We start from the raw sequence: 115,343 nt of genomic DNA, 5'->3' as shown, positions 1-115,343 counted from the left end.
ACTGAGTTCATCATGGATGTATAAGGCGATAAGCAGGCTCCCTGCCATACCAATGGCCAGACCGAAGATGTTCAAAAAGGTGAAAAATGGTTGCCGGGTAAATCCCCTGAGGGCAATTTTGAGGTAGTTTCTATAGATATGTATGCCTGCAAATGAAGTCCTTCTTTTCACATGCATGAATTCCTGGTCAGCAACTCCCTCAATCTCTCCAAATTCATCTACAGCGAAATTAAATGCCTCCTGTTCGCTATATCCTTCTGCCAACAGGTCATCGATATGATCACGAAGGTGCACCTCCATTTCGCGTACCGATCCGTCATCAAAAGCTTTGTGCTTTCTGAAAGTTTTGAGCCATTGATTTATGGCCTTTTCTAAATCAAATTTCATAATCACTGCTGTTTAGGTTGTTTTTAAACTCCACACCTGGTCAAGTACGGCATTGACCTGTTGCCATTGCTTCTGCTCCACGAGCAGCTCTTCCTTACCTTTAGCAGTAATCTCATAGTACTTCCGGGGCCTGGTGGAATCGTCCTCCATTACCCAGTTCGATTGAATAAAGCCCTCTTTTTCCAGCCGATGCAGTACCGGATAAAGCATACCATCGGAATACTTCATTTTACCTCCAGACATTTCTTTGATCTTTTTGATGATCAGGTAACCGTAGCTACTCCCCTGTTTGAGTATGCCCAAAATGATGGGTTTCGTAGAGGCCGCCGTTAAATTTTTGGAAATCATATGTTGTTATACTTTGGTTTTTGAAATACTAATTTAAATTATATACATAGAATACCAAAGTATATAGAGAATAAAATTATAGTTGTCTTCTGAATCATGACTACTGTTGCCCAAACGTGCCGGTGTTTATGACGCCTTGGTTAATGGTAGAGCGTTACCAAACTTTTGAAAGTTTAGTAAAGATGTGATTTAGCCATGTAAGCCGACCTCACTCAATTCACCGTTTACGATAACTTGCAAAAACTCCGGTCTCCGGTCTTCCACCTTAAGTTCACCAGATACTGTTTCCCGTTTACGCAGCCACCGATCACTGAACGCCAAACCCTACTCCCTCACAACCACTGCCCCCTCTCTGGCTACCGCTACGGAAAAATACAGGATACTTACTCCTGAAAGCAAAAGGACAGCAATAGTCGTCCAGTTTTGGTAACTGGAGACACCGGAATCATGCAAGACGTAGATCAGGCTAATGGCGGTGGCCAGTATTCGGATTACTTCCAGTGGTTTGGCCCATGTTTTTGATTCGAGGATAGCTCCCCAACTGACGATCATCATAAAGATACTTGCTGAGAGTATTACGCGATGCCAGTATTCGAAGGGCAACTGCAGGTTAATGGTGAGATATAATACTACCAACCCCAGTCCAATCTGTGCTATCAGGTATTCTTTAGACTTTTGCATTGGAGCGCTTACGTATTTAACCTGCTCGGAGCGGCTGTAGCCAATGCGGCCTCCTTTAAAGTAAGGTTCAAGGTCTCTCGGTCGCCAGCCAATGGGCATGAACCAGATCCTGATTTTGTCCCAGAAATATTTGGTGGCTTTGGCATCTCTCCAGAGCTGGCTCCAAAACTGGAAATTGATATGTATAGGATCCCAGGTCCTGGGCGGGTGGGTTACACCATAGCAGACTTCTTCTACTTCTTCTTCGTATGACCCGAATATTTTATCCCAGATGATCAGGAATTCGGAGAAGTTTTTATCAATATACTGGGGATTGACACCATGATGAACCCGATGGTGTGACGGCGTGACAAAATACTTCTCCCACCAGCCCATTTTATTAATTACGGCTGTGTGGTGCCAGTATGCCAGCAGCAAGTGTACCGCTGCCATGGAGTATACAGCCTCCGGACTAAAGCCTATCACAACCAGTATCCAGTCAAAGAAGAGGAATTGGAACAGTCGCTGTGTGAAGCTTGCTCTGATGCCTACCGACAGGTTCATCTCTTCCGAAGAATGATGGGGCATGTGAGCGGCCCAGAAAACATTCATAGTATGGCCTAACCGATGGAACCAGTAAAAAACAAAGTCTTGAAGTAAGAGCAGCAATATGAGCGTATACCAGGTGGCAGGTATCCGTAAGGGTGTGAGCTCATAAAGCCAGCCATAGAACTTGTACACAAAAAAAGCTACGGCCAGGTTTACACATTGGTTACCGATGCCCGTGCCGAGATTGGTAACGGTATCCTGAAATGGATATTTTCCATTCTTCACCCGGGCGCAATAAATGATTTCAGCTACAAGTAGTATCACCACAATGGGCGTAATAAAGGCATAGACATTCATAAAATAACAGCGATTTGGTTTTCTGATAAATTTATAACACCGCCTATGGTATAGTCAATGCCAAAACTGCCTTTGTGGCGAATTAAACTGGTTTTGTGGTGAATTACCCTAATTCAGCAGGGCTTTGATGCCGGCATAGTAGGTTTTGGACAGGGGAATTTCCTCTTCCAGCTTATCCAGTTTGAGAAATGCCTTCTTTTGATTGCCTTCCACAGCCACAAGGTATAACGGATTGATGAGGTAACTTCTGTGACACTTGAGCAAGTCTGGCAGCTGTTCTTCCACCTGTGAAAGGGTACTTCTGAGCAATGTTTCTTTGAGAACCTCACTTTCTGTAATATATTTTATGATCACATAGTTATCCGATGATCTTGCGTACAGGATTTTTCGCCAGTCCATTTCCAGCACATCGGACTTTACATTTCCCTTAATCACAACCTGATATTGTTCGGAAAGTTCGTAAAGGCTGCCGTAGTAATGTCTCAGCCAGCCTATAACGGGCAAAAACAGAATAGCAAACGGCAGTGTTACCCTGCCTGTAAAAGAGAATAAGCTGCTCCAGTAGTAAGTCTGCTCCTTAATTACCACCAGGTCGTACCAGTAGACCCCAAGGGCTGACAATAGAAAAAATAAAATGTACATCAGAGATTCATCACGCAGCGTCCAGCGTTTCAAGAAGTAAAATATAAGTGACTCTGAGACTAATACTATTGAGTACGCCAGCAAAACACAAAGACAATAGCCTAGTATTAGCATTTTGGGGCTTTCACCGGTCTTAAATGGTTCAAGGAATAACAGTACGAATGATATACCCATAAAAAACAGAAGGCTGATCCATAGCTTGGTTTTCCATGGCTTTACATATCGATACGATTTTCTTAGTGTGTAAATGTTTCTTGCCCGACCCAATGTTAGTGCCATATTAGCTTACTGCCAGAAAAATGAAGTGTTAAGATAAAAAATCTTTATCAAACATCACTTCAGGAGCCACATCGCAATGAGTTGATGGTATTCATGAGCCGTTCTTCGCTACAATAGTGCCCTACATCGCATAGCTGTATACACATGCAATTCCAATTCAAACACTATCGTATATATTGCAAAACCCCATATTAGATTAAACTACACTTAACATGGAAAGAAAGGAATTTTTGAAAACATTGAGTCTGGGAAGCATGGCTTTGCCTTTATTGATTCGTTGTAATGGTGACGATGATGGAGTTACTCCTACCTCAACCACTGATGACGTAACCAGCGAAGATACCGCCGCTGATTGTATTGAAACCGCCTCTGAAACGGCAGGCCCATTCCCATCCAAAGATCCGGCATCACTGCAAAGACTCGACATTCGTGGGGACAGAACCGGCATATTGATGGATATTGAGATCACCGTACTTGACCAAAGCAATAGCTGCATACCGTTGGAGGGTGCAATTGTGGACATATGGCATTGTGACAAAGATGGTTATTATTCGGAATATGGAGGTACAGGTATGCAATCTGCGGATTTCACCAGTCAGCATTTTCTAAGAGGACGCCAGATAGCTGACGCCAATGGCAAGGTTGCTTTCACCTCCATCTTTCCAGGGTGGTATACCGGCAGGTCTACCCATATTCATGTTCATGTTTATGATGCAGACGGCAATTCATTGCTGGTAACCCAAATTGCCTTTCCCGAAGGAAGCAGCAGCGCTGTCAACCAGGTAAATGCGGCATCAGATGCCGGCTACACCAAAGGCATGAGTGGTTATACCACTAATTCCACTGACAATGTTTTTTCAGATGGTGTTTCTACCGAGCTAGCTAATATTTCGGGAGACGTTTCTTCAGGATTTTACCTGACACATTCTATTGTTGTTTAATCAATGATCATTACCGGCAAATGCAGGGGGCATTGCTATATGGAGTCAATTTCGTTTCATGTAAGCAATGCTTTCACTATTTTCGGATATGCGTAACAGAAGTTTTATTATCTGGCATATTCTGGGAGTAGCCTGTTTTCTGGCTTTACCAATTATACTTTCTCCACATCCTCCGGAGGAGAAAAACTTTCTCTACTCTATGCCTACCTTACGGGATTTCATTTCAAATTTGCTGATGATTGCATTCTTCTATGCCAATTATTACTATTTTATCCCCAAACTGTTTCTTTCAAAGCGATATACTATCTATGGTATACTTATCTTTGCTGCCTTCGGGATGATCATACTGCTGCCTTCATTTTTGACAGGTGTTGTGCCCTGGCATGTAGGGGATGCTCGGATTATGCCTACTCCGGACATGCCTGTCAGACCGGAAAATGTGAATTTCATAACGGTGGTCAATCACAATATCCTTTTGTTTGTATCTGTTATTCTTTTTTCCATTTTGCTGAAGGTGCGCGAACGATTGTTTAAAGTAGAGGCTATCAAAAATGAGATGGAGATCAATACGCTAAAAAGTCAGATTAACCCACATTTCTTATTTAATACTTTAAATAGCATATATGCTCTAGCTTTACGCGATCATTCGCCTGATGCTGCTAATGGAATTTTTAAGCTATCAGGGCTTATGCGCTATGTGGTAACGGAAGCAGATGAGGATTTTGTGCCTCTCAAAAAGGAATTGAATTATATAGATGACTTTATTGAGTTACAAAAGATGAGACTGGGACCACAAGTGGAGTTAAATTATAAAGTTGAGGGCGACACGGATGGTAAGTATATTGCACCACTCCTGCTTATCCCATATATAGAAAATGCTTTTAAGCATGGTGTGAACCCGGATGTAGATTCTCGCATTGATATTCACATTAAGATTACCGATGAAATGCTGTCTTTGGTAGCAGAGAACAGCAAGGTGGCTGTAACACTTGAGGCCCATGAAAAAAGCGGGTATGGCATGGATATCGCAAAATCAAGGCTACGCCTTTTGTATCCTTCATTACATCAACTAAATTTAAAAGACTCTGATAAGACTTACCGGGTCGAGCTAACTTTAAATATAGATAATGATAAAAGCCATCGCCATAGATGATGAACCACTGCCATTGCAGGTTGTCGATGGTTTTTGCGCTAAATGTAGCTTTGTTAATCTGCAAAATACCTTTACCAGCACCTTAGAGGCTAAGCGATTTCTGGCTGAACATGATATCGACCTGATATTTCTTGATATTCAGATGCCGGCTATTACCGGGATTGACTTTTTCAAAGGTCTTGATCAGCAATTAATGGTAATATTTACGACTGCATACAGTCAATACGCAGTTGAAGGCTTTAATTTAAATGCCATTGATTATCTACTTAAGCCATACGATTTTACACGTTTTATGCAAGCTGTTAATAAGGCCCGGGAGTATATGACATTCAGGCAGCAGGGAAAAGACAAAGAACAGTCAGAAATTTTTATTCGGGCTGACTACAGTGTCGTGAAGATTCAGCTCAACGATATTCTTTTCGTTGAAGGTCTGGCTGATTATATACGAATTCACCTGGATAACTCCAGGCCTGTAGTGACCCGAATGCCTATGAAAACCATTTTAAACGAACTTGGAGATGGTTTTTTAAGGGTACATCGCTCCTACATTGTACCCTTGGGTAAAATTGAAAAAGTCAGAAATAAAACGATCTTTATTAAGGACAAGGAAATTCCGATCGGGAAAACATATAAGGCCGTATTTGACCTCCGGTTTGATTCAAAGTGATTATTTCACACCATTTAATTGCGATCTGTAAAGTTCCAGTTTAGGGTCATTGTTCTTTTCAGCTGCTTTTACAGCTTGCTTATAGTTTATTCTGGCCTGTTTCATGTTACCCTTGTGCTGGTAAGCCGTGGCCAGTCCACTATACATCAGAGCCATATATTCATCATCCGGATAGAGGTTAATCCCCTGGGTGAAATAATGAATAGAATTGTCGAAGTCCTTATGCTTAAGGTAGAATTGTCCGAACCTGTTTTGCCAGTAAGCTGAGGCATATCTTCTTGTGGAAAGCACCTCTGAGAACTCGGTCATAAACAGCTGGAATGCCTTAAAATTATCACGACGCCATGCCAGCCAGATCAGGCTGTTTTTGGTATTGCTATCTACATCTGTTGATAATCCGAATTGATCACCCCGCCGTATGAAATAATTCCTGATCTCCGGGATGCCACCGAAGGCATTGAATTCATCGATACTGCTAAAAGCCAGGGAGGCGAAATTGCGATAGTAGAATTTCAGGCCTTCGTAAATAGAGACATAAGCTAAAGATTCATGTATTTCGCTGTCAAACAAACGGTATTCCCACACCAAATCGGGCAAATTGCTTTGTGTAAGTACCGCAACCGACTGGTTTGAGGCATCGATATTGTAAATATCTTTGATAGTATTGGCTATATAAAGATGCTTTTTACTCCCTTGTGTCTGCCTGGCCATAGCGTCGGTCATTTCCGGGGTAATGTATGTACCGTTGGTCGCAATAGCTCCTTTGAACACACTACCGTCATCGAATAGCAGGCTGGTGACCAGGGCTGCACTGCTTTCCCATCCAAATAGCAGCCGTTCAGCAGAAGTACGATATTTTGCATCAACAAATGAAACCACCTCATTTCTGATGAAGTGTCGGAACTCATCCCAATGATAGCTATATATGCTATCCCTTTCGGGCCTGGGCATGTTTATACCCACTATAATCATTTCAGGAAGCAACAGTTCACCCCTTAGTGTCTTTTGAATAGCAACACCGTTATAGAAATACCACTGCCCATCCATGATATAGAGTGTTGGGTAATGCTTGTCCTTGTGCACATCATAACCGGAAGGAAGGTAGATAAGAACATCCCTATCTGCACTTAGTATGTCGGAAGTTATGGTATGCGCTTCTATGTTGGGTAATGCATGCTGGGAGTGCGCGCTGACAGCCATTAGAGCAAGAATAATTGTGAGTAAGGCTTTATTCATGGTATCCGGTTTTTTTCCTCAATATATTCTTTCGGCGAGGAAACTGAATATCTATGGCATTGTTTAACAAATAGTTAACAAAACCTCAAATTAAACTAACTGGATTCTGTTATACACAGGACTTTGAAGTTAGGAGCAAAAGCACTAATTTCTAGGGTTAAAAAAAGGTGTAGCTTTTGATCAGTAAAGTTCTCAATATCGGTGTTCGCAGAAACCAGAATTTCAGGGAGAGGAGGATTGTCCAGGTAATTAATGCTATTACTTTGATTATTGGCCCTACCCTGATGATTTTGAGTATTGTCAACTTTGCCATTGGGGAAACGCTCAATGCCTATATTCTCCTTACTTTTAGCCTCATTTACTTCTCCAATATTTATTGGAATGAGTCAGGGAGGTATATCATTTCTAAAGTTATCCTGGCCTATCTTATCACACTCAACCCTTTTTTACACCTGCTCATCAACGGCTATACACCTTCAGGGCAATACCTTAGTTATATGATTGTTACGATCATATTGGTAACGGTCACCACATTTTTGTTTAGTGGTAAGACTGATAGAAAGATATACTTCGTAACCCTGTTTTATTATTTTTTCTGGGTTTGTTTCATAGATAAAATCATTTATGCGCTTTCTGACCCCAAGCCTCAGATAGACTTTTTAATAGAAAACTACTATTTCTACAAAGCTCCCACCATTGCCGGCCTTTTGATAGTCACTTTAATCATCAATATATTCATCGGCATCATTAACCGTTATGAAGAGGTGCTGTCTGACAAGAATCGGGAACTTGAAAAACGGGTGAGGGAACGTACCAAAAAGCTGTCAGAAACTTACGATCGAATCGTTAACCTTGGCTTTATCACATCACATGAGATCAGAGGCCCACTGGCCAGTATATTGGGCATCACCAGGCTCTTCATCCACAATAAAAATGTACATGGCCTTGAAGAGGAGATCAATAAACTACATGAGAAGTCAGAAGAAATGGACCGGGTGATCAACCGCATGACACGCGAGCTGGAAGATTCTCCGGACTCCAGGGAATTATATTAAATCCTCCCTTGAGGACGGTTTTTCTCCAATGTGAGCTTGGTAAAGCTGAAGTTTAATTTTGTTCGTTGCCATTCCAGGCCAATTCGCCCCTTGATCAGAAAAATGTAAAGACAAAGAAGCCCGCAATGGAGAGGAGATTCCCGATTTTTAATTTTGAGGTGTCCCGATATTTCCTTCGGGACACCACTCTTTACATTTCACAGCTCCATGATATTGTCAAACAGATTTTCATCACTTCGGGTACCGTAGGGATCTATGCCAACGTGTGTGGGGGCTTCGTCAACAATAATGCTACAATGAACCCTGTCTTTATCTATGGTATGCGGCTTCAGATACAGTATGGAGTGCTCCTCACCTACTTCCTTTGGGTGCTTTGTAAAAACTCCAATCATTATTGGCTCATTGATGCTAATAAGCTTGCTTTCACCATTTTCCATCGTATTATACCGACGCGCAATAACCTCCATGTCCACCCTGTATTTGCCGTTTTTCAGGGCGGTAACTGAGGCCTCTTCCACAGACAGGTTGTAAGTAATTACTCGCTTAAACCAGTCATCTATCAGAGTATGGTATTGCTTTGGAGTAGCACTGTGCAATGCATCTATAAGCTCCGGCGATGCTACCAGCAGTTCATCATGGCTGCGATATTTGTCGGTTAGTGTACGTAGCACCTGGTTAACCTTATCTTCACCTATCAAATCTCTTATGGCCATCATAACCGTAAAGTGCTTGCCATAGGCCAGGTAATGCTCACCATCCTCCAGGTAAATGGGAGGTTCGGGCTCAGAGGCAAAAGCATGTCCGTTGAAATAGGTATGATTTGCCGTTTCGGCGATCTGCCAGACTGCCCCTTTGCCGTACATTTTTTCCATTACCACAGCCTCAGTATATTTAGCAAAGCCTTCCACAAATATAGATCCGCCCTGTACTATTCGGGGTGTGAGTATCATACCCCACCACTGGTGTGCTACCTCGTGAATGGTCCGCTTACTTACGAGGTCAAACCCGCTGGTGTCACGGATATCAACCAGGTAAAGCCTGTCTTCTACCATACTGATAGTGCCAGGTTGCGCCATCCCACCAAAAGAACGGCTTCCCGGCACCTCAGCAATACGGATATGATGAAAGGGATAGCTGCCAAAATTCTCCGTACAATATTTCAGGGTCCGGATAGTACTTTCTTCCACTTTATCAAGGTTATACTCATGTCCGCGATGGTAATACTGCTCTATTGAGATGTGCTTATAGTTTGTTTTTCGTACCTCATAATCTGCAGAGAAATAGGCGATATATGGCAGTATGTTAAAAGGAGCTTTATAATGGAAATAGTTTCTGCCCCCCTTCTCCCACTGCCTGAGCAGGTTCCCCACGGAAACTACTGTTTGATCAGTGTCAGTAGAAACTATGGTTTCGAACGATGTTTTACTGATCTTGATGTCATCTTTGAGCAAATGGCTCTCAATATTTTTCTCATGCTCTCTTTCCGGCAGACCACGCTTTTTCCTTTCGTATTCATTGCTGATCTCCATACTGCTGCTATAGCCCAGCATGGGTTCGTAGTCTCTAAAAGTGATGTATGTGCCATTACTGACAATGGCATGATCTACCTCATAAGCGGACGACATTCTGGCGAGTTCAAAAGTCATGGTCACCTTTTCGCCCGGCCCGATGGCAGGATCAAATTCAAAAAGATAAGCCCCGTACGCAGTATCGCGAAGTGCCAGCCTGCCATTCCCAATAGCTATGGACGACAGCGCTATTCTTTCATGAACGAACACTTTCTCCAGAGGCTGATCATTGTTGTTTACCAATGTGTGACGACCATGAATGGTATACCGGTTCTCTTTTGGGTAAAGGTCAACTTCGGTATAAATGTCGGCATGGGTTAACCGGTCAAGGCTGTCGTATTGCTTGTATTGTTTTTCATATTGCTCCTTCAAGTCCATATACCCGGTTGAGCTGACATACTCGTTTTTAATATGAGTGTTGTAGTAAATCACCGATGCAGATGAGATAAAGGCCATAACCAGTGTGGCAAGTACAATGCGCTGACTGGCGGTCCACCCCTGAGATAACCGGCTGAGCCTGAACTTCATATTTACTACTACCCCACGTTGCATTAAGTGGAAGGCCAATAAAACCAATATCGCTCCCAATGACCACCAGTAAATGCTATAATGGTGAAATGCCGTGGTTTGTATGGAGAAACCATTCATTTCCGTATATCCTGGGGCTGGATTGATGCCAAGCCTGAGCATTGGATGTTCAATACCAATATGATGAGAAAATGTTCCCAGCATAAGAATCAGCAAACCGGAAAGGCCCATACCTACATATTTATTGGGTATCACACTTTGTATAAATAGTGCAAACAAACAGTAAAAAAGTAAGCCAGAGCCCTGGTAGTAAAACATAGCAAGGTACAGGTCCCACTCAACGTGATAGTAGCCGGAGTACCACTGAAACAGTACAGATATCAGTATACCGGATATTATCAAAATACATGGTAACATAAGTACAGTTACCAGGTTTGATAGAAAAAATATAGTATTGGATACCGGCGTAGCATCAATTATGCCGGCTAATTTAAAATCCCTGTTTCTCCAGACGATCTCTCCGCAATAAAATACAATGAGTATCAGCGAGAGCAGTTGCAGTGGCTGAGCCAGTAACCCGATCAGCTTATTGGTAAAAGGGTATATGCTATCATGGTAATCTCCACCTCCTGCAACTCTGAAATAAATCTCAGAAAAAGCTATTATGCCCCATATAATCATAACTCCAATGAAAGGCAGACTCTTGAAAACAGCTTGCAGATGGCTGCCTGTCAGGTGCATAAATGAGCCCCATTGGGCTGAAATATCGCTGCTTACTTTTACGGGTTTGTAAGGTTTTGCTGTTACACTTTCCATTTTGGGCTGCTGTCTGCGCTGTACTTTGGCGTTAGGCTTGCGAAATGAAAATTTGTGGTAAGCCGTCACCAGGCATATTGAGGCCAGAGCAACCCATATCAGCCGGTTCCAGAGCAGAAAACCTGTAAATGAAAGCACCTGATTATTCTTTTGATGTGCAGTCCAGTATTGGGTTTGTTCAAAGAAAGGTGCCAGTCCAAAAGGGTCTGCCAGGGATGCAGCCATGAGTCCTTCCGGGCTTGCGGGTACCGATGAGGCTATAAGTGGTGAATTCAAGGTTATAGAGCTGATCATATACAACATATATATGAAAACTCCGCTAACATAGGTAGCAATGCTGTTTTTGGTAAGCAGAGCAACACAGTAAACCAGCGCAACACAAATGAAAATATTAGGCGCGGCAAATATTAACCAGGTCTGCAGGTAGTTTAAAACATTGAATGTGGCTACCCTTGAAGTGTCCAGCGACGGAGAAAAAGTGCCTGCTATATGACCGATCAGAAAGGCGGTGAAGGTAAGTAAGCTAAATACATATACACCTGTAAGTCGGCTCACAAAGTATTGCCATTTGGATATAGGCGTGCTGTATAAAATACCTTCCATAGTATGTTTGCTGTCCCGGATCACCCCGCTGATAGCAAAAAACATGGCTATAAATACACTGCCAAGCGTCATAAGGCCGGTGTAAAAATGAAGCTGATAACCCGAGTTAAAGTTGACATTGGCCGGAGCATGCCCCATGCTGCCTATAAGCAGGCCGTAAGCCAAAAATACGAGAGATAGCAGGAACAAGGCACGCTGCCTGCGTTGGTACAAGACCTCGAATCTTAACAAATCTATTATCATATCTTATTGATTTACAGTTTTTTTGTGATCAAAAGCTGAAGCAAAATATACATCTTCCAGGCCAGGGGTGGCAGGTTCAAAGACAGCTTCCGGCACAGAAGATGACCTTACCCTTACCTGCGTCTTGCCCGACACCAGTTTGGTGGATATTACATTGAATCGCTTTTTGAAGCCTTCCAGCTGATCCTTAGCCACTATGCTGGTCCAGACCTGCCCATGAAGCTCCGCCACCAGGGCGGCGGGTTTCCCGGCTTTAATGATGCGTCCATTGTCCAGTATGGCCATTTCGGAGCATAAGCCGTGTACATCTTCCACGATATGGGTGGATAGGATGACGATTACGCTCTCCCCTATTTCACTCAGCAGGTTAAGGAAGCGGTTCCGCTCTTCCGGATCAAGACCGGCTGTGGGTTCATCTACAATGATTATTTTCGGATTTCCCAAAAGTGCCTGAGCAATACCAAACCGCTGCCGCATGCCGCCGGAAAAGGTGTGTACATGCTTCTTGCGGTGTGTATACAGGTTGGTTTGATGCAGGAGGCTCTCCACCTGGGTTTTGCGCTCCTTCTTATGAGAAATACCCTTGAGTACCGCTATATGGTCTAAAAGTTTTTCTGCCGAAACCTTGGGGTAAACGCCGAACTCCTGAGGTAAGTAACCCAGGTGCTTCCTTATCTCCTGAGGGTGCTGCAGTATGTCATGTCCGTTAAAGCTGACAGTGCCGTTATCTTGTTGTTGTAGTGTGGCTATTGTCCGCATTAAAGATGATTTTCCCGCTCCATTGGCGCCGAGCAAACCAAACATACCGTTGGTAATGGTAAGCGTGACGCCGTCCAGCGCCTTAACACCATTGGCATATGTCTTGGTCAGGTTATTGATTTTCAGAATATTCATAGCAATACATTTGGTGATTTATCAGTTTTGATCAAATGTATATGTCTGAAGTAATGGCAGCTAAAAAGAGTGATTAACCCATAGCTTTCAGCTACAGACAGACCTGTTTCGGGAATCAATACCGGTTGGTCTTAAGAATCACTCCATTCGTGTCAATAATCACCATGTTCGTCAAGAAAATTAGGTAGTTACTTCATACATACTAATTTTGAAGCATGATTGAATGGCTTAAGAAGTATAAGGGCTTTTTTATAGGGTTGATAGTTACCTGCATACTTATTCAGATACTTGCCTCGGTGGGCTTTATCCTCATTGATAAAAGTGAGGTGGCCGTAAATACACTGCTGTTTGTATTCTGGTGGGTCGTCATCTCCCTGCCTTTCCATTTTATGGGTTATCTGAAACAGAGGCGAAAAACAGTTTACCGTGTGCTTGGGCTTATTTCAATCCTGATTGTGGCTATCTGGCTTGATTCGTACCTGAATATTCCGGACAATCCCATCACCATATTTCTGATCATTACTTTCTGGATGGGACTGCTCTATATGCTTACCCCATCGTTTTTTCTCAAGTACCGGCTGTATATTCTGGCTTTATATATCCTTTTATTTAGCTATTGGTCGTATGTAAGGCTGTTTTCCGAAAGTTTTGAACATTATATTGAGTTTGAAAAGGGCTTTGCCTTTACCCTGATGATACTGCCCATACCCCTGTTTCTTTTGCTTTGGGGCTATGAGCAATGGAAATGGTTGAAATCTCTCAAAGCAGATAAAACTGCCGCTGAGCTGGCTTTGCTAAAAACACAGATCAATCCACATTTCTTTTTTAATACCCTCAACAATCTCTATTCATTAACTGTAAAACATTCGGATGATGCCCCCAAAGTAATATTGAAGCTGTCAGACATGATGCGGTACACTATCTATGAGGGTAAAAAGAGCCTTGTATCGGTTAAAGAAGAGATTGAATATCTGAATAACTACATCGATCTGCATAAAATCCGCTATCACAAAAGGGTCGATATCAGCTTCTCTCACGAAGTGGATGACCATGACCAGGTAGCTCCGTTGCTCTTTATCATTCTGCTGGAGAATGCTTTTAAGCATGGGGTAGAGTCACTATCAGACGGTGCGTATATTGACATGCACCTCACCGGAAATGGCAAAAACATATGCTTCAGTATTAAAAACAACTTTGACCCGGCTCAAAAAAGTGCGCCTGCAGGTATCGGTTTAGATAATTTAAAGCGTAGATTAGACCTGATATATCCTGAAAGGCATCAACTGGCTATTACGGATGAGGGAGGTATATTTACTGCCAACTTAAGTATTAACACCCAATAATGATCACTTACATCATTGTAGATGACGAGCCGCTGGCGCATGAGCTTATAGAGGAGTTTTGCAGTATGCTGCCACACCTGAAACTAAAAAAACATTGCTACAATGCCATGGAGGCCATGCAGTACCTTAACGGTGCCACCGTAGACATTATGTTTCTGGACCTTAACATGCCTAAACTCAAAGGCTTTGACTTCCTGAGAACTCTCACCAACCCGCCTCAGGTTATAGTTACCACTGCTTACAAGGAGTTTGCTTTGGAGGGGTATGAGCTCAATGTAGCAGATTATTTGTTAAAGCCATTCAGCTTCGACCGGCTCGTACAGGCAGTTAACAAGGCCATTGTTACAAAACCAGCCATACCTTCCAGCCAGGAGCCTGCCCTGCCAGGTGCAGGATTCTTTGTAAAAGGTGATAAAAAATATCATCAGATTTTTACCCCTGACCTGCTGTATGTTGAAGCTTATGGCAATTACACCAAACTGCACCTGAAAGATGATATGATCATCAGCCATGAAAAAATCTCTCACTTTGAGTCTTTGCTTGCCGAAAACCAGTTTCTGCGTGTTCACAAATCATTCATTGTAGCGCTGGATAAAATACGCACTATAGAAGGCAACAGAATTAAAATCGGCCGGCATGAAGTGCCTATTGGCCAAACGTACAGAAGCGTTGTGAGCAAGATAATTGGGTATCGATGAAAAAGGTGAATTCCTCCTACAGCGATAATCCTGTAGGTATAAAATATTTGGGAATAGCCATCTGGATAAGATTGTCCTGTTAAAGGACAAAAGAAGCAGACCCTTGAAGTGAGGTCTTAAAGAGCATTGAAACCATTTCCCATTTGCCGATTACTGTTCACTGATTACTCATTAGCGGTTACTTACTCACAGAATACCGAAAACCCGAAACTTTGTCAATTACCAATTATTCCTTAGTTTTCGCTTACTTTTTTAAACATACAACATGAGCATCATAAGAATAATACTTGCCATCATACTTCCTCCATTAGGCGTATTTTTTACCGTTGGTATCCGCGGTGCATTTTGGTTAAATATCCTGCTGACTCTTCTGGGCTTTCTTCCGGGAATTATACATGCTATATGGGTTATTGCCAAGCATGATAAATAAGAGTTTTTAGTATCTGGTGAGGGGTTGTCGGGAATTGGTAAATTTGGAATAAGAATTTGTTCCAACTCTGAAACAATCATGACTAAATGCAAACATTAATTTTCCAGGCCCTTTTAAAGGTCTAAGGATCAGCTCATAACGTACAATAGTTGGAGCTTTAGATAATCACCATATCATTAATTGTCCATGAAAACATATTATTTTAGTTATTTATTTTTATTTTTAACATAATATATCATGTTTTAAAGAATAATATTGGACTATTAAATGGAACTAATCCCACTACAAGAAGAGCCTGATGAAATCGCATTACACATATTAGATAAGCTCAAAAAGAAATATGGTTCCAGACTACTGTTATTTGGGATAAAAGGTTCTTTTGCTGCTAACCAATTTACTCCATTTTCGGATCTCGATTTTGTGGTAGCCATAAAACACGGAGTTTCCAATTGGTTCGAATATCTGTATGGTACCACCTACATTGATTTACGTGTAATACCGATTGATACGTTAAGGAAGGAGATGGAGTACCTGAATATGCAATGGCCATTAAAAGCAGGCTCTATCCTTAATATGAAGGTATACTTTGATGCCGAAAATACCTATTCGGGTTTAATCAATATCTACAATAACCTGAAACGTGATCCGAAACAATTTGAAAATGCTGTTGAACTGAATACATTTATTGCACATTTCTCCAAAGCCTATAGGGCGTATCATTCTGATGACTTTATTCAACTGTCGTGGTCATCAATAGAGTTGACCAATCAGTTTGCACATACCATTGCCCTGCTCAACAAATCCTACTTTATCAGCAGATCACCTAATAACTTAATAAAACAGATTAAGGCATTTGACTTTCAGCCAGACGGATGGGAGGAGGCTATGATTTTAGCTTTTAGTAAGGATCCACACGATACTTTTAAGGGAGTTTGTAAAATGCGTGATATATTAAACGAACTTGATAGCAAGTATGAATTCAGAAATTTCAGGATACCAAGTATAGCCAGTATTGAGCTAAAATAAAATAGGTTTACGTCGTATTCACCATAGTTCCTTTATTCTATCATCCTGACTAACTGCCACTCAAGTTGTTTTAACTAATCCTTTCGTGGCAGGGTTCCAATGCCGTTATAATTTGATTGATCCAACTGTTTGAAGTTATGCCGGAAACCATATGCTTATTTTTAGCCATCCAGTCACTTTTTCCCTGCTCTGTGGCCAGTAGCGCATCCATTATTTTCCGAGCCAGTGATAGTGGGTTATCGTGCTTGAAAATATACGTAGAATCTGGTAGAATCTTTGATGTTCCAGCTGAGTCGCTTACAACAACAGCACCATTACCCTTATTGGCCAAAACATACTCCAATGGAGTTAACGGCATGGCATCGTTTGTTGAGGGTAGAATAAACAGGTCTGCAAATTTATACAAGACAACAAGTTCCTCTCTGCTTAACAACTTATGAGAAAGAAATACCTGGTCACTTCGTTCCAGTTCATCCAGATGCTTCTGTATCTTTGCTTCTTCCTGCTGATAAAACCTTGAGTTTTTTCTATGATGGGGAGCCAGGATCATCAGCTTAATATTGAGCATATGCTCCTTTTCTATTATACTCATAGCTTTAAGGAGCAGAGGTATTTTTTTTACAAAGTCTAGCCTGGCCACAGTGATTAAATAAGAGCAATCTGCGTCATGCTGAATTTTAAACTCCTTTAGAATAAGCTTTTTAAAATCTTCAATTGAAATATTGCGATTTTCCGAAAAGAAAGCACTGGGTCCCAAGGTTAGGGTTTCTACCGCAGGCAAGTTGTTATAACCAAAAATGGTTCCTGCGAAATCTACAAAGTTATTTTTATAATCCTCATGCAGAAACCAAAGCGTATCTACTTTTACCAGGCCCTTAACAATATCATTATATACCGGATGATCTTTAGGTGGATTAAGAAAAGGTAAAAACCAGAAAAAGTGAGATTTGTTACTGTTACGCATGTATTTGGGTACTTTATATAAATGATAATCACAAAGTATAACACCATTGTGGTTGTCAATTTTCTTTGCAACAGCCTTACTTACATCGTCAAATTCTTTTATTGCACTTGCTGCACTATATAACCCTTTGGATCCCAGTATATTGGGATAAAGATATTCCGATACAAAGCGATAATAATACCCAAAATAGGTGTCATTGTCTACAAACAATACATCCAGCTCACTGCAGTCAGAAATTACCTCATCTGACTCGTATTTATCGGGAGCTATACATACCCATTTCTTGGCAAGTTCTTTACATATTAGCCTATAAACATCCTGGGTTCCTCCCGCTGCAAAGTGCGATAGCCCATTGGATACAAAATCCGGTCCTCTGTTAGAGGCGAAAATATAGTTTTTTATACCCATAAAGAAAATTCGTTGGTCTGTAAAAAATTGGTTATTGAAGGTGTAAAAGCTTCCTGATATTGTGTTTTGTACATTTTGCATACCTTCAAATGCAGCTCTAGTGCCTTATCACTGAGGCCAATAGTTATCCGTACTTTATTCTTGGTGAAGTTTTTTGCATACTGATTGAAGTATAGTGTATCATTGCCTGCGTAGGGCAAATCTGAATAATAAATCTTCGTATGGTCGAGCTGGTGGCTTGCCTCTTGCAGTATTAGATGGTCAATATGACCACCGAAACCCGCCGGAATAAAAACCACCTGGTCCTCAGGAATTTTTGACAAATACTCAGCTATTAGGTCCTTAAGCAGTAAATCCGATTCATGTAAGTACCTCGGCCCACTGATAAATAAAGCATCGCGGTTATTATTTCTGATCAGGGCTTCATCAAAACCGGCATAGCTTAAAACAATATTACCCAATGTATGCAGTGCCAGTTCATCTTCCTTTCTTCTGAGTTCGGTCGAATATCTTATATCATGAGTGTTCTCGTAAACAAAATTGGAAGTCGAAAATACATTGATAAGCTCACAGGTGGCTGCTTCCGCTAATATTTTGGGCATAGCTCCTGCCAAAGAAAATGCTACATCATCATAATGCGGTGATAAAAATGTTAATCTTCTGTCTTTTATATATTCTTCTATCATCTTTAATGAACAACGTAGATCTTAATACGAGAAAAAGTGCTGCCAACGCGTTTTTTCAAATGCTCTTCTTAGCTCGTCATAATTTTCAATTAATTCAGGAAGTGGGGTTTTGTTTTGCTTTCTAAGATCTGAATCCAGCTTTTCCATGCTCACTTCCAGAAATTGTTGAACCTGCTCAAGGGTATTACTTTTATTCCTATAAAGTTGATCATAAGTAATGTCAAGAATAGGGTGATTTTTGAATAGGTCATTATAGAAAACTCTGTATTTTTCCATTCTATTGAAAAAGTAATTACATTCCTGTTGATCTAAAGAAAGGGTCAACCGGGGAGATGGTTTGTCATTTATTTTTGCCCACTTGTTTGTTTTCATGGCTAGCATTAACGAGGCATAGGTCTCAAGGCTATTATCCCTGGTGAGGTGAATAATTTTAATTGAATTATCCTTAGCCAAGTGGTTCCACACTTCCTTTTCGCCATTGTTGGCGTGCTGATAATGTATCTTGAACCCAACTATTTCCTTCCACTCAAGGTCATTGGTAAATACATACTTTGATAAGAATTTAACCGGATCCTGATCTCTTTCTTTTATAAGCTCTTGTTTGCTCATATCAGGCCTGGTTACGGGAGAAAGATCGCAGTCACTTTCATTAAAAACTTCTCCATGAGCTAAGATTTGACCATGTGATCTTAAATAGGTGGTCAGTAACGTTGATCCAGATCTTGGGTGTGCGAGCAGTATAAATTTATTGCTAGTCTTGCTGGTTTTCATATGTAAGCTGAGTTTTTTGATTTTCCTTAGAACGCAACCCATAGGGGCTACATTTCACCACCGGCAAACGCAGATACCTTGAAAATATGTAGGTAAATGCCAAGCCAGAATTTCTTATTTCTTGTATTTCAGTATTGGAAAACAGCAATGACTTTTTAAGCTGCCTGGTATGAAGCAGAAAGGCCTGGTTATTTTTTTTATCATTCTTATCTGCATATGGTATTTCAGCTATATAAAGCTTATCATCTCCCTGGGTTTTACTTTGCCACAGGTGATCAATAAAACCACTTTTAAGTTCACTGATATTATCAATAAATAAGATGTGCTGACTTCTCACCAAACTGGCCATGGCCTCTATACTACGATTGGCATCGCTGTCAAATGCGGTTATGACTTTAAGTTCAACACTGCTTTTGTGTTGTTCATAGAAGGCAAAAACAGCATCTGAAGCCTCCACATTGCTATTCCAAATGATATACTCACATTTACCATCTATTTGTTGGTGAATAATGATGCTCTCCAGTGCCGGTGTAAGCTCAGCCTTTGCGTGATGTGAAATGAAGATGACCACACTCAAGTCAAATGACTTAAAAACAATCTTATCCGTGCTTGTTTCATCCAGACTTTGGTAAATAGCAGAGTACTCAATGGCCTTGATCATGTCTTTTTCATACGTTTTATTCCTATTTCTTTGCAGCTCCAGATAATTCTGCCCCATTTGGAGATAAGGCAGGTCAGATAAAAACAAAAACATCTCATCGAGATAGCCATAAAATAAGGGGTATTGAAAGCCAAGTTTATCTTTAAACATTGACCAGTTGCTGACTATTACAGGATTACAGTTCTCAACACAGTCGTGGATTAAAGTTATGTTTCTGGGGTCGTCATGCCCATCCACAACCACAATACTGGACTGCAATAATTGCTTATACATAACCTCATCCAGTTTTTTGAGGCCAGCAACAGCATCATCTCCCTCCTGATCTGTTACTACAGTGCCATCATGGAGTATCGCAATAATTTCATTTCCATGGCTGCCAAGCCTAAGCCTGAACTGTTCCAGCTTTTCCATAGTGCCACCTGCATACAATATCTTTTTATGAACCGGGCTAAGTTTAAAGGGACTGTCCAAGGACTTATTGTAATGCAATGGAATTACTGCTATAGGGCTTTTTACACCGCAGGCTTTCAAAATCTTTTTCTGAGAAGCACAGAAAACAAACAATCCCCTGCAATATTTTTGGCTGCTATACCAAAAGTCGCTTCTTACAACTTCTTCAATGAGCGAATAGTTGCCATAGTATTTTGGCAGAGGAATAACCCCTACCCAAGTTTCTTCAATAACTTGCTTACCGGATACGTTATTTATCAATACCATGCGTGTATCAGCCTGAGTACTTCTGCCAATACTTACGGTATTGATAAGTGCTTTCCATTCAGGGATATCACTATCAATGTCTGTCTGATTAATATATAATTTATGAAGAAGATCCACGTATTTAATTTATTTAGTTGGTTATTGCCAGTGATGAAAAGTGAGGCCAATGATGGCGCATATGATAGATGTAAAATTTCAATCGCTGAATATTTACCTTATCATTATGAAACAGGGCTATATCCGGGCTATCCGCACACGGAGTAAAGCTTACATGCTCATCTGCTTTCACTTTCCATATTGGAATATCAAGTTTTTCATTAATAATAAAGGACAGCCAATAATCATCAATCAATATAAAATCGTATGACGGCCAGTCGAACTCATTGGCTCTTAAGAGTACTGATTTCGGAATAAGGCAGTTATCGGCATGAAAAAAATGAATTTGTCTGTCTTCTTTCGATTCATCATAAAACTTCATATTTATATGATCCTGCCACACCTTATGCGGGCTTTCTTCGTCAAGTTCATGAGGCAAAAACTCATGACCTCGGCAGCAGATAACTGCCTCAGGTCCATATAATTCGAATTTCTTCATGAAATGAGCAATATAGTCCGGCCCAGGCAGCACATCATCATCAATAATTAAGAGATGCTCACTTTGCATAATCGAGGCCACGGCTAAGCGGATAGCACAATAGTAGTTTTCAGTAGAGTGTACCACCTTAATATCCAGCTTATCTCTAAAGTCCTCAATGATACCGTCAAGCTCCTGTCTGTTTTCAATTTTGTTATTCCACAAAATGAGTTCATAGGCACCCTCAAATGTTTGGTTACTCAAACGTTCCAGAAGATGTTTGATATTATACACCCGATTATATGAACAGAGTACCAGACTAACGGCATAGTTGCTTTCTGCCCTTACCGAATTTGACGATGGTTGTGGCAGGGCTTTATAAACTTCACTCTCATGAAGCTGGCGTATGAAGAAATCTTCCGAAATGAGCGACCTTTTGGCTGATTTCTTTAAATACTCATGAGTTTCCTTCACCAACGCTTCATTAGCCAACATCCTATTGGCTTCTTCCAATGAATTATAGAAAAAGGGGTACTCCTCGCCCAGGTATTCTTCCACTCCAGGTAGCCGGTTAATCAATATTGGAGTAGCTCTAATCAGACATTCAATGACCAGGGTATTTGCAGGAGCATCGATTAGGTCTGCAAATACAATATTTTTGCTCAAAAGTTCATCGTACCTTTTATCAGATACCGGCGGATAAATAGTAATATTCCCATCGGAAACTCCAGACTTAGAAAACTCCTCATTGCCCAACGCAGTTTTTTCGAAGCCGGGTGCTGAAAGGTATTTAAATGATTCAAAGCGCCTCAGAAACTCTCCAATTAAAAGTACCTTCTTATGGTTAGAAGAACTGTAACCCTCATAGTCGAAGGCCACGCATTCGGCATCCACAGGATAGTACAGGTGGCTAATGGGTACGCCAAGGTTCCTTGATTCAAGGTACTCTTTGACGTAGTTTGATATTACAAAAAGCCCTTTGCAATACTCCAGGCTGATCTTCCAGGTTTCTGATTCAAGCATCCTTACCAAATCAGGAAATTCACGAATGTAGTGTCTGGGTACCTGGTGTACCACACCTACCCATGGCTCTAAAATTGGTGTTTCCGTAATCATAGCGTTCTCCACTGCACTGACAAACAACGTGCCTTTGCTACTATGAAAATTACGTTTGAGGATGTCAACAACGTGCTTCCAGCCACCCCTATGGTTTTCCCAGTAAAAGGGATGGTCCAGGTTTATCTTTTTCTCAATATTCACTTTATTATCATATTTTTAATTGAACCTGAGCAATTGTATCTGCTACTTTCATAATACTTTCACTGGAAAGACCAATATAAGAAGGTAGGTAAAGACCTTGCCTGGCTAGTTTAACCGATTTATGATATTTTGAAGGGTTAAAGGAAACATGCTTTAAAAAAGGCTGCTGGTGTACAGGTGCGAAAAAACTTCTGGTTTCTATACCAGCGTGTAATAATACTTCCTGTAGTTTATTCTTAGAGAGTCCGAATGTTTCCTCTATAAGAATACCATAAACCCAGTATACATTTTTTACATTTTGCGCACTTGGCGGCAAAGTAATACCCGGTACGTCTTTCAGGATACTTGAATACTCATTGGCAATGCTGATTTTATGGTTTATGGAAGCTTCCAGGTTATGAACCTGTGCGCAACCAATAGCCGCCTGAATATTAGTCAATCTAAAGTTATACCCTACTTTCTCATGCAGAAATCGATTTTCCTGATCAGGTCCAAATGACATATTCCTTTTGGACTTGGCCAGTTGATACAGGTGCTCATCATTGGTGGTGAGCATACCTCCTTCACCCGTCGTGATTATCTTGTTAGCATATAAACTATAACAGGTAACGTCTCCCCAACTACCCACCTGGATATCATTTTGCCGGGCACCGATAGCTTCTGCAGCATCTTCTATAATTTTTAATCCATGCTTTTTAGCTATGGCCGATATTTTATGCATATCCGATGGATGACCATAGTTATGTACCACCAAAATAGCTTTGGTCTTTTCGGTTATCGCTTGCTCAATAAGCTCAGGGTTAATATTCCATGTATCGTCTACGTCTACCGGCACTGGGATGCAGCCCATATACTCAAGAGCAAAAATGGGAGCTATCATAGAAAAATCAGGTACTATTACTTCATCGCCCCGTTTTAGACCGATAAGATCACAGGCCAGGTGTAATGCAGAGGTACCATTATTTAATGACACTGCATATTTAGCTTCAACGGCTTCTGCAAATTTTTGCTCAAATTCATCAATAAACTTTCCGTTTGAAGAAATCCATCCGGTGGTGATAGCCTCCGTTACATTGCTTAGTTCGTCTCCCCAAAAGTATGGCTTGGAAACTGGTATGTGATTCATAGATATGGAATTACACTATCTATAAATACGAGCTCCTTCTACAAAACTTTCCCAGCTCCATGTACAAGAGTTTGCTCTGAACCAGTCTACTGTTTTTCTCAGTCCATCTTCAATGTCCACGGTGGGTGACCAATTGGTATACTGTTTTAATTTGGTATTATCGCATCTGAACCTATCAATATCCAGTCTTCTTATTCTATCCTGATCAATGGTAAGCTTCAGACCGTCTACTTCCATAATCTCGGCAATTTTATACGCAAGCCACTCCACTGAGTAAGAAACATTGGAGCCAACATTCACCACCTCTCCATTAGGTATATCAGAAGCTAATACAGCTATTAAGGCTTTAGCGGTATCATGAACATATGTAAAATCTCGTTCAGCCTTAATATTTCCTAATTTCAGTGTATTTCCTTTATTTAATTGATAGATGATTTCAGGTACGATGTAAGGCTCCGTCTCGCGGGGGCCATAGCAATTGAAGATCCTTGCAGTAACAACCGGGGTTTGATGTTCTAAATGGAAAGTATAACAAAGTCTGTCTGCCGCTAATTTTGATACCGCATAAGTATTAACAGGGTCCAATGCCACGGACTCATCAATTAACGGTACATCAGTAATACCATACACCTCAGTGGAGGAAATGTATAATACACGCTTAATCTTACAAATGTCGGCAGCCTTTAGTATGTTAAGGCAAACACCAAGATTTATGTCAAAAAAGCGTCCGGGCATTTCATAGGCAGTTGGTACAAATGTGTCGCCTATGCAGTTTATGATGTAATCAACATTGCAGCTCAATAAGCATTCCATCAAGCTATGAGTATTTGAGGCATCTCCGTGAACAATCGTCAGATCTCCGTTTAGTTGGTTAACATTTGTAGGAACGCCGTGGAGATAATTGTCAAAACAAACGACTTTAACATTTAAATCCAATAGTTCTCGGACAATAGCAGACCCGACAAAGCCTGCTCCTCCTGCCACCATTACGGTGGAGCCATTTAAGTTAGTCATATAAGGTTGGTTATGGTTTTAGCAACTTTCTGTTGTGTTAATTTTAAATCTAAACTATTTTTTAATTAATATAAAATATAATTTTACAGCCAATATGAATCGAAGGTTCATTTTCCGAGGCAAATCATTGATTTACAAATACTTAATTTTATGTTATAATTTATAATAATAAGTAAAAAAAAATCTCATTAGATTAGTGAACTCATAACTAGGACTTTTACCTATATTTTCTGAATAATGCATGATTATTTACAAAGCGCAAAAGCTGTTCTCAGGTATTCTTTTCAATTTGCCAAAACGGAAAGCATAGCTTTCGTAGGTATACTCGCACTAACCGCAATAATGCCATATCTTAATTATTTCTTCCTGGGCAGCCTTATAAATAGCCTGGTGGTAGCAGTAAATGAGAGGACATTGTCAACAGAGTTTTTAATAACACTATTTACCTATGCACTAATAATAGCCGCTCCTCGGCTGGTAAGTGCGCTTAAGATTTATATTAATAAAATTTGGAATACCAAACTCAACCTGAAATATGAAATCCTTATACTCAAAAAGAGACTGGAACTGGATATAGAGAAGTATGAAGACTCCAAGTTTCAGGACCTTATGAACAGGGCTTTTAAGAATAGTTTCTGGCCCTTGCTAGAACTAAGCGAGGGACAATTTCAAATGATCAAGAACATTATTGGCTTTCTTCTAGGTTCCTTTCTGGCCATTAAGTATGGGGCTTTGATTTATTGCATTTTAATAATTACCTCTATCCCCAGCTTTATAACTGAATTTAAATACGGGAAGAGTGTATGGACGATCTGGGCGCGGGACACACCGAATCAGAGAAGAATGGTGAATTTAAAAAGATATTTTGAGTATAAGCCTAATATTATTGAAACAAAACTCCTTCAGTCCGGAGACTGGCTTTTGAAATGGATCCATTCTATACTAGAGCAATTCCGAGATCAGAATATTCGTCTGGAAAAAAGGAAATTGCTATTTATAATGCTTTCAGAACTGCTTTCCCTCTCGGGTTTTATTACTGCGGCCTATTTGTTCGTTAAAAGTGTTATTGAAAGCTCAGGACCAATTGGTAGTGTTATTTTTGTATTTGGTATTCTCACTACTGTTCGTTACTCAATATCCGAGATGCTGGTTAATCTTGCCAAGCAATATGAAAAGCATCTGGTAGTTGATGATATATTAAAAATTTTAAATACAAAGTCGCGCCATAGCCTTGCCAAAACTGATAACAAATTTGACCTAACCAGCCCTCCTACCATTGAATTCATCGATGTCAGTTTCCGGTATCCCTTCTCATCCGGGTGGAGCCTCCGCCATATAAATATGAAAATTAGCCCAGGGGAAAGCATAGCGTTGGTGGGTGACAATGGCTCGGGGAAAAGTACTTTTGTAAAGCTCATATGCCGGATTTATGACCCCACTGAAGGTCAAATACTTGTAAATGGAACAGACCTGAGACATATAAATATTGATGACTGGTGGAAATATCTTGGGGTAATGATGCAGGATTATGCCAACTACAACTTTAAGGTTAAGGACTCAATAGCCATTGGCCGTGTAGATACAGAGCAGAATATGGAGGCAATAATGAGTGCTGCTAACATTAGCAATGCAGCTCCTTTTATTGAACAATGGAAGCATCAATACCTGCATGACATAGGCGTAGAGTTTGATGGTGTGGAACCCTCCAAAGGGCAACGACAAAAGCTATCACTAGCCAAAATCATCTATAGAAATGGATTTCTGATGATATTGGATGAGCCATGCGCTTCAATTGATACAGTTTCAGAGATCAAAATATTTGATTCCCTGAAAGACCTAAAGCATGAGACATCTCTGATCCTTATTTCTCACAATCTTTCGGCCATCAATTGGTGCGACAATATTTATGTATTTTCCAATGGTCAGATCATTGAGCAGGGCACACACAGAGAGCTAATGATACTCAACAATGTATACGCCGAAATATTCAGTTTCCAGGCTATGAGATTTAATCAGGAAGTTTGAAGTGTATGAGCCATAAAGACGGGACTCTCCTATTTACGTTATCCCTGGACAGCTTATTACAAAATGACTGAAACCTGGCTAATATTCAGGTAAACCTTCTGTACACTAACCCAAACATACCTTGAGGAAAAAGCATCGTGGAGCACCTGGCCCCTATTCCCGTCAGAGGCGCTCTGAAAACTGCTTTCAGAGGACCGCTCTTGAATAAATATCATTCTGGGGTTAAAAATAAGGCTGGCTGGCAAAGCTTTTTCTGAATCATAAATGGCAGTATTAATTGTAATTGGACAACCCAGTTTAATAAAACAAAACCCCCAAAAAAGCCTTGAATATTCTATTTCGGGGTTTTTATTTATCAGGACTAGTCAGGCTAGTCTATTACTGACTACTATCGGTAAATTAGTTATTTTTAATTATTCTTAAGGTGACCATATTTAAATTTTGGTTTAGCTACGCCAATCTTCCTGATCAGGATGGCGTTAATCTTGTCTGAATATGTTAACAGGGTTTACCCTTACCACCTTCGCTACCTGGTATGAAACCGTAGCTATAAACATCAATATCAAAGGTATTACGCCATAAGGCACAATCCATACGCCAAGTTTAATATGAAAACTGTAGCCTGACAACCATGAATCCATAAGATAATATGCAACGGGTATCCCTATAAATAGCGAAAGCAAAAGCTGGCCGGCATAGTCCCTAACCAGAAAACCAAAAATCTGGAAGGACCTGGCACCGAATACTTTTCTTATACCTACTTCCTTCATGCGCTTATTAGTCAAAAACAGTACAAGTGAGTATAGCCCCAAACAGGAAATTATAATAGATAAAACAGTAAACACCTTGAACAACCTGGCAAAATTCACCTCTTGCTGATCAGCTTCGTAAAACCTCTCCTCCAGAAAGTAGTAGTCAAATGGTTGATTGGTATATAGCTTTTCCCACACTTCACCTATTGGCTTCAGGGTTTCATGGATACTACCTGCTGTTGCGGTCTCCTCTGTATTAAACTTGATTGAAAAAGAACCTCTGTTATGGTTAAAGAAGAATACGGTAGGTTCAATGTCATTTTTTAACGACACCTTGTGATAGTCTTTTATAACACCGATCAGCTCGTAGGATTTGTCTGACCCGATTTCAAATAGTTTTGTTCCAATAGCTTCTTTTATATTCTCAATGCCTAGGGCCTTAACTGCTGTTTCATTAAGAATAGCTCCTCTTTTGTTTTTCCATGGTGCGTCTTCAAGAAAATTTTCTCCAGCTACAAATTCGACATTATATAAACTCAGGTATTTGTCGTCAATTCCATTGGCAAATAGCACAGCTGAATGGTCTTCTTTACTTGGGGTAAGTCCTAAAGAGATCTCCTGACGATAGCTTTCTCCAGGCACAGTGGTAGAAGAGCTCACCTCCTTTACAAAAGGCAGATCGCGACATTGTAGTTTAAAGCTGTTAAGCCTCTCCTGTTTGCCTTCCCAGCCATCTTTTGGTGCCTTTATTATTAGTGTACCTGAAAGATCGATACCCTTGTCGTAGCTTTTAACAAAATCAAGCTGTTGGGTGATGACCACAATACCAATAATTAATACAGTAGATATGGCAAACTGTATAACCACCAGTATTTTTCTGATCCCTAAATTCCTGAAAACCCCGGCAGCATCTCCTCTCAGAGACTTGCTCACATTTTGAGACATAAGCGATACGGCAGGTAATATGGAAGAAATTAATGTACCCACTATAAAAATGACCAAAAAGGTCATATTAATTTTCAACGATCCAGTAAGAAGCGGTAACAGGTGTCCATGAGTAAGGGTCTGCAAGTAATCTTCAACGGATACATACAAAACAACCACACAAGCCAGTGCCAGTCCATTGATTAATACCGATTCAATAAATAGCTGCCTTAAAATATGTTGTTTGGTAGCCCCCATAACCTTTTTCACTGCCACCTCCTTGGTTTTTATCAAATTCTGCACTCCCGATATACTTATGAAGTTAATCCAGGACACAATCAGTATTACCATACCCACAATGGAGAGAATATAGTCACCAGCAGACAGCTGCAACATGGTAATAGGTATAAATTTAATTTCAATGCTGCGGCCCTGAGATTCCAATCCCCCTTTGTAGGCAACTTCACTTTCAAGTTTATGGGAAAAATCTTCGGCTGATACTCCCGATTTTAGCAGTACATAAGTCTCATAATCTGCTGTTTGCCAAAGCTGATTAATGTTTGGTTTCTGGCTGGCGATCAAAAAGTCAAAATGAACGTTCGAATTTTTTGGATTGTCTTCAACAACTGCACTAACCATTACCTCGATCTGTTCGCCCCAGGAAGTTTTTAGGGAGAGAACACGCCCCAAAGGTTCTTCTTCATTAAAATATTTCTTAGCCATGGATTCCGTAATAACTATGGCATTAGGCTGGGCTAATACATTGTTTCCACTGCTACCATGGATTATTTTATAAGAAAAAACACTGAAAAAATTAGAATCTACGGCCAATATATTCCTTTCGTTGAATTTTAGCATTTGACCGTTTTTTTGCTCTGTGAGCACAAGTGTTTCGGCCAAAGGACTGATCCGTGTAACCTGCTGTGCTTCAGTGTAGCCGCTATTAATGATATCGCCGGTACCCCAGAAAGTTTTTGTCCCCGATGCCACCATGCCGGTCTCACCCGTTTCCTCCTGCCATATCACATAAATATTATCTTTGTTTTTATGGAAGTTGTCATAGGACAACGAAAAACCTACATATTTTGCAATAACGAATGCAGCAAATGTCCCCCCAATAAGCCCCAGTAGATTAAGTATAAGATAAGACCTGTTTTTGCTAAGACTTCTAACGGCAAATTTTATCTGCTGAAAAATCATATTTTATAAATTAAAGTTTAAATCATAAGAACTTAATACAACATATATCCTAATACAAATAAATTTATTTACTTAATTAAGATTAAATAAACCGGTTATGTTATTGGGGTATGAATTTTAAATATAAGTAAAAGGATGATTAGGTAAGTACATTTTCAATACAAGAAATTGTAGTATTTTATCTAAAAATCTACAGAAAAATCACAACTTACATATTGTGAGATACTTACCAAAGTGAGGACATTTTGCACGAATAACTTACTTCACCGGCCGTCTACTCTTTTTTCCAGCACCTCACAGAAAATCTGATTAGCAAGACCTACCAGATTAATATTGTCACTAAGCACTTTGGCAAGTGAGTAGATACCTTTGTCACGGCTGATTATGGCCAATGTGTAACCGTTCTCTTTTACCATGATTTCAGCTGAGCCATCCGGATGAAGCTGATACTTTCCATAGGTGTAATAGCTGAGATCGTCATTATCTATGTTTTCGCGGATGTGGCGGTATACCAAGTCGAAATTAGCGGCAGAAAAACATTCATTCATAACAGACATAGGCTGAATATTAGCTTTTGAGCCGCAAAAACAGGTAGCAGAAAAGATCATAAATATACAAATAGCTCTCATTTCTACTTTTTTTTACTAAACCCTCGCAAATCACGCAACTAACGACCCTCTACCCAATACTAATCAAAATACAGGTGTGCTGCCTCACCATTTGTAGTGATTTTGTGCCTTTGCCACACTTTAATCTGGATTATTTATGCTACTAACTATATCTTTACCCGTTTACAACTCTGCCTAACCAAACTCAACATACATGAAGAGCATACTCTTATCTTCTGCCTTTTACGCTGCCATTGAGCCTGTTACCAATAACTTCGAAAATGATAATTACAAAGCCATTTTAGCTCAGGTAGATTGGGAAGCAGAAGCCAAAAGATGCTACAATGCTTTGGTTGGATTCTTCAGGGACACCGCCCCTCGCCTGCTGGCCAATACCCGGGAAAGCATAGGTGTGGTGGACATATGCTGGAACGAGTACGGGGGCAACATTGAAGTAGACTTTATGCCCGGTAATGACCTTGAAACCGCTTTTGACGAAGGCTGCATCATGAACACTTCAGCAATCGACAATGACGGATTTTTTGAGCAATATTTTAGCATCAGCGGTGAAGACAGCTTCCAGGTTATAGACAGAGACTACTCGGGCCTGATCATGTATTTTTACAAGCTGATCGGGGAAGTTATAGCATCCGTGGCAAAAACCGAGGAATTCCAAAGCCTGCCCCTCAAAGCGCCTTTTTATGTCACCTTCAGCTTCTTTCATGATGATGAGCGGGATGTGATTTTTGAGGGGTGATATTACGATTATGAAAATGGTAAGATTGAAATTGCACAAAAATAACACCACCAGTAAGCGTTGGCACTAACTTAATGATGACTGAAATACAATACCCTACAGCACAACATAGAATAACTGTATCCAGAATTGCGGATTACTTCAAAAGCCAGCATGTGGATACTGTTCTTTTAGTAAACTCTTTGGCGAGGGAGAAAGGAACACACGACAGTGATATTGATATGGCCATATTGGTAAACCCGGAAGTTGGTGATCAGGCCATTTCACAAATTGAAAATGCGTGGCTGGAATTTCAGGCCACTGATAAGCTTTTAAACGATTATAAAAGCTCTGGCAGGTTTGCTCATATCCACCTCGATATTATTGATGGTAATTTTGAGCAAGAGGAATGGGAAGATGGTGTAGATGCCAACTTCTTTGAGGTGGAAATTGGTAACAGGCTACTCTATTCAAAGCCGCTGTCCCGGGAAGGCGATTATTTCAAATGGCTTAAAGCTCAATGGTTGCCATATTACGATACTGCTTTACAAACTGAAAGACTCTACCAGTCGAAGAATGCTTTCATGTATGAAATAGAACACATACCGGTATTTATAAAAAGGCAGCTTTATTTTCAAGCCTATGATAGACTGAATGTTGCCTTCAGAAAGTTTTTGCAAACACTCTTTATTAAGAACAAGACCTACCCTATTTCATACAATAAGTGGATAAAAGAGCAAATAGTAGATATCCTGCGAATGCCTGAGCTTTATGCTGCCCTGGTGTCCATATTCTCAATTAATAAACTTGAAAGTAATGAAATTTACGAGAGGGCATTAGCACTGGAGCGACTCCTGAATGAATATGTTTAAAAACCTGTTTCTGGTAGCAGGCAATTACAAGCGCTGACCAATAGTGTATAGTGCTATCATGAAGCCCAAATTCTGACTTCAATATGATTTTACATTCTAAATGGCATGTCGCCGATATTCTAGCTTTAGTTGCATTTTATAATTTAATGAATCAACTTAAAGTTTGGTTGTAAGCAATGAGACAAAAGCATATATAATGGAAAAATCAGAGACGAAAAAAGATCCCAAATTTTTACAATATGTTTTAGAGTTAAATGGAGATGTTGAGCTCTCAAATGCTTTAGAATTAAGTTTAAAAAACATCAACAACATTGATATCTCCCAATTGAACAAAATTGGCTTTAAAACTTATGAAAAAGATAAATGGACAGTTCATAAAATATTACAGCATCTCATAGACTGGGAAAGAATCTGGTGTTTTAGGGCTATTATTTTTGCCCGTGGAGAAGGAACTATCCCAGAAGCACATGATCAGGAAATAATGGCTAAAAACTCTAATGCTAATGAACGATCAATAGAAGAGTTAGTAAATGAGCTTAGAATTGTACGCCAATCTACCATAATGATGTTTGAATCTTTTAATAAAGAGATACTTGATATAAACTGTGATTTTTTTGAATACGAAATGCCTCTTTATGCCATTGGCCTCACCATCACCGCTCATCAAATACACCACTTTAATATCATTAAAGAAAGATATGTTACTTTAATAAAGAGCAAATAAACATTGAAGCTTTAGTACAATATTGATTGAAGCCTTGCCATTACCGCTAGTGTGAGCTTGTAGCTCGTATCGAAACAGATATTTCTGCAAGAGACTCAGGATTGGATACATTTTTCTTGGGCAAGGATTTATTTTGATACCCAAATTGTTAACTTCAAGATATGAAAGAAGTAGCTCTAAAGAAATATCTCATACAAATAGCAGATAGGTTAACTCCCGAGTCCACTCTCGAGGACGTCTATGAACAACTTTCCTTGCTTTCAGACATTGACGAGTCTGAACAACAAGAAAAAAGAGGTGAAATATTAACCCAGAAAGAAGTTCAAGCTAAATCTAGAGAATGGTTACGGTAGTTTGGACAAAAAAAGCATTCGGACAATTAGAACGGGCCATTAAATACATACGAGAGGAACAAGGACTTTCATACGCTGAAATTGTCCTCAATAAAATTTTGCAAACAACAGAGTTACTGGAAAATTCCCCTAAAATGGGCACGGTTGATCCCTTACTAGCCCATAAAAGATCCGAATACAGATTTCTTGTCGTGTGGAGCTACAAAATCATTTATAGAACTACCAGGGACAAAGCTGTAATTTCCAGAGTTTTCCATACATCCAGAAATCCAAAAAGACTAAAAGGCTTATAAGTTGAAAAGTAATCCAGTTTCCTAGTTTATGCTAGCCCAAAGCATTTATAATAACGGCGGAGACGTAATGTTCCTTGTCTCTATTTTATATGTTGGGGCAGTAAGAAGCCAAAACGGTTCGATTTGTGCCAGTGATAACGGTTTAATCAAACGGCCACTATACTATCCTCACAAATACCCGTTTCGGCATGGTATGACATCATTGGAGAAGGTACTATTTTAGACAGGTTAGTCAACTCTTCACACCGGATAGACCTAAAAGGAGAGTCACTAAGAAAAGGAATTTTAAAAAATGAATAACTAAATTTTTACTACTTTGCAGCATCTTTCAAAGTGGCACCTTTTGACCGAAATCAATGGCATGGTCCTATCTACATCTATTTGATTATAAGTCGAAGATTATACTGGCTATGGATTTAAGTTAGGCCGATACCAAAGGTAAAATGAATCTAAAAAGCTAAATGAACCACATTGGTTTTAATCGAATGGTCTATAAAATGAAACAAAAACTGTATTCTACAGTTATTTCCCGGACACTCAATATCTAGAAGTCTTATTTTGAAGCGTTCAGGAGCATTAGCTAAGAAAATCATCGGGTCTTGAAATTGATAACTAGTGATCTCAGAAGTAAAATCAACTTTTATATCAATTGTACCGGATGGTCTTAACATTTTGTGTGATGGAATTCCTCTTAGTTCTGTCCAAAAATCAATAACCTTAATATCAATTTGCTGTAGTAAAAATATATTATCCGTATTGTTGATGAAAAAACAGTCGAAGATGGGATCACTTGTTTTATCAGTCTGTAAGCCAAGCTTTATATAGTACCTCTGAAACAATTGATTTTTCTTATCCCCTCTTAGCCAAGTACAACTTACACTGTCAATTCCTAATTTTGCCAAGTAAAATGATTTTGTTAACGTAGGACTTACTGAAGGATTCTTAAAGAGTTCCGGATAATATTCTCGGCCAATATGAGGATGTCGTAAGAAGAGTTCTTGCAATTTTGAATGTCCAATATGTTCGATTTGGAAAAAGGTCTTAATCGGAAATTGACCATATTCATTACAATATTGTGCCACATCATCTAACGAATAATTAAATTCATAACTACTTTTCAGTCTATTGAACCAATTCATTTCCTCTTTCATAAAATCTTCTGGGGTTACCAACACCCAGTGGTGCAGCTCTTCAAAATTCCGAAAGGCTTTTTCAAGTGATTTTTGAATGTTAGACTTTTGACTACTACTTAATTTTGAGGGGTAAAATTTATATTGAAACCCAACATATTGCTTTGTACGTCTAGGTTTTGCGTAGCTGTCTACATGCATAAAATCTCCACTGGCATCAGAAGAAACAATAAATTGATAGTTGAGTTCTCGGTATTCAGCAGTTAGTAAATAATTCATTATACGAGCAAATTCACTTCCTCCTTCACACCCTTTGTTAATTCTCTGAAACAGACTGGATAAATTAGGTATTGGCATATCTTAATTAAACCATTATTAAAGTAATCTGATTTTGTTATAATAAGAAGTGATATATTATTCAGGTTGAGCCTTATTGACATTCTTTGTTACCCCGTCAAAAATACCGCTGATCCATGAAAATGTTTTTTCATAAAAAAGGCCTGCGAAAAAACATAGAAACATAACAGATGTCATTTTTAGGGAAGAGTCTCCTTCAACTAAAACGGAAGGTATTATGTACGCAACTCCTAAAATGGCAATACCCATAAAAAAACTAAGACTAAGCTCTAGTAGATTCTTAATCTCGACATCAGTTTTATTATTTATGATATAACTACGAGTAATAGCCGAGGCTCCACCAAGAATCCCAAAGGAACCAGCTGTCAAAAACAATATGGCAAAATTTGGTAAAAAACGCACCCAAGAAAAAAAATAGAAATAATTCCTTGCAGTAACATGCTCTATGATTACATCATAATTCTTATACTTAACTCCCTCAAACTCTACGGTGTAAGCACCCCCGTAAATAGGACAGTTTAAAAGTAGAGAAAACAACTTAAATTTGAACTGTTTTTATGAAAAGGAAAAGATTTTCACCCCAGCAGATTGCCAGCATCTTAAAGGAGTTTGATGCAGGAAAAACGGCAGCAGAGATCAGTCGTGAACACGGCGTTAGCCAGGCTTCATTTTACAAGTGGCGTCAGCGCTTTGGCGGAATGGAAGCTTCAGAGCTTCGCAAGCTGAAGGACCTTGAGGAAGAAAACCGAAGGTTAAAACATATGTATGCTGAACTGGCCCTTGATCTCAAACTTGCTAAAGAGATTATAGAAAAAAAGCTTTAAAGCCCTGTCATAAAAAGCAGCTCGTTAAAGAAGTGCAGAAGGAACTGAACTGTGGCATCAGCAGGGCGTGCCGTGTGCTAAATCTAGCCAAATCGGTATATTATTATCAGTCTATTAAGAATGATGAGCCTATAATATCAGCATTGCAGGCAAAGGCTGAGCAATTTCCTCGCGAAGGTTTTTGGAAAGCATTTAATCGCCTCAGAAATGAGGGTAATGAATGGAATCACAAGAAAGTTCATCGTATCTATAAAGCGTTGGGTTTAAACTTGCGTAGGAAAGTAAAGAGGAGATTGCCAGCAAGAATAAAAGAACCTCTGGAGGTGCCTGCTGCACTTAACCATACATGGTCTATTGATTTCATGAGTGATGCCTTATTCAATGGGCGTAAATTCCGCTCTTTCAATGTTATGGATGATTTTAATCGAGAAGCTTTGCATGTAGAGATCGATTATTCTTTAAAGAGCAATAAAGTGGTGTGGGTTTTAAATCACTTAATTAAACGCAGAGGGAAACCTTCGCGCATACGTATGGATAACGGTCCAGAATTTATAGCGGCATTAACACAAGAATGGAGCCGTATGCACGCAATAGAGTTCATTTATATTCAACCAGGTAAGCCTACTCAAAATGCATATGTTGAGAGACTGAATCGTACCTATAGAAACTATGTGCTTGATGCTTATGTGTTTGATTCTATAGATGAAGTACGACAAGCCACTGAAGATTGGATGTATGATTACAACTTTGTGAGGCCACATGAAAGCTTAAATGATAAGAGTCCTGTACAATACGCACAAGTGGCGTTAACAGTGGATAACTCTATCGAGTTACCCACAATTAACACCTATTATAACAATAATAATTAATAGAAATCTATACTTTTATGGAGTCCTAAAACGGGGGTGCTTACAACGGGACCATCAATTTTCGGCATTTCTAAAATTGCCTTTTGTTTAGCTTCCTTAAGTAATGATTCATGTTCTAGAAAACTAATGCCTGCAACTGCCATATAGGCTGCTAAAGTTGAAAAAGTGGTTAAGAATGCTATTACAAAAACTGGTCTCATTTTATACAAGTTAACATCTTAAATCTCTTTAAAATATGATTACTTACAAGCTTATGATTATAATATTATTAAAAAACAAGGTGAAGTTATCTTGAGGCTTATACTCTTGTATGTATTCTATTCTGGATTGTAAGAAAATTCTTTATCTAAATAAGCCTTGAGCTGTTTTCTATTTTTGAGTCGGTGATCAGTTTTTAACCTGTCTGACAGATTTCTCAAAATAGCTTTTTTTCTAGAGCTAGGCAAATCTTTATGTTCTTGTAAAGCGCACTTTATTTCCATCGAAATCTCAGGGGAGATATGATAACTTAAATTGACTCCTAGCAAACTAGGAAATAAGTTTTTGTATAATTCCTTAACCTCTTCAGACTTTGGGGCGAGAGATATGTAATTATATAAAAAATCAGGTCTTAGGTAGCAACTGACATTATATTCATTTTTGAATGTTTTTCTAATTGCTCTATAAGTTGACGTGTCTTTGGAGAGCCACCATGTCTGATACCCAAAGACACCCAAATTACCACTTTCTCCATTTTTTTCTCTTAAACCATATATCTTTAGAATTAATTTTGCGTCAGTCATAGCCACTTCTTTATTTTTCTTATCTATTTCTAGTGGTTTTATCAATTTATCAACCTTAGCACTGCTAATTTCAATACCCAATTGCACATCATTTTTGTAACTAATTTGAAATTCGTCTGATAAGAAACTGATTAAGTCGGCCTTTGCCGTTTTTAAATCCGGACTAAGGAAGTTATTCAAGAACTTATCAAACTTGTCAATACGACCTCGATTTTTGGAATAAAAATATGCCCTCAACAAAATATCATCAATTAATTTAAGGTTATATTCATCATCCAAGTAAACAGATTCATTCTCTCTATAATATTTTTGGTAATTGCGCTTAATCATGTAGAAATGCTGAACCAACTCCTCAACTATCACATCGTCAACCATAAGTTCAATGCCCATTACACTTGCTGATTTGAGTAGTGACCAATGCCTTCGATTATGGTGGGAAAGATAAATTTCAGATAGCGCAGGAATGATTACTGATGTCCCTACAAAGACTTTCATATTTGAGGCTAGACTACTAAAATATTGAGTAATTTTCGGATCCCACTGCATTAAGAACATTAAAATATAAGTGTTAGATAAGGACCTTAAAAACTTTTTTTGGACATGTGACCCATTATAAACTATCTCACGTACCCCAAACATTAATGCTTCCTTTACAGATTCTCTATTGTTCATTGAAACTTTTTTTTCTTCCACAGTTTCTGCAATAACTTGTCTTAATTCCTTTTCTACTACACTCTCTGAATTACTATGTAGCATGAAATTTGAAAACTCTAATCCTTGACTATAAAATAGTTTATTTAAAAGGTGATCTAATATTGCTTCAATATTATTTACTTTAACATCTTTAAGGGTTAAGTATTTTTTTAAGATCCCTACCGATTGCTCAGTAAACTCTTCTTTCAACCTAATATCATTAATGTTTCTTTCCTGAATCTCAATTCTTGTATCATATGGAAGACAATATGCATTTGCTTTTGCGTGAAACTGTATTTTTCTTGGTTTCATACACAAAGCATTTAATCTCCGAAGTATATCTTCATCAATAGATAACTCTGAGTTTTTAAAAAATAATTTTATATAGCTTATTATTTCATTTCTGGATTTAAACTTATTTAAGTCAGGATCAGTATCTTCTAGAAAAAATAGAATCAGGGTATCTATAATTAAGAAGGAAATACTATCTGCCCCCTTTTCCATCTGTTGTCTAAGAAATATAAATAACCTTGGGTCTTTATCATGGTTACCGACAGTAATTGTCTTAGTTGGATTATTAAGAAAGTGAAAACTATTCTTTATTAGCCACTGATATGCTTTGGCGCAGCCAGGATAATTTACAACGTTAGAAGTAAACCAACCTCTATCCCAAATTTGTATAAAAACTTTGGTTTCATTTTGCAAAGTGTCTATATGTCTTTCTTTGTTCAGAACTTTTCTATTTGTAACATAAATCAGAGCATCAAAATCGACATCATTGTCTTTCAACTTTGAAATTGTGTTTCTTATCTTCTGAAGATAATTTGTTTTTTCTGTAGAAATTTGATAAATATTTGTTTCTCTATGTTTTCTTGAAAAGATTTTGTCAAAGGAATCAATACCTTTATCCTTAGTACCACCTACTGGGATAAACTCTATGCCAACAGCTGCTGATAAAAATTGTTTTGAAAAGTCTTCAAAAATCCAACCATCATTTAAATGGTCAAGTGCTGTTTCAAAAGCATTTAAGTCAATTTCCACGGTATATTAATTTTAAACTATTAATTAATTTGAAAATTATTTTCAACTAGCAAATAAAAAAATATAAACACAATACCCAACCTTAGGCATTTTTCACTCCTAACCCTCTTAATTCCAAAAATTCCCCCATCCCCTCCCATTCCACTAAAAAACATACTATTTTAGCAGCCTATGAATGTCCGACTATCTCAAGAGCAAAAGATCAAGGTACTCAACTCTGAGGATCTGTATAAGGTGATGCAGCAGGTGCTGCTGCGTGAAAACAAAATTGACCGGAATAAGGAGCACTTCTGGGTGGTTTGCCTGGCGAGCAACAACCAGATATTGCTGATCGAGCTGATCAGTCTGGGTACGGTTAACCAGACGCTGGTGGAGCCCATGGAGGTGTTTAGTTTTGCTTTGCAGAAACGGGCCGTTCAGATCATAATGGTGCACAATCACCCGAGTGGTGAGCTAAAGCCTACCCAAAGTGATATAGAAGTTACGGATAAGATGCTGGCCATCGGCAAGTTCGTCAATGTGCCGGTGATTGATCACCTCATCATTACAGAAGAGAAATATTACAGCTTTGTAGACTCCGGTATGCTGGAGAAGATCGAGAAAGAAACAACCTATGACCTTTCTTTTAAGCAGATTGATGAGTTGAAGAAGGAGATTGCTGGGATTGAGAAGAAGAAGGCTATTGAGATGGCCTCCAAGATGTTAAAGGATAAACAATCGATAAAAATTATTGCCAAATATACCGGTTTGTCCGAGCAGGAAATTTTGGAGATTGGTGATCGGTAACAGGTATTCGGTTCCTTATGGTTCAGGAAAGTGGTTACAATTATTTTTATGCATGGGCGTTTTATGGAGGACAGAATGAAAAATAAGCGGGTAACAAAATCCGAGATAAAAGCGGCTATTAGGTCAAACGGCTACGGTTCCGTTGCAGAAATTTCGGCAGTAGTGCTTGAAACCGACGGTAGTTTCAGTGTAATAAATGAGCGCAGGCCTGATCCTGCCAGTTCCTCTCTCAGCAATGTCGAAGGCTTTACTGAATATATTAACTCATATCCTGAAGGGGAAGTATAAGTGAAAATGTAGATCCGTTTCCCGGTTCGCTGCTGATTTTTATTATTCCACCATGCTGCTTAGCTATCTCCTGCGATATATACAACCCTATGCCTAGCCCGCTGGCACTTTTAGCTGTGCCTGAAGAGCGGTAAAACTGGTCAAACAGTTTTCCTTGTTCTTCCACCGCTATCCCGCATCCAAAATCCGTTACGTCCACCTGAATATGTTCCGCCCCTCTGTTGGTGCGCAAAACCACTTTATCAGCCTTTGGCGAATATTTTATGGCATTGGACAACAGATTATTTACTATTTGCTCAATACGACCTTTATCAGCCACTATCTTATTACTCACCCCTCCTTGAAATACAATCTGATGAGTAAGGCAATCGTGCTGAAAAATTTCTATCACTTCCTGTATCATCTCGTCAAGATCAAATTCACTTTTGTTCAACAGTACCTTTCCTGATTGTATTCTGGATACATCCAGAAGCTCTGTGATCAGTGTATTTAGCTTTTCGGTACTCCTGTACGCCTTGTCGAGGTAAGAAGGAACCGGCTCGTACTTCTCTTCACCTAATATTTCCTTAAGTAATTCAATATAAGCCTTGATGCTGGTCAGCGGAATTCTAAGCTCATGACTAGCCATATTGAGGAAAGTGTCCTTACGGTGCTCGCTTTGCTTCTGCTCGTGGATGTTGGTATCAGTACCAATCCACTTTATAATGTTGTTCTTATCATCTTTGATGGCTATGGCTTTGACTAAAAACCATTCATAGTGACCATCCCTGGCTGCCAGCCTTTGCTCGACTATAAAGTCTTCACCCGTTTTCACACAGTGATCCCAAAGTTCCTCGCCTATTTTAAGGTCATCCGGGTGAACAGCCTTACGCCAGTTTTCGTCATCGTTGGATTCCAGTCCCGTATACTCCTCCCAGCGCCCGTTAACATAATTTGACTCTCCCTCAGCATCGGCACCCCATGCTATGATAGGTAAGGACTCTAGCAACAGCCTGCTTTCCATTTTTACAGCCTCCTTCTCCCTGATTTCAATGGCTAACTTCTCATTGGCACGTTGCAGGGCTTCCGTTCTTTCTTCCACTATTTTCTCAAGCTCCTGAGGACTCCTGTATTGCAGTACCTTTGGCGTAACCCTGATGAGCGCAAACACAGTACCTATAGACACTACGGCGGTAATAAACCTCATAACCGCGCTTAGCTTATACACCGGCTCCCAAAATATTACGGCATCAACCAGGTGCGTGAGCCCGCAGGATAATATAAATGAAATGAACAAAAGAAGTATGCCCGGAAAAGGCAGATCAGCATTTTTCTTCTTATACAGAAAAAACCCAAGAATAACCGGTATGGCAAAGTAAGCCAGCCAAATGCCAATATCTGACAAGATATAAAACCAGCCGTGAAAATCGCTCCAGGTACCACACTGCCATCGTGGTGGCCAAAGACTTGTGTCGAAGATATTTGCAAAAAATTCTGATGGCTGTTCATCAGATACGGAGGCATACATGCCGGATACGGTTTCGTCAGTGGAGCTACAACTGGCAATAGGCTCTGAATGGCACGCATTTATAATGGGTACCATAAAAAAGAGTGTACTTAATGCTTTTCTTTTCATCTACTGGGAGCTAACGAGTAAAACAAAAAATAACTTCAAAAAACGATGACAGGACTACTTAATTGCACTCTATGAAGATGCATCCTTCGGTATTCCCGGAAGTTCTATAAGCTCTTCCCATCACATTCCACATTTTCCTGCAAACAAACAGGGCTGTAATTAAAGCCTGCAACACTCCGCCTCTATGCCCAAAGAACAGAGCTATGCAGAATCGTGTTTAATTACTCATTTTATAATTGCTAAACTCCGGCCACCACCGGTCTATAGTCTCTATGTAATTTATAATTATTAAAAAATTCCAGATCTTCTTTGGATCAGTGACCATTGATTTAAGTCTGTTGTACATATTTTCGAAGAAACATGTACATTTTATCATCATTGATTAATTACTAATAAATATGGCATATGCGTTAGAAAAATATTTGATAATTAACCACCACGATATTAGCTCCAAACAAGTACAACCCAAGTTTACTTTTAGAATTTCGAAGCCAGAGGCAAGCTTGTAAAAACAAAGCCGGTCTGTACCTCTGCATTGCTTTCATTGCCGGCTTCCCTTTGATTCCCGTTCCATCACCCACCCCACTATTGTCTGATTAATAAAATTAGGTAATAATTAACAGCAATTTATTTAGAAGCACCTAATATCTTACGCTGTACGTTTTAATTTAAAATTAACTTTTGTTCGTCTATAACAGCTGGTTAAAACATCACCCTAAGTCACTGAACATTAGGTAGCGAAAAAAAGACCTAAATAATTTATAAAAACGGGCATTATTTCCCTAATATTTTGTTAAATTATATGCAACCAACCAGCTAAAAACATTTATATGAAATTAAACGAAGAATACCACAACATACTGAGGTACACGAGAAGATTAAAAGTGAAGTCTTATGACCTTCGCTCCAAACTTACCGCTTTGGTATTGTTTACTGAAGAATCGGAAAACCTGACGCAGGAACAGAAAAACTGCATTCTTCAGATCTGCGAAACCATAGGAAAGAAAAATGACGAACTAATTTACTCTGAAAAGCAACTGGAAGAAGTGCTGGATGAATTGTTCCCCGATAGCACCAGGGCGCCTTATACTCATTCAGCACTTGAACGCTAGTTCACAAAATTGAGTAACATTTCCACGATATCAGTATACTAATAAAATCTCTGTCTGAACATGTAATTCAGTCAGCAGAAGAAATACCCTGAACTTACGGCTCAGGGTATTTCTTTTATAAGCCTAAGCCACTGGTTTTCAGCACTAACAATCCAGCAATAGCACTTTCAATATTGATACATTTTAACTCCTGTAACCTGCAAAAAATTAAAGGGTATCATTGGTATGGATTTTTCAGATAATAAGCAAAAACTCATTTGCTATGGAAAGAAATACGGAACAAAACATCAAAAAACTGGTTAGGGTGAATCTTGATGCCTTTGAAGGTTATAAAACAGCTGCTGACAATGTTAACGACAGCCTTTTAAATACCTTCCTGAATCAATGCTCTAATGACAGAAAGAACTATGCAACAGCCCTGGCTGAGGAAATCAATATTACTCCTGAAGAAATCAGCACTCATTTTAAGGCTGATTTGCACCGGGTATGGATAGACCTGAAAACATCACCACAAAGATTTAGTGCCAAAACGGTGCTAAGGGAATGCAAACGCGGCGAAAAATATACTATTGAGACCTATGATGATATAATTGCCGGAGGCTCATACCCCCCTACTCTTGAGGAGCAGATCAAGTATCAGCGTAGTGAAATCATTAGCAAGTACAACAGGATCATTGAAATGGAAAAAGAGTATGACCAGAAAGACGACAAAAGAAACAAACAGACATCAGTTCCATAGACTCTGAGTCAATCAGTCGGTAGCCGGATAGCAACCGGCAAACCGGCATAAATGATTTATGTCATGGTTTCCGTTGATTAACATTATTGTTAACGCTATATTATAATGACTAAATTTAACTCATTCATGATTTGATTTGTTATTATTATTAAAAGGAATCTGGCTTGGCATGGACTACAAAGACTATTATAAGATACTTGAGATCGATAAAAAGGCATCGGCCAGTGATATTAAGAAAGCTTACAGAAAACTGGCGGTAAAATATCACCCGGATAAGAACCCGGGAGATAAAAAGGCTGAAGAAAAATTTAAGGAAATAGGCGAAGCTTATGAAGTGTTAAAAGATCCGGAGAAAAGGAAAAAATACGATCAACTGGGCAGCAATTGGAGACATTTCAGAGAATCCGGCGGCCAGAATGGTGATTTCGACTGGTCCCGGTATGCTTCAGGCCAGCAAAGTGGTTACACGTATTATCAGGGAGACGCTAATGATATATTTGGCAACACCAATTTCTCAGACTTCTTCGAAACTATTTTCGGTGGTAGCAGCCGTGCAACCGGCAACAGGAGAAGACAAAGCACCCCATCAGGACAGGATGTACACGCCGAGCTCCGCATTAGCCTGGAAGATGCATTTCACGGAGGTCCGAAGGTATTTGGCCTTGACGGGGAAAGAATGAGAATAAAATTAAAGCCAGGAGTGAACGACGGGCAAACACTCCGGCTTAAAAGTAAAGGGGCCTCTGCTATTCCAAATGGCCCGAAAGGAGATCTTTATTTGAAAATTATCATTAACCCTCACCCTTTGTATCAAAGAAAGGGAAATGATCTTTATCACGACCTGGCACTTGACATCTATACGGCCATTCTGGGTGGCAAGATCAATGTAAGCACTTTACATGGTCCGGTGAGCGTCTTAATTCCGGCCGGCACTGCCAATGGCAAAGTGCTGAGAATAAAAAGTAAAGGTATGCCTGCCGGAGACAAGTATGGAGACCTGTACCTGACCATTAACGTGCAAATACCAACTCAATTATCAGAGGAAGAGAGAGAACTATTCAAAAAGCTGCGCTCCCTTCAAAAACAAGATTCATATGTAAGTTAAATTAAACCCGCTAAGCCATGGAAATATCAATCACATCATTAGACAAAGTCCCGAGTGAAAGTACGGTTATACTTCGCTTTCTCGAAGCGCTTAATGATCATGAATTAAGGTATTATGCGCAGGATTGGATGAAATCGATAGGTTATGATAACCTGGATGAGCTGAATAATGCTATTTCCCCGCTCATAGATGCCATGAACAGCGTGCATATGAGCACTTCCGAAAATATCAAACCTGTGTACCGGTGCAGTAACGGAAACATCTACAGAGACTGGAAGCTGTCACGGCTGGGGCTCACTTACCTGGCTTTAAATTCACCTCATAAAACAAAGAAAATCAGCCAATTACAATTAAGAATATTTCAATAAATAAAAGATGATCATGTACGGGATCAAACAACAGTTTCCAGTGCTGATCCAAATCTTTAAATGCTATAATTATGCTTAGGATATTAATGCCGGTAGATTTTTCCGACAGCTCCATGAACGCCATGTCTTACGCTGTACAAATGACCAAGGCATTCCATGCCACATTGGTATTGATACATGTGGTGGAGCCTATTGGCGGGGATGCTACTATGTTCGTTGATGACCATGTCATTACAGAAGAGCGCTCAGAAGCCCAGCAAAAGCTTGAAGCGCTCAGAAATGAAATGGACGATATTAATAATCCTTATATCGAAACTCAGGTGTGCATCGGATTCCCGGTGGATAAAATATTGGCTGCCGCAAAAGAGCAGCAGGTGTCTTTGATCGTAATGGGTACCACAGGTACAACTAATAAGTTTGAGGATATATTGGGGAGCAATACTTATAAAATAGTGAAAAACGCCAAGTGTGCTGTAGTAACTATACCCTTAGAGTCTAAAAAGTTTGAGATCAGGAAAATTGCTCTTGCTGTGGATTTACATAAAAAAGAAAATATCCATCTTTTAACCATATTAAGGCATTTCTTGAGGCATTTCAAAGCTGAAATATTCTTTCTCCATGTTTCAAAAAATGTTCATGTGTCTTTGGAAGACGATGCTCATTCTGATGCGGTATTGTGGCTTGCAGAGAAATTCAGAGAGTTTGAGCATAGCTTTGTAAACCTCTCATCAAAAAATGTCGCAGAAAGCATCAATGAGTATGCTCTTAAAAATGATATCGATATGCTGGCCCTGAGCCCTGAAAGTCATAGCATATTAGGTTTGTTATTTAAAGGAAGTACAACCCGCGACCTTGTGCTGCATTGCCATGTACCGCTCCTGACGCTGCCCGCTGACTACTGATCAACCTGGGGCAATATTGTAGACATATTTTTACATTTTTGAGGAATTGGTCATAGTTATATTAATGATACTAAGCTGATTTTTCAGGAACATAACCCCAGTTTATCTGTAAAAGCTTCTGTTACCTGTCGGCATGAATTTTTCTACAAATCATAGTGTAGCAAAGAAACAGTTTTATGGCCAGCAAAAAAGAACAACAAAAGTCAAAGCAGGATCCTGACGAATTTTATTCAGAAGCTTTGAAATTAGCAAAGGAAAGTGGTATCGATTTTATGCTTGGCGGCGGCTTTGCAGTAAGTCATTATACAGGTATCCATCGTGACACCAAAGATCTGGATATATTTTGCAGACCCGCCGACAGTAACAATTTGCTTCGCTTCTTCTCTACAAAAGGCTACGACACTGAGTTGACCGATGTGAGATGGCTTGCCAAAATTTTCAGGAATAATATGTACATCGATATTATTTTCGACACCCCCAACTATATATGCACCGTAGATGACAACTGGTTTAAGTACGCATCAAAAGGGACCTTTCAGGATAAACCCGTTTTGTATGTGCCCGCTGAGGAGCTAATATGGTGCAAAATATATGTACAAAACAGGGAGCGGTATGACGGAGCCGACGTAAATCATATCATGCTCAGATATGGCAAAAAACTAGACTGGAAGCGGCTACTGCAGCATTTCGATAAGCACTGGCATCTTTTGCTGTCACAATTGTTAAATTTTCAGTTTGTATACCCCGCCAACTACCCTGACATTGTACCACAATGGCTTTTCGAAGAGCTTCTCCAAAGGGCCGGCCGTCAATACAACCAGCCCTCTTCAGCTATCAATGTCTGCCGGGGGCCAATTATTGACCAAACCCAATATGCCGTTGATATTAAAGAATGGGATTTTAAACTTTACACTATGAAAACTGTATAGGTTATGGCAGAAAAAAGCAAAAAACTAAAGTTAGCAGCCGTTGGAGATATCCATACCCGTGAGACTGATAAAGGTAAATGGGCAGAACGGTTTCGGGAGATTTCCCATGAAGCCGACATACTGCTGCTCTGTGGTGACCTTACGGATACCGGCGATGAGGAAGAGGCCGAAGTACTTTCCGGTGAATTGAAAGCCTGCACCATCCCCGTAGTGGCGGTTCTGGGAAATCATGACTATGAAAAAGGTAGACAAAAGCTTATTCGCCAAATTATTCAAAATGAAAACATACATGTGCTGGAGGGAGAAGCAGTTGTAATTAAAGGAGTTGGTTTTGCCGGTGTAAAGGGATTTGGAGGAGGCTTTGATAATCACATGCTGTCCATGTTTGGAGAAGAAGCCATGAAAGCTTTTGTACAGGAAGCCGTGGATGAAGCATTGCACCTCGACAGGGCTCTTGCTCGCCTGGACGCCAGCGAGGAAAAGCTCAAAAAGATTGCAGTGCTACATTATGCTCCGATTAAAGATACCATAATAGGTGAGCCTGAGGCTATTTATCCGTTTCTGGGATGCTCACACCTCGCCGAACCCTTGAACAGCAGAAAGGTGGAAGCCGCCTTTCACGGTCACGCTCACGCCGGAGCCCTGGAAGGTAAAACACGATCAGGAGTTAAGATCTTCAATGTTTCTGAGCCTATATTAACTAAGAAAGGGTATGAAAAGCCATTTTTCATTTATGAGCTCAATGCCTGATTCTTTCTACCTTAATACAAAATATTTGTAATACTTGAGATCTGCCTATCATCGAAGGCAGAAAAGAGCCGTCCGGCGACAATCAATAATTAACATTTTACATTGATTTATTACATAGGAATGTTTTAGGCCATGAAAGCCAATTTATTTACAATTAATCCTGCTTTATTTTGATAGTAACTACCCTGGCAAAAGGAAACTAAACCCGATGTGTGTAAAATGGACATAAATATTGCGAATGAATCCAATGATGATATTGAACTGGAGCTTTTATTGCAGGCGATACATCGCAAATATGGATATGATTTTTCTGAGTATTCGAGGGCACATGTTAAGCGAAGAGTGCTTAATCGCTTAACAACTTCCGGCCTGACCTCAATATCCCACTTACAGGAGCAAGTACTTTATGACAAGGAATTCGCCTCACAGCTGCTCAAAGACCTGTCGATTAATGTTACCGAGATGTTCAGGGACCCTCCTTTCTATATAGCCGTGCGCGAAAAGGTTATTGAATTGCTCAAAACCTGGTCATACATAAAGATATGGCATGCTGGCTGCTCTACCGGCGAGGAAGTGTACTCTATGGCAATATTACTCAAAGAGGAAGGACTTTATGATCGCGTACAGATCTATGCAACCGACTTTAATCAAAGCGCTTTAAGCAAAGCTCGAGACGGTATATTTTCAACAGATCTGATAAAGAAGTATTCCCAAAATTATATCAAGGCTGCCTCAAAAGGAGCTTTCTCAGACTACTACCTGGCCCAATACGATCACGCCATTATGGATCAGTCTCTAAAGTCTAATATAGTATGGGCACATCACAACCTTGTTACAGACAATAATTTTGCAGAAACACAAATGGTTGTCTGCCGTAATGTATTGATCTACTTTAACCGCAGGTTACAAAACAATGTGCTTCGGTTGTTTTACGAAAGCCTCACTTTTGGAGGTATTCTCTGCCTGGGCAACAAAGAAGGTCTGCACTTCTCCGATTATGAACAATCCTTTGACGTGATAGACAAGCAACAAAAAATATATAAAAAGAAATATCTGATTTCGTGATGGCAGCAGGGACACCATATGAGGCAATTGTGATAGGAACTTCCGCAGGAGGTACTAAACTGCTTAAGTCAATGGTTTCAAAGATCCCTTCACACTTTTCCATACCTCTGATCGTGGTGCAACACATTGCTCCGGGCAGTAATAGCTACTGGGTAAAGTTGCTCGACAGCCTTTCTGCCATAAAAGTAAAAGAGGCTGACGAAAAAGAGAAAATAGAGAAGGGCACCATGTACCTTGCCCCACCGGATTATCACTTACTGGTAGAGCATGATCGTACCTTTTCCCTGGCAGTTTCAGAACATGTTAATTTCGCAAGGCCATCTATTGATGTGCTCTTCGAAACCGCAGCTGATGCCTATAAAAACAAATTAATAGGTGTAATTCTTACCGGATATAATTCTGATGGTGCTACAGGTTTAAAAAAAATAAAGGAAAACGGAGGATTGGCTATAGCTCAGACACCTGAAAGCTGCGAAGCCCCATCGATGCCAAAAGCAGCTATAGAGGCTGCCAACCCTGATTTTATACTATCACCAGATGAAATAAGCAACTTGTTAATAAAAATAGCCAGGGATAACGAAACTCAATACACATGAAGTTAAAAATTGATACACTGGGCCAGAAAATCGGCATGGGATATTCCCTGCTGGCGGTAATTATTGCCCTTGCTGTGGGTTTCACCTTATGGCAGGTTAAGAACGTTCAGGGAGTGGCCGGGCGCATCACTGATCAGAGAGTACTGGCCACAAGGATGTGCCTTGAAATCAATAATGGTATTAATCATTCCGTAGCTGCATTACGAGGTTATGTCCTGCTTAAAGATCCTGCTCTAAAACGAGAGCGCCAGGAAGCATGGAGCGATGAAATAAATGCGTCTTATGAGCGGTTGCGGATGCTGTCAAAACGACGAGTTGACTCTGTGGATGAGGACAAGTTGGAAGAGTTGCAAAACCAGTTGAACCAGCTTGAAAACTATCAGGATAATGTGGAAGAATTAGCGGTGACAAACTCTGATATGGCGTTGGAAATGCTACGGACCAGTGGTTTGAAATCAGCGTATGACATCCGTAACCTGGTAAACGATATAAGCTCGGACGTAGAGCTTTTAATGCGGCAGGATTTTGAAGCCATTGATAGAGAGATTGCAAACCTGAGCAACCTGGAGTGGGTATTGCTAGGCAGTGGCTTTATCCTAAGTGTTCTGCTTGGTGCTATCGTATCGCGTTCTATAACCCGCCCTGTGGCACAGGCGGCTGAAGTAGCCGATAATATTGCAGCCGGAGACCTTGACACTGAGGTTGAGGTCAGAGGTTCCCGTGAGTTGAGGGATCTGGGTGCAGCATTACTAAAAATGAGAAATGCACTGAAAGAAAGAAATATTCAGGCTGAACGACATCAGGAACACTCTACAGGATTAAACGCTCTTAATAAGGTAATGGAGGGCAATAAAGGACTCAAATTTCTGACTACCGATATTATTACCTTTCTTGCCGAGCGCCATAAAGCATGCGTAGGAACTCTCTCATTAAAAAACGAAAGTGAAACCTTCCATCTGGCCGGCTCCTATGCGTTTAAGACCAGCCAAAGAAAGGATAATGTAATTAAACCAGGTGAAGGGGTGGCAGGGCAGGTAGCCTTAACACTTAAACCTATTATTATTGAAGCCCATCAGGCGGAAATAAAGACTTCTTCAAGTATCATGGAAGCACTTCCCTCCTATGTATACGTGGCTCCCCTCGTATTTGAAAATGAGGCTCTGGGTATAATAGAGTTGGGAAAATTTGAGCCTTTTACAGAAGTGGAACAACAATTTCTTGCTACTGCCATGGAAATCATAGCCATCGCTCTTGATGCAGCTGTTAGCAGGGAGCAAATTGATGAACTGCTGGCCGAAACCCAGCGGCAGAGTGAGGAGTTGCAGGCCCAGCAGGAGGAATTGCAACAAAGTAATGAAGAACTGGAAGAGCAAACGACAAAACTAAAAGAGCAGCAGGAAGAACTCCAGGCAGCTAACGAAGAGCTGGAAGAGCAGGCCCAGATAGTAGCACAAAAAAATGCTGACCTGGAAACCGCCCGCCAGGATATTGAACTCAAAGCCAGTCAGCTCGAGATAAGCAGCAAATACAAGTCCGAATTTCTGGCCAACATGAGTCACGAACTTAGAACACCTCTCAATAGCCTGCTCATACTGTCGAACGACCTGGCTGAAAACCGGGAAAATAACCTCACTCCTGATCAGGTAGAGAGTGCGGATGTGATCGTGAAAAGCGGCAAGGACCTGCTGGCTCTTATCAACGACATACTCGACCTCTCAAAGGTTGAGGCAGGAAAGCTGAACCTTAGCCCGACACAATTTAAAATATCGGAATTAAGTGACAGTATTAAAAACAACTTCATGCGCATGGCCATACAAAAGGGCATCGAATTAAAAATAAGCATAGACGAAGACCTGCCGGAAAACATCAAAACAGACCGCCAGCGCATTGATCAGATTATTAAAAACCTGGTATCCAATGCCCTGAAATTTACACATGAAGGGCATGTAGCAGTTAACTTTACCCGCGATGCCGGGGATTTTATGCGGATAGCCATTTCTGATACCGGCATAGGCATCCCCAAAGAAAAGCAGCAGGTTATCTTCGAAGCTTTCCAACAGGTAGATGGCAGCACTGCTCGCAAATACGGAGGAACCGGGCTTGGACTTTCTATCAGTCGTGAGCTGGCACGCATACTAGGAGGTAAAATAACTATCAGTAGTGTGGAAGGTGAGGGTTCGACGTTCACCCTCATAATACCCATTGAGATGAAAGAGCCTGAGAGTACGGAACAGGCTCCTGCTCCTTCTGCGCCTTCGGCAGATTCTTCATCGGAGAAACTCAACCAACAGGAGTTCCTTGACTACCCTGCTCTACCGGATGATAGAAACCAGATAAATGATGGTGACCATGTAGTTCTGGTCATTGAAGATGACCTTAATTTCGCCCGTATACTCACCAGCCAGGCTAAGCAAAAGGGTCTGCGGTTTCTGTCAGCCGCTACCGGAGAAGATGGTCTTAAACTTGCCGAGCAATACCAGCCGCAGGCAATCATACTTGACCTGGACCTACCGGGCATGAATGGACACCTCGTGCTTAAAACGCTTAAGTCCAACCCTTCTCTGCGGCATATCCCGGTACACATCATGTCAGTAAACGAACAGACCCTGGAGCTCATTAAGGCCGGCGCAGTTGAATATCTGACCAAGCCCGTGAGTAAGGATCAACTTGAAGAGGCATTTGCAAGAATTGAAGACTTCATCAACCGTAAAATGAAGAATCTCCTGATCCTTGAAGATAATGATGACCTTCGAAGATCAATAGTAAAACTCATTGGCAACGGAGATGTAAAATGTTTTGAAGCAGGTACAGCAGCAGAGGCTTTGGACTTATTCAAAAATCAAAAAATCGACTGCATGGTCATGGATATCGGTTTGCCCGATATTAATGGTTTTGACCTCATTAAAAGGCTGGAAAAAGAAGAGAAGAAGCTCCCTCCCATCATAGTCTATACCGGTAAAGAGCTTACGAAACAGGAAAATGACGATCTCCAACAGTATGCGGAAACCATCATAGTGAAGGGAGTAAAATCAGAAGAGCGACTTCTTGACGAAACCGCCCTGTTTTTACACAGAATGGTAAAGAACCTGCCACCCACAAAACAGCAGATCATTACCGGGCTGTATGATCGGGATATTGCCTTCAATGAAAAGAAAATACTGCTTGTGGATGATGATATGCGCAACGTATGGGCCCTCTCAAAAATCCTTTCGCAGAAAGGCTTTGAGGTGCTCAAGGCTGACAATGGCAAAGTAGCCCTCTCAATGATTTATGATACTCCTGCTATTGATATTGTACTAATGGATATAATGATGCCTGAAATGGATGGTTATGAGTGTATGAGAGCTATCAGAAGCGAAGGAAGGTTCCGTGATCTGCCCATTATAGCCCTTACGGCAAAAAGCATGAAAGAAGACCGGCAGCTGTGTATTGAAGCCGGCGCCAATGACTATATTACCAAGCCGGTGGATGTAGCCAGGCTACTATCGCTAATTCATATATGGATAAAGAAATAAATATGCAAAACCAGGATTTATCGCAGCAGAAAGACAAGGTACAGGAAGATGAAAAGCAAACATCGTCCGGGATCAAAATATTGATGGTTGATGATCGCCCGGAAAACCTCATAGCACTGGACCGGCTTCTCAGGCATCTTGATGTGGAACTATTTAAGGCTGAAAGCGGCAACGAAGCCCTGCGGCTTACACTTCATCATGACTTTGCACTGGCATTAATTGACATCCAAATGCCCGGAATGGATGGTTACGAGCTGGCAAGCCTCCTTCGCTCCGATAAAAAAACTTCCCATATCCCCTTTATATTCATTTCAGCCATATACAAAGATCATATTAATATTTTTAAGGGGTATGAGGCCGGTGCCTTTAGCTACATTACCAAACCTTTTGAGCCTGACATTCTGCTCAACAAGGTTCAGTTTTTTATTGATAAGTACAAACAGGAACAGGAACTAAGGGAAACTCACCTGAAGCTAAAAAAGAACATAAGGGACCTGAACCTGGCCTATGATGAACTTAAGTCATTCAGCTATTCGGTATCCCACGACCTGAGAAGCCCACTTCGGAGTATAGCAGGTTTTTCAGAGATCCTCATTGAAGATTACTATGAGCAGCTAGACCCTGAAGCACAAAAGCTCATTAGCAGAATAGTGAACAGTGCCAAAAACATGTCGAGGCTTATAGATGACATGCTGGATTTCTCCAAACTGGGCAGGCAGGAGCTATACCCCCGGAAGGTGGATATGTATCAGTTATTTCAGGAAACTTACTCACAGCTTGTGGAAAATCAGGAGGACAGAACAATAGAATTTAAACTGGGTCAAATCAAAGATAGCTACGGTGATAAACAAATGCTTGAAAGGCTGGTGACAAACCTGCTCTCAAATGCTATAAAGTATACCAAAAACAAACCGGTGGCTGTAATTGAAGTGGACGGATATGAGCAGGACGAGCAGTATGTTTACAGGGTCAGGGATAATGGTGCCGGTTTTGATGAGCTATATAAAGATAAGCTGTTTGGTGTATTTCAAAGGCTTCATAAAGTGACTGAATATCACGGTACGGGAGTTGGACTGGCAATAGCTAAGCGTATCATATTCCATCATCAGGGCCAGATATGGGCTGATGGCAAGGTCAATGAAGGAGCTACCTTTTATTTTACCTTAGGTCTCGAAGGTAGCTCCTGATACATTTTTGTCCCGATTATTTTCTCAAAATAACCTGTTTTGTGTATTTGTCAGCAGCAGTGGTAACCACTATTAGATAGTTACCCCCTGATATGTTAGAGGGGTCAATTTTAACTTCGAGGCTACCCATACCATTAGAGATCACATTTTCAGTAAAAACAGCATTTCCCTGTAGGTCCATCATTGCCACGCTGGCATCATTGCCCTCCTGTAACCCTTCTAATACCACCGTTATAACCTGATTCAATGACGGGTTAGGGTATACCGTTAACTGTACATTTTCAGGCGCAGCACTGGTGCCTTCGACCATTACAGGAGCAAAATATTCAAACTTACCATCATAGTCTGTCTGCTTTAGTCTATAATAGGCCCTGCTACTTAAGGGCTTGGTATCTAAATATGTATATGACAATGGTTCGCTACTATTTCCCGCACCGTTAATCGTACTCACTATCGAATAATCCCTGCCATCGCTGCTTCTCTCAATAGTAAAAAAGTCATTGTTAAGCTCAGAAGAGGTAGTCCATGTTACTTCTACATCATCTCCTTTAGCTTTGGCATCAAATCTGGCCAACTCTATCGGCATCACTACAGCAGACGATGCCAGGGCATATTCCGTACCCTTTTGATTGGCCACCAACATCTGGCTCTGCCCTGCAATTCTGTAGGCGTCGGAATTTACCCAATCAGAAGCACTATTGGCACGTTCTACAAGCTCAACTGCCTGAGGGTCAAACTCTCCTTCGTAACTGTCATAATCATAAGAAAAGCTATACTCCACATTGCCCATAGCATACACTCCCCAGTAAAACTCTTCAAGCGACTGGATACCTTCAGGAATTGTCACGTAGTTAGGGCTTTGTCCTACATAGTATATGTGTATTCCGTCAGGACTTCCTTTCGTGATTTCAACTGTTACAGCACCTTTTCCTGATATTTTAAAAGTTAAGCTTCTATTGCTATAATCATATACACTGTTATCGCCAATGTAAATACCCGATGCTATCCACCTTTTATCTTCACTATTTAAGGAACCTTCAATTCCTGATATTGCGTCCTTTACTATTTTGCCCTCTCCCTCATTAAAAGGAAAATACAGATAAAGCTTATCCTCCTTTCCTGTAAGTTTTTCCGTGAGGGTTCGGCGAATCTCGCTTAATGACCTTGCATCATGCCAGATACGTAACTCGTCGATACTTCCCTTAAAGTAACTGTTATCCTTTTTACGGTCTTCAGAATCTGACTCTGTTCCTATAAAACCATATCGTTCCTTCCCTGTACCCAGATGTTTTCCTTTATGTGGATTTTTTGAACTTGCAACTTCCTTGCCATCAACATAAAGGTATTTATCTCTGCCATCGTAAACAGCGGCTATATGATGCCAGTTGTCATCATTCACCTTTTCCTTGGAGGTTAAATTGTCAGTTGATTTTTTTTCATCGGTTGTAACAAAACTTACTTTTCCACTTTTCCCATCAATATATATACTGAAGTATTCATTTTTGTCAAAATCAAGGATCGGCATTATTTTATCACCTTTTTTACCTTCAGAAGCCGTATTTATCCAGGCCTCTACAGTGAAATAATCTATTAATCCTTGTTTATCAACAGAGAAAGGCAGGGCAATATGATCTTCCTCTCCATCGAAGTGAATAGCAAAACCACCACCAGCAATAGCTCCGGTATCTCCCTCCGCCCTGGTGTCTCCTATGTTAATGAAATTATTGTAAATGAATACTGCGGAAAAGACCAGGGCAATGGTTAGAAGCCCTAAAGCAGCATATTTAAGTACAACACTTGTGTTGGTTTTAACGGTAGGTTTTTGGTTCTGTCTCAATTTCATATAATTAAAGTTTAAAAAATTACGTAGAGAAAATCAGGTCTTCTTCCTGTATTTCATCACCATCTGCCATTAAAGCAGCTCGTTCTATTATGGATTTTAACTCCCTTACATTGCCGGGCCAGTTATGCTTCATCAGTTGCTCCATGGCACCTCTTGAAATTCTCATGTCATCCATCTTGTTTTGTGTTAGAAACTCCCTTAGAAAAGCCTTCGCCATAATGATCACATCATCACCACGGTCTCTGAGAGGTGGCAATTGTAGTAAAAAGCCTTGAAGACGGTAGAAAAGATCTTCCCTGAAGCGGCCTTCCTTCACCTCCTTTACAAGGTCTTTATTAGTAGCCGCTATTACGCGTACATCAAGCTTTATGGCTTTATTGCTTCCCAGCCTTACTACTTCCTGTTCCTGTAATACACGCAAGAGTTTCTTTTGCATATCCAGGTCTATTTCGCCAATCTCATCAAGAAATATAGTTCCCTGATGGGCTTCTTCAAATTTTCCTATTCGTTTGGACGATGCACCTGTAAAAGCTCCTTTCTCGTGTCCGAAAAGTTCACTTTCTACCAGGTCATGCGGTATTGCGCCCATATTTACTGTTACAAAAGGCTTCTTCCTGCGAGGTGAGTTATAGTGAATTGCACTGGCAAACAATTCCTTTCCTGTTCCGCTTTCACCGGTAATCATCACCAGAATGTTTTTAGACTCAACCTTCTGCACCATTTTCAGCACTTTCATGATAGCAGAGCTGCTCCCCAGGATATTGCTATACTTGTTCTTCTCAAACACCTGCTCCCTCAGCGATTCTACCTCCTGCTTTAGCCTGATAGCTGAAATCAGGTTCTTAACTGTATTGTCCAGCTCTACCAGCGTATCTTCATTTTTTATAAGATATGATGATGCCCCCTGTTTATAAGCCTCGACAACAACTTCCAGTTGCTTTTGTCCGCTGATAAGAACCGTATAAATACCTGAATCAACTTTCCTGATACGCTCCAGTAATTCAAGGCCATTGGCATCAGGTAAATGAAAATCAATGGTAATTATATCAGGGCTCTGATTTAAGTTGGTCAGGCAATCCTCTGCATTCGTAAAAAATTCAAACTCTAAGAGTTCGTGCTTTTTGAGGGTTTCCCCAATCATCATAGCATAGACAGGATCATCATCGACCACAAAAGTTTTAATCATAGCTCTCTTTTATTCTTTATAATATTTAGTTCTGCTATCATAAGTTCCCACCGTTAATAGGTAATAATTTCAAATGGTAACAGAAGGTTCAGCGGGTTGTTTATTGGCATTTTTGACACATTTTTCAGCAAAACGTGATAAAAATGCCCCCTCAAAACCACCATAAAGGCCTTCTATTAAATAAACCTAATTATTATCGAATATCCTCCTATATGTAATGTTTTAGGTATAGCAGGGTATGGCTGAATACAATTGTAAAAACGGCGCCCTTCAGATTACATCATCATCCTGACTAAGCTCGAAAGCCGGATAGTAGTAAATACAGATAAGTTCAACTAAAGCTTAAAGTGTTAAATTCTGTATATCAGACAATTAATCCCATTGCACTACAAACAATGAATGTATGTACCAAAGTATAAGGAGCTCCCGGTATCCGGTATACATCTTACAGAATATTAACTTTTACACAAAAGGCAACAATGTAAGTTTATCTTCACTTTATCTATTAATATACTTATACACATACGGTTCTATACGCAGGTTTTACAGGTTTTAGCATCAGCAAATTCCCTAAATAGTTTATCTTTAGACTAATACACTTAACCCTAAAAACTCACCAGCTATGTCAGAAAGCAGGAAAAAAGTAACCGGTGTAGGAGGAATTTTTTTTAAATGCCAAAACCCGGACAAAATGAAAACATGGTACACCGAAAATCTCGGCCTGGTAACCAATGAATATGGTTCTCTCTTTGAATTTCGCCAGGCGGATCACCCCGATAAAAAGGGGTACTTACAATGGAGCCCGTTTGAAGAAAAAACCACCTATTTTGCTCCCTCAACCAAAGATTTTATGATCAACTACCGGGTTGAAAACCTGGAAGAGTTGGTACAAGACCTGAAGGCCGCTGGTGTAAAGGTGCTGGATGAAATAGAAACCTATGAATATGGCAAGTTCGTACATATACTTGATCCTGAAAACAACAAGATCGAGCTTTGGGAGCCCATTGACAAAATCTTCACAGACATGTATGAGGGTAAAACCACCAAGTAAATTTATTGGGGTTAAAATACGATTGGCCATAGTATGACATCAACTCTGCGGTTCATAACGCGGCCATTATGAGAGGTATTTGTATATAATGGATTGGATAGGCCAAAATTCCGCGTTTTGATCAGTTCGGCAGGAACCTGCATTTCCAGGAGTTCCTCGATAACAGCTCCACTACGCATTCTGGAGAGCCACTCGTTATACTCACGTCCGCCTATATTATCAGTATGGCTGAACACGATGACTTCATAGTTTTCCAAACGTTCTATACTCTCTATAAACTGCTGAAGTTCTTCAACCTGAAATTCATCAATATAATAGCTGCCACCACCAAAGTATATGCTCGTCCTGATCAGAGAGTCCTGAGATGATGCCTCAAGACCAGAAAATACCATAATAAGAATTGCGAGTAACCGTTTCATGATGGTATGATGGTGTCTGCTTTCAACATTATAAACGACTTAAAACTATCATGGTTATCCGGAACGAGTAATTCGGTTTACATCTGACAATAAAAAATCCATTCACAGCCCGGTTTAGGCAAATGAATGGATTTAGATAAGGCACAAAACTGTCCTTAATGGCTATTTCAAGTGCTCGTCCAGGTAATTTACATACTGAGAGTAAAGCAAAACGTAGCTTACACCGTCATAGGCCACTCCATGAGCACCTGGAGGGTATATCCTCAGATCGGCATCTTTACCGTTGTCAATCAGTGCCTTTACCAGTTGCATGGTGTTCTGCATATGTACGTTTTCATCCATGGCAGAATGTGCTATGAACATCTTTCCTTTCAGGTTACCGGCAGCAGCCGTTGAAGCGCTTTTCTTATAACCCTGCTCATTATCTTCCAACAGGTCCATATAACGCTCAGCGTAGATGCTGTCATACAACCGCCAATCCGTTACAGGCGCCCCCACCAGAGATACTTTAAACACATCCGGGTGATTTAGCATGGTATAGCTGGACATATACCCTCCATAGCTATGCCCTCTGATAGCCATCCTATCGCCATCTACCCATGACTGAGAGGCCAGATATTTAACCGTTTCAACAAAATCCCTGCTTTCCGTCTCTCCGAGATTTCTGTATACAACTTTTTCAAAAGCGCTACCATAACCTCCTGATCCCCGGTTATTGACGCTCGCTATTATATAACCCTCCTGCGCAAGGTACTGCTCCCAGCTATTGGTGGCGTATTCATCGTAAACCGACTGGGCACCGGGACCGCCATAAATATTCAGTACCAAAGGGTATTGCTTATCTGGATCAAAATTCTTGGGTTTGATCACGTAACCGTCAAGCTTCTGACCGTCAGATGTAGTAAAGCTGATCAGCTCCTTAGGTGCATAAAAGTTATCAGACGTAAACTTTTTCACATCGTCATTATTCTCAAACTTCTTGAGCATTTTACCCTTTGTGGATAGCAACTCCACCTGTTGAGGCGTGTCGGTGTTGGAATAAGAGTCAATATAATACCTGCCATTCGGCGCTACATCAAGATGATGTTTTCCCCGGTTCGTAGTCAACTTCTTCTTATCCTTTCCTTCAAAGCTGACTGCATATAAATGCCTTTCAAGTGGCGAAGCTTCAGTACTTGTAAAATAGATAACACCATTCTTTGAATCAACTGCTTCCACACGGGTTACCTCCCACTCTCCATTAGTTACCTGATTGAGGGTTTTACCGCTATAGTCATACCTGTAAATATGACTCCAGCCATCTCTGTCAGATATCCAGAGAAATTCTTCCTTATCTTCAGGGAAGAAAAACAGGTGCATGATGCCTGCAAAAAAATCGAATATGTCAATCCAGGTTTCAGACTTCTCTTCTATGATGAGCTTACCCGCCCCGGTATCCGCATTGTTAAAAAATAGCTTGAGGTGATTTTGTTTTCTGTTGAGATGAACAATGGCCAATTGCCCGGGTTTGGAAGTCCAGTACAGCCTGGGGATGTACCCTCCGTCAAGCTTTACATCCATCCATTGAGTACTCTTCCTGGCTACATTAAGCACGCCTATACGTACAGAGGGATTGATGTCCCCTACCTTAGGATAAGGTACATTAACATACCTGGCATGCTGTCCGGCGTAATCAGTCATTTGGAAAATGGGCACTTCACGTTCGTCTGACTGCCAAAATGCAATGTACTTGCTATCCGGAGACCATATCCACGCCTGAGCAAGGCCAAACTCTTCTTCATAGGCCCAGCCGAAGCGTCCGTTGTAAAAGTAATCTTCTGCGTCAAAAGTTAATTGCGTTTCTTTCTGAGTAGCAAAGTCAAAAATGAAAAGGTTTCCGTCACGCTCATATCCAACCTTGGTACCGTCCGGAGATATTTCCGCGGTTTGTGCATCTTTTGCCACCAGCTTTAGGGACTTGTCCTTTACAGAATAGAAATAGAAATCGGATATACCTGATCTTCTCCATACAGGCCTGAAATTAGTCTGAAACAGTATGTATTTGGAGTCTTTTGACCATTGAAAAGAGGTGTATTCAAAAGCCTTATCCTGCCCGGGAAAATTCACTCCTTCTGCCTTAAAGATGAGATCGTCGCTCTGAGTTTTGGGATTGTACGACCTTATCTCCGGAGTCTCCGACTCACTTGAGATATACGAAAAACGATCCCCACCGTCTATCCAGTTAACACTTTGAGGTCCGCTGCCACCGGATAGTTTACTGCCGGAATATAAGGCCTCTTTCAGATTTTTATACTCTTCCTTCTTCTGTGCCGGGCTAAACCCATACCCAAAGCACATCAAAACGACGAGCAACATGTATAGCTTGCGTTTTATCATAATTATTATAAGATTTTAAAATTTGATATTTAAAAGTAAGATATTTTTCGTGTCTGCAGAAACAAAAAAAGGAGAGCGATTTTCCTCCGCTCTCCCTTTTTTAAGTTATTTATAATCTTTACCCGATTTCAGTTATCATTTGGGTTAGAATAATAACGCCCTCTTTAAGATACTGATCATCGATATTGATATCATCGGTGTTGCCTTCACTTTCTTTCTGAATGCTGGTACCAGACAGGCTCACTCGCTTAGCCTCACGTTTTTCAGCCTCTTCAATTTCTTTTCTTCTTTTTCCTCGTTTAATGAGATTTGTGTTTTAGCCAGGTTAAGCTTCAACTCCCTGGTATCTTCTACCAAAGCTTTTAACTCTGCACTGGTCTGTAACCGTTTGGTATACTGGTCATTGAGCTTGAGTACCAACTGCGGTGATACTTCCTGCCCAACATTAAAAGTTGTGCTGTTGATCTGGTCCCAGGGCAGCGCACTTTTACTGGCACTTTCTCCAAACTCGTCAGCATCAAAAGCGGAAGGTAGGTTCACATCCGGACTTACTCCCAGGTGCTGAGTGCTGCTTCCTGTAACCCTGTAGAATTTTTGTAGTGTTAGTTTCAACTGACCTACTTCCTCACCTTCAGGCACTTGCAAATATCTGCCAAGGTCTATCACACTTTGTACTGTTCCCTTTCCAAAAGTTGGCTCTCCTATCACCACCCCACGGTGATAATCCTGAATGGCTGCAGCAAAAATCTCTGAGGCCGATGCACTAAATCTGTTGATCATAACCGCCATAGGGCCATTATATATAATTTCAGGATCTTCATCTTCGCCAACTTCCACTTTGTTGGTAGAAGTACGCACCTGAACAACCGGGCCATTTTTTATGAATAATCCCGTAAGGTCAATGGCTTCAGCTAAAGAGCCACCTCCGTTATTTCTAAGATCCATCATCAGGCCATCTATGCCTTTTGCTTCGAGCTCTTTGACCAGTCGTTTCACATCACGGGTAGTGCTTGTATAATTTGGGTCTCCCTGCTGATAGGCTTCAAAATCCATATAGAAGCTGGGCAATGTGATAACCCCGATCTTGTATTCTTTACCATTTTTCTTCAGGGGAATTATTTCAGCCTTAGCCTGCATGTCTTCAAGTTTGATCTTATCCCTGACCAGTGTGATTACCTGAGTAGGCCCGTTTACTCCCGTTTCCGCAGGCAGTATCTCCAGCTTTACAGTAGTGCCCTTTGGCCCTTTGATAAGTTGTACAACATCATCTATTCTCCATCCGATCACATCTACCATCTCTCCGTCGTCTCCCTGCGCCACACCTGTAATCCGGTCGTTTTCGTGTAACAGATCACTTTTCTCAGCAGGCCCTCCCGGAAGTATCTGTACGACTTTAGTGAAGTCGGCCTCTGTCTGCAATCTTGCGCCTATACCTTCCAGCGAAAGGCTCATATTTTGTTTGAAACGATCGGAAGTTCTGGGTGAAAAATAATTAGTATGCGGATCAAAAGCTTCAGCTACTGCATTCATAAACACCTCGAATACATCTTCCGAGCGGTGTTGCTGAGCTGCTTTGCTAAATCGCTCGTATCTTTTTTTGATGGTTTCCTTTATGCCTTCCTCATCCTTACCATTTAGTTTCAATGATAATGCCTGGCTCTTCACCATTTTGCGCCATAGCTCGTCAAGCTCTTTCTCAGAGGTTGGCCAGGCACCTTTTGAACGGTCAGTATTATAGTACTCATCCACTGTATAGTCAAAATCCATGTAAACCAGGCTATCCAATACGTAAGCCATCCGGTTGTCAAAGCGCTCTTTAAAAACATTGTAGATTTCATACGCCGGATTTACGTTGCCATTTTCCAGGTAGTCATCAATCTTAGTCCTGTATTGTTCAAATTTGTCGATATCAGACTTTAAAAAGTAGGATTTATTGTTATCCAGTGTTTCAATGTAATCGGTCAGGATAACTGACGACAAGGAGTCGTTGAGCTTTATTTTTTTATAATGATATGTATCAAGTATTTGAGTTATGAGTTTGGCCTCATTTCCATAAAATGACTTTGGAGCGATTTCAGTAGAATCATTCAATGAAGTATTGAAATCAAGAACTGGATTGGAGCTGTATGTAATAAAACTTAAAAGTACCAGAATCGGTGCTACGAGTATCGCGATCTTCTTCATGCTTCTCTTCTTCTTTTTCTGTATTAAATATTTTGAGGTATAACGAATATACAACGAAAAGGGTGCCGGATGTTAAAAAAACTTATACACAGCAACAACGAACTGTTGATCACATAAGTCTGCAACAACTCACTTAAATTATATAAAATTAATGTTTAAGACTACCCGGCCTTTTCAAAATCAAATTCATCAAGAAAACTTCTGGCCTGCTCAACAGTCTGAAAGGTATAGCTCTTTCTTTCACCGGACGAACCATGAATCTCTACTTTGACTACACTAACCAGGGCATTTTTCTTAAACTGGGTTTTCTCAGGCTTAAAGCCCTCATAGTTCTCTTCCTTGGCAATGTGAAACTGAGTAGCCCTGACAGACCCACAGTACTGGCATTCATAATGCTTGATCAGTTCACCTTCTTTAATTTCTGTTGGTGGTTCAATAATCTCCTCGCGTACAACCTTCAACGTATAAAAGCCACAGTTACCACACTGGAGCGCCTCAAGATGACCGGGATACTTTTCGATCTGGGTGTAGCCTGTATCCTCATCAATCCAAACATCATAGTCGACAGAAAAGACATTTTCCTCAGCTTTCATACCCTCGTCGAGATGGACATCCTCTTCGTCTTCACTCAGAAGCCTCATCCTGTTACCACTTTCCGGACTTATACGTGGGGTATATCTCCACTTTCGAAGTTTTTTATTCAGCTTGGTAGGGTAGTAGTACTCCAGCACCAAAGCCGCAATGTAGCCTACCAGCGTACCGCCGGCAATTGATATAAATAACCGAACAAAAAACCAAACAGGATCAAAAGTAAGAGATCCCTTACCATATGTGTTGATGAGCATTGCCACAGCTACAGCTATGCAGATAAAGCAGATCTTATACGTTTTGATTTCATTATTTCTGATGTAATCGTACTTCTCTTTGAAGCCGGCAATAGCAGATATACGGAGTTGGTGGTAAATAAAGATAATAATGGATAATACAAAAAAGAAGATAGCTCCAATTATCATCAATAAATGCCATGTTGAGAGAAAGCCACCTGTCGTAGAGTCTTCCATAGTCACTTTTTTATTTTGTTAGTTTTATAATTCTTAAATATAATTAAATAGTTGGTAATCCCCTTTCATAAGTAATCTAATTAAATACTTCAATAAATAATAAGCGGCAAAAAGTTAGCGTGTCTTATTCCATTCTAAAGGCCCCTGAAGAAGCTCATAATCCAAAAAGGCCGTGATGGGCTGCTGTAGTTGCAATAAGCTTACATCCTCACAATGAAATAAACACATTAATTAATAGAATTCAAATTTCTGTATATCAGATATTTATAATTAATCAATTGATTTTAAGCTGGAAAACTGATTGTTAAAATTTTGTGCATTTTTTCACAAAAATTATATGCAATAATTGCTTAAATTAGATTAAATAGCTATTATTACGATATAATTAAGTGCAATAATACACACAACAATGAGCGAGTTTGAAAAAAAGAAATTAGACGAGCAGTTCTCAAGTTTTGCCAGGCAAAATTTTGAAAAACCAAAAAGGTGTAAGAATCTGGAACAAATCAGGTTTTATGTTAAAGAGTTGTCTGCTGAAGTAGAAAGTTTTAAACAGCGTTTTAATTATGTTCCCAATTCAGCATACACCCTATTAGCCCAGTACAATTCAATACAGAACAGTATGCTATACGCTGATTTTAAGAATTCATATTAATAAAGGAGGCTTTATATGGGTAACTTGAGGTTTGTACCCTCCCCTATTCCTTTCAGATATAATTTTGTCTATAGTGCCACTGCAAATCAGTCCGGTCGTATGCAGTACCATAAGATCAAACCTGGACAAAGCAAGGAGCGCATTAGCCGGACTGAATTTATAGATGTATTTAATAACGCCAACATACTGGCCGTACGGCCTCTTCAAGCCACTTCATCCCCCGTTTTCCAACTGGAATTCTACATTTAGGATATTTCCGTATTATAATTTTTGTCATTGATCATTCGCTATAAGCTGTTGGTCTAATAGCAGCTTTCAACTTCATCTTTTGAAAGCAGTGCCCGTAAAACCTATCAGGTTCAACAATAACACTCAATGACAACACCCTTCTATCGTTTCGTATCATTAAATGTTTGGGGAATAATCCCGGCATACTGGCAAAAGCAAGTGTCTAAAGTCTATTCCAAAATATACAATAAGGCATTTACCCGCCACATCATCCCACCATACTGCAAGCTTAACGGACTGGACAGTAGCTATCTGAAATTATTTCAATCGGAAAGCGGCCATGATGGCTACAGTAGCTTTCAAGACTTCTTTACACGAAAGTATATAAAGCCACCTAAAATAGACTCACCGTATATCTGGCCATGCGAAGGCTTGCTATGCGATAGCGGACGAATAGCCGACATACCTGAGGTTAATGTAAAGGGAGACCGAAGGCATATACGAACTATTTTTGGAAGTTTCGGAATGGAAATTCCTGATGATTATTACTTCTCAAATGTGTTTCTACACAATAACAACTATCACCGTATTCATTCTCCTGTCAATGGCACTGCTGTGGCTTCTGAGCGCATATCAGGAGAGCTCGTATTGTTAAGGCCATGGGTCTACAAAACGGACCCTTCATTGCCTGCAATCCGTAATGAGAGGGTAAATGTTTCTCTCAAAGATGAAAAGGGCCGCCCCTGGTACCTTTCCATAGTAGGTGGACCAGCTGTAGGTACTATTGTTCTTGATAGAGTTTTTAAGGAAGGAGCTCGATTATCTATAGGTGATGAAATTGGGATGTTTTTACTGGGATCAACCTGCTGCATGGCCGCGCCTGTTGAAAGTAAAACTGCAAATGGCAGTAAAGTACAAATGGGATCAGCTTATTAGATCACTGCAAACTGGGTAACCTCACTTCAAAACAAGTGCCTTTTTTGACCTCAGAAGTGTATTTTACAGTTCCACTTAACTTGAGTAAAGTTTCTTTAACAATATATAAACCAAGTCCTGAGCCTGTCTTTGTATCTGTAGCACGATAAAACATGTCAAATATATTTTCAAAATGTTCTTCGGCTATCCCAATACCATTATCCTCGACGGTTATCACTACTTCATTTCTATCCTGAGTAATGGTGACCTTGATATAGCTTTCACTTTTTGTTCCATCGCTGTAGCGGATGGCATTTGAAACAAGGTTATTAAGGACGATAAATATCCTGTAGCGGTCAGAGAAGAAATTATCAATAGGATCGATGCTGATATCTTTTTTAACCTTTTGATCGTCGGGCAAAAACTCAAAATTATGTAGCACCTCAATCATTAGCCGGTTGAAATTGACCTTTTCGACTTTTAACTCTGTCCGTGTATTTCTGGAATACTCCACGAGGTCATTAACAAAATCCGTCAGCTTTTCTATAGCCAGCTTGATTCGCTCCAGATAATAGTTGATGTCTGTTTCCCTGTCCACTTCCATCAGATTTATCAGACCCTTTACTGACATCAAAGGGGCTTTCAGGTCATGAGAGGCGCTATAAACAAATGCATCGAGCGCTTCATTAAGGTTTTTTAATTCTTCATTATTTTTCAGCAGCTTATTTTCAACCTCCTTTCGCTCTGTAATATCACGACCTGTTGCCACAATGACGTCACGGCCAAAGTATTTTCCTTTTCTTAATATAAGCTCTTTAAGGAAAATGGTTTGATCTTTCCGTATACTCCACCACTCTACAGACTGTGCTTCACCACCCTCCCACACTATTCTCGTTTTGCTTACGACCTCATCTATGTCATTCATATTAGGAGCGGAAAACATTACAGGTGTATTGCCAATAACTTCCTCTTTGCCGTATCCGTACTTATCCACCACGGCCTGATTAACATCTATAAACACACCATTTTCATCGTGTATATAGATCAGGTCCGTACTATTATCAAATAAATCCTTGAATGTTTGATCTGCCTCAGATGAATTGTTACGGTCAAGCATCTCCTTTAACCGCTTAACTTCAGCTTTCAGATCTTCAATTTCTTTCGACATTTAAAATCATCAATATTCTATAATTTAATAATTTCCAAGAATAAAATAGAAACTATTATTTAAGAATAGATTTTAAATCAGCAGGAGAATAGTTAATTGATTTGATTGTTTTGTTGTCTGAGCTTCGAAATACCAGATATTTACCGTCTATTTTCTCATAATAGCACGCTGTATCCTTTTCTGTTTTATAATACTCCACAGTTGCAATGGCCTCTTCCTCCGTATCACAGGCTTTGCTCATATTTGATCTCTGCACCTCATCAAAAAGTTCCTTAAACTTCTCGCCCAGGCCAAACTCCAGTACGGCACCGGAGAGGACGTATTGAATATCACACAAAGCATCAGCTATCTCTACAATGTCTTTATCCTTAATGGCTTCTTCCAGCTCTTTCAGTTCTTCAGCGATCAGGGACACTCTTAAGGCACATCTCTTTTCATCAGGAATGGTTGGGTTGTCTAGTATTGGGTGTTGGAATGTTTTGTGGAACTCGGCTACCTGTAAAAGAGAATCTGGCTGTTTCATGTGTAATGTATTTTATTTTCAATTATTTACGTGTATTAAATAACGCAGAAATAGGGACAACACTCTGACGCCACACGCTTGTTGATCGGTGCAATTTTAAACATTAAATTGTAGTGGAAAAAGAAAACCCATAATAATCATGGGTTTCATTTTAACATCAGAGGATAATAAAATTACTCAGCAATATAGGTTTCTATAATTCCCCCGGTCAACCTCATTAAACTAACCTTTGAATCAATGACATTATACAGAGACTGAAGCTCTTGTATGGCAGCCGTGAGGTTATCGTTTTGAACTGTTCTATAGTCAAAAGAGTTTATGGTACCATTTTTAAACTTCTCTTCTGAGATTTGAAGATTAGTTTCAGTAGCCTGCTTTCTCCGGTCACTGATCCTGTAAAGTCTGGTCCTTATCTCATATTCGTCATGGGCCTTGGCCAGATCCCGGTACAACGTGTTTTTAAGTCGCTCTGTCCTGATATTTTCAATATCTTCAGTAATAAGTGCATTTTCTATAGCCCTGTTTATCTTACCTCCATTAAACAGTGTAAATGAAAGAGTAAAATTTGCAAAATAGGTGTCTGTTATAGCATTTAACGGATCTGCAGGCCCGGGTGTGCTGCTACCATCATCAGAAGGAAATGTAGCATTACTCAGGTCTACCCTGCTGCGGTTGTGTGAATAGCCTGCATTAAAACTCAGTTGAGGATAGCGATCTGCCCTCCTGATGGCTACGTCATAGTCAAGTATGCGTTGCGCAATAAACTGCTTCTTTAAGTCTACGTTCTCAGCATTCAACTTGGCCATCAGATCAGCCATTTCGTAGGTTTCGATATCAACTTCCAGTTCGTCAGTTAATACATACATTTTATCAATATCCTGCTCTGCCAGGAGCACATTCAAATCCCTTATCGCATTTCTATAGTTAAGCTCCTGGTTGATAAAATTAGTTGAATCCGTCAGGTAATTAGCCTCTTCAAGCAGCAGATCGGTACTTACAGCGCTTCCCAAATCCGATTTTATTTTAGTATACTCGTATTTATCACCTGAAAGGTTCAATTGTTTCTGAAACTCATCTAAACGTTCTCTCTCCAGAACTGCTTTATAATACCCTAAAATTATAGACTGAATGGTATTGGCTATCACAATATCAGCATTACCTTTCGACTGGGCCTGAAGCTGCTCCAAACGGTGCTTGCTCATATTGATCTTAAACCCATTAAACAATGTCCAGTCCAGGTTAACGGAGGGGTTCAGACTGTTGGAAATAGTCTGATCCTGCAACTGGAATGGACTGGCGGTCTTTACATTATCCGTCAATGAATTGTTTTGACTAAGGTTTAGTGTAACCGTGGGATACCGTCCGGCCTCTCCCCAACTGTTATTATTTTCTGCTATTTCTACATTCCTGTTCTCAATTTTGATGTCATAGTTTCTCTCCAGCCCTATTTGTACGGCTTCGGAAAGTGATAGTTCCTGCTGACAGATGGCCTGTGCCGATGACAGCAATACCATAAAAAATACTAAACAATTATATTTCATCCTTAGCTAATAATTTAAGAAGTATATCAGGCTGATTCCCTGTATTTTTCCACTCTTCGCTCATCAATGAGTACTCTTTCCACATCCTCTCGTGTTGGCTTATTACCTGTCCATAGCCATTTGGCGTACCTTCTCACATCATTAAATACAAGAATGATCACCGGGAAAAACAAAAGTATGATAAATGTACCAATCAAAACCCCATAGGCAACTGCAATAGCCATAGGGATCAGGAACTGGGCCTGAAAGCTCTTTTCAATAATCAAAGGCCATAACCCAACCACGGTAGTTATTGAGGTAAGCATAATAGCGCGAAACCTTGCAATACCGGCATTATACGCTGCATCATATACAGATTGACCATCGTCTTTGACGAGAGAGTTATATTTGGCAAGAAACACCACGGCATCGTTAATGATTACCCCGGAGAGGGCTATCATACCCCAGGCACTTAAAAGTGATACAGGATGTCCCTCAATACCATGACCTATTGATGCTCCAATCCAACCCAGGGGTATCATCATGATGATCATTACGGCTTGGTAAAAAGAACGGAAAGTGATCATGATAATAAAGAATATCAGCAGAAATGCACCTCCAAAAAACAATCCTATCTCCTGACCTGCACGTGCACTTTCTTTAGCCTGGCCGCCGTAATCAACTTTCACCGTAGGGAACTTTGCCTGTAGTTGAGGGATTATGTCATTTTGCACTTTCTCTTGTATAGGAGGAACTTCCGCAAAAGGATCAACCAGGTCAGCTTCAACTGTAACAGCCCTGTTGCTATTGAAATGGCGTATTCCGGAGATACCTCTTTCTACCTTATATTCGGATAATTGAGAGAGTGGGTATTGCTCACCATTCGGGGTCTTAACTTTCATATCTTCAAGTTGTCCGATGTTAAGACGTCCGGAACTGGGATACCTCACCCATACTTTAACTTCATCATCACCTTTTTGCAACCTCTGCACCTCTTCACCAAAAAAACCCTGCCTGATCTGTGTAGTTATATCATTATGTGTAAGGCCTAAAAAGTAAGCTTCGGGAGTGAGCTCAAAGAGCATTTCCCTTCGGCCGATGGCAACATTATCTTCTATATCCTTCAGGTCTGAGATTTTACCCAGTTCCTGCTTTAAAAACTCCTTTGCGGTACGTAGCTCATCGTAGTTCTTACCCAGTAGCTTCACAGACACGGGCTTGCCCCATCGGTTACCACCACCTATATTATACTTCTCGGCTTCGGGCACAGCCCCTATTTTCTTCTCTATTCTATTAATAAGGTCAAAACTGTTAATACCGTAATCATCCAGCTCCTTATAAAACACATTAATATTACCTGCATGCGAGCCTGACTCGGAACCATCGCTGGTATTACCAACTGAGCCAAAAGTATAATTGACGATATCATCTTCAGTCTCCAGATCCTTTTTTAAATCTTCGTTAACTTCCCAAACCGCATTATCGAACCTTTCGAGATAGGCCTCTACTTTAGCCTCTCTTTCTCCTGGTTTGAAAGCTACGTTTATATTAAAGCTGTTAAATGGTATCTGAGGGAAAAAGGTAGATTTAATAAAACCTCCCTGAAATAACCCTGCCGTAATTAAAAACAATGCCATCAGAATACACATGGAAATGAACCTGTATTTCATCGTATATTTCAACGCATTACCATAGAGATTGAATCGTAAAAAATCAATTCCCTTGTTGATGATACTCCTGATTTTATAGCTTCGGGTATCTTCTTTCTTAACACTGAGTACGCTCTTGCTGGCCAGGTGTGCTGGAAGCACAAAAAATGCCTCAACCAAAGAGAAACCGAGACTAAAAATAACCACAAAAGCCATATCTCTTAAAAACTCGAACCCACCAGTCAGGAAAAGAAGTGGCAGGAAGGCGACTATGGTAGTGGTAACTGAAGTAAAAACAGCAGGAACAACTTCCATGGTGCCCTTTACGGCAGCTTTAATAGGATTCCTGGTCTTTTCAAAATGGGAGTAAATATTCTCGGCAATCACAATTCCATCATCCACAAGGATACCAATTACGAGTATCATACCGAATAACGATATCATGTTAATGGTAAGCCCCACAAACGAGCCCAATATAAACATTCCCAGGAATGACGACGGGATACCCCATGCCACCCAGAAAGACAGCCTTAAGCTCAGGAAGGTACCTAATGCTATCAACACCAATAATAGTCCTATAACACCATTACTTGTCAGCAACTCCAGGCGTTGATTCAGCATAGTCATAAAGTCCCAGGTAAGGTCAAGCTGTACACCTGTATGGGTTTCGTTAAACGTTTCCACATACGGGGTTACAAACTCTGATATTTGCTGCAGGTCCTCTTCCTCAAGTTTGCTAACCTGAATAAAGACGGCCCGCTTTCCATTGAGCAAAGCCTTATTGGGTTGATCTGCATACTGTTCTTTTATACGGGCAACATCCTTTAAAAGAAGGTTGCTTCCATCCGGATTAGAACGGATTATTATTTCAGCTATCAGTGCCGCATCAGTCTCTTTTGCCTTAGACCTGATCAATATCTCCTCACTTTCGGCTTTGATCGATCCGGCAGATATATCACGATTATTTTGGCGTACGGCAGTAGCCACCTGATCGAAGGTTAACCCGAAGCGGCTGAGGTCCTGTTCTGAAACTTCAATTGAGATCTCTCTGGCCGGAAGTCCGCTAACACTCACTTGTGAAATAACACCAGAAGCCAACAAATCGTCTTTGATGTCCTCTGCATACTGCTCCAGCACCCGCAGATCCACATCTCCTGTCAATGCCAGCCATTGCGCCACGGACTGCTGCCTTTGCTTATAGATAATTGGCTTTTCCGCGCTTACCGGAAACGAGCTTATCCCGTCTACTGCATTTTTAACATCTGTATAGACTTCATCAATATCATAATTTTCCAGGGTTAGAATATTGATGTTGGCTGAATTCTCCGATGAAGTAGAAGAAACTTCATCTATGCCGGCAATACTGGTTAAGGCTTCTTCAATTTTCAGGGTCACGCCCTCTTCCATTTCCTCCGGCGATGCACCGGGATAGGCCACCTGGATAATAATGTTCTTATCCTTCTGGGTAGGGAAAAATGATTTCTTCGTGCCTAGCAAGCTGGCCAGACCAGCCAGCAGCGTGATAGCAATAACAATATTGGCCAGTATAGGGTATTTAACAAAATACTCTATTAAATTCTGTATACCTTTTACCATTGAGTTTAATTTTTAACCAGTTTGCTATCTGAGCCTTTTTTTTCTCCAGGTCTATATCCCTTTCACTCTCCAGTTTAAAAGCTCTCATGTTGTTATGAGCATTGATCAGCGGCTCTACGACCAGATCTGATTGCTCCTTAAGCCCTGAGAATATGGCAGTTTCTGCATTCAACTTGTGAATTTTGATTTGCTTTACGTTCAGGGTACTGTCATTCAGTACAAAAACTTCATTGCCGTTAAAAATCGCGTTTCGTGGTATTATCATGCCATTTTCAACCACTTTCCCGGGAATGATCGTTTTTAGATACTCACCATCGTACATTCTGTTTTCCCCAGACTTAACACTGATGAAAACATCTATGGATTGGGTCTGTTGATTCACAAACTCTCCTATTCGTGTCACAGTACCTGTCCATTCTTGTCCATTTTCAGAAATTATTCTGGTAGGAGACCCTATATCTATCCAGTCTATATCGGAAGTAGCTACGTCAACACGTAACTCAAGCTTATCTGACCTCAATAATTTACCAATATTATTACCCGGATTTACATAAGAACCGGACTGAAGGTTGACAGATGAGATTGTACCATTGAATGGTGCATAGAATCGATGTTTCCTAAGGTTAGCTTCTGCACTTTTAATACTATAGTATGAACTAAAAATATTTCGTGTCGCTAAAAATGTTTTCTCCTTATTACTTTTATAATCAGGAAGTTCCGGCAAAGACTCATTGAGATTGATAGAACCGAAATAATTTTCCCAGGCACTATAATTGTCACTAAAGTCTATTTTCAAGTCAGGAAGTATGGCTGCAAGATCCTTCAGAAAGGTGCTTTTTTGAGACTGAAGATTTAATCTGGTTTCTGTATCATCAATTTTGTATAAAAGCGTTCCTTTTTTAAATCTTTGTCCTTCTTTTAATGGTACTGCGCCGGCCGACATTCTTCCGGATACTTCAGCGATCATATCCAAAGACTCTGCTGTTCTTACCCTGCCAAACGCTACAATTTCAGTTTGAATGGGCTTATATGAAACTGGCTCAGTCCTTACATATTTTTTAACTTCTACTGGTGGCTCCACTTTAGGTGGCTCTTTCATACCTCCTAACATCCCACTCAAGAAAAAAGAACCGATCAGTATGAATAAACCTATCGCGATAATAACAATTTGCCGTAATTTCATAATTTATTTAAATAAACCTAACAATAGAGACTGATATAATACCATTTAGTTTCATTTCAGAGAAAAAAAATGCTGAACCCACTGATTTTATTACTTAAGCGGAGAAAAAAGATGGTGAATGTATACACCAAACCTGTAGTTTTATTACTTCCATGAATGTGTGAAGTAAATATAACGAACCAGTTTTCACTGACATGCCAGCTTGCAGGAAAATATACTGCTTTTGTCAATAAAGGTCAGTGAAAGGTTATTTGATAAAGGCGATTTTCTATATTTGCAGCCTGAATATCACCAATTTTCAATAAACAATAAAATGACAGATTTTGTAGCTGAACTTAGATGGAGAGGCATGATCCACGACATTATGCCTGGCGCTGAAGACCAACTTAAAAAAGAAATTACTTCCGCCTATATCGGCTTCGACCCTACTGCAGATTCGCTACATATTGGAAACCTGGTCCAGATCATGACCTTAGTTCATTTTCAAAAGGCCGGTCACAAACCGTTTGCCCTGGTAGGCGGGGCCACCGGAATGGTTGGGGACCCCTCCGGAAAGTCAGCGGAGCGAAACCTGCTTTCAGAGGACATACTGAACCATAACCTCGCTTGTGTCAGGGCCCAACTGGAAAAATTTCTGGATTTCAATTGTGGTGACAACTCTGCAGAGGTAGTAAACAACTATGACTGGTTTAAAGAGTTCAAGTTTCTGGACTTTATTCGTGATGTAGGTAAGCACATTACTATTAATTATATGATGTCTAAAGACTCAGTAAAAAACAGGCTTGAAGGAGGTTTGTCTTTTACAGAGTTTAGCTATCAGCTGGTACAGGGTTATGATTTTTACTGGCTGTACTCTAATAAAAATTGTAAGCTACAGCTTGGTGGTTCTGATCAATGGGGAAATATCGTTACAGGTACCGAACTGATCAGAAGAAAAGCACAGGGAGAAGCCTACGCTATCACCACGCCTCTGATCAAAAAGGCAGACGGCACAAAGTTTGGAAAGACGGAAGAAGGGACGGTATGGCTTGACAGGGAAAAAACGTCTCCTTATAAATTCTATCAATACTGGATGAATGCGTCAGATGAGGATGCTGCAAATTTCATCAGGATATTTACGCTCTTTGATAAAGAGCAAATTGAAGCTATAGAAAAGGAGCACGCTGAGGCCCCTCACTTAAGAAAACTACAGCAGGCTCTGGCCAAAGATATAACAGTAAGGGTACACTCTGAGGAAGATTATGAAATGGCGGTGAAGGCTTCTGAAATATTATTTGGAAAGTCGACAACCGAAGATCTGGCCTCTTTGGATGAGCAAACTTTGCTATCGGTTTTCGAAGGAGTACCTCAAACTGAAATAAGCAAAGATACTTTGATGCAAACTTCAAACATTACCGATCTGCTTTCTGAAAATACGAGTGGCATAATATTCAAATCTAAAGGTGAAGCAAGAAAGATGATCCAAGGTGGTGGCGTAAGTATCAATAAAACTAAAGTAAATGATCCTAACGATGCGGTTGACTTTGAGCTATTGCAGGGCAAGTATCTTCTTGCCCAAAAAGGGAAAAAGAACTATTATCTGATCCATGTAGTATAAAATAATCAGAAGAAGTGGGCTTAGCACCCGCTTCTTCTTTTTTTCTTATAATATAGCTAAGGTAGCATTATCCACGTTCTCTCCATAGGTTTGTTTGTATTGTACTTTACGCTCTATGGCCTCAATCACTGCTTTACAAAAATCCACCCCATATTCATCGGACATCAGGTTTAATGTACCCGGACTAAAAACATTGACCTCCATAAGCTTATCCCCAACAATATCAATACCTATAAGAAACATACCATCCTGGATCAATTTAGGTCTTAAAACATCCGCCAGTTTGAGCATGGTTTCATCAACTTTAGCTTTTTCAGGGTGCCCTCCGGCATGAATATTACTTCTGATATCTCCATTGGCATTCACACGCCTTATGGCTGCATATTTTCCACCTACTTTTAGAGGTTCCCCATTCATTAGAAACATCCGCGTATCGCCATCCTTGGCTTTAGGTAAGTATTCTTGCGCTATGATATAACCGTCACGGTTAATAGCCTCTATGATCTGCTTGAGGTTTTTCTTTGTCTTTTCTTCAATAAGAAAAACATTTTTACCTCCGGACCCTTGAAGTGGCTTTAATATCATCTTATTCTTTTGCTCCTTAAAAAACTGCTCTATTTCCATTTGATCCCGGGTAATTATGGTTTTAGGCCTGATTATCTCAGGAAAATGCTGGAAATACATCTTGTTAATGGAGTTTGGTAACGTCACCGGGTGATTAAGTACCAGAACTCCATTTTTCATAGCTATTTGCCCGAATACATAAGGCGAGTTTTGAGCCCAGGTACGATCATTCTGGTCGTCAGAAGGGTCATTGCGTATAAATAATACGTCCAGGTCATCAGAAGTGATATTTATAGGCTCAGAGTCCCTGAGTACCTTTAAAAACACATCTGACGACTTATATTTTGTATCCTTTACGGTGTGAGCACTGGCACTCATACGACCATCGGTGGTATAAGCCAACTCTCCTGCCCCTATTAAATATATTTTATGGCCCATTCTATGGGCAGCTAAAGCAAGATGTACAGTAGTGTAAACCGCCTTTTCGGTTTTTATATCATTAATTATAAATGCTAGATTCATATTCGTTTTTCGTTATACTATCAGTTAGCAATTCAAGTGGAGTTAACCCTTTACAAACTTTGTTAACCCTTTCTTTTACACTTTTCTTTTCAAGCATTGGGGGCAGAAATGGTTCATTGAGCACATTTCTATGGACAAGCTCCTCTATCAGGTCTACATGTTTAAGGTCAAATTTTCCGATGTAAAGTGTTTTGAGCCTGCCTCCTTTTTTTAAAAACTCCATTAACTGCTCCAGGCCTCTCAGATACACCGAATCTTTGGTAAAACCCCCGCCCCTGAATATCCTCGTGGTGATATCAAAGGCTGTATGTTTAGTAAACTTTAGTTCTTCACGTAAATAGTTGAATGTTTCTATAAAACCTGAATCCTTAACCATCATATCGGCAGCTACCACCCTTGCTGCAAGCAATCTCAATCTCCCAGCTGTTAATCCACCTGCAAGGTATTCATTTAGTACGGCGAGACCTTCCTGTAACTGGTCATAGCCGTCAAGGCCTGCATACATCTGCTGAAGAGGCTGTCTTCTTCCATTACAATAAGTGAGAATATGAGTCCCTACTTCATGCTGTATAAGCGCCTGGGCTCTGAAAGCGTCTATTTCAAAAGCATCACTGACCAACAGATTGCTTTTAGAGACCATGAGTCCGGAAATATCATGCCTGATCTCTACTCCTATTTTCAACTCGGGAAATTGCCTGGCATAGATTTCCACTTCATCTCTGGCCAGCGCCGCAAACTCTTCACTATTCATCGGCACTTTTTCTCTGGTATCATCCGGAGATGTCTCTTTCAATATAGTTTGAGCCAGCTGCTTTGTGCTTTGCGGCACCTCTCCGAACAGACTTTGACTCAAATGCCTGAAGGCCTTCTTTTGACGTGCCTCAAGCATGGTAAGTTGTAATTCGAGTTCTTTACGCTTATTTCTAAGCAGCAAAGTCAGTGTCGGGTCGTCAATTTGCTCCAGCTTGATATCATACAGCTTCCTTTTTTCAAGCTCCGGGTCTAACGGAATAAGTCTGTAGTTGAATGAAGGAACTTTCTTAAACTTATCCTCTTGAAACTGTTCCCAGGCCGACGCGTCGTTTACCGGGGTAACTCTCATCAGAAAATTCATACGTTCACTAACCTCAGCAATTCTTCTGTCAGCAGAGCGTACCAATTTGGTCAACCTTGTCTTACCCAACATTAAATAATGGGTAAACTCGTTACTTGCCTGCACCCTTATAAATTCAAAAGCTGTTTTTTTTAGTACTCTTGAAATACGAGACCTTAGTTTTCTGTATAATAAGGCAAAATGCTCCTTATCCGCATCATGATAAATGGTTGGTATCTCTATACCGATCACGAGACCTCCTATCTCTTTAAACTGCTCTATACTAAGCAGAGGTGCAACCCCCTGAGGATGGCGCTCTTTTGTATCATGAACTTCAACTATTACCTGTGGATAATCAAAACGAATGCCCTCAAGACCCTCTTTTAAGGCGTTGGTAGTTGCCGGGGCCTTCTCTTTTGGTGATAGCACCTTAAATATTTCATGAATCCGATCCTGCCTGGGCCACATTTCAATGATCAAAACAGCCTTATACTGAGCGGATATGGAGCTTGCAACAGAACAAAGCAACTTACTAATATCAATATCACGCCTCACCAGAATATAGGCCGCCTGGGTTCTTAGCAGTCCAGCCAGATATTGATCTTTACCTTCCTCAGGATAGCGATAGACACAAAGGTAAGGCAGCAGCTGATCGATAACTATCTTGCCCTCATAAGGCAAATTTCTGTTTACACTTTTACCTCTTTTGAGAGATTTGCTTATTGATTTTATCAAAGACTGGTCAATCATGCCACAGGTAGTTTTATCTTAGAAGCAGATTCTTTAACCGGATTTACAGAGGCTATAAGCAGTTCCCTAATGTGTTGTATCTTTCGCACATCTGGCTCACCTGTCCATTCGTCCATAAAAAATTTCTTAAATTCTATAGCGACCGGACAAATGCGGTCACCATACTGCTGGTGGAGCCACTCACTAAAATATCCACCTGCAAATTTGATATTCTCCCGCACATCCAGGTACCGCCCTTCAAAATTAAAGTCTCTAAAGCATGAGATCAGTGTTTCGATGACGGGAGACCATCGCTCCTTATTTATATTGCCTGTACCTATATTAACTTCAGGGTTTTCTTCCGGACTGGCGTATTTATCCACCCCTTCCCTGCGATAGTTATACGAGTGTATATCATAAACAATGAGCCAGTCATGCTCAAGGAATAATTCGTCAAAGTACTCCTTCATTTGTTCATAGAATTCATCATACACGCGTAGAGAATTATCTACGATTTGGCGGGGCAGATCTTTGGCCCAAACCTGTAAGCCCCAGGCATCCGAAGGCCTGAGGTAAACAGCTTTTTCCCTGGGCCTGTTAATGTCTACTTCAAACCTTGAACTCTTCACTTTTATCGTGTTATCAGAGATATAGAGCCATTCTGTAGTGTATGGATCCTCTTCCCTGAGCCGTTCTGCTTCAGATAAATTAAGGTAAGGAAGCACTTCCGGCCTTATATCGTGACCATTGTGTATTGCACAAACTACAATGGGTGATTTTCCTTTTTGAATCTTTAGTTTAGCCATACTTTAAAAGGTGCAAATGGCACACCAAAGCAAAGTTGATCACAAAAAAAGCCTCACCGTATGGTGAAGCTTTCTAGTATTTGAGAGTCTGAAATAATTAGTTTCCCAGTTCGAAAAGTCTGTATCCCACCGACACCTGAAACACCTGATTTTTAGCCTCAGCGGATGAATCATCAGAATCGTTGATATCAGACAGGCCCAGATTATAGCGAGCATCAACAGTGAGGCCAAAAGGCAGGTCCCAACCTGCTCCCAAACCAAGACTAACCTCAGAACCTTTAAGTTGGTCTTTCACATCCTCTTCAATGCCTTCGTAAACCTGCTCCGCAGACGCCAAAAACCCAAATTGCGGACCTGCCTGTAGGTTGAGACCTCCAAGGAGATACAGTTTGGCAATAACCGGAATGTTGATGTACGAATAATTAGATTCCAGTTCGTTTCCATCGATATCCAGCTTAGCACCTTGCTTTGAGAATATTACCTCAGGTTGAATGGCAAGCTTTGTAAATTTAAACGTTGCAAAGGCACCTGCATGATACCCTGTCTTAGCATCGGTATCAAAATCAGAGTTAAAGTTAGCAAAGTTCAAACCTCCCTTTACTCCCAGCCTGAAAGCAGCCTGGGCATTAGAATCTGTAAAATGGCCAAATAGACAAATTGTGGTTAGTAGGAGTAGTTTTTTCATTTACATGAATTAATAGTTGATGAATATTATAACAAAAGCCCCAATTTCTTGAGGCTTTTAATTCAAACGAGTACGAATCTCTTTATGTTATGCCGAATTACATAAATTTCCAACCAACAAAAAGCTGAAAGGTTCTGTTTTTAACTTCAGTGCTAGTCGAAGAGTCGTCATTAATATCAGAAAGACCCAAGACATATCTTGCTCCACCTACAAAGCCCAGAGGCAACTCAACCTGACCACCTACGGCCAAGCTCAAATCCGAACCTTTAAGGCTGTCCTTAATATCCTCATCGTCCTGCTCTGCAGAAGTAAGGATACCAAACTGAGGACCGGCATGCAGGCTCAAAATCTCAATAGGTTGAAATCTCAGAAGAATAGGAATCTCCAGGTAAGTAAGGTCAGTCTCAAATGATCCTGCAGACCCTAAGTCAAATTCAGAACCTTTTGTAGAGTACAATATTTCAGGCTGCAGGCCCATCTTATCTGAAAACATCAGGGAAGCAAAAGCCCCAAAATGGAATCCTGTCTTTCCATCAGGAGAAACAGAAAAGCCATCTGCCTCGAAATCCTGATTGGCAAAGTTAACACCAGCCTTTACTCCAAAGCCAACACCCTGAGCGTGAAGACCTACAATAGAGATTATACTAAAAATTGCTAGTAATGTAATCTTTTTCATATTGCTGTTTTTGTTTTTGGTTTGTTGCAATATATAAAACAAACTGATATTTGGCTTATTTAATTTTAAGAATAATCTAAGGACCACCATTACTTAACCATATAAACTTAAAAGCTTTCTACACTATTACCTTTTTTCCAAAAAAAAAGATCTAAGTAGCAATCGGCATTATCCAGCATAATGCAAATCACCTGAAACTGCTGTTTTATCCATAAATATATAACCATGAACACATCCTATTTTAACATTTCAAAAATTATGGCAAGGATATTGTGTAGTAGATCAATGATCAAATGCTCTAAATCAAATTTCATTTGATTAATACTCTTTAAGTATTATTATTAAAGTTAAAATTAAACCAAATTTTATTTTTTATGAAAAAAATTCTATTCTCTATCGCGTTACTTTTTATCGGAGCGATTACCGTTAACGCACAAGATTACAAACCTTTTAAATTAGGTTTAGGCTTAGGATATGCATCACCAAGTGACGGTGGTGGAGGTATTCTTTTTGAAGTAGAGCCAGCTTACAGGCTTAGCGATGAAATTGCCATTGGTTTAAGGCTCGGTTCTGCCGCAATGGCCAGAGCCATAGGTGAAACAGAAGGTAGTGTTTCCGGAAACGCCTCTTATACGGTTAATACACAGTACTATTTAAGTAACGGAAAGTTTAGGCCCTATGTAGGAGCAGGAGTTGGTATCTTCTCTTTAGCTTCAGTTTCGTCATCAGTAACTGTTGGCAATTCTACTGCAACTGCAGCTGCCTCAAGCGAGTCTAAAATTGGTTTTTATCCAAGAGTTGGTTTTGATTTGGGACACTTCAACATCAATATCGACTATAATATTATTGGAGCAAGCTCTCCTGATGTTGTTGTAAGTGGTGGTTCTGGTACTTCCTCTGTAGAGGTCGATGACATCAAAAACAGCTATCTTGGCATCAGAATAGGAGGATTCTTCTTTGGTGGAAAGAACTAAGTTTTAAAGCTATAAAAATATTAAAGGTGTCCTTCAGGACACCTTTTTTTTGTTTTCAAGCAGAAACTGCGGACAACAATCGGTGGAGATAAATATTTCAAAAATACTCTCTTATTTCAAAAAGGTAAATCCAGCTGTTGCCTGTATCACCGAGTTTCTAACAGGATCACCATCATTTTCTTCAGCAATATCTGTAAGTCCATAATTGTAGCGAAGACTAAAGTTCAGCCCGTTTTCCAGTTCAACTCCTGCCCCTATTGCAACAGACAGATCTATTTGATTCAATTCATCAATGATATCCTCTTCACCAGATTCTGATTCAGAAAGTCCTGAACCGGTAAAGGTGTAGGTAAATTTATTTTTGGCACTTAATAAAACCCCTGCTTGAGGGCCACCTCCAATGTAAAACCTCTCGGTTGGACTGAACTTAAACAGAACCGGAATATTCAGGTAATTTAAGTTCACCTTGTCTTCATATGAATAAGTATACGTAAATCCAAAATCCTCTACTGTCTCTGAATATTCGGCCTTTGCTCCTTGCCCCGAAAAAATCAGCTCTGGTTGAATACTAAATCGATCCGTTATTAACAGCTCCAGATATCCTCCAAAATGAAAGCTTAGTCTGTTTTCAACTTCAAAATCGTCTTCGGAGGATGTCAGATCAGCCAGGTTGGCTCCGGCTTTTACACCAAGTTTAACTTGAGCATTAGTTATCGTAACAAATGCAATTACTGCCAAAACAGAAAATAGAGTTCTTTTCATAGTTGTTGATTGTTAAAATAAATACCATCGGCTGGTTCTATTTTCTAATAAAGCCATTAGTAAATTTTCCAGATTTATATACTTCGGAGACCAAGATTTAGTTAAAAAGTAAAACTCCGATAGGATAAAATAAAAATAGTTAAAAATTTTAATCGCAAAACAATGCAATTAACAAACCTATTTTCAATAATTCAAGCAAAGGAAAGTAAAATAGCAAAACGGAGGGAATTCCTGTTTTGAGAATACTTCTCCCAAAACAGGAATCTTAATAAATTTTATTATAAAAAGATTTGGAAACCAACACTTATCATCAAACCATTATCAAGGGTTTTAATTTCCGGATCAGCATCTTTGTTTTTAAGCGTATTGGAACCATAAGAAAGCATTGGTTCCAAAGAGACATGATCATTTAAAAATACCGCATACCCAGCACCAAGCCTCCAGTTGAATAAACCATACTTAACCTCACTTGTTCCATTATCGTCTACTTCACTTTTTGCAGATCCTACTGCGAAACTTCCTAAACCAAAAAAGTTGCTCTTGTGATAGTATTTTACAAAAGGCCCAAAACTCAATGACGTATTTCTGCTCTCATAGTCAGACTGGTCGGCTTTAAAGGTAGATGACGATACTCCCAATTCAAGACCCACGGCTAATCCATCCATAAAGAAGTACCCCACATTAGGGTTAAATGACGCATAAAAGCTGTTACCTCTGTCAACAGTAGTACTCCCTGTCTCTCGTTTATTATTTTCAAACTCCATGGAAACACTTCCTCCTGCCAAAATACTTCCCTGCTCTGTCTGAGCCTGTGCAAAGCTGACAACAGCCGCCACCATAATAACTGCAAGTAATGTTTTTTTCATTTTTAGTTGTTTGTTTTAGTTATGCTTCAAAATTATGTTGAATTCTTTGTTTGCTCAAGTATATTTTCGATCAACCGTGTTTTATCCCTTTAAAATTGATTCATCCACCAGGTTAGGTATAGTCACCTTTAACTGACCATTCCTCTCCATGGCCCGTTTTATTGCAAACATGGCTTCATCATTTCTGGCCCAACTTCTTCGGGCTATGCCATTATTAACGTCATAAAACAGCATATTCTCCAGTTTTCTTTGAGCGTCTTCTGTCCCGTCAAGCAGCATACCAAAGCCACCGTTGATCACCTCTCCCCAACCTACTCCACCACCATTGTGGATTGATACCCAGGTTGCTCCCCGGAAGGAGTCTCCAATAACATTGTGGATAGCCATATCAGCGGTAAACCTAGAGCCATCATAAATGTTGGATGTCTCTCTGTAGGGGCTGTCAGTCCCGGAAACATCATGATGGTCCCTGCCTAATACCACCTCTCCTATTTCTCCCTTCCTAATTGCATCATTAAAAGCAGTGGCTATCTTCGCTCTGCCTTCAGCATCTGCATACAGTATCCTCGCCTGGGAGCCTACAACCAACTTATTCTCGCCTGCAGCTTTGATCCATTTAATATTATCAGCCATTTGCTGTTGAATGCGCTCGGGGGAATTTTTCATAATTTCTTCCAACACATTAGCAGCAATTTCATCAGTTTTGGCTAAATCCCCGGGCTTACCACTGGTACAAACCCAGCGGAACGGTCCAAAGCCATAATCAAAACACATCGGCCCCATGATATCCTGCACATAAGAAGGATACCTGAAATCAATACCATTATCTGCCATTACATCTGCACCGGCCCTTGAAGCTTCCAGCAGAAATGCATTGCCATAATCAAAAAAGTATGTTCCCTTTGCTGTATGCCTGTTAATGGCTGCGGCCTGTCTTCTCAGCGATTCCTGAACATGGTCTTTGAATTTTACAGGTTCATTAGCCATCATCTGGTTGGCCTCTTCAAAGCCAAGTGTTACCGGGTAGTAGCCTCCTGCCCATGGATTATGCAAAGATGTCTGGTCGGACCCCAGGTCAATATGAATATTTTGTCTGTCAAATTCCTCCCATATATCAACTACATTGCCCTGGTAGGCTATGGAAACAACTTCTTTATTCTCTTTCGCTTGTTTAACCCTTTTTACCAGGCCTTCAATGTTATCTACAACTTCATCCACCCAGCCTTGAGAATGCCTGGTATGCGTGGCTTTTGGGTTTACCTCTGCCACTACAGAAATACAACCGGCAATATTACCAGCTTTGGGCTGAGCTCCGCTCATTCCTCCAAGCCCGGAAGTCACAAACACTTTTCCTGTCAGATCTTCACCACCCTTTGAGATTTTTCTACCAGCATTCAACACAGTAATGGTGGTGCCATGGACTATACCCTGCGGCCCTATATACATGTACGAACCGGCGGTCATTTGTCCATATTGAGTTACCCCAAGAGCGTTAAACTTCTCCCAATCATCCGGTTTTGAATAATTAGGGATCATCATTCCATTCGTCACCACTACTCTCGGAGCATCCTTTGAAGACGGGAAAAGCCCCATCGGATGACCGGAATACATGTGGAGTGTCTGCTCGTCGGTCATTATTGATAAATACTGCATAGTAAGCAGATATTGCGCCCAGTTTTGAAAAACTGCTCCGTTTCCTCCATACGTAATCAATTCATACGGGTGCTGCGCGACAGCCGGGTCAAGATTGTTCTGGATCATCATCATAATAGCCGCGGCTTGCTTAGACTGGTGAGGATACTCATTTATTGACCGGGCATACATTTCATAGTCAGGTCTGAAACGATACATGTATATCCTGCCAAATTTATCCAGCTCTTCCCTGAATTCATCAACCAGGATACTATGATGACGTGGCTCAAAATACCTCAAAGCATTTCGTAAGGCCAACTCCTTCTCATCCTTACTCAATATTTCCTTCCGCTTGGGTGCATGGTTCACCTCTTTATCATACTCTTTTTTTGCGGGCAATTCATCAGGTATGCCCTGAAGTATCAGCTCTTTAAAATTCATACTTTACAGGTTTCTGTTATTTTTTGTTCTTTTATCTGCTTTACGGCTTGTTCGTATCCTATCTTATAAATATCATCAACATTGGTCAGATCAAGCACTTTATAACTTTCAAGCCCCAAAGGTTCTATAAAAAAATCGCATTGGCTACTTCTGCTGTAGACATTACAGCCGATTGCCAGCAATAACGCTCTCTCCATAACCAAGCGAGCATTTTTAGGCTCAAAATTATGATCAATCGGATTGGAATGTGAGCCTATAATTACATCACAATTCTTTCTCAAAGGCTCGCAAGGCAGGTTATTCAATATACCTCCGTCAATATAAAGTTCTCCTTCAAATTCGATAGGATCAAATAATACGGGTATGCACGATGAAGCACATATGGCCCCAATGAGCTTACCCGTGCTAAAAAACTCAGTTAAACCGGTCCTTAGGTTGGTTGCTGCAACATGTAGAGGAATTTTCAGTGCTTCAAAGTTATTTTGAGGTATGTATTTCTCCAGGAATTTATGCATTACATCCATTTTGAGAATCCCCCTCCAACTCATGGCGGGTTGCAAGAACCGAAAGGCTTTGACCTCTTTAACAATATCAAGGATGTCATCAGTGGTATAACCATATGAGAAAAGAGCACCGACTATTGAGCCTGCACTGGTTCCTGATATCTCTGAAAAGTTAATACCAGCTTCCTGAAGAGCTTTTATAACCCCAAGGTGAGCAATTCCGCGTGCCCCGCCACCGGATAATACCAGTCCCACTTTCATCAAAGCACCTCCTTTAGAGAAAAGGTTTTGTCCAGCCTTACGCCTTTTTCAGTATGCTTTACGGTACAGCATTCATTTACAGGATCATGCTCCAGAAAAAGTATGTATTCATTATCTGCAGCTTCTTTGAGAAAAGCCTCCTTTTCTGATAATGTAAGTAATGGGCGTGTATCATAGCCCATTACATAGGGAAGCGGAATATGACCTGTGGAAGGAAGCAGGTCAGCCATAAAAACAATTACGCGATCCTTATAGCTGATCCTGGGGATCATTTGCTTATCAGTATGCCCGTCAGCGGTAATAATATCAAATTGAGAAAAAGGTGAACTGCCATCAAGGGGAACAAAATTCAAATGGCCGCTTTCCTGCATGGGCACAATATTTTCTTTCAAAAAGCTTGCCTTTTCCCGTGCATTAGGTTCTGTTGCCCACTGCCAGTGACTTTCATTGGACCAGTATTTAGCATTTTTGAACACCAGCTCTAACTTATCCTGCCCATTATACTTCACACCTCCACCGCAATGATCAAAATGTAGGTGTGTAAGAAACATATCAGTGATATCATCATGACTAAAACCTGCCTGGTTCAGGGATTTCTGAAGACTGGCATCTCCATGTAAATCATAATGACTAAAAAACTTATCACTCTGCTTATTGCCGATACCATTGTCTATCAATATGAGTTGATCACCATCCTCTATCAGTAAACATCGCATAGCCCAACTGCACATATTATTTTCATCAGCAGGGTTGGTTCTTGACCATAAAGATTTGGGTACAACGCCAAACATTGCACCACCGTCGAGTTTAAAATATCCTGTATTAATTACATGTAAATTCATAAATCTCTCTTCATTAATCTCTTTCCAATTACTATTGTATTATCCACACTACCTAATTTCAATCATTGATCAGGCACAATTATCCTTCTTTCGGCATGTACGAATAACAATTAAAAAGCCACAAGACAGGTCCTGTGGCTTAAATTTATAAAGATTTTTTTATGAGCTTACTCTTTTACTACACCCATTTGACAGAACTTATCTATCCTCTTCTCAATCCTTTCTTCTGGAGTCATGGCCTGGAGTTCTTTTGTATGCTCAAGTATAACCTTTTTCATCTCCTTAGACATCCCCTTAAGATCTGTGTGAGCACCACCAAGTGGCTCATTGATGATACCATCGATAAGTTTCAGGTCAAGCATATCATGGGATGTTACGCGCATGGCTTCAGCAGCCTGCTCTTTGTAATCCCAACTTCTCCAAAGGATGGTGGAACAGTTTTCCGGCGATATCACTGAGTACCAGGTATTCTCGAGCATAAGTACTTTATCACCTATAGCAATGCCCAACGCTCCTCCTGATGCTCCCTCACCAATTACAATACATATAACAGGCACTTTGAGCATAAACATCTCTTTAAGATTACGGGCTATAGCCTCCCCTTGTCCCCTTTCCTCAGCTTCAAGCCCGGGAAATGCACCCGGAGTATCTATTAATGTAATAATAGGTTTATTAAATTTTTCAGCCATCTTCATCAAACGAAGGGCTTTTCTATAACCCTCAGGGTTGGCCATCCCAAAGTTGCGTAGCTGTCTTTGCTTGGTATTACGCCCTTTTTGCTGACCGATAATCATGAAAGTCTGTTTACTTATAGTAGCAAAACCTCCTACTATGGCTTTATCATCCTTCACGGTTCTGTCTCCGTGAAGTTCAATAAAATCATCAGACATCTCATAGATATAGTCAAGCGTATAAGGACGCTCAGGATGTCTTGACAGTTGAACACGCTGCCAGCGTGTGAGGTTACTAAATGTTTCCTTTTTCAGATTTTTAATCTTAGTTTCCAGAGATTTTACAGCATCCTTGACATCCACATCGCTCTCCTGAGCGATCTTTTTCATGTCTTCCAACTTAGCTTCTAACTCTGCAATGGGTTTTTCGAAATCCAATAGCATGTCTGTTTAGTTAAGGGTACAAAATTAGAACTAATATTTACTTTTGGTAAGCATATGAGGTATTTTAAAAGGGCATCAAAAAAAATTAAATAAATTTAAGTCAGGTGTTGCATTTAAAAAAAGGTAAGTATACATTTGCATCACCTTAAACGAAAGGGCTTAAAAACACATTTAAAATGGTCTGGTAGTTCAGCTGGTTAGAATGCCTGCCTGTCACGCAGGAGGTCGCGGGTTCGAGTCCCGTCCAGACCGCACGACACAAGTCAAGCAACACTAAAACCGCTTAAAAATATTTTAAGCGGTTTTTTTTATGCCTATTATAACTCACCAATCAGCACCATGTGATAAGGTGTAAAAACCTGTCGAGTGAGTGAATCGGAAAAACAAGAACTCCCAACGTAAGGCTTACCCGTGAAACAGGACAAAACTACCCCATTGCTATTTCACCCTGATTTGCTTACTACTTTTGCCGATTGCTATTAACAACTTTCTGTCAAATACAGAAGCAAAAAGTTTGTGTCTCCCCAGAAATTCCACCTGATCCAAAAACTGCCCGGTAACCAGAAAACCAAAGGTATCTCAAGAAAAAGATTTCAACATAGAAGGGGAAAATGCTGCAAGTCAAAGCTTTTCAATCCATTCCACTGTTAATGGTTTTGAAATAAAGCCTTTTACAACGGGGTATAGTGTAGATTTATATTTGTCTTCAGGATCAATTGATGAAGTAAGCATAAACAGCCTGCAGTTGCTATTCAAAGCAAATGATGTATTTCGATAATCATCTAAAAATTCCCACCCGTCCATTTCAGGCATATTGATATCCAACAGTATGATCTCAGGTATAAATTCTGATGTTGGTATAATAGATTTAAGATACACCAATGCCTCCTTGGGATTGGTATAAGTAACTACACTATGACCTTTAATTTTAAATAATTCCTTATTGATCATATTCGCTATAGGATCATCATCTATAAGCAAGACATTTCTGTTCATTTAGTTATTTTTCCATTTTATTGAAACGGGGAAGACATACCTTAAAAACTGAGCCTTCGTGCACTTTGCTAGTTACCTCAACATACCCGCCAAGAGACTCGGTCATTGTCTTTACCATATTAAGCCCCACACCCCTGCCTGACATGGAATCATCGTTATGAAATCGTTTATAAAGTCCAAATATCTTATCTCCATATTTCTTCAGATCTATCCCTCTCCCGTTGTCCTGAACTGACAAACAAACAAATGATCCTTCATTACTGGTTTGTACATGAACAACAGGTTCGCGATCGGTATGTTTGTATATTATTGCATTAGATAGCAGATATAACATGATATTACGAATGTAGTTCTTCAGAGAGTCAATATGAGTAATATGAAAATTATCTGAAATAGTAGCGGAAGATAAATCAACATCAGCTGACAGTTGATTTACAGCCCATTTAAACTCTTCTTTAAATGATACGGGTTCAGTTTTGTCAGTTTCAACTTCTCTAACAGAAATAATTGAATTAATATCTCTCACCACCCTATCAAGACGTTGTGCCTCACCTGCCATTGCCTGAATACAGGTTTTATCAACTTCGGCACTTTGATTGATAATTTCGGCAAGCCCCAGGATATTGGCTAGAGGGGCCCTTAAATTGTGTGAAACAATGTAAGAGAACTGCCTGAGGTTCCTGTTTTTTTCCTGAAGATCATTAATAAGCCCCAGAATTTCCTGCTCTGCTTCTTTCTTTTCTGAAATGTCTCTGAAAAATATGGTTAAACCGTCATCCGAGGGATAAGCTTTTGCAGAAAACCATAATTGCAAGGAAGAATAATAACCCTCGGTCTCCAGCACTTCTTTGGTCTGCATGGCCTGCTCGAACATTTTATAGAAAGGGCTCTCCTCCAACTCGGGATGAACTGCGAGAAAAGTCTTGCCGATAGTTTTACTTCTTCCCAATGGGTGGATTTTTAAGGCTGCATCATTTAAAAATGTATACTCCCAGGATCTGTTCAGGGAAAATACCGCATCATTTATTCTATTTAAGGTAGTTTCCTTTTCGCGATACTCTGCCAAAGCTTTAGTTTCCGCTTCAAGTCTTTGAGTAATATCAATACCCATCCCTATAAGGTACTCCTGCCCTTCAATACGTACGCTGCATCCAGTAAAGTAATAGGCGATTTTTTTCCCGGTTTTAGTGAAAAAATAAGATTCAACATCATCCTTCCCTTTTACGAATACTGATTCAATTTTACCCCTCAAAAGCTCTTTATCCTTATCATCAAAAAAATCGAGGGGGTGCATCTGGCTCACTTCTTCGGAAGAATATTCTGATATTATTTCAAAATTTTCATTCCAGCGAATAAACCTGCCATGTCTGTCATATAAATAGAAAATACCCGGCAAACTATTAATGATAGAATCTGAAAGGTATTTCTCATGACTGATGGCCTGCTGAGTTTTAACTCTTTCTGTTACATCATAATAATTATAGACAATGGCACCTATATTCGAATCTTCCAGCAAATTGATATAGTAACCTTCTACCCATATATACCGGCCGCTTCTATGCTTAAACCTGTACTCAGAGCGCAATAATTTTCCAGGTGACCGAAGTACATTCTTAAAGATTCTCACAACATTATTCCGATCATCAGGATGTACCAGATCAAGCCAGTCTATTTCAAGTATTTGAGTAAGCGAATACCCGCTTACCCTAACTGTTGAAGGACTTTGGTACCTGACATTACCTTCACTATCCATTAATACAATAGCATTGGCACTGTTTTCAATTAGTGTCCTAAAGTACTTCTCACTGTTAGCCAGCCGTTCTTCAGCTGACTTTTGCTCGGTTACATCTCGGATGAATAAAGAAATCCCATTATCGGATGGATAAAAATGACTCTCCAACCATTTGTTTTTCTCCGCAAAAAAGTACTCAACACACTGATACTCCTGTAAAGACATTGCTCTTTCGAAAGTTTCGTACCACGAACTTTCTGTTAATTCGGGAAACCGGTCCAGTATATTCCTGCCTATTACCTGTTCGGAACTCAAGTCAAATATTTCTATGGCTCTCTGATTGATATAGGTACATAGCAGGTTTTCATCAAATGAAACAAAAGCGTCACTAACACGGTCCAGTGTAGTTTTTGAATTTTCCTGGGTTGTCAAAAGCTTTAAGGTTATCTCCTCTACAAGTTTTTTTAGCTTTGCCGGCTTCTCTACCCATTGATAGACAAATGAACCCACTAGAAATGAAAACAAAATACCCACGACAGAGAATGCAATAGCACTATAGTAGATCATTACATCAGGTGAACTGCTTACATAAAGTTTCCAGGCCCCGTCTGGCACCTCGATAAAAACAGAGGCCTCCTGAGCAGGATCAAATTCGTCTTTCAAAAAATACTCTTGCTCACCTGTTACCGGGTTAGCCTTGGATAACTGGTATTTAAAATTGTCATCGTGATTTCGAACTCCAAAGGCATCCAGCAGGGTAGATAGTTTAATTATGACAACAGAGAATCCAAAAAAATCACCGTCTATAAATATAGGAAGCCTTCCTATTACCCCTTTACCGCCCTGCCTGAGATTCAGGGGTCCGGCAAAGAAGAGCTCTCTCTTTTCAATTGCTTTTAGAGCTTCTTTACTTACCATTGAATCGTTAAGCACATCAAAGCCCAGGGCAGGTTCATTTCCTATTAACGGATATACATGAGTAATCACCCCTTTGCGGGTAAGTTGCAAGGCATCTATATATTTATGGGAATCAAGAATATCATCAGCTATGCTGTCAAAGTCTTCAGGAACACCATATTTTTCAACGAGAAACCCCAATATATGAGTAGCCGACATGCTGTATTTTAGCATGGCCTTTACCCGATCACTTAAAGAGTGAAGCTCATGCTGGACTTTTTTTGCCTCATGCTCTTTAACAATATGATACTGCTGATAAGCCAGAAACTGAGTAAGTAATAAGGTCAGTAAAAAAACACAAAGGCCAATTATAACGGATCTTTTCATTGATTAGCTTAGTATAAAGAACTTCCGACTGATTTGCCAGAACCCAGGATACGTATGGAAGATATCAAAATTAATGAGAGAATCCAACGCCTGAAAAAACGTCTGCCAGGAACATAAAATTCCCTGTTTGTATCCCATACAGATATAAGTGGGTGAATTTCCCCTTTACTCATACCGCTCAAATGACTAAACTTGCTATATAAGAAACAGTTATGTAAAAAAAATTACTTAAAGGTTACCTTAATGCATCTTATAGAATTACTATTACAACCTCTCCTCTTACTGTTTAATTAAATTATAAAATGATAATTTTCAAAACAGATCGGAATATGTCAGAAATGCTTCTATTATCATTCCCTTTTTCTAATGTTAATGATTTAGTAATCGATACGTCGATTCTCGCTGTTAACTTTGTATGTAATAAACAATGAAACATTTACAGGCAATTAAACCATATGGTACAGAGTGTGTTACTATTTAAATTCAAATGATGGAGAACTAAAAACCGAAAGCAAAAAACATTAGTACATTTTACATGTTATGACTTACATCATTGAGTATGGAATAAATTATCTGTAAATATCTATTGATGAATACATGTGGGACATTGTGGAACGAAAAAGTAAAAAAACCATTATAAACGTGCATATGTAACTTATTTGGCAGATATAACTACACGATAATCAGGTAAATAAGAATTGTTTAAAAATAAATTTGAATTGTAAAATAAAATTAAACTACTTTTGTCTTTCGAAAAGTCCATAATTTTTACTATAATTGATGTTCTCAGTTTTTGAAATAGATGGTTGGCTTGATAATTTCAAAGGTTGAATCCACCAGGATAGACAATCTCGTGTACGGCTGGCGTCTTAATGTAAGTTTAAGAAAATCGCAATGAAGAAAAAGATATTAGTAATTGACGACGATGAGGCAATGAGATGGCTCATTAAGAAGATGCTTGAGAAAGACTATATTGTTGATGTATTCAGTAATGTGGCAAATGCACTGAAACATATGAATCAATTTGGTCATCCGGATGTTATTGTAACTGATATCCATTTACCGGTAATAGATGGAAAAGACTTTCTGACTAATCTCAAAACCAACGGACTTTATGCCGGGATCCCGGTAGTTGTTATCTCATCTTTCAGAGATGAGAAGACAAAAAGCTATTGTTTGGAGGCAGGCGCTGATGAATACATAGTAAAACCTTTTAATCCCGAAAAACTTATTGAAAGGCTCGACAACCTTATAACCAATAAACGAAAGGAGAACTCTCTAATCAATTAAGATATGAAAGAAAGTTATGTTTTGGATTTTCAATCTCTCAAGCATGATAGCTCTTTAATGGGGGAAACTGCCAAAGTAGAGCATAAAAAGAAGGGAAACGTGTTTTTCATTGGAGAATACGGGGATTTGTGCCTGGACCTTAAGCTTGAAAATTATGATGTACATAACGTTAAAGATATTAACGAGGGTGTTAAGATCTTACTTCATAATGCAAATTCGTCGGCAGAACAACTTCCGGATGTAATTATCATAAGCAAGAAAATTACAGCTGATTCCGTAGAGACCATAAAATCTCTAAAGAAAAGGAAAAGTCTCATAGAGATTCCTGTAATTATCATTGCGGAAAAATTTGATGAAGAAGAGCGTGACCTGGCTATCAAAGTTGGGGCTGAAGACTACTATACAGATAACATTAGTGCCAAATACCTTTCTCTACGTATTGAGTTTCTTACAAGGCTTAAAACTTTATCTAACTCTCATGAAGAGGAAGTTGGTATAAAACCTAAGCCATCCCTTCACAACGGAGATTCATTTAAAATGTGGTCGCTTAAGCGTGCTTTTGATATTGCAGTATCAGCAACATTACTTCTTATCATCAGCCCGGTATTACTGATTGTTGCCATTGCTATAAAGCTTGACTCCAAAGGCCCTGTATTTTACATATCAAAAAGGGCTGGCAAGGGTTACCAGATTTTCAATTTCTACAAATTCAGGTCAATGCGACAGGACGCTGACCAGATAGTCAACGACCTCAAACACCTCAATCAGTATAATAACGGTGATGACGCCCTGTTTTTCAAAGTTAAAAACGATCCAAGAATTACGCGCCTGGGTGCTTTCTTAAGAAAAACAAGTCTTGATGAGTTACCTCAGCTTTTCAATGTATTAAAAGGCGATATGTCACTTGTTGGTAACAGGCCCTTACCGCTCTATGAAGCTGAAAAGTTAACGCAGGATCAATGGGCACTCAGATTCCTTGCTCCTGCAGGCATCACAGGTTTGTGGCAGATCACTAAAAGAGGGAAAGAAGAAATGTCTGAAGCTGAAAGAGTTGCATTAGATATGGAATATGCTCAGAAAAACTCTTTTTGGTACGACCTGAAAATTATGCTAAAAACGCCTACTGCGCTTCTTCAAACTGAAGACGTATAATAGTGTTTTAAAACTAAACCTGACTTAAATCTTGAATATACTCTTTATTATTATTGAGATAGTTTTACTATCCTATTTCGCCTATGTAGCCCTGTATACTCTTGTTTTTTCCATTGCAGGCCTTTTCTATAAAACACCACCCCTGGTTGATGTAACCCGAAAAAATAAGTTTGCTGTACTTATACCTGCTTATAAGGAAGATGGGGTGATCGTGCATGTTGCGCAGGAAGCGCTCAACCAAACATATCCACGCGATCGTTATGAGGTGATAGTCATAGCAGATTCCCTTCAACCTGAGACAATAAATCAGCTAAAGACATTGCCAATTAATACCTGTGAAGTGTCCTTTGAAAAAAGCACCAAAGTTAAGGCTATGAATGAAGCTATGAGACGAATTGGTGATGATTATGACTATGTAGTAATTCTGGATGCTGACAATATTATGGAACCAAACTTCCTTGAAACCATGAACAATCTTCATGAGCAAGGTTTTTTGGCTATACAAGGCCGTAGAGCGGCTAAGAATGAAAATAACTCCCTCTCCTACCTTGACGGGCTCAGTGAAGAAATAAATAACCACATCTATGGCCGTGGTGGTACCGCCCTTCACCTCTCTGCTGCCCTTAAAGGCTCAGGAATGTCCTTTAGCTATGGCATATTGAAGGACATGCTTAAAAACATGGCCTCTATAGGCGGTTTTGACAGAGAGCTGGAATTGCGATTGGTTAATGAGGGGGTAAATGTAAAATATGCATCGAATGCCATAATCTATGATGAAAAGGTGGAGAAATCCAATGTATTCGAGAATCAACGCAAAAGATGGATATCAAGTCAGTACTTCTATTTAAGGCGATATTTTTTATCAGGGGTTTTAAACCTTTTTAAAGGAAGGTTAACGTACTTTAACAGCACAGTGCTCAGAAACATTCAGCTACCTCGCCTCATCAACCTCGGTCTGATTTCAGCAGTAACATTTATATTGTTTTTCCTTCAACGCTTTATAACCTTTCCTTTCGAGTTATGGTTTATGACATGGGCCTCTACTGTTCTGGGGATTATGTTTGCTATTCCCAAAACTTACTATGGACCCAGACTAATAAAGTCTGTATTCAGGCTCCCTGGTATATTCTGGAAGATGTTTCTGTTGCTTTTCAAGCTTAAAGGTGCAAACAAAAAATTTATTCATACACCCCATAGTTCACCAACTCAAAAATGAACCCCATAACCGAACCGCTGGTTTCTATAGTTAGCATCAATTATAACAGCACCGTTCAAACCAAAGAGTTGTTAGAATCTCTGAGGAAAGTTGACTATAAAAACCTTGAGATAATCATTGTTGACAATGGTTCTGCTAACCGTGATATTGAAACTATTGTTGATGAGTTCCCTGAGGCTAACTTTATCATGAATCCTGATAATCTGGGATTTGCCGGAGGTAATAACGTTGCGATAAAAGAAGCCAGAGGTGAATATGTCTTTTTTGTAAACAATGATGCAGAACTAACTCCCGATTGTATACAACCCCTGCTGGAAACCTTTAGACAGTTTAATGACGCTGGAGCAGTAAGCCCGAAGTTTCATTACTTTAGCAAGCCGGGGGTAATAGAATATGCAGGATATTCACCTATAAGTGCCATTACCGGAAGGAACGACACCATAGGTGCCAATGAAAAGGATCAGGGTCAGTATGATCAGGTATCAGTAACGCATTATACTCATGGAGGTGGTATGATGGTACCCAAAAAAGTAATAGATGAAGTGGGTCCGATGCCAGAGGAGTATTTTCTTTACTACGAAGAGTTTGACTGGTGCGAGATGATGAAAAAGGCCGGTTACAAAATCTACTATCAACCCAAAGCACTTGTATGCCATAAAGTATCAGCATCTATAGGACAGGACAGTACCCTGAAAACTTACTACCTCACAAGAAATCGCATCTTGTTTATGCGTAGAAATAAAAATAGCATCTCCTATGCTATTTTTCTTACATTTCTAATGTTCTTTACAATACCAAAAAACGTATTAAGCTTTATAAGCAAGGGTAAATACCAGCATCTATCAGTCTTTTGGAAAGCGATAACCTGGAATTTCGGAGTAAAAAAAGTACCACAATTTTAATAGCAACTTATGTGCGGCATAGCTGGATTTATAGATTTTAATAAACGATCATCTGAAGAGACATTAAGAGCCATGACTGATGAATTGATCCATCGTGGCCCTGATGACAGCGGTGTTTTTTTTGAAGACAACGCCCATGCCCAGATCGGCCTTGGTCACCGAAGACTTTCCATTCTTGATCTTAGTGCACTGGGCCACCAGCCAATGCAATTTCAGCAATATACAGTGGTTTTTAATGGTGAAATCTATAATTTCAAAGAGATAACAGAACTCCTCACCCAAAAAGGATACAAGTTCAAATCACATTCTGATACCGAAGTACTTCTTAAAGCCTTTGACTGCTGGGGTACGAAAGCTGTGGATCATTTCATCGGCATGTTTGCCTTTGTTTTATATGATAAAAACAATGAAGAAATCTTGTTATTTAGAGATAGAGCCGGGGTAAAGCCATTATATTATTATTACAAAGACGGATGCCTGCTCTTTGCTTCAGAATTAAAGAGTTTTCATAAACATAACTCTTTTAAAAAAGAGATCGACCATGATAATCTGGCCCTCTTTCTTCAATATAACTATTTGCCTGCACCCTATTCCATATTCAAATATACTTTTAAGCTGGAGCCCGGCCATTTCCTGCGACTGGATTTAAAAAACAAAGATTTACAACAGCATAAATACTGGGATGTAGTGGATCACTATAACAGGCCTAAACTTGATATATCATACGATGAAGCCGTTGAAGAAACCGAAAAGCTGCTCATGAGCGCTTTTTCTTACCGAATGGTTTCTGATGTTCCGGTAGGGCTATTTTTGAGTGGTGGTTATGACAGCACCGCGGTTACTGCGCTGCTTCAGTCTCAAAGCACTGAAAGAATAAAGACCTTCACCATTGGCTACGAAGAACAAGCCTTTAATGAAGCCCCTGAAGCCAAAAAAGTGGCCGATTACCTGGGGACTGACCACACTGAAAAATATTGCACTGCTAAGGATACGGCTGACATTCTACACAAGCTCCCGCAAATTTATGATGAGCCTTTTGCAGATAATTCTGTAGTGCCTACCTTCCTTGTCAGTCAGCTGGCTCGTACAAAGGTAAAGGTAGCTCTTTCCGGTGATGCAGGTGATGAGATTTTTGCCGGTTATGATAAATTCAACCGCGCCGTTAACTTCACCAAGCTACCTGGAATGGCACAAAGTCTCATGAGTGGTGCCATGGGTTTAATATCCCCGGAAAACATCCCGGTTCTCAATAAGAAATATAACTTTTCTACAAGATATGAAAAGATGAGAGAGATTTGGAAATACAAATCTCCGTCTCATGCCATGAAAGTAATCTCCCAATTCATCACTGAACAAGAGGCAAGAAAATATCTTTCTAAGGATTTTCAGAACAAAAAGACATATTTCGACATTGAATCGGAACTCAATGATGGTAATGATCCACTCAATAAATTATTAGCCATTGACTATAAGACATTCCTTCTGGACAATAACCTTACAAAGGTAGACAGGGCTACTATGGCTGTTGGCCTTGAAGGCCGTGAACCAATTCTTGACCATAGAATTGTTGAATTCGTAAGCCAGTTACCTTCCTCCTATAAGATAAAAGATGGCGTAAACAAGAGTATATTGAAAACAATAGTGCACAAATATGTACCGGAAGCCATCATGGATCGTCCAAAAAAACCCTTTCTGGCACCACTAACCGTTTGGTTTAAAGATGAGCTAAAAGACTATTACCTTGAGTATTTGGATGAGACCCGATTAAAAAATGATGGTATTTTCACTAAAAGTGTAATAGAACTTAGAAATGCTTATCTTTCAGGAAAAGAAATTAACCATCAGAAGCTGTGGAATATATTGATTTTCCAACTGTGGAAAGAAAAATGGATGTAATAAAAAATAAATGCCTGGCGATTATATGTTTAGCCGGGTGTTTACTTTTTTACTCTAACTTATATGCGCAAAATTTAACACCGAGACAATCTACTACTCCGTCAAATATTAGATTTTGGGAGTACTTACCCGCAGGCTACCAGCACCAGGGAAAAAAAAGCCCTGCGATATTCTTCCTTCATGGCAAAGGCGAACGAGGAGACGGCTCGGACTCATCCATGCAAATAATGCTGAAGCATGGTCCGCTGAAACAAATTCAGGATAATGATTTCGGGACTTTTAAATCCCAGGGAAAAAATTATTCATTTATAGTCCTCGCCCCTCAGTTGGATCAGCCTAATACTTTCTGGGAACCGGAATACGTCGATGAGTTTATCAGCTACGCGTTATCAGAGTATAATATTGATCCTGAAAGGATCTACCTGACAGGTCTGAGTATGGGTGGCAATGGTACATGGAACTATGCCTATAGTAACTATAATGCAGAGAATAAATTTGCTGCAATTGCCCCTATAGCCGGATGGGGAAGTACTAATAAAGCTTGTATAGTTAAAGAAAGAAATATTCCTGTATGGGTATTTCATGGCGAGGATGACAAAACAGTACCCTTCGTTAGGGGAAAGGCTATGTTTAACGCCATTGACTCCTGTAAAAATGGTTTTGAAAAGGATTATAAGTTTACAGCCTATAAAAATACCGGGCATAATTCCTGGCAAAAAGCTTATGATTTAAGTCATAAGTGGAATAACCCCAACATCTACGAATGGTTTTTATCCCACAAACTCAACAAAGATCAATCCTCCGTTCTCTCCAAAAGCCTTGGACTTAAAAGTAATGTTATTGCATCTTCTGCAAATGAGCACAATGCGAAACTTGATATAGTATGCCCCCTACCCCGCTCTCTTAATGAAGTATCCGGATTGATCAGAGACAGTAATGGTGTGTTATGGGCACATAATGACAGCTATAACGGCCCTTACATCATGCAGTTAGATACCAGCGGGACTGTAACCCGGTTTAAAAAAGTAATTTTTTCATCCAACTTTGATTGGGAAGACCTCGCCGTTGATCATGAGGACAATATTTACATTGGAGACATTGGTAATAATGAGAATAACAGGAAGAAACTCTACATCTATAAGCTATCAGCCAAGGATACTGCCGAACGCATAAAAGCAGAAACCATAAGCTTTACCTATCCTGATCAGAAAGATTTTCCCCCGTCAACAAGAGAAATGAATTACGACTCTGAGGCCATCGTATATTATCAGAATGCTCTCTATACATTTTCAAAAAACCGTACAAGTCCGTTCACAGGTATAGTCAGAGTATATAAAGTACCTGCAACTCCGGGTGATTACGAAGCAGAACTAGTGGACAGTTTAAAGTTAGAATCAGGCCCTATGCATGACAACTGGATAACCGGTGCCGATATTAGCCCTGACGGACAAACAATTGCCCTTCTTTCACACAGGAAAATATGGTTGATTAATTGTTTTGACGGGAAAAAGTTTTCGCAGGGTAAAATCACTAAAATAGTCCTCGACAGCTTTACGCAGAAAGAAGCTATTACATTTATGGATGACCAGACGCTGTACATCGCTGACGAAAAGTTTAAGGACATGCTTGGAGGCTATCTGTACAAGGTTAACATTAGTACTTGGTTATCAAATGATTGCAATTAAATTTACTCATACCAGACAGGAAGAATTCAATTTTAAATCAATTACTTAATAAATTAATTTGTTTTTTTGTACCTTGTATTGATATAGCTGTTGGCATTTATCAAATAGTTATCAACCCCATGAAAACCAAACCTAACTTACTGCTTTGGGTATTTGTATTTTTACTTACACCTACACTATGTCTGTCGCAGTTTACCCCTAGAACGACTTCTGCAGGCACAGGGTATCTGGAATATTTACCGCCGGATTATGCATCAAACCCGACAAAGAAATATCCTTTGATGATATTTCTGCATGGTGCAGGTGAAAAAGGAAGTGGTTCTCCTGCTGACCTGGAAAGAGTAAAGTCAAATGGCCCTCCAAAAGAAATAAAAAATGGCCATGACATGTGTTTTACAGTGGGTGGAGTTGAGAAATGCTTTATTGTCATTGCTCCTCAATTGCCAGGAGGCAAACCTTCATGGGGAGTTTCATTTATAGACGAAGTTTTCAACTATGTTCTTAACGGCCCGTTGAATTATCGAGTTGATTTGAACCAGATACATCTCACAGGATTGAGCCTCGGATCAAATGGAGTCTATAAATATGCATACATGTCGGTTAATGATCCTAACAGGCTGGCTTCCATTTCTCCCATTGCTGCCTGGGCCGATACCAATCAGGGTTGTGTAATCTCAGAACGAAAAATACCACTTTGGGCTTTTCACGGAGACCAGGACAAAACTGTTGGATACGCCAGCGGACTCGCCATGTTCAATGCGATAAAGGACTGTACAACACCGGCCCCAACCGCAGAATTAATATTTACAACATATGCAGGTGTAGGCCATAACTCCTGGGGTAGGGCCTACAACACAGGACATACCTACCATAACCCTAATCTTTACGAATGGATGCTTTCCAAGTCATTGTCCGGAAATCCGACAGCCAACGCCGGCCCTGATCAATCCATTACCTTACCGACCAACAGCATTACGCTTAGCGGATCAGGAAGTGACCCCGACGGAACAATTGTTTCATACTCCTGGACCCGAATCTCCGGTTCATCTGCTACGCTGGTCAATAATAATACAGCCACCCTTACTGCAAACAACTTGCTTGAGGGCATATATACTTTCAGGCTTACAGTAACCGATAATGGAGGAAATACTGCAAGCGATGACGTGACTGTAACTGTAAACCCCGCTGCCATTAATGTTGCCCCTACGGTAAATGCTGGCCCTGACATAACAATAACATTACCCACTAACAGTACCAATATCACGGGTATAGCCAGCGATATAGATGGCAGTATAACAATGTATGCCTGGACCCAACAATCGGGCCCATCAACGGCTACAACTACTGGTACTGCCAATGCTACATTGACTGCAAGCAACCTGGTGGAAGGTACGTACAAATTTCGGCTTACCGTTACAGACGATGATGGAGCCACCGCCTTTGATGAGATCAATGTAATTGTTAACCCTGCCGCTATTAATTCACCTCCGAGTGCAAGCGCAGGTCCTGATAAAACCATCAATCTGCCCACTAACAGTACAACCCTGGCGGGCAGCGGTAGTGATAGTGATGGTTCTGTGGTTTCTTATGCATGGTCTCAACTTAGCGGCCCTTCCGTCACTTTGGCAAATCAAAATACACCGACACTGAGTTTAACAAACCTTGTTGAGGGAAATTACGAATTCAAACTTACTGTAACAGATGATGATGGTGCCACCGGAGAGGACAATGCTTTGGTTACGGTCATCGCTGCCAATCAAAACCCTACAGCTAATGCGGGAAGTGACATCACTCTTACACTTCCTACCAATGCTACAAATCTTAGTGGAAGTGCCACTGATACCGACGGAACGATTGCTACATATTTATGGGAGCAGATCAGCGGACCATCAACCTCTACGATTACCAATGCAGGTACTGCAACGGCAAGCGTATCAAACCTTGTAGAAGGCACATACCAGTTTCAATTAACCGTTACTGATGATGATGGTGCTCAGGACACTGATATTGTCCAGGTAACCGTGGTATCGGTTCCTCCAAATGTGGCTCCTGTTGCCAATGCTGGTCCTGACAAAAACATAACACTTCCTACCAATTCGGTTATTTTAAACGGTAACGCTTCGGATTCCGACGGAACCATCGCGAGCTACGCATGGACAAAAATTTCAGGCCCTGCTACTTTTACCCTCTCAGGTCAAAATACCGCGACACTTACAGCAAATAATCTGGTAGCCGGAACCTATGTATTCCGATTAACTGTAACAGATGATGACGGAGCCAGCCATTTTGATAATGCTACTGTGAGTGTTGCGCCTGCCACAGTTAACCAATCTCCGGTGGCAGAAGCAGGTGCAAACCAGAATATAACGCTTCCAACCAATTCGGTGGTTTTAAATGGCTCCGGAACAGATCCGGATGGCACGATTGCCAGTTATGCATGGGCACAGGTTTCCGGCCCATCAACTGCTACGCTTTCGGGAGCTGGCACCAGCACATTAAATGCCGGCAACCTTATTGAGGGCACTTATACATTTCAACTTACCGTTACAGATAACCAGGGTGCTTCAGGCTCTGACAATGTAACCGTAACAGTAGCTGCCTTAAATACTCCTCCCATTGTATATGCCGGGGCCGATGTTAACCTTGTACTACCAACAAATAATGTAGACATTACAGGTACCGCGACGGATAGTGACGGCACAATTGCTTCAACACTATGGACTCAGGTGAGTGGAGCTGCAGCTGCATTTACAGTTAGCGGAAATACTATTTCCATAACCGGTCTGGCCGCAGGTACATATATTTTCAGGTTCAGGGCAACAGATGATGACGGGGATTTCGCTCAGGATGATGTCGAGGTAATAGTCACAGCGTCCAATGTACTCCCTACTGTTAATGCAGGACCTGATAAATCGGTAACGTTACCTACCAATACAGTCAACCTTACAGGAACGGCGAATGATAGCGATGGAACCATTGTATCATACAATTGGAGTATTATAAGCGGCCCTGTAGCTACCCTTACCAATCAGAACACTGCCACTGTTACAGTAAGCGGTCTTACTGCGGGATCATATACCCTACGCTTCACTGCTACTGACAACGACGGCGGTTCTAAATCGGACCAGGCCATTATTACAGTACACCCCGAGGCAACTAACCAGCCCCCTACTGCTAATGCCGGGTCCAATTTGTCTATCACATTGCCCACTAACTTTGTCACCATTTCAGGAAGTGGATCCGATACAGACGGCACCATTGCCTCATATAGCTGGACTAAGAAAAGTGGTCCCTCTACAGGTACTTTATCAAATAATACAACGCCAACACTCACGGCGTCTGGCCTGGTTGAAGGCACTTATGTTTTTACACTTATGGTAATGGATGATGATGGCGCATCTGCCAGTGATGATGTAACTGTTACAGTAAATCCTGCCGAAGTAAATCAATCTCCAACGTCCAAGGCGGGCAGCGATATAACACTGATCCTTCCGACGAACAGTACTAACATTGTGGGAGCTGGCAGCGACCCTGACGGTACTATTGTCAGCTATTCATGGAGCCAGATAAGTGGTCCGGCCGCAGCTACCATGTCAGGGGCTTCAAACCCTACCGTCACGGTCAGTGATCTGGTAGAGGGCACATATACTTTTAATTTAACCGTTCAGGATGACGACGGGGCGAGTGATGATGACTATGTCAATGTAATTGTTCAGCCAGAAACAGTCAATCAAAAACCCACCGCTAATGCAGGGCTGGACAAAACTTTGATACTTCCTACAAATACCATCAACATTGCCGGCTCAGGGAGTGATATAGACGGCTCAATCACTACTTATTTATGGACAAAAGTAAGCGGCCCCGCGGCTAACTTAACTAACACGTCTACCCCAACCGTAACAGCCAGCAATTTATTGGAAGGCATATATAGATTCAGACTTACTGTAACAGATGATGATGGAGAGAGTGGCTCGGATGAAGTAATTGTTACAGTGTTACCCGCTACAGTAAACCAATCGCCGACAGCCAATGCAGGAGCGAATGTGACTTTGGTATTACCAACAAATTCAGCCATTATCTATGGTTCAGGTAGTGATCCTGATGGCACGGTGGTATCCTATGCATGGAGTCAGATCAGCGGACCGTCAGCAACACTAACAGATCAGAACACACCTCAATTAACCGTAACAAATATGGTGGAAGGCAGCTATGTATTCCGGCTTACCGTCACTGATGACGACGGTGCTGTAGGGTCTGACGATGTACTGGTAACCATTCTGCCTCAAAATGCTAATGTCGCCCCAATAGCATTTGCAGGTGCCGATCAGATTATTAAGCTTCCTACTAATACAACAGTTTTAAATGGCTCAGGAAATGATTCGGATGGAACAATTGTAAGTTACCAATGGGATAAAGTCAGTGGTCCTACGGGTACATTCAGTGATATGAATCAGGCAACGCTTAACTTATCAGACCTTGTTGAAGGTATCTATATCTTTAGCCTGACAGTTACAGATGACGATGGAGCAGAGGGGATCGACGAGGTAAAAGTCAGCATTCTCCCCTCTTCATTTAATTTAACACCTGTTGCAAATGCCGGAGAGGATTTATTTTTAGAATTACCGACAAATAGTATTGTAATCAATGGTTCTGGAACAGACCCCGACGGAATAATCGACAGCTATAACTGGTTTATGGTTAGCGGAGCTAATACACCAACTCTGGCGGGAGCAAATACGGCCAACCTATCCGTGTCAGGGCTTATTGAAGGTGTCTATATTTTTACATTGGAAGTGACAGATGACGGTGGTCTTGCGGATTCTGACAATGTAAAAGTAGTGGTAACATCTCCGGATGTAACCGAAAACACCCCACCTTCCGCTGATGCCGGTCAGGATCAGATCGTAATTCTTCCTGAGAACAGCACCCTGCTCGTTGGAAGAATGACAAATCCGGGCCTTGTTGAAAGTTATGTCTGGACCCAGATAACAGGTGCAACGGTTCAACTAAACGGCGTGGATTCAGACTCGCTATTTGTGGCCGCGTTGGAAGAAGGTGACTATACCTTTGAATTAACAATTACCGACAACCAAGGTCTTTCGGGTAGTGACAGGGTTAATATTGAAGTCATTTCTCAATTAACAGACCTTCAGTTTCCAATGAAAATGTTCAGCCCTAATCGTGATGGGGAAAACGACACATGGATTCTCGATCCTGATTTGAGTAAATATGAGGGATGTAATCTCTACATATATAATCGAAAAGGTTCGCAAGTATATGAAACAGTCTCCTACCAAAATAACTGGGAAGCACAGTTAAATGGTCAGGAATTACCAGATGGCGTTTATTTTTACATCCTAAAATGTGATAATAAAACATCTGCATCAGGAAGTATAACAGTGATAAGATAGTAAGAAGTAAAACCATGCGAAAGATAACTTCACTAATTGCCTTACTTTTTCTTTCAACCATAAGTGTCCTTGGTCAACAGGTTCCGTCATATAATCAGTTTTTTTTTAATCCGGCGCTTTATAACCCATCCTTTATTGGTCAGTCCGGTTATACCGAGGCCAATATCAATCACCGCCAGCAGTGGGTTGGTATAGAAGGTGCACCGGTAACGACTAATGTAAATATCCAAACTCCCTTATCTGAGAGACTGGCTGCAGGACTGATATTATATAGTGATAAGCTGGGACTCATCACGACATATGAAACCACTGCAGGATTAAGCTATAATATTAAACTTGGCTCTGCCAGCCGATTATCTTTTGGCCTTACGGCAGGCGTGGGAAGAAATGAGATTGAATTTGTTAACAATGACCCGGCCTATGCCAACGCACTGGATAAAAGCTTCTATTTTTCAGGACAGTTTGGTGTAAACTTTACTATGAACCGGCTGACGCTGGGTTTTGCTTTACCCCAGTTAATGGAATCTCAATTTGCTCAGGAAGAAAATTTTGAAGAGATCGGACTTGAAGCAACCAAACTCACGTTTTCATCTGTTTCGTATAAGTTTGACATCGGTCAAAAATTAACACTGGAACCTACTGTTTTTTATCAGAGCGATGAAAAATCCGTTAACCAGCTTGGCGGGCTCGCGGCCATAACATACAATGACCTGTTCTGGGTTGGTGGTGGGTATAGGGAAGAACAGGGAGCCAATGGGTTTGCAGGCTTTAATATCAATGAGTTTATCAGAATTGGATATGCTTATGAATTTGCCCCCGCAGCAACATCATCCGAATTAAGCAATGGTACCCATGAATTTCAGGTAGGTATAAAGCTAGGCAGGAATAAAAGACAAAAAAACAATACCATTGTCAGCAATGAAGCTATCCCCTCACCAAAAGTTGATGATATACCAAGTATTCAAAAGGTTGAAGAAGAGCCCGAAGAGGATAATGAAGAAAATATAGAGTCCACCGAATCTGAAGTTCATGCTGTAAACCACAATGAGGAGGAAGAGGAAGAAAATATCCAGGTAGTAAAAAAAGAAAATATAACTGAACTTGAAAGTGAGAATACTGCCGAACCTGTAAATGAAGATACCTCACCAACAGAAGATGAGCGAATTATAAAACCCGGAGAGCTCGGTCCCGGCTATTATGTGGTGGTAGGTGCTTATCAAAGCAAGCAAAATGCAGAGTCATATGCGACGCGAGTGAGGTCTTCAGGCTACTATGTTTCTATCGGGCTTAACCCGGCGACGGGTCTGAATTATGTGTATATAAAACACACTCAAGACTTCGATTCTGCTGCAAAAGTGAGAGAACAAATAAGGAAAATATACGAATTTGAATTCCGCGAAGCATGGATTTTAAACATTAAATAATACATGATTATCAGGCTTAAAAATTTTCTCTCAGCATGTTTGAACAAATGAATTTACTTCGTGTTTTATTTTAAAGTTCTACAACCTGGTGATAATCAACAGAAATTCGACGAACGACAGCAACTTATTAAGTTAAAAATTTAAGTATTAGAAGAAATTGTTTACTTTTACAATCTAAAGAAGTATAAATACTAAAAAAAGCCTCTAAAAAAAGCTTTTAAAACAGTTTTAAATATTACATCTGTCCGTGAGTTAAAAGTTTATCTCATTAAGGTTGTCTAAACGGCGTACAAAATGAAAAGAAATCTTACTACCGTATTAATTATACTGTTGGCTTCAATGGCCTTGTCAGCGCAAGTGCCAAAAGATTATTATTACATAGTTCCGGGTACTATGAGCTATAGAATGGACGGTTCTAGCAGCCCTCAGCTCAAACAAGACACCTTGGTGCGTGGAACCTATTATGGCTCGAACAATGGCGGTGCCATGACTGGTTTCAACTCTTCTCAATATAAAGATTTTACTCTATTCCGTCATCCTACTAACTCAAATTGGATAACCGACCCTCATCAGGTAGATTTACTTCCAAAATCAGGGAATGGTGGTTTCAATCAGGGAAATAATAAATGGTTGTTAAACTATCGGATTGCATATCCTACGGATTTCGATTCCTTAGGCAGCGATTTAAAACCGCTTATTGTTTTTATGCATGGAGCAGGTGAAAGAGGCGATTGCTGGGGAGGAAACTGTTATGGCGAAAATGACCCCAGAATGTGGAACAACGATCACAACCTACAGCACGGTGGCCGCCAGCATGTAGAAGCCATTAACAGAAACTCTTCAGACCCAAGACACTGGCCAGGATTTGTAGTATTTCCTCAAAATAAAAATGGATACAATCCCGGCCCGGGGCTGGATACCTGGACAGGAAGGGTTATTGCGTTGGTTGAGCAGCTTATAAAAAAATATCCCATTGACCCGAACAAAATATATATACACGGATTATCCGAAGGTGCTCAAGGTACGTGGATGCTTATTAACTCAAGACCAGATCTTTTTGCAGCGGCAGCTCCTATGTCAGGTCACAGAGACCACGGTGCATTTGACACAGATGTGGTCTCACCGGACACTACAATGATTCACATGCCGGTATGGCAGTTTCAGGGAGGAAGAGATACCAGACCCAAGCCATCATCAACAGAACAAAAACTTAATAAGATAAAAAATCTTGGAGGTACGCCTCGCTACACCCTCTACCCTACCCTGGGACATGGTGTCTGGAATACAGCCTATGCAGAACCTGACTTTTTTTCATGGTTTTTACAATATAGTAAGCTAACTATTCACGGATATTATGGTGTTAAAGCCGTCTGTGAGGGAGATGAAGTCAATGTAAGGCTAGGTATATCCAAAGGTTTTGATGAATATGAATGGCGTAAAATAAAAGATGGTGTTACCACCGCGGTAGCCCCTTCTCCTGAAAGGGACAACGAAATAATAGCTGATGATTTTGCCAGCTACCAGGTAAGATTCAGAAGAGGATCACAATGGACTGAATGGTCAGAACCATATACAATAACCGAGAAACCTCGTCCAACTGCCAAAATCATAGCAGAAGGAAGCACTGCTTTACCTGGTTTAGATGGCAGTACTGAGGTAACTTTGTCTACTGATGAACAGGGAATCTATTATGAATGGTATAAAAACGGAACTCTGTACTTACATGATTCTACATTGAATGCCATTACAGTTTCCGATCCCGGAGCATACTCATTGGTAGTGAAAGATGAAGGACTGTGCAAAGGCTTTGAATCCAACAAAATATATGTATCTAACGAGCCTTATTTGGGATCATTACCCGCCGCGCCTGACAACATACATGCCTCTGCCAGCTCAGCAACGTCCATAAATGTTTACTGGCAGGATAAATCAGACGATGAATTAGGTTTTGAAGTATACCGAAGTACTGACGGCATTAATTTCTCATGGGTAACTACTACTACTCCAAATAAGTTATTGTATGCTGACACAGCTTTGAATAGTGCTACCACGTATTACTATAAAGTAAGAGCGTATAATACAAACGGCCCTTCTTCTCCTTCTGAGGTTGCATCGGCCACAACATTGACCGACAGCCAAAAACCTACGGCTCCCGGTAATTTTAAATTTGACAACTTTGCCTATACTGAGCACCGCATAAACGTTACTGTAGATAACCTTGCTGATGAATACTTCACCGTTCATACCGATCAGGTAGTATTATCATGGTCCCCTTCAACTGATAACGTAGGTGTTACGCAATACAAAGTTTATTTTCTGGATGGTACACTGGCAGCTACAACTTCAAACACCACTGCAACAGTTACCGGACTTGAAAAAGAAAAAACTTATAGTTTTTATGTAGTTGCCTACGACAACGCAGGAAATGCATCAAGTCCTAGTAGTGCTGTTTCGGTTACCACAGTACTTGAAGGGTTATATTTTAATCTTTTTGCCGGAGGCACCTGGGATGTAGTTAAAGATTTCTCAGACTGGGCACTTCATGCCAATGGTGCTCACCCTAATTTTAGAATAGCCGTAAGAGAGGACTATACAGAAGATGATGATTATTTTGCCTTTGACTTCTTTGGCTATATTTACATAACTACACCAGGCACTTATACATTCTACACAACATCAGATGATGGTAGCCAATTATGGATTGGAGGTACTAAAGTGGTTGATAATGATGGTCTTCATGGAAGTGTTGAGAGAAGTGGTACAATTAGCCTGACGGCAGGTGCTCACCCTATTACGGTCAAATATTTTGAGAGATCGGGAGGACACAATTTGCAGGTATCCTACAGAGGCCCTACGGGAAGCGGTATAAACAAACAACAAATTCCGGACAGTGCCCTGAAAAGTGGGTATATGCCAGAGCAAAACCTTCCTGATACTCCTACTAATTTGACTGCTAATGCCGATGCCACCGAATTCAGTATAGATCTGAATTGGGATTATGAGTCAACCGACATAGTAGTCCTTGGATCATCAACAGCGTATGGGGCTGAAGTTGCAGCAAATGAAAGCTGGGTTGAAAGACTGGATAGTACTATGCTAGCTAATAATGCCAACTACACTTTAACTAATCTTGCTGCTAATGGCTTAAATACATACCATGTAAGAGCAACAGGCACAAGCGGAGGAGGCTATTTTGCAGATCCAAGTCACAATATAACCGCTGCTCTGGCCCTAAATCCAGATATTATTATAGTTAATCTTCCATCGAATAATGTTGCTGATAATATTGATGCCTCAACCACTGTGGTGCATTACAATGAGCTCCTGAATTTAGCCTCTGCGCAGGATGTGGAGATTTTCTTTACCACCACACAGCCCAGGAATTTCAATACTAATTCAGCAAAAAGACATCTATTGGAAACCGAAGCGGACGCTGTAAGAGCTTCATTAGATGACAGAGTTATTGATATTTATGATTACCTGACTGACTTTAGTAATGATAACCGAATTAAAGCACAATTTGATTCAGGTGATGGAACTCATCTGAACAGCTCGGGTCACTATTACATACTGACAGAAGTACTAAAAACTGTTGGCCCTTATATGCCAAAATTTGAGGTATACGCGTCAGAATCAGGCGGAAGTTATGAAATAGTACACACTACAGGGTACGGAGAAACAGCCTACACTCACGCGGAGCTATCTCCCAGCACAAGCTTTACCTATCGGGTTAAAGCAGTGAATATCTATGGTTCATCAGGCTTTTCAAATACGGCCGGTGCAACCTCACCTGCAGACGTAGTTGCTCCATCTGTTCCACAAAACCTATGGGTCAGAGCCAAGACAGATACACAGATTGCGCTTTCATGGGATAATTCGGTGGATAATGTCGGTGTAACTGAATACATTGTATCCTATGCTCTGGCTTCAGAGGGTAGCGGTTCAAGAATAGGTTCATCAGCTCGTACACAGGCTGAAACTGTTTCTACAGTCAGCAATGGAGTTACTATTGAAGGGCTATCTCCTGAAACAGAATATATGTTCAGTGTCGCTGCTCGTGATGGAGCTAATAATACTTCCATAGATAGTGATCCAATCACCGTGGAAACTCTTAGTGACAGTCCGCTACCTGTTGAATTTATCGATTTCTCCTACACTATCAATGGTAACAGTGTTAACTTGAACTGGATCACAGGCAGCGAACTCAATAATGAATATTTCTCAGTGGAGAGAGCAGTAGACATCAACGAGTTTACAGAGATCGGTACAGTAAATGGATCAGGTACAACCACCAGTGCCGTGAACTATGAATTTACAGATTACAAGCCTCTCAATTTAGCTTATTACCGTATCAAGCAAGTGGATTTTGATGGCGGCTTTAGTTATTCAAAGGTTATTCGGGTCACACTCAAAAACAATTTTGATGAGCTAACTGTCTATCCAAACCCTGCAAGCCCTAACAATATCAATATTAAAGGCTATATAGCATCAGAGTCGGATAGAGTTAGCATTAATTTCTTTGATGTAATGGGCAAAAGCTCATTGCTAATTGAAACTGATCCGAATACACTATTAGAGGGACTAACGATAGATGCGAGAAATAATTTGCACACTGGGGTTTACATTGTAGAAATATCGGACGGAAATAATAAATCTCAGAAACGCGTTATTATAAGATAATATGACAGACCAGTATGATCTGATCATAGTTGGAACCGGTTTTGCATCATCTTTTTTCCTTAAATCTTATTTGGAAAAAGCCGGTTCCAACAAAAAAATATTAGTACTTGAAAGAGGTAAATTCCACCCTTACTCAGAAAGACTAGCCCTAAAACGGGGTGAAAAGGAATTACAAATAAAAAAAGCCGGTCAAACTTACTCTACTGATGCCGGCAAAATCTGGGTTTTTGATCCAAACTTCGGAGGAAGTTCAAATTGCTGGACGGGCTGTACTCCTCGCTTTCTTCCCAATGATTTTAAAATGAACTCTCTATATGGTGTAGGACAGGACTGGCCCATATCATATGAAGATATTGAACCTTATTATACTGAAGTTGAAAAAATAATGGCAATTTCGGGACCTGAAGAAACGCCATTCCCTAAAACATCACCATACCCTCTGCCCGCACATCAGCTAAGCACAGTTGATAGTTTATTGCAATCCAAATATGGAAACCAATATATCAGTCAGCCTACTGCAAGGGCTAGCAGAGCCATTGGAACCCGTGGTGCATGCTGTTCCAGTTCGGTCTGCGATCTATGTCCTGTAAACGCTAAGTTTACTATAGAAAATGGGCTGGGTTATATTTATGAGGACGCAAGAATCACTATAGAATATGAGGCACAAGTGATAGGCCTCGATACAGGAGATAGCCTGGCTAAGTCCGTTCATTATATCAAGGGAAACTCGGAAAAGAAAGCTGATGGAGAAACCATTGTACTTGGGGCCAATGCAGTTTTTAATGCACATATCCTGCTAAACTCCGGTGACTCAAATCCAAATACGGGCGCAGGAATATGTGAGCAGCTGGGAGTATTTGCCAGATTATATTACAATGATCTCGATAACGTTGGAGGTAGCTCCATTATTTCTGCAAATGGCTACATGATGTACGACGGAGAACACAGAAAAAATCATGCGGCATGTATCATTGAGAGCTTTAACACTCCTTTTGTAAGAAATGAAGCGGGTAAATGGAGAAAGCTATCCATTTTTAAATTTATATATGAGGATATTCCTCAAAAAGAAAATAAGGTTGTGTTGTCAGAAGATGAAAGAAAGCCCAAAGTGGTCTATAATGCTCATTCTGACTATGCTCAACGAGGAATGGCCAGGCTCCCCGATGACATAGACAAATACTTTGGGTTCTTACCCATTGAAAGGGTAGAAATTGACAGTTATAGTCAAAAAACTGAGTTCCACGTTTGCTCCACAACCAAGATGGGATTAACTTCAGAGGACAGTGTAATCGACGGAAATATGCTTCATCATAAATACCGAAATGTCATTGTTCTGGGAAGTAGTTCATATCCATCAATCACTCCTTCCAACCCTACGTTGACTTTATCTGCACTTTCGCTAAGAGCAGCTGACAAGTATTTGCTATGACGGACAGGACGCGAAAAATATCAAGGAGAAAGTTTCTATGGATCATTTTATTGACCATAGTGGCAATAGTAGTTGGTTCTGTTGCCATTCTTGATTTTCATACTGTGGTCATTAAAATGCTAAAAAAAGATTTGTCGCACCTGAAGGTAGATGAAGCCAGTTTTAAAACTTTTGTCAGGGAAGCTGAGCAAAAAGGACACTGGCAAAGTAAATTTTTTGACTGGAAAAAGAAACAGTTAGTACGCTTTAGTTTCTTGATTGATAGCATTCTACCAACTTTCCCATACAAGTATAAGTACATGCAATACCGTAGTGATATAGTTGGAGACTTTTTACTCTCCACAGATTTCTTCATTAACAAAATGGACGCTGGCAAAACAGTAACTTATATTGGCCTTTATAATCCTTATTTGCGTCCTTGCTCCAATCCTTTTTCTAATCTATACTATCCTCAGCAAGTATGAGCAAGAAAGAAGGCTACCTCAATTACATTCACTTGTTCAGAGGATTTGCCATTTTGATTATTGTTGGCATTCACTGCCGTATATCTTTCAGGTGGCCTAAAGATTCCATATTTCGAGATGTTTTTATCACATTACTTGATAATGGTACGGTTTTATTTGTATTCATAGCGGGTTTCCTGTTTCAGTACCTGAAAGGCAAGTATGAGTACTCTTCCTATTTAAAAAGGAAAACTAAATATGTTATACTACCCTATCTAATAGCCTCAACCCCAGCCATAATTATTGATCTTTACTCGAAAATACCCCCGGTATGGCTGCCGGAAAACCTTGTTGATCAACCAAAGATTTTCCAGGCTTTGTATATGATTGCCACTGGTAAACATCTGGGCCCTTTTTGGTTTATTCCGATGATAGTCATTTTCTATTTAATATCTCCGCTGCTATTAAGGATCGACCGGCCTGGTTTTTACAAATTCATTTTTCCGGTACTCTTTATAGCCGGATTATTTACTTACAGGTTTGGTTTCTTTTCTAATACGATAGATTCATTTATCCATTATTTACCTGTTTACATATTTGGAATGGGTGCCGCAAGATACAGGAAAGAGCTCATAAACTTAAAGACGTCATGGGCGATTCTATTGGTTATCATCTATTGTACTATAGCCACATTGGAAGTTATAAATATTATAGCTATTCCGAAGTTAAGCTCATTTGAAGTCGCCCGTACCGCACCTTATTTTGCTTTTAACTTTTCAAAATTAAAAGTGAGTCTGCTTTGTATCATTCTGCTCAGGGGGTTCTATGTACTAAACCGGGACAGTCTCATTTTAAAAGCTTTGGGAGATTATAGTTTTGGTATATATTTCGTGCATCTTTATGTTATTACAGCGTGCGAAATGGTCATGAAACTAATCCAACCTGATTTTAAACTTGGACCTCTTACCTTTCTTTTTTATACAGCTCTGGTTAGCGGGCTTTCCATTATGATCGTAATTGCCATTAAAAAAGTATTTCCCAGGTATAGCAGACTTCTTATTGGCAGCTAGTTAAAATTTTCTGTAAAAGGGATGAGTGGCAAGTTCGAGCATCTCCTTATCTCCCCTACTATCTCCATAAACATGGATATCCGAATAGTCTCTGATATCAATCTGGCTGCCGATGCGGGAAACTTTTTCTGAACCATAACAATTTCGTCCCAGTATCCTACCGGTTAATCGGTTATTCTTTGTTTCAAGATTAGTAGCTATCAGCTCCACACCATTTTTATCCGCCCATGGCTTCACCCAGTTCACTGCCGAAGCGCTCACTATCATAACCAAATCTCCCTGGGCAATATGCTGATTAAATTTATCCAGGGCTTTCTTTCTCACCATGCCGGGAATAAACTCCTCAGCAAAGGCTCTCCCCTTTTCATTGAAGTGGGCTATTGATTCACCTTTGAAAAAATAAGTAATAACATACTCCTTGGCTCTCCAGTTAGGAATTACCTTCAACTTATATAAAATCAATATAGGTGCGAGTAGCATAAAGCCAAGATAAAACTTGAAAGCTCCCCTATAAAATTTAATAAACTCGATAAAGGTATCTTTTGTAGTAAGAGTGCCATCAAAGTCAAATAACGCTAACTTTCTCAAAGTTTAAGTCTTTTGAAAATTGGTTCAGGGATTGATTTAATGATAGTCATAATCAACCACCATATCCCTAATACATATATGGTGTTCTTTCTTTTTTTAACAGCTTTAAATATTGCTCCTGCTACTTTTGATGGCTGAGCCGTTAGCGGGGCGGGCAATTCCAGATGCTCAGTCATTTTTGTATCGACAAAACCAGGTTTCACTGTTAACACATGTACATTATGCTTAAAGAGCCTGTTCCTTAGCCCTGCAAGATATGCCGTAAAACCTGCCTTGGCACTTCCATAAAAATAATTGCTTTGTCTGCCTCTGTCACCTGCAACAGAACTAATCCCGACAATAGTACCAACCGACCTTTCTTCATAGCTACTGGCCACTATATTGAGTATGGATACAGCAGCTTTGTAATTCGTGTCTAATATATTCTGACACTCGTCCCATGCTGACTCGGCCTTTTCCTGATCACCAAGGTATCCAAAAATACAAACCGTAATATCAGGAATACCAGGCAGATCAGTATAGAATTTCTGATGGGAGACATAATCCAGGGCCTCAAACTTATAATATTCTACAGCAACCTCATGCCTTATTTTCAGATCGGCGGCTATATCTTGCATATGATTGGTATTTCTTCCTGCAAGCCATACAGTGTATCCCTCTTTGGCATACTTATCAGCCAGCGCCTGGCCTATATCCGAGGTTGCTCCTAGTAGTAAAACTGTTTTCATCTGGTTATTGAAAGTCTTTCTGATTGCACTGACCTGAATTCAGTGTTT

Annotated in this window: 93 protein-coding genes, 1 tRNA gene and 1 pseudogene (2 of these 95 cut by a window edge); 47 read left to right on the top strand and 48 right to left on the bottom strand. The window is 40.2% G+C overall.

Going from position 1 to position 115,343, the window contains the following annotated elements; translation table 11 throughout:
- The 4 genes from LVD17_RS22465 to LVD17_RS22450 all read right to left on the bottom strand — a co-directional run.
- Positions 1-387, bottom strand: the beginning of a protein-coding gene (locus LVD17_RS22465; protein ID WP_233761510.1) for an ABC transporter permease. The gene continues 2,331 nt to the left of window position 1, outside the view; 387 of the gene's 2,718 nt are visible here — the first part of the coding sequence; the start codon lies at positions 385-387; its stop codon lies beyond the left edge, outside the window.
- Positions 388-399: 12 nt separating this feature from the next.
- Positions 400-735: a PadR family transcriptional regulator gene (locus LVD17_RS22460; RefSeq protein ID WP_233761508.1), complete on the bottom strand. Its 336-nt coding sequence runs from the start codon at positions 733-735 to the stop codon at positions 400-402.
- 324 nt (positions 736-1,059) lie between these two features.
- Entirely contained in the window at positions 1,060-2,301 is a 1,242-nt protein-coding gene (locus tag LVD17_RS22455) for a sterol desaturase family protein (RefSeq protein ID WP_233761506.1), read from the bottom strand.
- Positions 2,302-2,409: 108 nt separating this feature from the next.
- On the bottom strand, positions 2,410-3,222 hold the full coding sequence (locus LVD17_RS22450) for a LytTR family DNA-binding domain-containing protein (RefSeq protein WP_233761504.1): 813 nt from the start codon (positions 3,220-3,222) through the stop codon (positions 2,410-2,412).
- A gap of 212 nt (positions 3,223-3,434) precedes the next feature.
- Between LVD17_RS22450 and LVD17_RS22445 the strand changes: the two genes are divergently transcribed.
- The 3 genes from LVD17_RS22445 (at position 3,435) to LVD17_RS22435 (ending at position 5,983) form a co-directional block, all read left to right on the top strand.
- Positions 3,435-4,163 (top strand): dioxygenase family protein, encoded by a 729-nt coding sequence (locus LVD17_RS22445; protein WP_233761502.1) that lies wholly within the window; start codon positions 3,435-3,437, stop codon positions 4,161-4,163.
- 88 nt (positions 4,164-4,251) lie between these two features.
- Positions 4,252-5,316 carry a sensor histidine kinase gene (locus tag LVD17_RS22440; RefSeq protein WP_233761500.1) on the top strand — a complete coding sequence of 355 codons (1,065 nt, stop codon included), beginning with the start codon at positions 4,252-4,254 and terminating at the stop codon, positions 5,314-5,316.
- Positions 5,291-5,983: a LytR/AlgR family response regulator transcription factor gene (locus LVD17_RS22435; protein ID WP_233761499.1), complete on the top strand. Its 693-nt coding sequence runs from the start codon at positions 5,291-5,293 to the stop codon at positions 5,981-5,983. Before LVD17_RS22440 ends, LVD17_RS22435 begins: the two co-directional genes overlap by 26 nt.
- Here LVD17_RS22435 and LVD17_RS22430 read toward each other — a convergent pair whose 3' ends face one another.
- A complete protein-coding gene (locus LVD17_RS22430) occupies positions 5,984-7,219 on the bottom strand; it encodes a tetratricopeptide repeat protein (RefSeq protein WP_233761497.1) in 1,236 nt (411 codons plus the stop codon). It lies immediately after the preceding gene.
- Between the two features lie 176 nt (positions 7,220-7,395).
- Between LVD17_RS22430 and LVD17_RS22425 the strand changes: the two genes are divergently transcribed.
- Positions 7,396-8,274 (top strand): hypothetical protein, encoded by an 879-nt coding sequence (locus LVD17_RS22425; RefSeq protein WP_233761495.1) that lies wholly within the window; start codon positions 7,396-7,398, stop codon positions 8,272-8,274.
- Between the two features lie 197 nt (positions 8,275-8,471).
- Here LVD17_RS22425 and LVD17_RS22420 read toward each other — a convergent pair whose 3' ends face one another.
- Positions 8,472-12,032: an ABC transporter permease/M1 family aminopeptidase gene (locus LVD17_RS22420; protein WP_233761493.1), complete on the bottom strand. Its 3,561-nt coding sequence runs from the start codon at positions 12,030-12,032 to the stop codon at positions 8,472-8,474.
- Between the two features lie 3 nt (positions 12,033-12,035).
- Positions 12,036-12,926 carry an ABC transporter ATP-binding protein gene (locus LVD17_RS22415; protein WP_233761491.1) on the bottom strand — a complete coding sequence of 297 codons (891 nt, stop codon included), beginning with the start codon at positions 12,924-12,926 and terminating at the stop codon, positions 12,036-12,038.
- Positions 12,927-13,141: 215 nt separating this feature from the next.
- Between LVD17_RS22415 and LVD17_RS22410 the strand changes: the two genes are divergently transcribed.
- From LVD17_RS22410 to LVD17_RS22395, 4 genes are all read left to right on the top strand, one after another.
- A complete protein-coding gene (locus tag LVD17_RS22410; RefSeq protein ID WP_233761489.1) occupies positions 13,142-14,269 on the top strand; it encodes a sensor histidine kinase in 1,128 nt (375 codons plus the stop codon).
- The gene (locus LVD17_RS22405; protein ID WP_233761487.1) at positions 14,269-14,967 is read left to right on the top strand and encodes a LytR/AlgR family response regulator transcription factor; all 699 of its coding nucleotides are present in this window, start codon (positions 14,269-14,271) and stop codon (positions 14,965-14,967) included. The genes LVD17_RS22410 and LVD17_RS22405 overlap by 1 nt, the downstream gene beginning before the upstream one ends.
- Before the next feature lie 265 nt (positions 14,968-15,232).
- Positions 15,233-15,397 (top strand): YqaE/Pmp3 family membrane protein, encoded by a 165-nt coding sequence (locus LVD17_RS22400; RefSeq protein WP_233761485.1) that lies wholly within the window; start codon positions 15,233-15,235, stop codon positions 15,395-15,397.
- Between the two features lie 267 nt (positions 15,398-15,664).
- Positions 15,665-16,423: a nucleotidyltransferase domain-containing protein gene (locus LVD17_RS22395; RefSeq protein ID WP_233761484.1), complete on the top strand. Its 759-nt coding sequence runs from the start codon at positions 15,665-15,667 to the stop codon at positions 16,421-16,423.
- A gap of 70 nt (positions 16,424-16,493) precedes the next feature.
- Here LVD17_RS22395 and LVD17_RS22390 read toward each other — a convergent pair whose 3' ends face one another.
- Genes LVD17_RS22390 through LVD17_RS22360 form a run of 7 tightly spaced genes read right to left on the bottom strand, consistent with a single transcriptional unit; the run spans position 16,494 to position 24,604 of the window.
- The gene (locus LVD17_RS22390) at positions 16,494-17,795 is read right to left on the bottom strand and encodes a trehalose-6-phosphate synthase (RefSeq protein ID WP_233761482.1); all 1,302 of its coding nucleotides are present in this window, start codon (positions 17,793-17,795) and stop codon (positions 16,494-16,496) included.
- Positions 17,786-18,481, bottom strand: a complete 696-nt coding sequence (locus tag LVD17_RS22385) for a PIG-L deacetylase family protein (RefSeq protein WP_233761480.1) — start codon at positions 18,479-18,481, stop codon at positions 17,786-17,788. The genes LVD17_RS22390 and LVD17_RS22385 overlap by 10 nt, the downstream gene beginning before the upstream one ends.
- A 21-nt stretch (positions 18,482-18,502) precedes the next feature.
- On the bottom strand, positions 18,503-19,252 hold the full coding sequence (locus tag LVD17_RS22380) for a Stf0 family sulfotransferase (protein ID WP_233761478.1): 750 nt from the start codon (positions 19,250-19,252) through the stop codon (positions 18,503-18,505).
- The gene (locus LVD17_RS22375; protein WP_233761476.1) at positions 19,233-20,747 is read right to left on the bottom strand and encodes a hypothetical protein; all 1,515 of its coding nucleotides are present in this window, start codon (positions 20,745-20,747) and stop codon (positions 19,233-19,235) included. The genes LVD17_RS22380 and LVD17_RS22375 overlap by 20 nt, the downstream gene beginning before the upstream one ends.
- Positions 20,748-20,760: 13 nt before the next feature.
- Positions 20,761-22,464, bottom strand: a complete 1,704-nt coding sequence (locus LVD17_RS22370; RefSeq protein ID WP_233761474.1) for a glycosyltransferase — start codon at positions 22,462-22,464, stop codon at positions 20,761-20,763.
- A 7-nt stretch (positions 22,465-22,471) separates the two neighbouring features.
- Positions 22,472-23,590, bottom strand: a complete 1,119-nt coding sequence (locus tag LVD17_RS22365; RefSeq protein WP_233761472.1) for a DegT/DnrJ/EryC1/StrS family aminotransferase — start codon at positions 23,588-23,590, stop codon at positions 22,472-22,474.
- A gap of 15 nt (positions 23,591-23,605) precedes the next feature.
- Positions 23,606-24,604 (bottom strand): NAD-dependent epimerase/dehydratase family protein, encoded by a 999-nt coding sequence (locus LVD17_RS22360; protein WP_233761470.1) that lies wholly within the window; start codon positions 24,602-24,604, stop codon positions 23,606-23,608.
- A gap of 237 nt (positions 24,605-24,841) precedes the next feature.
- Between LVD17_RS22360 and LVD17_RS22355 the strand changes: the two genes are divergently transcribed.
- Positions 24,842-26,629 (top strand): ABC transporter ATP-binding protein, encoded by a 1,788-nt coding sequence (locus tag LVD17_RS22355; RefSeq protein WP_233761468.1) that lies wholly within the window; start codon positions 24,842-24,844, stop codon positions 26,627-26,629.
- Between the two features lie 479 nt (positions 26,630-27,108).
- Here the strand turns inward: LVD17_RS22355 and LVD17_RS22350 are convergent, their stop codons facing one another.
- Entirely contained in the window at positions 27,109-29,505 is a 2,397-nt protein-coding gene (locus tag LVD17_RS22350; protein WP_233761466.1) for an ABC transporter permease, read from the bottom strand.
- A gap of 263 nt (positions 29,506-29,768) precedes the next feature.
- A complete protein-coding gene (locus tag LVD17_RS22345; RefSeq protein WP_233761464.1) occupies positions 29,769-30,134 on the bottom strand; it encodes a hypothetical protein in 366 nt (121 codons plus the stop codon).
- 193 nt (positions 30,135-30,327) lie between these two features.
- On the opposite strand from LVD17_RS22345, the gene LVD17_RS22340 reads away from it, so the two are divergent.
- The 6 genes and pseudogenes from LVD17_RS22340 to LVD17_RS22315 all read left to right on the top strand — a co-directional run.
- Entirely contained in the window at positions 30,328-30,870 is a 543-nt protein-coding gene (locus LVD17_RS22340; RefSeq protein WP_233761462.1) for a hypothetical protein, read from the top strand.
- A gap of 74 nt (positions 30,871-30,944) precedes the next feature.
- A complete protein-coding gene (locus LVD17_RS22335) occupies positions 30,945-31,721 on the top strand; it encodes a hypothetical protein (RefSeq protein WP_233761460.1) in 777 nt (258 codons plus the stop codon).
- 196 nt (positions 31,722-31,917) lie between these two features.
- Positions 31,918-32,445, top strand: coding sequence for a DinB family protein (locus tag LVD17_RS22330; RefSeq protein ID WP_233761459.1), 528 nt, complete (start codon positions 31,918-31,920; stop codon positions 32,443-32,445).
- Between the two features lie 161 nt (positions 32,446-32,606).
- The gene (locus LVD17_RS22325) at positions 32,607-32,798 is read left to right on the top strand and encodes a hypothetical protein (protein WP_233761457.1); all 192 of its coding nucleotides are present in this window, start codon (positions 32,607-32,609) and stop codon (positions 32,796-32,798) included.
- Positions 32,786-33,091 (top strand): type II toxin-antitoxin system RelE/ParE family toxin, encoded by a 306-nt coding sequence (locus tag LVD17_RS22320; RefSeq protein ID WP_233761456.1) that lies wholly within the window; start codon positions 32,786-32,788, stop codon positions 33,089-33,091. Before LVD17_RS22325 ends, LVD17_RS22320 begins: the two co-directional genes overlap by 13 nt.
- Before the next feature lie 150 nt (positions 33,092-33,241).
- Positions 33,242-33,391: pseudogene (locus LVD17_RS22315) on the top strand (ATP-binding protein); the annotation flags it as partial.
- Between the two features lie 149 nt (positions 33,392-33,540).
- On the opposite strand, the gene LVD17_RS22310 reads toward LVD17_RS22315, so the two are convergent.
- Positions 33,541-34,578 carry a hypothetical protein gene (locus LVD17_RS22310; protein ID WP_233761454.1) on the bottom strand — a complete coding sequence of 346 codons (1,038 nt, stop codon included), beginning with the start codon at positions 34,576-34,578 and terminating at the stop codon, positions 33,541-33,543.
- Positions 34,579-34,635: 57 nt separating this feature from the next.
- A complete protein-coding gene (locus LVD17_RS22305) occupies positions 34,636-35,115 on the bottom strand; it encodes a hypothetical protein (protein WP_233761452.1) in 480 nt (159 codons plus the stop codon).
- A 20-nt stretch (positions 35,116-35,135) separates the two neighbouring features.
- On the opposite strand from LVD17_RS22305, the gene LVD17_RS22300 reads away from it, so the two are divergent.
- Positions 35,136-36,271, top strand: a protein-coding gene (locus tag LVD17_RS22300; protein WP_233761233.1) for an IS3 family transposase whose coding sequence is annotated in 2 segments (ribosomal slippage) — positions 35,136-35,397 and positions 35,397-36,271 — 1,137 coding nt in all. Because the reading frame shifts where the segments join, the coding sequence is not laid out codon by codon here.
- On the opposite strand, the gene LVD17_RS22295 is transcribed toward LVD17_RS22300, so the two are convergent.
- Together LVD17_RS22295 and LVD17_RS22290 are read right to left on the bottom strand one after the other, a co-directional pair.
- Positions 36,268-36,471 (bottom strand): hypothetical protein, encoded by a 204-nt coding sequence (locus tag LVD17_RS22295; RefSeq protein ID WP_233761450.1) that lies wholly within the window; start codon positions 36,469-36,471, stop codon positions 36,268-36,270. The genes LVD17_RS22300 and LVD17_RS22295 overlap by 4 nt on opposite strands.
- A 117-nt stretch (positions 36,472-36,588) precedes the next feature.
- Positions 36,589-38,787 carry a hypothetical protein gene (locus LVD17_RS22290; RefSeq protein ID WP_233761448.1) on the bottom strand — a complete coding sequence of 733 codons (2,199 nt, stop codon included), beginning with the start codon at positions 38,785-38,787 and terminating at the stop codon, positions 36,589-36,591.
- Positions 38,788-38,958: 171 nt separating this feature from the next.
- Here LVD17_RS22290 and LVD17_RS22285 point away from each other — a divergent pair, with 171 nt between their 5' ends.
- On the top strand, positions 38,959-39,573 hold the full coding sequence (locus tag LVD17_RS22285; protein WP_233761446.1) for a JAB domain-containing protein: 615 nt from the start codon (positions 38,959-38,961) through the stop codon (positions 39,571-39,573).
- A 48-nt stretch (positions 39,574-39,621) separates the two neighbouring features.
- A complete protein-coding gene (locus LVD17_RS22280; RefSeq protein WP_255702597.1) occupies positions 39,622-39,861 on the top strand; it encodes a YetF domain-containing protein in 240 nt (79 codons plus the stop codon).
- Here LVD17_RS22280 and LVD17_RS22275 read toward each other — a convergent pair.
- Positions 39,833-41,476 carry a sensor histidine kinase gene (locus LVD17_RS22275; protein WP_233761442.1) on the bottom strand — a complete coding sequence of 548 codons (1,644 nt, stop codon included), beginning with the start codon at positions 41,474-41,476 and terminating at the stop codon, positions 39,833-39,835. The two genes, LVD17_RS22280 and LVD17_RS22275, sit on opposite strands and share 29 nt — an antisense overlap.
- An 830-nt stretch (positions 41,477-42,306) precedes the next feature.
- Between LVD17_RS22275 and LVD17_RS22270 the strand changes: the two genes are divergently transcribed.
- The 11 genes from LVD17_RS22270 to LVD17_RS22220 all read left to right on the top strand — a co-directional run bounded on the left by LVD17_RS22270 (position 42,307) and on the right by LVD17_RS22220 (position 53,744).
- Positions 42,307-42,588, top strand: coding sequence for a hypothetical protein (locus tag LVD17_RS22270; RefSeq protein ID WP_155169147.1), 282 nt, complete (start codon positions 42,307-42,309; stop codon positions 42,586-42,588).
- A gap of 262 nt (positions 42,589-42,850) precedes the next feature.
- Positions 42,851-43,327: a PA2169 family four-helix-bundle protein gene (locus LVD17_RS22265; protein WP_233761440.1), complete on the top strand. Its 477-nt coding sequence runs from the start codon at positions 42,851-42,853 to the stop codon at positions 43,325-43,327.
- A gap of 169 nt (positions 43,328-43,496) precedes the next feature.
- On the top strand, positions 43,497-44,432 hold the full coding sequence (locus LVD17_RS22260; protein WP_233761438.1) for a DnaJ C-terminal domain-containing protein: 936 nt from the start codon (positions 43,497-43,499) through the stop codon (positions 44,430-44,432).
- 17 nt (positions 44,433-44,449) lie between these two features.
- A complete protein-coding gene (locus tag LVD17_RS22255; RefSeq protein ID WP_233761436.1) occupies positions 44,450-44,800 on the top strand; it encodes a hypothetical protein in 351 nt (116 codons plus the stop codon).
- 71 nt (positions 44,801-44,871) lie between these two features.
- Positions 44,872-45,702, top strand: a complete 831-nt coding sequence (locus LVD17_RS22250; protein WP_233761434.1) for a universal stress protein — start codon at positions 44,872-44,874, stop codon at positions 45,700-45,702.
- Between the two features lie 176 nt (positions 45,703-45,878).
- On the top strand, positions 45,879-46,631 hold the full coding sequence (locus tag LVD17_RS22245) for a nucleotidyltransferase (RefSeq protein WP_233761432.1): 753 nt from the start codon (positions 45,879-45,881) through the stop codon (positions 46,629-46,631).
- Positions 46,632-46,634: 3 nt separating this feature from the next.
- Positions 46,635-47,381, top strand: a complete 747-nt coding sequence (locus tag LVD17_RS22240) for a metallophosphoesterase family protein (protein ID WP_233761430.1) — start codon at positions 46,635-46,637, stop codon at positions 47,379-47,381.
- Positions 47,382-47,600: 219 nt separating this feature from the next.
- Positions 47,601-48,446, top strand: a complete 846-nt coding sequence (locus tag LVD17_RS22235) for a CheR family methyltransferase (RefSeq protein ID WP_233761429.1) — start codon at positions 47,601-47,603, stop codon at positions 48,444-48,446.
- Positions 48,446-49,042: a chemotaxis protein CheB gene (locus LVD17_RS22230; protein ID WP_233761427.1), complete on the top strand. Its 597-nt coding sequence runs from the start codon at positions 48,446-48,448 to the stop codon at positions 49,040-49,042. The genes LVD17_RS22235 and LVD17_RS22230 overlap by 1 nt, the downstream gene beginning before the upstream one ends.
- Complete coding sequence (locus LVD17_RS22225; protein ID WP_233761425.1) at positions 49,039-52,557, top strand: response regulator; 3,519 nt, start codon at positions 49,039-49,041, stop codon at positions 52,555-52,557. Before LVD17_RS22230 ends, LVD17_RS22225 begins: the two co-directional genes overlap by 4 nt.
- A complete protein-coding gene (locus LVD17_RS22220) occupies positions 52,542-53,744 on the top strand; it encodes a sensor histidine kinase (RefSeq protein ID WP_233761423.1) in 1,203 nt (400 codons plus the stop codon). The genes LVD17_RS22225 and LVD17_RS22220 overlap by 16 nt, the downstream gene beginning before the upstream one ends.
- A gap of 16 nt (positions 53,745-53,760) precedes the next feature.
- Here the strand turns inward: LVD17_RS22220 and LVD17_RS22215 are convergent, their stop codons facing one another.
- Together LVD17_RS22215 and LVD17_RS22210 are read right to left on the bottom strand one after the other, a co-directional pair.
- Complete coding sequence (locus LVD17_RS22215; RefSeq protein ID WP_233761421.1) at positions 53,761-55,587, bottom strand: LamG-like jellyroll fold domain-containing protein; 1,827 nt, start codon at positions 55,585-55,587, stop codon at positions 53,761-53,763.
- 19 nt (positions 55,588-55,606) lie between these two features.
- Entirely contained in the window at positions 55,607-56,773 is a 1,167-nt protein-coding gene (locus tag LVD17_RS22210) for a sigma-54-dependent transcriptional regulator (RefSeq protein ID WP_233761420.1), read from the bottom strand.
- A gap of 622 nt (positions 56,774-57,395) precedes the next feature.
- On the opposite strand from LVD17_RS22210, the gene LVD17_RS22205 reads away from it, so the two are divergent.
- Entirely contained in the window at positions 57,396-57,824 is a 429-nt protein-coding gene (locus LVD17_RS22205; RefSeq protein WP_233761419.1) for a VOC family protein, read from the top strand.
- Positions 57,825-57,835: 11 nt separating this feature from the next.
- On the opposite strand, the gene LVD17_RS22200 is transcribed toward LVD17_RS22205, so the two are convergent.
- The 4 genes from LVD17_RS22200 to LVD17_RS22185 form a co-directional block, all read right to left on the bottom strand.
- On the bottom strand, positions 57,836-58,243 hold the full coding sequence (locus LVD17_RS22200) for an OmpA family protein (RefSeq protein ID WP_233761418.1): 408 nt from the start codon (positions 58,241-58,243) through the stop codon (positions 57,836-57,838).
- A gap of 162 nt (positions 58,244-58,405) precedes the next feature.
- Positions 58,406-60,619 carry a S9 family peptidase gene (locus tag LVD17_RS22195; RefSeq protein ID WP_233761417.1) on the bottom strand — a complete coding sequence of 738 codons (2,214 nt, stop codon included), beginning with the start codon at positions 60,617-60,619 and terminating at the stop codon, positions 58,406-58,408.
- 240 nt (positions 60,620-60,859) lie between these two features.
- The gene (locus LVD17_RS22190; RefSeq protein ID WP_233761416.1) at positions 60,860-62,803 is read right to left on the bottom strand and encodes a carboxy terminal-processing peptidase; all 1,944 of its coding nucleotides are present in this window, start codon (positions 62,801-62,803) and stop codon (positions 60,860-60,862) included.
- Between the two features lie 161 nt (positions 62,804-62,964).
- Entirely contained in the window at positions 62,965-63,864 is a 900-nt protein-coding gene (locus LVD17_RS22185; RefSeq protein ID WP_233761415.1) for a hypothetical protein, read from the bottom strand.
- Positions 63,865-64,534: 670 nt separating this feature from the next.
- On the opposite strand from LVD17_RS22185, the gene LVD17_RS22180 reads away from it, so the two are divergent.
- Positions 64,535-64,768, top strand: a complete 234-nt coding sequence (locus LVD17_RS22180; protein WP_155177380.1) for a hypothetical protein — start codon at positions 64,535-64,537, stop codon at positions 64,766-64,768.
- A 126-nt stretch (positions 64,769-64,894) separates the two neighbouring features.
- Positions 64,895-65,683 carry a phosphatidylserine decarboxylase gene (locus tag LVD17_RS22175; protein ID WP_233761414.1) on the top strand — a complete coding sequence of 263 codons (789 nt, stop codon included), beginning with the start codon at positions 64,895-64,897 and terminating at the stop codon, positions 65,681-65,683.
- 1 nt (position 65,684) lies between these two features.
- Here LVD17_RS22175 and LVD17_RS22170 read toward each other — a convergent pair whose 3' ends face one another.
- From LVD17_RS22170 to LVD17_RS22150, 5 genes are all read right to left on the bottom strand, one after another.
- Positions 65,685-66,830 (bottom strand): sensor histidine kinase, encoded by a 1,146-nt coding sequence (locus LVD17_RS22170; RefSeq protein ID WP_233761412.1) that lies wholly within the window; start codon positions 66,828-66,830, stop codon positions 65,685-65,687.
- Positions 66,831-66,885: 55 nt separating this feature from the next.
- Complete coding sequence (locus tag LVD17_RS22165; RefSeq protein WP_233761410.1) at positions 66,886-67,353, bottom strand: pyrophosphohydrolase domain-containing protein; 468 nt, start codon at positions 67,351-67,353, stop codon at positions 66,886-66,888.
- Positions 67,354-67,526: 173 nt separating this feature from the next.
- Entirely contained in the window at positions 67,527-68,894 is a 1,368-nt protein-coding gene (locus LVD17_RS22160; RefSeq protein WP_233761409.1) for a TolC family protein, read from the bottom strand.
- 26 nt (positions 68,895-68,920) lie between these two features.
- Positions 68,921-72,118 carry an efflux RND transporter permease subunit gene (locus LVD17_RS22155; RefSeq protein WP_233761407.1) on the bottom strand — a complete coding sequence of 1,066 codons (3,198 nt, stop codon included), beginning with the start codon at positions 72,116-72,118 and terminating at the stop codon, positions 68,921-68,923.
- The gene (locus LVD17_RS22150) at positions 72,078-73,301 is read right to left on the bottom strand and encodes an efflux RND transporter periplasmic adaptor subunit (RefSeq protein ID WP_233761405.1); all 1,224 of its coding nucleotides are present in this window, start codon (positions 73,299-73,301) and stop codon (positions 72,078-72,080) included. Before LVD17_RS22150 ends, LVD17_RS22155 begins: the two co-directional genes overlap by 41 nt.
- Before the next feature lie 313 nt (positions 73,302-73,614).
- On the opposite strand from LVD17_RS22150, the gene tyrS reads away from it, so the two are divergent.
- Complete coding sequence (gene tyrS / locus LVD17_RS22145) at positions 73,615-74,898, top strand: tyrosine--tRNA ligase (protein WP_233761403.1); 1,284 nt, start codon at positions 73,615-73,617, stop codon at positions 74,896-74,898.
- 45 nt (positions 74,899-74,943) lie between these two features.
- Here tyrS and LVD17_RS22140 read toward each other — a convergent pair whose 3' ends face one another.
- The 5 genes from LVD17_RS22140 to LVD17_RS22120 all read right to left on the bottom strand — a co-directional run bounded on the left by LVD17_RS22140 (position 74,944) and on the right by LVD17_RS22120 (position 79,973).
- Positions 74,944-75,984, bottom strand: a complete 1,041-nt coding sequence (locus tag LVD17_RS22140; RefSeq protein WP_233761401.1) for a glutathione synthetase — start codon at positions 75,982-75,984, stop codon at positions 74,944-74,946.
- Positions 75,962-77,827 carry a peptidase MATCAP family protein gene (locus tag LVD17_RS22135; RefSeq protein WP_233761399.1) on the bottom strand — a complete coding sequence of 622 codons (1,866 nt, stop codon included), beginning with the start codon at positions 77,825-77,827 and terminating at the stop codon, positions 75,962-75,964. The genes LVD17_RS22140 and LVD17_RS22135 overlap by 23 nt, the downstream gene beginning before the upstream one ends.
- Positions 77,824-78,612, bottom strand: coding sequence for an N-formylglutamate amidohydrolase (locus tag LVD17_RS22130; RefSeq protein WP_233761397.1), 789 nt, complete (start codon positions 78,610-78,612; stop codon positions 77,824-77,826). Before LVD17_RS22130 ends, LVD17_RS22135 begins: the two co-directional genes overlap by 4 nt.
- Positions 78,613-78,709: 97 nt before the next feature.
- Positions 78,710-79,297: a porin family protein gene (locus LVD17_RS22125; protein WP_233761395.1), complete on the bottom strand. Its 588-nt coding sequence runs from the start codon at positions 79,295-79,297 to the stop codon at positions 78,710-78,712.
- Positions 79,298-79,394: 97 nt separating this feature from the next.
- Entirely contained in the window at positions 79,395-79,973 is a 579-nt protein-coding gene (locus LVD17_RS22120; protein WP_233761393.1) for a porin family protein, read from the bottom strand.
- Between the two features lie 374 nt (positions 79,974-80,347).
- Here LVD17_RS22120 and LVD17_RS22115 point away from each other — a divergent pair, with 374 nt between their 5' ends.
- Positions 80,348-80,947, top strand: coding sequence for an outer membrane beta-barrel protein (locus LVD17_RS22115; RefSeq protein ID WP_233761391.1), 600 nt, complete (start codon positions 80,348-80,350; stop codon positions 80,945-80,947).
- 111 nt (positions 80,948-81,058) lie between these two features.
- Here LVD17_RS22115 and LVD17_RS22110 read toward each other — a convergent pair whose 3' ends face one another.
- The 6 genes from LVD17_RS22110 to LVD17_RS22085 form a co-directional block, all read right to left on the bottom strand.
- Positions 81,059-81,709 (bottom strand): porin family protein, encoded by a 651-nt coding sequence (locus LVD17_RS22110; protein WP_233761389.1) that lies wholly within the window; start codon positions 81,707-81,709, stop codon positions 81,059-81,061.
- A gap of 278 nt (positions 81,710-81,987) precedes the next feature.
- Positions 81,988-82,575, bottom strand: a complete 588-nt coding sequence (locus LVD17_RS22105; RefSeq protein WP_233761387.1) for an outer membrane beta-barrel protein — start codon at positions 82,573-82,575, stop codon at positions 81,988-81,990.
- 81 nt (positions 82,576-82,656) lie between these two features.
- A complete protein-coding gene (hutU, locus tag LVD17_RS22100; RefSeq protein WP_233761385.1) occupies positions 82,657-84,648 on the bottom strand; it encodes a urocanate hydratase in 1,992 nt (663 codons plus the stop codon).
- On the bottom strand, positions 84,645-85,412 hold the full coding sequence (locus LVD17_RS22095) for a patatin-like phospholipase family protein (RefSeq protein ID WP_233767981.1): 768 nt from the start codon (positions 85,410-85,412) through the stop codon (positions 84,645-84,647). The genes hutU and LVD17_RS22095 overlap by 4 nt, the downstream gene beginning before the upstream one ends.
- Positions 85,412-86,254 (bottom strand): MBL fold metallo-hydrolase, encoded by an 843-nt coding sequence (locus tag LVD17_RS22090; RefSeq protein ID WP_233761384.1) that lies wholly within the window; start codon positions 86,252-86,254, stop codon positions 85,412-85,414. The genes LVD17_RS22095 and LVD17_RS22090 overlap by 1 nt, the downstream gene beginning before the upstream one ends.
- A gap of 167 nt (positions 86,255-86,421) precedes the next feature.
- On the bottom strand, positions 86,422-87,369 hold the full coding sequence (locus tag LVD17_RS22085) for an acetyl-CoA carboxylase carboxyltransferase subunit alpha (protein ID WP_233761382.1): 948 nt from the start codon (positions 87,367-87,369) through the stop codon (positions 86,422-86,424).
- Between the two features lie 178 nt (positions 87,370-87,547).
- On the opposite strand from LVD17_RS22085, the gene LVD17_RS22080 reads away from it, so the two are divergent.
- Positions 87,548-87,621, top strand: a tRNA-Asp gene (locus LVD17_RS22080).
- A 369-nt stretch (positions 87,622-87,990) separates the two neighbouring features.
- On the opposite strand, the gene LVD17_RS22075 is transcribed toward LVD17_RS22080, so the two are convergent.
- Together LVD17_RS22075 and LVD17_RS22070 are read right to left on the bottom strand one after the other, a co-directional pair.
- Positions 87,991-88,365 (bottom strand): response regulator, encoded by a 375-nt coding sequence (locus LVD17_RS22075; protein WP_233761380.1) that lies wholly within the window; start codon positions 88,363-88,365, stop codon positions 87,991-87,993.
- A 4-nt stretch (positions 88,366-88,369) separates the two neighbouring features.
- The gene (locus LVD17_RS22070) at positions 88,370-91,381 is read right to left on the bottom strand and encodes a PAS domain S-box protein (protein WP_233761378.1); all 3,012 of its coding nucleotides are present in this window, start codon (positions 91,379-91,381) and stop codon (positions 88,370-88,372) included.
- A gap of 894 nt (positions 91,382-92,275) precedes the next feature.
- Between LVD17_RS22070 and LVD17_RS22065 the strand changes: the two genes are divergently transcribed.
- The 12 genes from LVD17_RS22065 (at position 92,276) to LVD17_RS22010 (ending at position 113,979) form a co-directional block, all read left to right on the top strand.
- Positions 92,276-92,671, top strand: coding sequence for a response regulator (locus LVD17_RS22065; protein WP_233761376.1), 396 nt, complete (start codon positions 92,276-92,278; stop codon positions 92,669-92,671).
- A gap of 3 nt (positions 92,672-92,674) precedes the next feature.
- A complete protein-coding gene (locus LVD17_RS22060; protein WP_233761374.1) occupies positions 92,675-93,823 on the top strand; it encodes a sugar transferase in 1,149 nt (382 codons plus the stop codon).
- A 31-nt stretch (positions 93,824-93,854) separates the two neighbouring features.
- Positions 93,855-95,039, top strand: a complete 1,185-nt coding sequence (locus LVD17_RS22055) for a glycosyltransferase family 2 protein (RefSeq protein WP_233761372.1) — start codon at positions 93,855-93,857, stop codon at positions 95,037-95,039.
- A complete protein-coding gene (locus LVD17_RS22050; protein ID WP_233761370.1) occupies positions 95,036-95,941 on the top strand; it encodes a glycosyltransferase family 2 protein in 906 nt (301 codons plus the stop codon). The genes LVD17_RS22055 and LVD17_RS22050 overlap by 4 nt, the downstream gene beginning before the upstream one ends.
- Before the next feature lie 9 nt (positions 95,942-95,950).
- Positions 95,951-97,837 carry an asparagine synthase (glutamine-hydrolyzing) gene (gene asnB, locus LVD17_RS22045; RefSeq protein ID WP_233761368.1) on the top strand — a complete coding sequence of 629 codons (1,887 nt, stop codon included), beginning with the start codon at positions 95,951-95,953 and terminating at the stop codon, positions 97,835-97,837.
- Complete coding sequence (locus LVD17_RS22040) at positions 97,792-99,522, top strand: hypothetical protein (RefSeq protein ID WP_233761366.1); 1,731 nt, start codon at positions 97,792-97,794, stop codon at positions 99,520-99,522. Before asnB ends, LVD17_RS22040 begins: the two co-directional genes overlap by 46 nt.
- Before the next feature lie 119 nt (positions 99,523-99,641).
- A complete protein-coding gene (locus tag LVD17_RS22035; RefSeq protein WP_233761364.1) occupies positions 99,642-104,933 on the top strand; it encodes a PKD domain-containing protein in 5,292 nt (1,763 codons plus the stop codon).
- Positions 104,934-104,947: 14 nt separating this feature from the next.
- Complete coding sequence (locus LVD17_RS22030) at positions 104,948-106,357, top strand: PorP/SprF family type IX secretion system membrane protein (protein ID WP_233761361.1); 1,410 nt, start codon at positions 104,948-104,950, stop codon at positions 106,355-106,357.
- 294 nt (positions 106,358-106,651) lie between these two features.
- Positions 106,652-111,037: a fibronectin type III domain-containing protein gene (locus LVD17_RS22025; protein WP_233761359.1), complete on the top strand. Its 4,386-nt coding sequence runs from the start codon at positions 106,652-106,654 to the stop codon at positions 111,035-111,037.
- 1 nt (position 111,038) lies between these two features.
- Positions 111,039-112,466: a GMC oxidoreductase gene (locus LVD17_RS22020; protein ID WP_233761357.1), complete on the top strand. Its 1,428-nt coding sequence runs from the start codon at positions 111,039-111,041 to the stop codon at positions 112,464-112,466.
- Positions 112,463-112,930 carry a hypothetical protein gene (locus LVD17_RS22015; RefSeq protein ID WP_233761355.1) on the top strand — a complete coding sequence of 156 codons (468 nt, stop codon included), beginning with the start codon at positions 112,463-112,465 and terminating at the stop codon, positions 112,928-112,930. Before LVD17_RS22020 ends, LVD17_RS22015 begins: the two co-directional genes overlap by 4 nt.
- Positions 112,927-113,979 carry an acyltransferase family protein gene (locus LVD17_RS22010; protein ID WP_233761353.1) on the top strand — a complete coding sequence of 351 codons (1,053 nt, stop codon included), beginning with the start codon at positions 112,927-112,929 and terminating at the stop codon, positions 113,977-113,979. The genes LVD17_RS22015 and LVD17_RS22010 overlap by 4 nt, the downstream gene beginning before the upstream one ends.
- Here the strand turns inward: LVD17_RS22010 and LVD17_RS22005 are convergent, their stop codons facing one another.
- The 3 genes in view from LVD17_RS22005 to LVD17_RS21995 are tightly spaced (each overlapping or abutting the next) and all read right to left on the bottom strand, a layout consistent with a single transcriptional unit that may run on beyond the window.
- The gene (locus LVD17_RS22005; RefSeq protein WP_233761351.1) at positions 113,980-114,567 is read right to left on the bottom strand and encodes an HAD family hydrolase; all 588 of its coding nucleotides are present in this window, start codon (positions 114,565-114,567) and stop codon (positions 113,980-113,982) included.
- On the bottom strand, positions 114,564-115,295 hold the full coding sequence (locus tag LVD17_RS22000; protein WP_233761349.1) for an SDR family oxidoreductase: 732 nt from the start codon (positions 115,293-115,295) through the stop codon (positions 114,564-114,566). Before LVD17_RS22000 ends, LVD17_RS22005 begins: the two co-directional genes overlap by 4 nt.
- Positions 115,292-115,343 carry the end of an FAD-binding oxidoreductase gene (locus tag LVD17_RS21995; protein WP_233761347.1) on the bottom strand. The gene runs 1,280 nt beyond the window's last position, so the window shows 52 of its 1,332 coding nt (coding positions 1,281-1,332); its start codon lies beyond the right edge, outside the window; it ends in the stop codon at positions 115,292-115,294. Before LVD17_RS21995 ends, LVD17_RS22000 begins: the two co-directional genes overlap by 4 nt.

It is taken from the genome of Fulvivirga ulvae, assembly GCF_021389975.1.
GTDB classification, from domain to species: Bacteria; Bacteroidota; Bacteroidia; order Cytophagales; family Cyclobacteriaceae; genus Fulvivirga; species Fulvivirga ulvae.
Note: the sequence above shows the minus strand (reverse complement) of the source record. Positions and strands in the feature narration are given on the sequence as shown.

Excerpts from the sequence above, each read along its gene's own strand:
- LVD17_RS22460 (WP_233761508.1), bottom strand. The coding sequence starts at position 735 with ATGATTTCCAAAAATTTAACGGCGGCCTCTACGAAACCCATCATTTTG.
- LVD17_RS22455 (WP_233761506.1), bottom strand. The coding sequence starts at position 2,301 with ATGAATGTCTATGCCTTTATTACGCCCATTGTGGTGATACTACTTGTA.
- LVD17_RS22450 (WP_233761504.1), bottom strand. The coding sequence starts at position 3,222 with ATGGCACTAACATTGGGTCGGGCAAGAAACATTTACACACTAAGAAAA.
- LVD17_RS22445 (WP_233761502.1), top strand. The coding sequence starts at position 3,435 with ATGGAAAGAAAGGAATTTTTGAAAACATTGAGTCTGGGAAGCATGGCT.
- LVD17_RS22440 (WP_233761500.1), top strand. The coding sequence starts at position 4,252 with ATGCGTAACAGAAGTTTTATTATCTGGCATATTCTGGGAGTAGCCTGT.
- LVD17_RS22435 (WP_233761499.1), top strand. The coding sequence starts at position 5,291 with ATGATAAAAGCCATCGCCATAGATGATGAACCACTGCCATTGCAGGTT.
- LVD17_RS22430 (WP_233761497.1), bottom strand. The coding sequence starts at position 7,219 with ATGAATAAAGCCTTACTCACAATTATTCTTGCTCTAATGGCTGTCAGC.
- LVD17_RS22420 (WP_233761493.1), bottom strand. The coding sequence starts at position 12,032 with ATGATAATAGATTTGTTAAGATTCGAGGTCTTGTACCAACGCAGGCAG.
- LVD17_RS22415 (WP_233761491.1), bottom strand. The coding sequence starts at position 12,926 with ATGAATATTCTGAAAATCAATAACCTGACCAAGACATATGCCAATGGT.
- LVD17_RS22410 (WP_233761489.1), top strand. The coding sequence starts at position 13,142 with ATGATTGAATGGCTTAAGAAGTATAAGGGCTTTTTTATAGGGTTGATA.
- LVD17_RS22405 (WP_233761487.1), top strand. The coding sequence starts at position 14,269 with ATGATCACTTACATCATTGTAGATGACGAGCCGCTGGCGCATGAGCTT.
- LVD17_RS22400 (WP_233761485.1), top strand. The coding sequence starts at position 15,233 with ATGAGCATCATAAGAATAATACTTGCCATCATACTTCCTCCATTAGGC.
- LVD17_RS22395 (WP_233761484.1), top strand. The coding sequence starts at position 15,665 with ATGGAACTAATCCCACTACAAGAAGAGCCTGATGAAATCGCATTACAC.
- LVD17_RS22390 (WP_233761482.1), bottom strand. The coding sequence starts at position 17,795 with ATGGGTATAAAAAACTATATTTTCGCCTCTAACAGAGGACCGGATTTT.
- LVD17_RS22385 (WP_233761480.1), bottom strand. The coding sequence starts at position 18,481 with ATGATAGAAGAATATATAAAAGACAGAAGATTAACATTTTTATCACCG.
- LVD17_RS22380 (WP_233761478.1), bottom strand. The coding sequence starts at position 19,252 with ATGAAAACCAGCAAGACTAGCAATAAATTTATACTGCTCGCACACCCA.
- LVD17_RS22365 (WP_233761472.1), bottom strand. The coding sequence starts at position 23,590 with ATGAATCACATACCAGTTTCCAAGCCATACTTTTGGGGAGACGAACTA.
- LVD17_RS22360 (WP_233761470.1), bottom strand. The coding sequence starts at position 24,604 with ATGACTAACTTAAATGGCTCCACCGTAATGGTGGCAGGAGGAGCAGGC.
- LVD17_RS22355 (WP_233761468.1), top strand. The coding sequence starts at position 24,842 with ATGCATGATTATTTACAAAGCGCAAAAGCTGTTCTCAGGTATTCTTTT.
- LVD17_RS22350 (WP_233761466.1), bottom strand. The coding sequence starts at position 29,505 with ATGATTTTTCAGCAGATAAAATTTGCCGTTAGAAGTCTTAGCAAAAAC.
- LVD17_RS22345 (WP_233761464.1), bottom strand. The coding sequence starts at position 30,134 with ATGAGAGCTATTTGTATATTTATGATCTTTTCTGCTACCTGTTTTTGC.
- LVD17_RS22340 (WP_233761462.1), top strand. The coding sequence starts at position 30,328 with ATGAAGAGCATACTCTTATCTTCTGCCTTTTACGCTGCCATTGAGCCT.
- LVD17_RS22335 (WP_233761460.1), top strand. The coding sequence starts at position 30,945 with ATGATGACTGAAATACAATACCCTACAGCACAACATAGAATAACTGTA.
- LVD17_RS22330 (WP_233761459.1), top strand. The coding sequence starts at position 31,918 with ATGGAAAAATCAGAGACGAAAAAAGATCCCAAATTTTTACAATATGTT.
- LVD17_RS22325 (WP_233761457.1), top strand. The coding sequence starts at position 32,607 with ATGAAAGAAGTAGCTCTAAAGAAATATCTCATACAAATAGCAGATAGG.
- LVD17_RS22320 (WP_233761456.1), top strand. The coding sequence starts at position 32,786 with ATGGTTACGGTAGTTTGGACAAAAAAAGCATTCGGACAATTAGAACGG.
- LVD17_RS22310 (WP_233761454.1), bottom strand. The coding sequence starts at position 34,578 with ATGCCAATACCTAATTTATCCAGTCTGTTTCAGAGAATTAACAAAGGG.
- LVD17_RS22295 (WP_233761450.1), bottom strand. The coding sequence starts at position 36,471 with ATGAGACCAGTTTTTGTAATAGCATTCTTAACCACTTTTTCAACTTTA.
- LVD17_RS22285 (WP_233761446.1), top strand. The coding sequence starts at position 38,959 with ATGAATGTCCGACTATCTCAAGAGCAAAAGATCAAGGTACTCAACTCT.
- LVD17_RS22280 (WP_255702597.1), top strand. The coding sequence starts at position 39,622 with ATGCATGGGCGTTTTATGGAGGACAGAATGAAAAATAAGCGGGTAACA.
- LVD17_RS22275 (WP_233761442.1), bottom strand. The coding sequence starts at position 41,476 with ATGAAAAGAAAAGCATTAAGTACACTCTTTTTTATGGTACCCATTATA.
- LVD17_RS22270 (WP_155169147.1), top strand. The coding sequence starts at position 42,307 with ATGAAATTAAACGAAGAATACCACAACATACTGAGGTACACGAGAAGA.
- LVD17_RS22265 (WP_233761440.1), top strand. The coding sequence starts at position 42,851 with ATGGAAAGAAATACGGAACAAAACATCAAAAAACTGGTTAGGGTGAAT.
- LVD17_RS22260 (WP_233761438.1), top strand. The coding sequence starts at position 43,497 with ATGGACTACAAAGACTATTATAAGATACTTGAGATCGATAAAAAGGCA.
- LVD17_RS22255 (WP_233761436.1), top strand. The coding sequence starts at position 44,450 with ATGGAAATATCAATCACATCATTAGACAAAGTCCCGAGTGAAAGTACG.
- LVD17_RS22250 (WP_233761434.1), top strand. The coding sequence starts at position 44,872 with ATGCTTAGGATATTAATGCCGGTAGATTTTTCCGACAGCTCCATGAAC.
- LVD17_RS22245 (WP_233761432.1), top strand. The coding sequence starts at position 45,879 with ATGGCCAGCAAAAAAGAACAACAAAAGTCAAAGCAGGATCCTGACGAA.
- LVD17_RS22240 (WP_233761430.1), top strand. The coding sequence starts at position 46,635 with ATGGCAGAAAAAAGCAAAAAACTAAAGTTAGCAGCCGTTGGAGATATC.
- LVD17_RS22235 (WP_233761429.1), top strand. The coding sequence starts at position 47,601 with ATGGACATAAATATTGCGAATGAATCCAATGATGATATTGAACTGGAG.
- LVD17_RS22230 (WP_233761427.1), top strand. The coding sequence starts at position 48,446 with ATGGCAGCAGGGACACCATATGAGGCAATTGTGATAGGAACTTCCGCA.
- LVD17_RS22225 (WP_233761425.1), top strand. The coding sequence starts at position 49,039 with ATGAAGTTAAAAATTGATACACTGGGCCAGAAAATCGGCATGGGATAT.
- LVD17_RS22220 (WP_233761423.1), top strand. The coding sequence starts at position 52,542 with ATGGATAAAGAAATAAATATGCAAAACCAGGATTTATCGCAGCAGAAA.
- LVD17_RS22215 (WP_233761421.1), bottom strand. The coding sequence starts at position 55,587 with ATGAAATTGAGACAGAACCAAAAACCTACCGTTAAAACCAACACAAGT.
- LVD17_RS22210 (WP_233761420.1), bottom strand. The coding sequence starts at position 56,773 with ATGATTAAAACTTTTGTGGTCGATGATGATCCTGTCTATGCTATGATG.
- LVD17_RS22205 (WP_233761419.1), top strand. The coding sequence starts at position 57,396 with ATGTCAGAAAGCAGGAAAAAAGTAACCGGTGTAGGAGGAATTTTTTTT.
- LVD17_RS22200 (WP_233761418.1), bottom strand. The coding sequence starts at position 58,243 with ATGAAACGGTTACTCGCAATTCTTATTATGGTATTTTCTGGTCTTGAG.
- LVD17_RS22195 (WP_233761417.1), bottom strand. The coding sequence starts at position 60,619 with ATGATAAAACGCAAGCTATACATGTTGCTCGTCGTTTTGATGTGCTTT.
- LVD17_RS22190 (WP_233761416.1), bottom strand. The coding sequence starts at position 62,803 with ATGAAGAAGATCGCGATACTCGTAGCACCGATTCTGGTACTTTTAAGT.
- LVD17_RS22185 (WP_233761415.1), bottom strand. The coding sequence starts at position 63,864 with ATGGAAGACTCTACGACAGGTGGCTTTCTCTCAACATGGCATTTATTG.
- LVD17_RS22180 (WP_155177380.1), top strand. The coding sequence starts at position 64,535 with ATGGGTAACTTGAGGTTTGTACCCTCCCCTATTCCTTTCAGATATAAT.
- LVD17_RS22175 (WP_233761414.1), top strand. The coding sequence starts at position 64,895 with ATGACAACACCCTTCTATCGTTTCGTATCATTAAATGTTTGGGGAATA.
- LVD17_RS22170 (WP_233761412.1), bottom strand. The coding sequence starts at position 66,830 with ATGTCGAAAGAAATTGAAGATCTGAAAGCTGAAGTTAAGCGGTTAAAG.
- LVD17_RS22165 (WP_233761410.1), bottom strand. The coding sequence starts at position 67,353 with ATGAAACAGCCAGATTCTCTTTTACAGGTAGCCGAGTTCCACAAAACA.
- LVD17_RS22160 (WP_233761409.1), bottom strand. The coding sequence starts at position 68,894 with ATGAAATATAATTGTTTAGTATTTTTTATGGTATTGCTGTCATCGGCA.
- LVD17_RS22155 (WP_233761407.1), bottom strand. The coding sequence starts at position 72,118 with ATGGTAAAAGGTATACAGAATTTAATAGAGTATTTTGTTAAATACCCT.
- LVD17_RS22150 (WP_233761405.1), bottom strand. The coding sequence starts at position 73,301 with ATGAAATTACGGCAAATTGTTATTATCGCGATAGGTTTATTCATACTG.
- tyrS (WP_233761403.1), top strand. The coding sequence starts at position 73,615 with ATGACAGATTTTGTAGCTGAACTTAGATGGAGAGGCATGATCCACGAC.
- LVD17_RS22140 (WP_233761401.1), bottom strand. The coding sequence starts at position 75,984 with ATGAATCTAGCATTTATAATTAATGATATAAAAACCGAAAAGGCGGTT.
- LVD17_RS22135 (WP_233761399.1), bottom strand. The coding sequence starts at position 77,827 with ATGATTGACCAGTCTTTGATAAAATCAATAAGCAAATCTCTCAAAAGA.
- LVD17_RS22130 (WP_233761397.1), bottom strand. The coding sequence starts at position 78,612 with ATGGCTAAACTAAAGATTCAAAAAGGAAAATCACCCATTGTAGTTTGT.
- LVD17_RS22125 (WP_233761395.1), bottom strand. The coding sequence starts at position 79,297 with ATGAAAAAACTACTCCTACTAACCACAATTTGTCTATTTGGCCATTTT.
- LVD17_RS22120 (WP_233761393.1), bottom strand. The coding sequence starts at position 79,973 with ATGAAAAAGATTACATTACTAGCAATTTTTAGTATAATCTCTATTGTA.
- LVD17_RS22115 (WP_233761391.1), top strand. The coding sequence starts at position 80,348 with ATGAAAAAAATTCTATTCTCTATCGCGTTACTTTTTATCGGAGCGATT.
- LVD17_RS22110 (WP_233761389.1), bottom strand. The coding sequence starts at position 81,709 with ATGAAAAGAACTCTATTTTCTGTTTTGGCAGTAATTGCATTTGTTACG.
- LVD17_RS22105 (WP_233761387.1), bottom strand. The coding sequence starts at position 82,575 with ATGAAAAAAACATTACTTGCAGTTATTATGGTGGCGGCTGTTGTCAGC.
- hutU (WP_233761385.1), bottom strand. The coding sequence starts at position 84,648 with ATGAATTTTAAAGAGCTGATACTTCAGGGCATACCTGATGAATTGCCC.
- LVD17_RS22095 (WP_233767981.1), bottom strand. The coding sequence starts at position 85,412 with ATGAAAGTGGGACTGGTATTATCCGGTGGCGGGGCACGCGGAATTGCT.
- LVD17_RS22090 (WP_233761384.1), bottom strand. The coding sequence starts at position 86,254 with ATGAATTTACATGTAATTAATACAGGATATTTTAAACTCGACGGTGGT.
- LVD17_RS22085 (WP_233761382.1), bottom strand. The coding sequence starts at position 87,369 with ATGCTATTGGATTTCGAAAAACCCATTGCAGAGTTAGAAGCTAAGTTG.
- LVD17_RS22075 (WP_233761380.1), bottom strand. The coding sequence starts at position 88,365 with ATGAACAGAAATGTCTTGCTTATAGATGATGATCCTATAGCGAATATG.
- LVD17_RS22070 (WP_233761378.1), bottom strand. The coding sequence starts at position 91,381 with ATGAAAAGATCCGTTATAATTGGCCTTTGTGTTTTTTTACTGACCTTA.
- LVD17_RS22065 (WP_233761376.1), top strand. The coding sequence starts at position 92,276 with ATGAAGAAAAAGATATTAGTAATTGACGACGATGAGGCAATGAGATGG.
- LVD17_RS22060 (WP_233761374.1), top strand. The coding sequence starts at position 92,675 with ATGAAAGAAAGTTATGTTTTGGATTTTCAATCTCTCAAGCATGATAGC.
- LVD17_RS22050 (WP_233761370.1), top strand. The coding sequence starts at position 95,036 with ATGAACCCCATAACCGAACCGCTGGTTTCTATAGTTAGCATCAATTAT.
- asnB (WP_233761368.1), top strand. The coding sequence starts at position 95,951 with ATGTGCGGCATAGCTGGATTTATAGATTTTAATAAACGATCATCTGAA.
- LVD17_RS22035 (WP_233761364.1), top strand. The coding sequence starts at position 99,642 with ATGAAAACCAAACCTAACTTACTGCTTTGGGTATTTGTATTTTTACTT.
- LVD17_RS22030 (WP_233761361.1), top strand. The coding sequence starts at position 104,948 with ATGCGAAAGATAACTTCACTAATTGCCTTACTTTTTCTTTCAACCATA.
- LVD17_RS22025 (WP_233761359.1), top strand. The coding sequence starts at position 106,652 with ATGAAAAGAAATCTTACTACCGTATTAATTATACTGTTGGCTTCAATG.
- LVD17_RS22020 (WP_233761357.1), top strand. The coding sequence starts at position 111,039 with ATGACAGACCAGTATGATCTGATCATAGTTGGAACCGGTTTTGCATCA.
- LVD17_RS22015 (WP_233761355.1), top strand. The coding sequence starts at position 112,463 with ATGACGGACAGGACGCGAAAAATATCAAGGAGAAAGTTTCTATGGATC.
- LVD17_RS22010 (WP_233761353.1), top strand. The coding sequence starts at position 112,927 with ATGAGCAAGAAAGAAGGCTACCTCAATTACATTCACTTGTTCAGAGGA.
- LVD17_RS22000 (WP_233761349.1), bottom strand. The coding sequence starts at position 115,295 with ATGAAAACAGTTTTACTACTAGGAGCAACCTCGGATATAGGCCAGGCG.